A 115,343-nucleotide genomic window follows, 5' to 3' on the forward strand; every position below is an offset into this window, starting at 1 on the left:
AGCGATGGCCGGGCTTTGAGCCTGGCCGCTGGCGGGCAGCTCCAGTTTGGGGCGGCTGTAGTCGGGGCCGACCGCGCAAGCGCTCAGCGCCAGCGCCACCAATGAGGGAATCAGCGCGCGTTTAAGCATGGGGGGTCTCCTCCGCCGCGGCCGGCGCCTTGCGCCGCTCCGACGCCTGCATGATCAGCCGGAAGAACAAGGGCACGAAGAAGGTGGCGATGAAGGTGGCGGCCAACATGCCGCCCACCACCGGGGTGCCCAGCGCGCGGCGGCTGGCGGAGCCGGCGCCGCTGGAAATCACCAGCGGCACGCAGCCCAGGATGAAGGCCAGCGAGGTCATCACGATGGGGCGGAAACGCAGCCGCGCCGCTTCCAGCGCCGCGTCCATCAGCGGCAAGCCCTGCTGACGCTGCTGGACGGCGAACTCCACGATCAGAATGGCGTTCTTGGCGGCCAGACCCACCAGGGTGACCACGCCGATCTGGAAGTAGACGTTGTTGTCCTGCTGGCCGATGACGGCGGCGAGCAAGGCGCCGAACAGCGCGAAGGGCACCGAAGTCACCACCGCCAGCGGCAGGCTCCAGCGTTCGTACTGCGCCGCCAGGATCAGGAACACCATCAGGATGCCGAACAGGAAGGCGGCGGCGGCGGTGCCGCCGGCCAGTTTCTCCTGGTAGGCGCTGCCGCTCCAGGCCAGCGCGTAGTCGTTGCCCAACACTTGCTGGGTAATCTCTTCCAGCGCCTGGATGGCCTGGCCGGAGCTGACGCCGGGTGCGGGCTGGGCCAGGATCTTGGCGGCGTTGAAGATGTTGAAGCGGTCCACCAGTTCCGGCCCGTAGCTGGATTTGACCTCCACCAGGCTGGACAAGGGCACCATCACGCCGTCGGCCGAACGCACGTAGATATTGGCGATGTCTTCCGGCCGCGCGCGGAAATCGGCTTCGGACTGCAGCTGCACCTTGTAAGTGCGGCCGAACTTGTTGAAGTCGTTGACGTAGAGCTGGCCGAAGGTGGCTTGCAGGGTGTCGAACACCTGATTGATGTCTATGCCCAGCGCCTTGGTCTTCTCGCGGTCCAGGTCCAGGTATTTCTGCGGCACATTGGCGCGGAAAGTGGTGGTCACGCTGGCGAACTCCGGCCGCTGCCGCGCCGCGGCCAGCAGCTTGTCCGCCGCCTGGCTGAGCTTTTGCGCGCCCTGGTCGTTGCGGTCCTGCAGATAAGCCTCCAGGCCGCCGGTGGTGGACATGCCGATGATGGGCGCCGGGTTGAAGGCGCTCATCACGCCGGTCTGCACGGTGCGACCCAGGCGGTTGAACTCGGCGGCCACGGAGAAGGAGTCTTCGCCCTTGGCCTTGCGCTGGTCCCAGTCCTTGAGGGTGACGAAGCTGGTGCCGCGGTTGGTCTGCTTGGAGCCGGACAGGATGTCGAAACCGGTGAAGGTGGTGACGCTTTCCACATTGGGATTGGCCATCATCAGCCGGTCGAATTCCGCCGTGGCCTTGGCGGTGCGGGTCAGCGCGGCCGCGTCCGGCAAGGCGGTGTTGGCGAACAGCGTGCCCATGTCCTCATTGGGCACCAGCGAGCCCGGCACTTTCTGGTACAGGCCGACGGTGGCGGCCAGAATGACGGCGATCAGGCCGAAGGCGACGCCGACGCGGCGGTTGAGAAACAGCACGCCCAGCACATAGCGGCCGGTCAGCCGTTCGAAGACGCGGTTGAACCACTGGAAAAAGCGCGGCGGCTGATGGTGGCCGGGCTTGAGCAGCAAAGCGCACATTGCCGGGGTCAGCGTCAGCGCGACGATGCCGGAGATGATCACCGACATGGCGATGGTGACGGCGAACTGCTTGTACATCACGCCGGTCATGCCGCCCATGAAGGCCACCGGCAGGAACACCGCGCACAAGACCAGCACGATGGCCACCAAGGCGCCGGACACCTCGCCCATCGCCAGCACCGCGGCCTCCTTGGCGCTGCAGCGCCGCTCGCTCATGATGCGTTCCACGTTCTCCAGCACCACGATGGCGTCGTCCACCACGATGCCGATGGCCAGCACCATGCCGAACAGGGTCAGCAGATTGATGGAGAAGCCCAGGAGCAGCATGCCGGCGAAGGTGCCTATCAGCGACACCGGCACCGCGATGCAGGGAATCAGCGTGGCGCGGAAGTTCTGCAAGAACAAATAAACCACCAGGAACACCAGCACGGTGGCTTCGGCCAGGGTGGTCACCACTCCGTGGATGGAGACCTTGACGAATTTGGTGGTGTCGAAGGGAATGGTGTAGTCCACCCCGGCCGGGAAGCGGCCCTTGAGTTCCTCCATCTTGGACGCGATGGCGTCGGACACCTTGAGCGCGTTGGCGCTGGGTTGCAGATAGGTGGTGATGCCGACGCTGGGCTTGCCGTTGCGGTTGCCGATCACATCGTAGTCGTTGCCGCCCATTTCCACCCGCGCCACGTCCTTGACGCGGATCTTGGAGCCGTCCGGCATCGAACGCACGATGATGTTCTCGAACTCCTTGGGTTCGCTGAGCCGGCCCTTGGCGTTGACGGTGTAGGTGAAGCTGATGGGCTCGCTGGTGGGCTGGGCGCCGATCTTGCCGGCGGCGAACTGGGCGTTCTGCTCGCGCACCGCCTTGGCCACATCGGACGGGGTCAGACCCAACTGTGCCATGCGGTCCGGCCGCAGCCACAGCCGCATCGCGTAGTCGGTGCCGCCCATCATCGCCACGTCGCCCACGCCGGGAATGCGCTTGAGCTCGTCCATCACATTGAGCAGGGCGAAATTGGACAGATAGTTGCGGTCGTACTGGCCGGTGGGCGAGCCGATGGAGATCACGCTGAGCACCGAGGTGGACTTCTTGCGCACGGTGACGCCCTGGCGCTGCACCTCGTCCGGCAGCTGCTTCATCGCCGCCTGCACCCGGTTGTTGACGTCGATGGTGGCCTGGTCCGGATCCGTGCCCACGGCGAAATAGACGTTGAGGCTGAGCTGGCCGTTGGAAGCGGCGCTGGACTGCATGTAGAGCATGTTTTCCACGCCGTTGAGCTGCTGCTCCAACGGCGCGGCCACGGTCTGGGCGATGGTTTCCGGCGTGGCTCCCGGATAGTTGGCCGACACCGACACCACGGCCGGAACGATCTGCGGGTACTGCTCCACCGGCAGCGCGCGCATCGCCGCCAAGCCCGCCAGCACAATGATGATGGACAGCACGCTGGCGAAGATGGGGCGATTGATGAAGAAACGCGAGAACATGGCCTGCTCCTTACGCCTTGGCCGGGGCGGCGGCCACCGGCTTGACCACGGTGCCGGGGCGGGCCTGCATCAGACCGTCGACAATCACCCGCTCCCCGGCCTTGAGGCCGGATTCGATCACCACCCGGCCACCGGTCTGGCCGCCCAGCTTGACCATTCTGGCCTGTACCTTGTCGCCCTCGCCCACCACCATCACCTGATTGTCGGCCTGGGCCTGGACCACGGCCTGCTCAGGCACGGTCAGCACGTTCTTGCGCACGCCCAGATCCAGCTGCACGCGCACGAACTGGCCGGGCAGCAAACGCTCGTCCTCATTGGGAAATTGCGCGCGCGCGCTGATGGTGCCGGTCTTGGGGTCCACGCGGTTGTCGCGGAAGTCCAGTTTGCCGCTTTGCGCGTAGACGCGGCCGTCCGCCAGGCGGATATGCACCGGATGATTGGTCTGGTCCTGGGCGCTCACCTTGCCGGTGGACAGGCTGTGCTCGTAATTGAGGCTGTCCTGCTCAGAGATGGCGAAGTTGACGTAGATGGGGTTGAGCTGGGAAATGGTGGTCAGCGGCGCGGCGGCGTCCACGCGGATCAGGCTGCCTTCGGACTGCACCTGCTTGCTGGTCAGGCCCGGAATCGGCGCAGTGACGCGGGTGTAGTCCAGATTGAGCTGAGCCTCCTTGACCTTGGCGTCGGCGGACTGTTTGGCCGCCTTGGCGGAATTCAGCGCCGCCACCGCGTTGTCGTAGTCCATCTTGGACACCGCCTGCTCCTGGTACAGCGGACGGATGCGCGTCAGATCGGCGTCGGCCTTCTGCAGCGCGGCCAGCTGCACCGCCTGCGCGCCCTTGGCCTGCTCCAACTGCGCCTGATAGGGCGCGGGGTCGATCTGGAACAGCGTCTGGCCCTGCTTCACCGGCTGGCCTTCCACATAGGTGCGCTTGAGCAGGATGCCGCCCACGCGGGCGCGCACCTCGATGTCGCGGTAACCGGCGGTTTCACCCACCAGTTCCATGGTCATCGGCACGTCGCCGGGCGCGACGGTCTCCACGGTGACTTGCGGCACGGCGGCGGCCGGCTGCTGCGGCGAACCGCAAGCGGTCAGCCAGGCAGGCGCGGACAATAGCAGGGCAAGCGACAACAGCTGTCGCGGCGAATAGCGCATTATTATTTCTCCATATGAGCGGGTATTCAGGATGGGCGGGCCAATCCAGGCGCAAGCGGAAGCCTTGTCGAGGTCAAACGGACTGCTCTGAGCCAAGGGCGCGGCAGTCCTGTTTGGAAGCGGTTTAAGAAGCTGTTCACAATCTGCGGCGCTGCGGCGTTGAAAACCACGGCCAAATGCTCATGCATCTCAGCGCTTTTCACCGGGTCTCGCTCTGGCTCGCGGGATGTTGAACAGGCTCCAAGACCCGCCAACAAAACCCCAGATCCCGCCTTGCGCCTCCTTGCCGTGCGACGGCTACTGCCTGCGTCGGCGCGTCCTGGCTCAGGGTCTCTGCGAGGCGTTGTCAACGGCTCTAAACCGTTGCTTATTAGAACAGCCTGTTATGAAGCGTTTTTTTTGAAAACCACCGTTTTTGTAAATTGCGGGTAAATTCACGATAAAACGGTGTAAAAAGTTGTGAATGCGAATCAAGTGCATGATTACGGCATTGGCTCGCCATTTTTGCGGTTTCGCGCCCTGCCGCCCGCGCTTATTTCCCGGCGGGAGGGGTCTGGAAGGTCTTGAGCAGGCGCGCGTAGCTGCCGTCGCGGCGCATCGAGCGCAGGCCGGCCTCAAACTGCTCCGCGCGCTCCTTGCCCTTGGGCTTCGCCTTGGAGAAAGCCAGCCAGAAACCGTCCTGGCTGATGCGCCCCACCTTGCGGACTCGGCCGGCGGAGGGATTGCCGCGGATGCGCAGCTGCCCCGGCAGCGTGTTCATCAGCACGTAATCCACGCGCCGGGCCAAGAGCATGCGAATCAGATCGTCGTCCGAGTTGGCCACTGATTTGATGATGTTGGGATCATTCATGAAGGCGCTGGGATAGGTATAGTCCTGGGTGATGCCCACCCGGCGCTTGGCTAGGTCCCGCATGCCCAGCCCAGTCTTGCTGGAGGCGTAGGCGAAGATGGCCAGCTCCTCGGTGAACATCGGCGTTGGATGCCACCAGAACTGGCTTCTATTGTCGTCGGTGATGGTGGCGCTGAGGCAGCCGGCGGCGCGGCCGACGCGCGCCAGCATCAGGCAACGCGCAAACGGCACCGAAACAAAGCGGACCGCCACGCCCTGGCGGCGAAACGCCTCGCGCGCCAGTTGCGGCGCCAGCCCTTGCGCCGCGCCGTCGGCGCCGCGCACCGAATACGGCGGCCAGTCGTCCTCCACCGCGATCAGCAGCGCCGCGGCCGATGCGGCCGTCGGCGCCGCGACGGCCAGCAGGCCCGCGCACAAGAACCGTCGAAACCACGCTTGCATCTGTATTCTCCCGGCGCGGCGACGCGGCCCAAGCCCACGGCCACTCAGCGGCGATTGACAAGCGCCGCGCCCGCGCCAACAATCGTCCGATGCCAACGTCCTCTTTTCCGGCCTTGAGCGCCGACACGGTTAACATCGACAATTTTGATCGCCGCGCCAGCGTTCAAACCGGCGCAGCGCCCTTCCCTTCCACATGCCGGAGCCGCGCGTGAAGAGCGCGCCGCCGGCGGCCCAGGACCGCATGACCCCGCTGGACGGCGGCGAGGTCTTCTCCCGCCTCTGGCCCGCCGCCGCCCCGGCCGCGCCGCTGATCCTGCTGTTCCACGACTCGCTGGGCTGCGTCGAGCTATGGCGCGACTTTCCCGCGCAGCTGCGCGCCGCCTCCGGCTGCGCGGTGCTCGCCTACGACCGGCTGGGCCATGGCCGCTCCAGTCCCCGCGCCCAGTGGCCGGAACTGGACTTCATCCGCCGCGAGGCCCTGCTCCTAACCGAACTGCTGGCCGGCTGGAACATCGGCCGCTTCATCGCCTTCGGCCACAGCGTGGGCGGCGCCATCGCCGCGCATTGCGCCGTGCTGCGGCCGGCCGCCTGCCAGGCCTTGATCACGGAATCGGCGCAAGCCTTCGTCGAAGAACGCACCCTCGGCGGCATCCGCGCCGCGCAACAACAGCTGAGCCGGCCGGAGCAGCGGGAAAAGCTGCGCCGCTATCACGGCGACAAGGCGGACTGGGTGCTGAACGCCTGGGTGCGAACCTGGCTGGCCCCAGGCTTTGCCGGCTGGAACCTGGCCGCGGAACTGCCCGCCCTGCATTGCCCGCTGCTGGCCATTCACGGCGAGGAAGACGAATACGGCAGCGCGCTGCATCCCCGGCGCTACCTGGGCCTGAGCCGGGAAGCGGCCGAACTCTTGCTGCTTCCGGGCGTCCGTCACCTGCCGCACCGGGAACAGCCGGAGCTCGTTGCCGGCGCCGTGGCCGGCTTTCTGCGCCGCCGCCTGGGCTGAAACGGCTTGCGGCAAAGCGCTTGACCCCCGCGCGCGGGCAATGCCAAGATCATGCACCGCCCGCCTTCATGCTAACCGTTGCCGTTCGAGGAGATTGGTTTGGAACCGTTTTGCCATCCGCTGGAAGTGCGCTGGTCCGACTGCGACGCCAACCAGCACGTCCGCCACACCGCCTACGCCGACTTCTGTACCCATGCCCGCATAGAATGGCTGCGCGGCCAAGGCTTCGGCTTTGAACAATTCCAGGCGCAGGGGTTCGGCCCAGTCATTTTCAAGGAGTGGACCGAGTATTTCAAGGAACTGCGGCTGAGCGAACGCATCCACGTGCGCCTGGCCATCGCCGGCCTGAGCCAGGACGGCAAACGCTTTTGCATCCGCCACGAGATTTACAAGGAGGACGGCCGCCTGGCCGCGCGTCACGAGGTCAGCGGCTCCTGGATGGACCTGACGCTGCGCAAGCTGACCGCGCCGCCGCCGGAACTGAGCGCCATCTTCGCCTGGGCGGAGCGCACCGAGGACTTCCAGGCGCTGGATTGAGCAAGGCCGAACGCGAAAAAGCCCTGACTGAAACAGTCAGGGCTTTTTGCTTGCTTTGGCGGAGAGGGGGGGATTCGAACCCCCGTTAGGGTATTACCCTAAACACGCTTTCCAGGCGTGCGACTTAAACCACTCATCCACCTCTCCGGAGGTGTCTTGCTTGTTTGCGCCGGCCTGGCCGGAGCAATAAAAAAACCGCCAGGGCAGTTTTCGTCAATTCTGGCGGAGAGGGGGGGATTCGAACCCCCGTTAGGGTATTACCCTAAACACGCTTTCCAGGCGTGCGACTTAAACCACTCATCCACCTCTCCAGAATCCCCGTGAAACAAGGCGCTTGGCGTTTCGTTCACAGAGGCTGCGCAGTATATAAGCCCTATTCATCCGGCGCAAGTGTTTTGTAAGCGGAATGAGAAAAAAGCGCGTCGACATACTCGCCCACTCCTTCGCGCTCGCGCCGCAGCCAGCCGGCTATCGCAGCGCGAAAGCGCGGGTCGGCGATATAGTGAGCGGACCAGGTGCGCTCCGGTTCGAAGCCGCGCGCCAGCTTGTGCTCGCCCTGGGCGCCGCCCTCGAAGCATTGCAGGCCGGCGCGGATCGCGTACTCCAGGCCCTGGTAATAGCACAGCTCGAAATGCAGGCAGGGAATGTCGACCAACGCGCCCCAGTAACGCCCGTACAGCACCCCGTCCTGCACCAGGCACAGGCTGGCCGCCGCCGGCTCGCCGTCCCGCTCGGCGACGAACATCAGGCAATGCGGACCCAGCCTCTCCGCCAGCAAGGCGAAAAAGGCCGGATTCAGATAGGGCGCGGAACGGCGTTCCAGATACGTCTGGCGGTAGCAACGGTAGAAAAACGCCCAGTCCTCGGCGACGATGGCATCCCCGCGCAATGCCCGCACGCTGACGCCGGCCTCGGCCACCTTGCGCCGCTCCTGACGGATCTTCTTGCGCTTGTCGCGGCTCAGCGTGGCCAGGAAAGCGTCGAAGTCGGCATAGCCGCGGTTGCGCCAGTGGAACTGCACGCCCTCGCGCAGCAGCCAGCCGGCCTCGCCCAGGGCTTGCGCCTCCTCCGCCGTAGGAAACAGCACATGGGCCGACGACAGGCCGTGCTCGTCCACCACCTGCTCCAGGCCGGCGATCAGCCGCGGCCAGGCCGCGGCGTCGCCCAGCAAGCGCCGGCCGCTGACCGGGCTGAACGGCGACGCCACCACCAGCTTGGGATAGTAGGCCAGGCCGGCTCGCGCATAGGCCTCGGCCCAGGCCCAGTCGAACACGTATTCGCCGCGCGAATGGCGCTTCAAATAGGCCGGCGCCAGCGCCTGCAAACTGCCGCCCCGCTCCAGGCCCAGCGGCAAGGCTTGCCAGCCGCTGGCCTCGCCCACGCAAGCCGCCCGCTCCAGCGCCTCCAGCCACGGCCGGCTGATGAACAGATTGCCGCCCTCCCCCAGGCCCGCCCATTGTTCCGCGCTCCAGGCGCCCACTCCCTCATGCAATTGCAGCGACTCCATGATTCCTCTCGGGCGTTTGCGCCGTCTATCAGGTAAAATTCCATCTATCTCGAAACATTCGGTTCCCTATCAAGATGCGTATCGCGCTCGCCCAGTTCAACCCCGTCGTCGGCGACATCGCCGGCAACACCCGCAAAATCCTCGACCTCGCCCACGCCGCCATCGCCCAGGGCGCGGACGTGCTGGTTACGCCGGAGCTGGCCTTGACCGGCTACAGCCCGGAAGACCTGCTGCTGCGCGACAGTTTCTACCGCGCTTGCAGCCAGGCGCTGGACGAGTTGCTGGAGCTGGACGGCATCACCCTGGTGGTGGGACACCCGGCCCGGATGGGCGCGGAGCGCTTCAACGCCGCCACCGTGCTGCGCGACGGCAACCGGCTGGGCCAGTATCACAAGATGCTGCTGCCCAACGATGAAGTCTTCGACGAATGCCGCTACTTCACCCCCGGCGCCGCGCCCCTGGTGTTCCAGCAGGGCGACGCCAAGGTGGGCGTGCTGATCTGCGAAGACGTGTGGTCGGTCGACCCGGCCGCCGAGGCCGCCGACGCCGGCGCCGACGTGGTGGTGGTGCTCAACGCCTCGCCCTTCCATCGCAACAAGATTGAAACCCGCCACGACGTGGTGCGCTTCCGCGCCGAGGAAACCGGCCTGCCCTTCGCCTACGTCAACCTGACCGGCGGCCAGGACGAACTGGTGTTCGACGGCGCCTCCTTCGCCGTCAACCGCGCCGGCGAGGTGGTGGCCCAGGCCGCCGCCTACGACGACGAACTGCTCATCGTCGACTTCGACGGCGGCGACCTGCTGCCCGGCGCCAAGGCCGCGCTGCCCGGCCCGCTGGAAAGCGTCTACCGCACGCTGGTGACCGGCGTGCGCGACTACATCGGCAAGAACGGCTTCCCCGGCGCGCTGCTGGGCCTGTCCGGCGGCATAGACTCCGCGCTGACGCTGGCGGTGGCGGTGGACGCGCTGGGCGCGGACAAGGTGCATGCAGTGATGATGCCCTCGCGCTACACCGCGGACATCTCGGTGACCGATTCCCGCGACATGGTGGCCCGCCTGGGCGTGAAGTACGAGGAAATCGAAATCTGGCCGATGTACGAAAGCTTCGTCCAGGCGCTGGCGCCCAGCTTCGCCGGCCTGGCCGAGGACACCACCGAGGAAAACCTGCAGGCGCGCATCCGCGGCACCCTGCTGATGGCGCTGTCCAACAAGAGCGGCAAGCTGGTGCTCACCACCGGCAACAAATCGGAAATGACCACCGGCTACTGCACCCTGTACGGCGACATGGCCGGCGGCTTCGCCGTGCTCAAGGACGTGGCCAAGACCCTGGTGTTCGAACTGTGCCGCTGGCGCAATCTGCAAGGCGAGATCATCCCGGAGCGCATCATCACCCGGCCGCCGTCGGCGGAATTGCGTCCGGACCAGACCGATCAGGACAGCCTGCCGCCTTACGAGGTGCTGGACGCCATCATGGCGCGCTACGTGGAGGAAAACCTGTCCGCCGACGCCATCATCGCCGAAGGCTACGCCGAGGCCGACGTGCGCCGCGTGGTGCGGCTGCTGAAGGTCAACGAGTACAAGCGCCGCCAGGCGCCGGTGGGCCCGCGCGTCACCCATCGCGGCTTCGGCAAGGACTGGCGCTACCCGATCACCAATAAATTCAGCTGATCCCCCGCCGGGGCCGCCTCGCGCCGGCCCCCGCATGACATAGGCGATGCCGAATGCGTTAAACTGTTCGGCTCGCGCCGAACCGCACCTTCCCGTCCGGCGCAGAATCTCGCTCAAGGAAACACCATGCGTCTGAAAAAACTGGGACTGTGCGCCGCGTTGTGCGGCGTCGCGCTGCTGACCGGCTGCGTCGCGCCCCTCGCCAACAAGAGCGCCGATCAGGCCGTCCGCAAGATCATGCTGCAAAACTGGAACAGCAAGGGCTACAACATCGACGCCGACATCGGCTTCGACGAGTTGAGCGTCGCCGACGTCGACAAGGCCAAGGAAGACGGCGGCAAGCTGGAACAGGCCGCCGCCTCCGCCGCCGACCAGATCGCCCGCAGCATGCGCCTCAACGTCAAGGCCGCGCTGGACGTGCCGGGCGGCAAGCTGGAGCTGATCCCGGCGCTGCGCCTGGAACGCCGCAACCTGCTGACCAGCGTGCAGCTGCCGCTGCAATTCCACGCCAAGGACCTGTCCTTGCTGGTGGACCCGTCCGCCGCCTACCTGTTCGTGCCGGAAATGCAGGCCTACGAGGGCAAGTTCCTGCGCGTGCGGCTGCCGCAGCGCGTGGCCGACAACTTCCCGCTCCAGGCCATGTACCAGGCGATGCCTAAACTGCTGGACGAAGCCTACGCCAAGGTGGACAAACAGGCGTTCAGCTTCCAGCCGCTGGACCCGCGCGCCGCGGAACTGGGCGCGCGCTACCGGCTGCGCATCGCCATGAGCCGCGCCCAGGAAAACCAGCTGGCCTCCCACATCATCGCCGGCCTGATCCAGGTGGCGCGCCAGGAAGCCGCGCGCAAGCCGCAGATCAAGCCCGGCCCGCTGGGCAGCGAAAGCCTGCTGCAACTGGTCGACAGCCTGATCAAGGCCTCCGACGACACCCCGCTGAACAGCAACACCGTCAGCGATCTCTACGTCAGCCGCGGCGGCGACCTGCTGGCCATCCGCCAGACCATACGCTTCGACAGCCCGCGCTTCCGCGGCCAGGCCCACGCCGACATCCGCTACAGCAACCTCGGCAAGCCGGTGTTCGCCTTCCAGCCCACCGAGGCGGACATCCTGGACCTGGAGCGCCTGGACAAGCCGGAATGGCTGAAATCGCTGGGCCTGGCGCTGCGCGTGCTGAGCCAGCCGCCGGCAGCCGACGACGAAGGCGCGGCCGCAGCCGCTCCGGACGCCTCCGCCGCGCAATAATCGCTAACACATAGGCGCCGCCGCCGCCACCGCGCCCGGAAACCACGGCCGGCGGCGGCGGTCTCACCTGCTTTGCGGCGGCAGCGCGCCGCGCGCCAAGGACTTGAACCGCATGAAGATGAAAACACTGATTTCCGCCTCTTTCGCCGTCGCCGCGCTGGCGCTGCCGGCCGCCGCCAGCGCCGACGCCGTCGCCCAGCTCAAGGCCTTCGTCGCCGGCAACAAAACCCTGAGCGCCGACTTCAAGCAAGTGGTCAGCAACAAGAACAAGCGCGAGGAGGCCAGCGGCCGGCTGGAAATCGCCCGTCCCGGCAAATTCCGCTGGGAGTACAACAAGCCCTATGAACAATTGATCGTCGGCGACGGCAAGACGCTGTGGGTCTACGACAAGGACCTGGCGCAAGTCACCCGCAAGGCGCAGGGCGCGGCGCTGGGCTCCAGCCCGGCCGCGCTGCTGGCCGGCAACAACGCCATCGAACAGAACTATCAATTGAAGGAAGCCGGCAAGAGCGGCGAGGTGGAATGGCTGTCCGCCAGCCCCAAGCAGGCCGACAACAGCTTCAGCGCCATCCGCATGGGCTTCAAGGCCAATATGCTGGTGGAAATGGAATTGACCGACAGCTTCGGCAACCACACCAAGGTCAGCTTCAGCGCGCCGCAGCGGAACCCGCCGCTTCCCGCCTCCCGCTTCTCCTTCGTGCCGCCCAAAGGCGTGGACGTGGTCAGCGGCGACTGAAACCGCGCCCACTTTCTTCCAGCCGCCTCCGGGCGGCTTTTCTTTTGCCCCGTGCCAAAAACGCCACAGCCCAGCTCCTTTCCCATGAGGGCGGCTTGACTTTCTTATATCGAAAAACATATCTTAAGATATACTTTCTTCAGGAGAGCCGCCATGCCTCACCGTCTCGACACCCTGCTCCGCCGCCTGGGCGGACGCCACGCGCATCATCGCCTCCACGCGATGGCCCGGCACGGCCACGGCGGCGGCCATGGCCGCCACGGAGGATTCGGCGGCTTCGGCGGCGGCGACGACGAGAGCATGACCCGCGGCCGCAAATTCAGCTCCGACGAATTGCAGCTGCTGTTGCTGGCCCTGCTGGAAGAGCGGCCCAGCCACGGCTACGAATTGATCAAGGCGCTGCAAAGCCGCAGCAACGGCTTTTACAGCCCCAGCCCCGGCATGGTCTACCCGGCCTTGACCTATTTGGAGGAACTGGCCCACGTCACCGTGAGCCAGGAAGGCAACCGCAAATGCTACGCGCTGGCGGAAGCCGGCCGCGTCTATCTGGAGCAAAACCGCGAGCAGGTGGAATGGATGATGGCGCGGCTGCAGCACATCGCGCGCAAGATGAACTCGATCCGCCGCGCGCTGACCGGAGAAATGCCGCCGCCGGACGACGCCGCCGGCAGCTGGATTCCGGAACTGACCCGGGCCCGCGGCGAACTGAAGCAAGCGCTGATGCGAACCGCCAACGTCGACGAGGACGAACAGCGCCGCATCGCCGCCATACTACAACAGGCCTGTGCGCAAATTCTGGGCGACACCGGCTAAGACCCGCTAAGAACCTGTTTACGATCTGCTGCGCTGCGGCGATACGGCGTTAAAAACCGCTTCGAAATGCTCATGTACCACTCGTACATTCCGCTTTCTCAGCCGTTTTCGCCTTGTCTCGCTCTTGCTCGCAAGATCGTAAACAGGTTCTAAGAACGATTTACGCCCCAAGCGCCCAGCCACGACTTCAACACAGGACTCCCTATGACCACACCCGAACTGACCGTGCAGCGCCTGCGCCACCCGCTGCGCTTCCGCCTGCTGCAAGTGCGCGCCATCCGCTCGCTCGGCCCCAAGTTGATCCGCGTCACCCTGGGCGGCGAAGAACTGGCCGGCTTCGCCACCGCCTCCTTCGACGACCACCTCAAAGTGTTCTTCCCCGAGCATCCGGACGCCAAGCCCGCGCTGCCGGCGCTGGTGGACGAAACCCTGATTTATCCGGAAGGCCAGCCGCGCCCAACCGCGCGCGACTACACCCCCTGCCGCTTCGACCCGGAACGGCTGGAGCTGGACCTGGAATTCGTGCTGCACGAGGCCGGCCCCGCCACCAGCTGGGCGGCCCAGGCCAAGCCCGGCCAATACCTGGGCATAGGCGGCCCGCGCGGCTCCTTGGTCATTCCGGCGGCTTTCGACTGGCATCTGCTGATCGGCGACGAATCCGCCTTGCCCGCCATCCGCCGCCGCCTGGCCGAACTGCCGCCCGCCGCCAAGGTCATCGCCCTGCTGCAAACCAGCGAGGCGGACCAGCGCTGCGAACTGCCCGAGCATCCCAACGCCGACGTCCGCTGGGTGCACCAGAACGCCGACGCCGCGGAGCCGGCGCTGCTCGCCGCGCTCAAGCCGCTGACGCTGCCGGCGGGCGAAGGCTTTGTCTGGGCCGCCGGCGAATACCACGCCATCCGCGCGGTGCGCCAACACCTGCGCGAGGAACGCGGCATAGACAAGAGCCGCATCCGCGCCGCCAGCTACTGGCGCGAGGGCAAGGCCGCCAGCCACGAAACCCTGGAAGACTAAAACGACAAAGCCCCCGCCAGGGGGCTTTGTTCATCCGTCAGGCGAGCCTTAACCCAGCGGCCAGTTCAATACCACGATCGAATCGTTGTAATCCTGATCCGCGCCGTCTTCCGCGCCCACCAAGGCCAGGTTCAGGCGATTGGCCAGCACCACCTGGCTGGACACAAGATCCGACTGCTTGCCGTTGACCGTCACCGCGATCCGCACCGCGCCGGAGCCGGAATTGATCACCCGGGTGCCCAGGTTGCGGTCGTCCACGCCGCTGCCGCTGAAAGTGGCGCGCGGCTCATTGTCCACGTACACGGTGATGTTTTGCTGGTAAGCCGCGTTGGTCAACGCGGTGACGCCGAAGTTGATGCGCGGGGGAAGAGTGAATACGCCTTGCTGAGCCATGATCGTTCTCCTGTAAGGGTTCAAACGCCAAACCTCTCAGGCCGGCCTCCACGCGTCGACGCGCGGAAGGCGGCCACCGTCTCAAGCTGCCACTGCCTCCATTACCCTAGGCAAGCGCGCCCGCGTATTCACCGGACCCAAAGGCCAGCAAGCCGCCAAGCCGCGGCTGGCAAGGCCCGCAAGAAAAAACCGCAGCCTGGGCTGCGGTTTGATGCGTCCGAATGAAAAGCCGCGCTTAGTTGCGCGTCACCGCGTCTCCGGGCGCGTAGGCGCCGGCGTCTATCGGCGAATGCGCGGCGATGTGCTCGCGCAGCATCTCGGCGTCGACGAAGCCGGTGTTGACGTAGCCCGGATGCTTGTTCATCAGCGGGTAGCCGTCGCCGCCGGCGGCGATGAAGCTGTTGATCGCCATCCGATAGGTCTTGGACGGATCAATGGGCTGGCCGCCGATCAGCGCCTGCTGCAGCTGGCCGCCGACGATGCGCAGCTTGACCCCGGCGAACTGGCCGAAGGCGCCGGCGCCGGGCGTCATCCGCGCGGCGGCTTTCAGATAGTCCAGCGCTTCTTCGCCGTTCAGATCCACGTACGCCAGGGTGCTGCCGAAGGGGAACACCTTCAGCACGTCGCGGTAGTTGATCGCGCCGGCCGGCAGCGAATCGCGGATGCCGCCGGAATTGCTCACCGCGAAGTCCGCCTTGACCTTGGCCATCATCACCCGGCCGATGAACACGCCCAGATTGGTGGGCTGGCTGCGCACCACGCCGCGGTCGCCGTCCAGCTTGGCGCTGGTCCGGCCCACCGGCACGTCCAGCGCCGCCTGGCCCTTGTTCTGATAGCTTTGCAGGAAGTTGCGCAGCTTGCCGTCCTCCTCGATCAGCTGGGTGTACGGCACTTTCTGCTCCTTGCCGTCCACGCCCTTGACGCTTTTCTTCAGGTTGACCGGCATCAGCTGGTATTTGGAAAGCTTGAGCTTGCCGTTGCGGAACTCGAAATCGGCGCGGCCCACGTATTTGCCCCACTCGTGCGCCTGCACGATCCAGGCGCCGTTCTGGCGGTCCGGCGCGCAGGGCGCGCCCGGCACATAGGCGTCGTCGCGCTGGTTTTCCGCCTTCATGCACACCGGGTTCTGGCTGTGGCCGCCCACGATCAGGTCCAGCCCCTTCACCGCGCGCGCCATTTCCACGTCGCCCGGCGCGTTCACGCCGTGCTGGCCGTCGGTGTAGTGGCCCATATGGGTGGCGGCGATGACGATGTCGGCCTTCTGGCGCAGCTCAGGCACCAGCTTGCCGGCCTCGGCGATCGGGCTGCGGAACTCGATGCCCTTGACCTGTTCCGGGTTCACCATCTTGGCGGTGTCGTCGGTGGTCAGGCCCAGCACCGCCACCCTCACCCCGCCCAGATTGAACATCGCGTAGGGGTCGAACATGCGCTGCCCGTCTTGATAGATATTGGCGGACAACATCGGGAAGTTGATCCACTGGCGCTGCTTCATCAGCACCGGCACCGGTTTGTCGAACTCGTGGTTGCCCACCGCCATCGCGTCGTAGCCGATGCGGCTCATGCCGCGGAAGTCCGGCTCCGCGTCCTGCAGATCGGATTCCGGCACCCCGGTGTTGATGTCGCCGCCGGACAGCAACAGCATGTAGCCGCCCGCGGCCTTGACCTCGGCGCGCACCTGGTCCACCAGCGTTTTCTGCGCGGCCAGCCCGTATTCGCCGTCGCTATTGGGCCAGAAACGGCCGTGGTGGTCGTTGGTGTGCAGGATGGTGATCTTGTAAGTCTTGTCTTCAACGTAATTGCCCTTGCCCGGCGTGGCGGCGCAGGCGGAGAGCAGGCCGGCGGCCAACAGGGACAGGGCAAGCGGTTTCACGGATAGTTTCATCGTTGATCCTTGGTTCTTATTGGAAGGCGTGCAGGCCGTAAAAATGGCGGACCCAGGGGCCCGCCATTGCTGAAAGTCATGGCCCGGCCGGACGCGCAAAGCTTCCGGCCGGGCGCTCGAGCTTATTTGCTCCAGCTGTCCTTCAGGCCCACGCTGCGGTTGAACACCGCCTTGACCCCCGGCTGATGCTCGTAACGGTCGGTGACGAAATAGCCCAGGCGTTCAAACTGGAAGCGGGACTCCGGCTCGGCCTGCAGCACCGAGGCCTCGACATAGGTCGGCACCAACTTCAGCGATTCCGGGTTCAAGAACTGGCGGAAGTCGACGTACTCGCCGTCCTCGCCGCGCACCGCGTCCGGACGCGGCTCGGTGAACAGGCGCTCGTACCAGCGCACATCGGCCTCGATCGCGTGTTCGGCGGACACCCAGTGGATCACGCCCTTGACCTTGCGGCCTTCCGGGTTCTTGCCCAGGGTGTCGTGGTCGATGCTGCACTTGAGCTCCACCACATTGCCGGCCGCGTCCTTGACCGCTTCCTCGCACTTGATCACATAGGAGTAGCGCAAGCGCACTTCGCCGCCAACGGTCAGGCGCTGCCACTTGGGCGGCGGCACTTCGGCGAAATCGTCCTGCTCGATCCAGATCTCGCGGGCGATCGGCACTTCGCGCTCGCCGAACTCCGGATGATGCGGATGGAAGGGCGCGCTGCGGCTGGCGGTGACGGCGGCGTCGTAATTGCTCAGCGTCACTTTCAGCGGATTCACCACCGCCATCACGCGCGGCGAATCGTTTTCCAGCGTCTCGCGCACCGCGCCTTCCAGAATGGCCATGTCGATGATGTTCTCGCTCTTGGACACGCCGATGCGTTGAGCGAACAGCTTGATGCCGGCCGGGCTGTAGCCGCGGCGGCGCATGCCGGCGATGGTGGGCATGCGCGGATCGTCCCAGCCGCTCACCGCGCCTTCGTTGACCAGCGCCAGCAGCTTGCGCTTGGAGGTCAGCGTGTACAACAGCTCCAGCCGCGACGACTCATACTGGCGCGGATGGCAGCCGATGCTGATATTGTCCAGCACCCAGTCGTAGAGCGGACGGTGGTCTTCGAATTCCAGCGTGCACAAGGAGTGGGTGATGCCCTCAATGGCGTCGGAAATGCAGTGGGTGTAGTCGTACATCGGGTAGATGCACCACTTGTCGCCGGTGCGGTGATGATGCGCGCGGCGGATGCGGTAGATGGCCGGATCGCGCAGATTGATGTTGCCGGAAGACATGTCTATCTTCAGGCGCAGCGTCTTGCTGCCGTCCGCAAACTCGCCGTTCTTCATGCGGGAGAACAGGTCCAGGTTCTCCTCCACGCTGCGCTCGCGGTAGGGGCTGTTCTTGCCCGGCTCGGTCAGGCTGCCGCGATACTGGCGCATTTCCTCGGCGGACAGATCGTCCACATAGGCCTTGCCGGCCTGGATCAGCTCCACCGCGTAACCGTACAGGCGGTCGAAGTAGTCGGAAGCGAAACGCACGTCGCCGTCCCACTTGAAGCCCATCCAGCTGATGTCGTCGATGAAGGACTGCACGTACTCCGGCGACTCTTTCTCCGGATTGGTGTCGTCCATGCGCAGATTGCACTTGCCCTGGTAATCCTCGGCCAGGCCGAAGTTCAGGCAAATGGCCTTGGCGTGGCCGATATGGGCGAAACCGTTGGGTTCCGGCGGGAAGCGGGTGACGATGCTGCTGTGCTTGCCGGAGGCCAGGTCCTCGTCAATGATGTTGCGGATGAAGTTGCTGACAACCGGCGCGTTGTTTTCCGTGCTCATTGTTTTGTGCGGTGCGAGTTTATGACTAATCGAAGATTGTAACCGATTTCGTCCCCGCTGGGAGCGGGCCGGCCTCGCCCGGCTCCCGCTTCGGCACGCTTACACCAAGGCCCGGCCCGACAACTGCTCCAACAGCGCCAGCGGCGACTGTTGCGGCTGCGCCATCTTGGCCGCCGGCAGCCAGAAAGTCTGCTCCAGCATGAACTGGCCGGACATCACCGCGTGCGACGCGTGGTCGGAGAAACAGACCCAGGCGCAGCCGGGCGGAAACGGCATGGTTTCCTGCGGGCATTGGCGCTGGTAATCCAGGTCCGCCTTCATCGCGTCATGCAGATGCAGCATGATGTGGTCGTAAGCGCTGCGCTTGCGCTTGGTGATCTTCAAGGCCGCCAGCAAGGCCGCCGAGCCCGGCCATTGCCGCGGCACCCGCGGCAGCATGCGCCGCGCCATGTCGGTGAACGGCTCGCCCACCCGCCACACCCTGGGCTCGCCATGCGGATTGATGTTGCAGAACACCCGCAGAATGCGTTCGCCGTAATTGGGACGGGACGGAAACGCGTCCACGTGCAGCCGGCTGTCGTCCTTGCGCCAGGAGGTCCGGCGGTCTTCCACCCGCATCAGCCGCAGGCTGGTGGGCGCGGCGCGCAGCTTGCCCTGGTATTCCGGCAACAGCCGCGCGGCCAGATCGGCCGCCGCCCGCTGGTAACGCGCGATCAAACCGCGCACCGCCGCCTCCCGCTCCGCGCCGCCCACCACGCCGTGCAAGGCGCCGTTGTCCGGCTCCAGGCTGATGTTCTTGCGCTTGGGATCGGCAACGGCCGGATCCAGCAAGCCCCCCTCCTCGGCCAGCAGCTTGAAATCGAAGCTGGGCAGATACAAGACCTTGCCCTGCTCCAACTCATCCACATAGCGGCCTGGCGCCGCCTCATCCACCAACACGATCTGGCTCGTCATCTTGAGCTCCTGCCTGAAACAATGATTTCCCTCGCGGAAGAAGCGACGCAGTGCGGGCCGAAGCCGCCGTCGCTCCTCTCCCGGCCGCGCCGCGGCGGCCTGACGATGGGCCGCTAGGATACGCCTGCGGCAAGGGAATGTCATGCCGCCGCCGCCTTCCCCCGTTCCAGCGGCCAGGGCGCGCAGCGCCTTGATTTTGATGGGCAAAACCGCCCCTCCGGCAAAACCCTACTGCAACCAAGGCAATTCCCAATAAAAAACAAGCGCTTATTCAACAAGCAAGCGGCAACTATGGCATAATGTCGGGTTGCTCGAACTTCAGTCCATTGCCAGCATGACGACCGCACACGCCGCCAAACCGATCACCTCCTACCGCAAGTACTGGGCCAGCCGCTTCGGCCCCGCCCCGTTCCTGCCGATGACCCGCGCCGAAATGGACCAGCTGGGCTGGGACTCCTGTGACATCATCCTGATCACCGGCGACGGCTATATCGACCACCCCAGCTTCGGCATGGCGCTGGTGGGCCGGCTGCTGGAAGACCAGGGCTTCCGCGTGGGCATCATCTCCCAGCCGGACTGGCACTCCGCCGACGCCTTCCGCGAACTGGGCAAGCCCAATCTGTTCTTCGGCGTCACCGCCGGCAATATGGACTCGATGATCAACCGCTACACCGCGGACCGCCGCCCGCGCTCGGACGACGCCTACACCCCGCACGCCGCGGCCAACAAGCGTCCGGACCGCGCCGTCACCGTCTACGCCCAGCGCTGCCGCGAAGCCTACCCCGGCGTGGGCGTGATGGTGGGCAGCATCGAGGCCAGCCTGCGCCGCATCGCCCACTACGACTACTGGAGCGAGAAAGTGCGCCCGTCGGTGCTGATCAACTCCAAGGCCGACCTGCTGCTGTACGGCAACGCCGAACGCGCGCTGGTGGAAGTGGCGCACCGCGCCGCCAGGGGCGAAAAGCTCAGCGAGATCCGCGACGTGCGCGGCACCGCCTTCATCGCGCCGCACGGCTGGCGTCCGGACGAAGAATGGCAGGAAATGGACTCCAGCGTGGTGGACCTGCCGGGCAAGGTGGACGCCCACCTCAACCCCTACCAGGAAATCCCGGAGCAGGCGGCCGAGGCCACCAAGGACCAGGACCCGTCCAAGCCGCAGGTGATCCGCATCGAATCGCGCGAAGAACGGCTGGCCAAGCGCCGCGCCGAACGCGCCAAGACCGTGATCCGCATCCCGGCCTACGAAGCCGTGGCCCACGACCCGGTGCTCTACGCCCACGCCAGCCGCACCCTGCACCTGGAATCCAACCCCGGCAACGCCCGCGCGCTGGTGCAGATGCACGGCGAGCGCGACGTGTGGCTGACCCCGCCGCCCATTCCGCTGACCACCGAGGAAATGGACCACGTCTACGGCCTGCCCTACGCCCGCAATCCGCACCCGAGCTACGGCGACGCCAACATCCCGGCCTGGGAAATGATCAAGTACTCGGTCAACATCATGCGCGGCTGTTTCGGCGGCTGTACCTTCTGCTCCATCACCGAGCACGAAGGCCGCATCATCCAGAGCCGTTCCGAGGAATCCATCCTCAAGGAAATCGAGGAAATCCGCGACAAGACCCCGGGCTTCACCGGCCACATCTCGGACCTGGGCGGCCCCACCGCCAATATGTACCGCCTCTCCTGCAAGGACCCGAAGATCGAGCGTTCCTGTAGGAAGCTGTCCTGCGTGTTCCCGGACATCTGCGAAAACCTGAACACCGACCACAGCCACCTGATCCAGCTCTACCGCAAGGCGCGCGCGCTGCCTGGCGTGAAGAAGATCAACATCCAGTCCGGCCTGCGCTACGACCTGGCCGTGCGCTCGCCCGAATACATCAAGGAACTGGTGCAGCACCACGTGGGCGGCTATCTGAAGATCGCCCCGGAGCACACCGAGGACGGCCCGCTGTCCATGATGATGAAGCCGGGCATGGGCGCTTACGACAAGTTCAAGGAACTGTTCGAGCGCTTCAGCCGCCAGGCCGGCAAGGAACAGTATCTGATCCCCTACTTCATCGCCGCCCACCCCGGCACCAGCGACGAAGACATGATGAACCTGGCGCTGTGGCTGAAGAAGAACAACTTCCGCCTGGACCAGGTGCAAACCTTCACCCCCACGCCGATGGCGATGGCCACCACCATGTGGCACACCCGCCGCAACCCGCTCAAGCGCCTGAGCCGCAGCTCGGAAAAGGTGGACGTGGTGCGCGACGGCTACCGCCGCAAGCTGCACAAGGCCTTCCTGCGCTACCATCACCCGGACAACTGGCAGATCCTCCACGACGCGCTGATCCAGATGGGCCGCAGCGATCTGATCGGCCACAGCAAGCACTGCCTGATCCCGCCGACGCCGCCGGGCGACAAGGCCGCCGCCGTGCGCCACCGCATGGGCGCGCCGCTGTCGCGCAACAAGGCCCCAGGCCAGCGCGCCGCGGCCACGGCCGGCCACGGACAGCGCGGCAAGCCCGCGCAGGCCAAAGCCACGGCCAAGCCCGCAGCCGGAAAAGCGCCGGCCGGACGCGGCAAGCCCATGAGCAAACCGGGCGGCAAACCGGCAGGCGCCGGCAAGGGCCGCAGCCGTTGAATCCAGCCGCCCACGGGCGGCTTTTTGCCGGCCGGCGGCCGGGCACTTTGCCCCGCCGCCGGCGTCTCAGAACGTGTTTACGATCTCGCGAGCTAAGGTGAGACAAGGCGAAAACAGCTGAGAAAGCGGAGTGTACACACGGTACATGAGCATTTCGAAGGTGTTTTCAACGCCGTATCACCAACGCGCAGCAGATCGTAAACAGGTTCTCAATCCCCTACCCCGCCCAGCGAGCCCGCCATGATCCACATCGACTTCGACCACAGCTACGCCCGCGACCTGCCCGACGCCTGCGCGCCGGTCAAGCCCGACGCCCCGCCCGCGCCGGCCCTGCTGTACTGGAACACCGCGCTGGCGGAAGAACTGGGCCTGGACAACGGCCAGGCCGACGCCGCCGAGCTGGCCGCCGCCTTCTCCGGCGCCGCGCTGCCGGCCGGCGCCAAGCCGGTGGCCCAAGCCTATGCCGGCCACCAGTTCGGCGGCCTGTCCCCATCGCTGGGCGACGGCCGCGCGCTGCTGCTGGGCGAAGTCATCGACCGCAACGGCCAGCGCCGCGACGTCGCCTTCAAGGGCAGCGGCCGCACTCCGTTCTCCCGCCGCGGCGACGGCAAGGCCGCGGTGGGGCCGATGCTGCGCGAACTGATCATCGGCGAAGCCATGCACGCGCTCGCCATCCCCAGCACCCGCGCGCTGGCCGTGGTCGCCACCGGCGAAACCGTCTACCGCGAACAGGCGCTGCCCGGCGCGGTGCTGACCCGCGTCGCCGCCAGCCACCTGCGCGTCGGCACCTTCCAGTACTTCGCCCTCCGCGGCGAGCGCGATATGCTGCGCCGGCTGGCTGATTACACCCTGGCGCGCCACTACCCCGAACTGGCCGGCGCCGAGCAACCCTATCTGGCGCTGCTGCAAGCCGCGGCGGAACGCCAGGCGGAACTGATCGCCCGCTGGATGCACGCCGGCTTCATCCACGGCGTGATGAACACCGACAATATGGCGCTCAGCGGCGAAACCATAGACTACGGCCCCTGCGCCTTCATGGACATCCATCACCCGTCCACCGTGTTCAGCTCCATAGACAGCGGCGGCCGCTACGCCTACGGCAACCAGCCGGCCATCGCCCAATGGAATTTGGCCCGGCTGGCCGAAACCCTGCTGCCGCTGCTGGACCCGGACGAGCCCAAGAACGCGGTGCCGGCGGCCACCGCCGTCATCGAAGGCTTCGTCGAACGCTACCAGGCCCACTGGCTGCGACAAGCGCGCGACAAACTGGGCCTGGCCCAAGCGCAGGACAGCGACCAGGAACTGGCCGAAGACTGGCTGGCGCTGCTGGCGCGCCAGGACGCCGACCACACCCTGGCCTGGCGCCGGCTGGCCGACGCCGCCGAAGGCCAAGACCAGGCGCTGACCCAGCTCTTCAACGACCCGGCCGCCGCCGCGCCATGGCTGGCCCGCTGGCGCCAGCGGCTGGACGCCGAACCGCAAACCGCCGCCGAACGTGCCGCCGCGCTGCGCCAGGCCAACCCGCTCTACATCCCGCGCAACCACCTGATGGAAGAAGCGCTGGCCGCCGCCAGCGACCATGACGACATGGGCCCGACGCTGGCGCTGCTGGACGTATTGCGCCAGCCCTACACCGAGCGCGCTGGCCTGGAGCGCTACACGCTGCCGGCCGCGCCGGCAGTGGCGCAAGGGTATCGGACCTTCTGCGGCACCTAATTGCTTTCTGACGCAACAAGGGCAAGCCTAGTGGCTTGCCCTTATTTCGCATCCACGCCCACCCCTTTATCCCTCTTGGGCTCAAATTCAACTGCTCCGGCCTGCGACCATGAAACCAACCTAGCGATTCTGCACGCTTATGCCTTAGAGCCTGTTCACGATCTTTTTCCAGAGTGTTGAATTGCTGATTTAGGTACACAGGAAACCGCATACCCGATGTACCCCCACTCCCTTCAAGCCTGCCGACGGGTGGCAGGCCCGAGGTTTTAAGCGGCTGCTTGTTCGAGCACCGCGACGTTAGCGCGGTGCGAGTTCAGCCGCGCCTCGGGCCTGACGGGACCCGGCGGGAAGCCGAAGGCCAGGCTTGCAGGGCGGCCTTTAGGGTAAAGGGAGATTTGGCCGCGCAAATCTCCCTTTCCGTTTGCCGGGCGGAACCGGCCCTAAATCATCATCCGCGAAGCGGATTCAACGCTTTAGAGCAATCTCCTGGAAAGATCGTGAACAGGTTCTTACAGCATTGACCGGCCCCTTGCTCCACTGCTACATTCCGACCGTGGTGCTGAACACACCTGTCAGGCGAAACCCGCGCTCGTCAGTCGCGGCTTCTCAGCCCTATTCTGAATGCACTGTTAAAGTGACCTCGGAACGCCATGTCAGGAGTTCATCATGGACAAAGCCCCCATCCCCACAGCCTCCATCTCCCAACTCGAAACCGCGGAAGCGCTGGCCAACGGCCTGGAAGCGCTGAACCTGCTGCGCCCCTTGCTGATCATCATGCGCCAGCAGATCGCCATGCCCAATCCGGATCTGGCCCAGCTGAATGGCCTGTGCCAGGCCGCCGGCTGGATCGCCGACGAGTACCACAACTACCTGGACGTGATGTGGCGGGAGGAGACCCGCAACAAAACCACGCGGTCCTGAGAGTCTGTTCACGATCTCGCGAGCAGGGGCGAGACAAGCCGAAAACGGCGGAGAAAGCGGAGCGCACACAAGGCGAATGAGCATTCCGAAGGCATACTCACCGTGCAACGCTCCACGCAACGCAGCAGATCGTAATAGGCTCCCAACCGGCCTCTGAAAGGAAAAGGCGCAAGGCATCCCGCCTTGCGCCCTTCCATTGGCCATGCTTGCAGACTGCTCACAGCCTTCAGGCCAAGCGCTTCTCCATCACATAATCATCCATCACGAAGCCGTTGCCGATATCGAACACCGCCTCCTCGCGCACCTGGAAGCCACCGCGCTGATACACCGCGATGGCACCGGCATTGTGTTTGTTCACCGTCAGCGCCAGCACATCGCAGCCGCGCTGCCGCGCCGCCCGCTCCACCGCGTCCAGCATGTAAGCGCCCAAGCCGCGGCCGCGCATTTCCGCCAACAAATACAACTGCTCCAGCTTCATCTCCCCCGGCGTCGCCGTCAGCGCGTAACTGCAATAGCCCACCAGCCTGCCGTCCAGCCGCAGCAGGCCAAACCAGCGGTCCGGCGCCTCCAGATAGGCGGACAGCTTCTCCGGGACATAGCGGCCGGCCAGCATGTAGGCGATCTGCTCGCGGCTGATCATGCTGATGAAGTGCTGATGCCAGATCTCGCCGGCCAGCTCGGCCAGGGCGGGAAAATCGGCGGCGGTCAACGGGTCCAGACAAAGGTTTTGGCTCATGCGCGGCACTCTCCAGGTTGAACGGTCATATACGAAAAATGTGGGCGATACCGCTTGCTGACAAGTCCACAGGCATTCAATTCAGCGCGGCGGCTTCACCCTAGTAGGCAAGACAGTTAGAATACAAACATCATAAAACAGCGCTACAAACCAGCCACCGCCACCCTCCCAGCGAGACCCCATGCACTTCATTTTCGATATCGACGGCACCATTTGCTTCAACGGCAGAACCATCAGTCCGATCATTCAGGACGCGCTGGACGGCCTGCGCCAACGCGGCCACCAGCTGGGCTTCGCCTCCGCCCGCCCTTACCGCGACATCCTGCCCCTGCTGGATGTCCGCCTCCACGACGCGCTGATCATCGGCGCCAACGGCGCGATGAGCCATCAGCAAGGCGAGCTGCGCCGGCTGACCCCCATCCCGGACCCGGTGTTCGCCGACGTCACCCGGCTGGCGCAGCGCTTCGCCGCGTCCTATCTGGTGGACCTGTGCTGGGACTACCACTACAACGGCGACGCCAGCCACCCCTTCCTCAACAAGGTGGACCCGGGCAAGCTGGCCAACCATGTCGGCGCGGAAGACATCCGCCAGCCGGCCAAACTGCTGATCACCGCCTGCGCCGACGCGCCCGGCCTGCGCCGGGAACTGGACGCCCACGCCGGCGTGGAGCTGCACCACCATTCCGACGAACAGATCTTCGACATCACCGCCGCCGGCGTCAGCAAGATGGCCGCGCTGCGCCAATGCGGCATCGCCGCCGAGGAACTGATCTGCTTCGGCAACGACAGCAACGACGTCAGCATGTTCCTGGACGCCGGCCACTCGGTGCAGGTGGGCGCCCACCCGCGGCTGGCGGAGCTGGCCAGCGAACGGCTGCCGCTGGACCAGGACATCGAAGCGCGGCTGGTGGACGCCATCGCGCGGCTGAGCCGCGAACGCGCGCCCGCGCGACGGGATTGAAAAAGCGCGTTCCGCCAAGGATAAATAAGATAGCGCCGCTCACCAAGACGCCGCGTTGCGCCGGCTTGCCGTACTCAATATACGGTCCGCGTCAGCGCGCCTTGCCCCAGCTTCTCTGCAAGGTGTTGTGAGCGGCCAAGTAGCTTCCCGTCGTCTCCCTGCCCGCCTCAACTCCGTGGAGCGCCCATGGCCGCCACCCTGAAGCTGTCCGAACTGATCAGCTCGCTGAGCTACGCGCTGGACATCACCGAAGGCCAGCCGGAGGGCCACGGCATCCGCAGCTGCTGGATAGGCATGCATATCGGCCAATGCATAGGCCTGCCGCCGCAGCAGCTCTGGGACCTGTACTACGCCATCCTGCTCAAGGACCTGGGCTGCAGCAGCAACGCGGCGCGCATCTGCGAGCTCTACCAGACCGACGACCGCAGCTTCAAACAGGACTTCAAGCAAGTGGGCGCCGGCCTGCCGCAGCTGCTGGGCTTCGTGTTCAAGAACACCGGCACCCACAGCGCGGGCTGGACGCGGCGCGCGGTGTCCATCCTAAAGGTGCTGCGCCACGGCCGGGCGATGGCGGACGAGCTGATCAACACCCGCTGCCACCGCGGCGCCGACATCGCCCGTCAGCTGCGCTTCAATGAAAACGTGGCGCGCGGCATCCAGTCGCTGGACGAGCACTGGGACGGCTCCGGCCGGCCGCTGGGGCTGCGCGGCGACGCCATTCCGCTGAATTCGCGCATCGCGCTGCTGGCCCAGGTGATAGACGTGTTCCACATCACCCACGGCCGCCAGGCGGCGCTGGAGCAGGCGCTGCGCCGCGCCGGCGGCTGGTTCGACCCGGAACTGGTGGCCGCCTTCCGCCGCGTCGGCGCCCGGACGGACTTCTGGCGGCAACTGGAGGCCGACGACATCGACCAGGCGGTACTGAAGCTGGAACCGGCCCAATGGGCGGTGCCGCTGGACGAGGACTATCTGGACGAGATCGCCGAAGGCTTCGGCCAGGTGGTGGACTCCAAAAGCCCGTTCACCGCCGGCCACAGCCAGAGGGTGGGCCATTACGCCGACCAGATCGCCGCGGAGCTGGAGCTGGGCCTGGAACGGCGGCGCTGGCTGAAACGCGGCGCGCTCTTGCACGACGTGGGCAAGCTGGGCGTCAGCAACACCATACTGGACAAGCCCGGCAAGCTGGAGGCGGACGAATGGGAGGCGGTCAAACGCCACGCCGGCTACACCGAGGCCATCCTGGGCCGCATCGAGCACTTCGCCGAACTGGCCTGGGTGGCCGGCGCCCACCACGAACGCCCGGACGGCGGCGGCTACCCGCGCGGCCTGTCCGGCGACGCCATCGCGCTGGAAACCCGCATCATCACCGCGGCGGACATCTTCGACGCCATCAACGCGGAACGCCCCTACCACCCGGCCACCCCGGCGCCGCAAACCCTGGACATCATGCGCCGGCACCTGGGCAGCGCCATCGACCCCGCCTGCTTCGCCGCGCTGGAACAGGTGCTGCGCCAGGAAGGCGCGCTGTCTTGAGGGCATGAAAAAACCGCCGGCGCAAAGCCGGCGGTTTTAGTGGCGGAGAGCTGTCCTCACTCCAGCTGTTCGTTCAGCTTGAGCTTGCCCACCAGCCAGGTGTGGTCGTAGCTGACGATCTCGAACGGGTTGCCGAAGGGGTCGACGAAGGACAGCGAGCAGAAGAAACGATGATCGCGCACGGAGTCCCGGGCGATGGTCTGGCCGTCGCGATTGGTGACGCGCTCGCCGGCCAGCTGGTCTATCCACTCCAGAAAATCCTGGCCGCTGACCACGAAGGCGATGTCGCCCTGGTGGTTGACCGCCCCGCTCTTGTCCTCGCTCACCGCCAGGCGCACCGCGCCGTTGGCGTTGGCCAGCATCACCGCTCCGTGCGGACCTTCGCGCATATGCTTGTAGCGCGGGTCCGGGGCCATGGCCAGCACGCGCTGATACCATTTCAGGGCCTTGGGCACGTCAGTCACACGAATGTGGATGTGATCGATCTTGCCTAAAGTCAGCATGACTTCCTCATATTGTTTTTGATGCGATAGCCCTTGGGCGACGCGCCGTCCAGCTGGGCGGCGGCGCTGTTCGCCCCTTGCCGCCGCCAGTATTTCTTTATAACAGCAAGCTGTCTATCCGCGCATTGTACTTGATTGCCATCAGGCTTGCTCGCGCTGCAACAAAGGCTTCAGATAGCGCCCGGTATGGCTGACCGGATTGGCCGCCACTTGTTCCGGCGTGCCGGTGGCGATGATCTGGCCGCCGCCGGCGCCGCCTTCCGGCCCCAAATCTATCAGCCAGTCCGCGGTTTTGACCACGTCCAGATTGTGTTCGATCACCACCACGGTGTTGCCGCTTTCGCGCAGCCGGTGCAGCACTTGCAGCAACAGGTCGATGTCATGGAAATGCAGGCCGGTGGTGGGCTCGTCCAGAATGTACAGGGTGCGGCCGGTGTCGCGCTTGGACAGCTCCAGCCCCAGCTTGACGCGCTGGGCCTCGCCGCCGGACAGGGTGGTGGCGCTCTGCCCCAGCCGGATATAGCCCAGGCCCACATCCATCAGCGTTCTCAGCTTGCGCGCCACGGTGGGCACCACGCTGAAGAATTCCAGCGCCTGTTCCACCGTCATCTCCAGCACTTCGTGAATGCTCTTGCCCTTGTATTGCACTTCCAGGGTTTCCCGGTTGTAGCGCTTGCCGTGGCATACGTCGCAAGGCACGTAGACGTCCGGCAGGAAGTGCATTTCCACCTTGATCATGCCGTCGCCCTGGCAGGCTTCGCAGCGGCCGCCCTTGACGTTGAAGGAGAAGCGGCCCGGGCCGTAGCCGCGCTCGCGCGACAGCGGCACGCCTGCGAACAGTTCGCGGATGGGGGTGAACAGGCCGGTGTAGGTGGCCGGGTTGGAGCGCGGGGTGCGGCCGATCGGGCTCTGGTCGACGTTGATCACCTTGTCCAGCTGCTTCAGGCCCTGGATGTCCTGGTAGGCGGCCGGCTCTTCGCTGGCGCCGTTGAGTTCGCGCGCGGTGATCTTGTACAGGGTGTCGTTGATCAGCGTGGACTTGCCGGAGCCGGACACGCCGGTAATGCACACCAACATGCCCAAGGGCAGCTCCAGCGTGACGTTCTTCAGATTGTTGCCGCTGGCGCCGATCAGCCTCAGCACGCGCTCCGGGTCCACCTCGCGGCGCTCGCAGCCCAATGCGATGCGGCGACGGCCGGACAGGTAGTCGCCGGTGACGGAGTGGGCGCAGGCGGCCACTTCGTCCGGGGTGCCGGCCACCAGCACTTCGCCGCCGTGCTCGCCGGCGCCCGGGCCCATGTCCACCAGGTAGTCCGCGGCGCGAATCGCGTCTTCGTCGTGCTCGACCACGATCACGCTGTTGCCCAGATCGCGCAGCCGCATCAGCGTGGCCAGCAGGCGGTCGTTGTCGCGCTGGTGCAGGCCGATGGACGGCTCGTCCAGCACGTACATCACGCCGGTCAGGCCGGAGCCGATCTGGCTGGCCAGCCGGATGCGCTGCGCCTCGCCGCCGGACAGGGTGTCGGCGGAGCGGGACAGGTTCAGGTAGTCCAGGCCCACATTATTGAGGAAGGACACCCGCTCGCTGATTTCCTTGACGATTTTCTCCGCCACCGCCTGTTTCTGGCCACTGAAGACCAGTTGGGCGAAGAAGCCGGCGGTGTCCTTCAGCGGCATCTGGTTGATCTCGTACAGCGTCTTGTCGCCGACGAAGACGTGGCGCGCCTCCAGACGCAGCCGCGAGCCCTGACAGTGCGGGCAGGGCTGGTTGTTCTGGTACTTGGCCAATTCTTCGCGCACCGCGGCGGAATCGGTTTCGCGGTAGCGGCGCTCCAGATTGGGGATGATGCCTTCGAACGGATGCGAGCGGCTGAACTTGGTGCCCTTCTCCGACATATAGCTGAACTCGATGCTGTCGCGGCCGGAGCCGTGCAGCACCACGTTGCGCACTTTCTCCGGCAGGTCTTCGAAGGCGAGTTCGGCCACGGAGAAGCCGTAATGCTCGCCCAGCGCCATCAGCATCTGGAAATAGAACTGGTTGCGCTTGTCCCAGCCCTTGATCGCGCCGGCGGCCAGGCTCAGCTCCGGGTGAGCCACCACGCGGCGCGGATCGAAGAAGGTGATTTCGCCCAGGCCGTCGCATTTGGGGCAGGCGCCCATGGGGTTGTTGAAGGAGAACAGCCGCGGCTCCAGCTCCGGCAGGCTGTAGGAGCACACCGGGCAGGCGAACTTGGCGGAAAACCAGTGCTCCTTGGCGCTGTCCATCTCCACGGCGATGGCGCGGCCTTCGGCGTGGCGCAGCGCGGTTTCAAAGCTTTCCGCCAGCCGCTGCTTCATGTCCTCGCGCACTTTCAGGCGGTCTATCACCACTTCGATGGTGTGCTTCTTGTTCTTGTCCAGCTTGGGCACGGCGTCGAGCTCAAACACTTCGCCGTCCACCCGCACCCGCACGAAGCCCTGGGCGCGCAGGTCTTCGAACAGGTCCAGGTTCTCGCCCTTGCGGCCGACGATGACCGGGGCCAGGATCATCACCCGGCTCTCTTCCGGCAGCGCCAGCACATGGTCCACCATCTGGCTGACGGTTTGCGAGGACAGCGGCACGCCGTGTTCCGGGCAGTGCGGTTCGCCGACGCGCGCGTACAGCAGGCGCAGGTAGTCGTGGATTTCGGTGACGGTGCCGACGGTGGAGCGCGGGTTGTGGCTGGTGGCCTTCTGTTCGATGGAGATCGCCGGCGACAGGCCTTCGATCAGGTCCACGTCCGGTTTTTCCATCAATTGCAGGAATTGGCGCGCATAGGCGGACAGGCTTTCCACGTAGCGGCGCTGCCCTTCCGCGTACAGGGTGTCGAAGGCCAGCGAGGATTTGCCGGAGCCGGACAAACCGGTAATCACGATCAATTGGTGGCGGGGCAAATCCAGGTTGATGTTCTTCAGATTGTGCGTGCGTGCGCCGCGAATGCGAATGCTGTCCATATTGGAGCGTAACTCACCGTCGGTCAGGGAACCTGTTAATATACCCGACTTGGCAAGTCTGACTCCACCAGTCTTTAACGCGCGGCGTCATCCGGAACGGCGCCGGACCGTTACTAGAACCATGGGGCGCGGCCCGCAGGCCGCAGCCCGCCAGCAACACAAACGACGCACACAAGAATGAACGCAACAGAACTCCGGGCCAGCCTTGGCCTCGCCGGCATCTACGCCCTGCGCATGCTGGGCATGTTCCTGATCCTGCCGGTATTCGCCCTGTACGCCCAAACCCTGGAAGGCGCGGACAACCACACCTTGATCGGCATCGCGCTGGGCAGCTACGGCCTGACCCAGGCCTTGCTGCAGCTGCCGCTGGGCATGCTCTCCGACAAGATAGGCCGCAAGAAGGTGATTTACGGCGGCTTGCTGCTGTTCGCGCTGGGCAGCTTCGTCGCCGCCGGCGCTCACGACATCGCCACCCTGACCGTGGGCCGGGTGATCCAGGGCGCCGGCGCCATTTCCGCCGCCATCACCGCGCTGCTGGCGGACCTGACCCGCGAGGAAAACCGCACCAAGGCGATGGCGATGATAGGCATGTCCATCGGCACCACCTTCGCCGCCAGCCTGGTGCTGGGGCCGCTCTTGGCCCAGTACATCGGCGTCAACGGCATTTTCGCGCTGACCGGCGCGCTGTCGCTGGCCGCGTTGATCGGCGTCTGGCTGGTGATTCCGGACCCTGTCGGCTCGCGCTTCCACTCAGACGCCGAGGCCAAGGCCAATCGGCTGCCGGCGGTGTTGAAAGACCCCCAGCTGCTGCAGCTCAATTACGGCATCTTCGCGCTGCACGCGGCGCAGATGGCGATGTTCGTCACCATCCCCTTCGCGCTGATCAAGACCGCCCACCTGGACAAGACCCAGCACTGGCAGGTGTATCTGCCGGTGACGGTGATCGGCTTCCTGCTGATGGTGCCGGCCATCATCTACGGCGAGAAGAAGGCCAGGCTCAAGCAAGTCTTCGTCGGCGCCATCGCGCTGATGGCCGCCGCCCAGTTGGGCATGGCGATGGCGCTGGACAGCTTCTGGCAGATCGTGATCTGGCTGGGCCTGTATTTCATCGCCTTCAACATCCTGGAAGCCACGCTGCCCTCGCTGATTTCCAAGATCGCCCCGGCGGATGCCAAGGGAACCGCGATTGGCGTGTATAATACCGCCCAATCCCTTGGCCTGTTCCTGGGCGCGGCCGCCGGCGGCTGGTTGTACACCCGCTTCGGCCCTGCCGGCGTGTTCGGCTTCACCAGCCTGCTGATGCTGACCTGGCTGCTGTGGTCGCTGGCCATGCGGCCGCCCAAGCCGGTGCGCTCGGTGATGTACCACATCGGCGAGGACTGGCGGGGCGACGCCAGCGACCTGTCCCGCCAATTGGCCGGCGTGGCCGGCGTGCATGAAGCCGTGGTCGTGTTGGAAGACCGCGTGGCCTATCTGAAGGTATCGCAGCAGCAGTGGGATGAAGCGACGGTGCAACGTCTGATCGGCGCCACCTTCTGAGCCGCGGCGACGGGCCAAACATTTAGATTTTTATTCGGAGACATCGATGAACAGCATCACCTTTGACGGCCGTCTGGCCGCCGACGCCGAACTGCGCTACACCCCCAGCGGTGAGCCGGTACTGTCGTTCCGCGTAGCCAGCGACATCGGCTTTGGCGAGCGCAAGAGCACCAACTGGTTCAGCTGCCAGGTATGGGGCAAGCGCGGTGAATCGCTGAAGAACTACCTGGCCAAAGGCCAGCAGGTAACCGTTTACGGCCAACTGACCCTGCGCGAGTGGCAGGACAAAGAGGGCAACAAACGCCTGTCCCCGGACGTGCGCGTCAACGAACTGAGCCTGCAAGGCGGCCGCAACGAGATGGGCGGTTCCGGCGGCGGCATGAGCGGCGGCGGCATGAGCGGCGGCGGCATGGACGACGGCTACGGCTACAACGCCCCGGCCCCGCGGCAGGAAGCCCCGGCCGCGCCGCGCCGCCAGGAGCAGCGCCCGGCGCCCAAGCAGCTGGACGATATGGACGACGACATTCCGTTCTAAAAACCAGAGCGCGAACAATCCAGCCAAGGCCGAAACACACGGCGCCGTCAGCGGACGGCGCCTGGGTTTCGGTCTTTTTCTTTGCATGTCTAATTCCGCCCTCCGGCGTCCGCCGGCTGGACTGGAGCGCTTGAGCGGCGGCAACGTCTTTCTTGCACGCCAGCGCCGCCCCCCCTCCCACGCCGCGGCGCGCTCGCCCGGCCCGTTCCAGCGGCCCTCTTCGCCGGCCAAGGCCAAGCAAGCGCGTGCTTTGCTGCGCCGCACCGTTTTGCCCATGAACTGCCATAGTCTTTAACGGCGCGTCTTGAGCCAGATTAATGTTTTATCGGCGCCCTCAAAATGTGCGTTTGCACAAATGAGACAAATCCCCTCTGCCGATATATGTCGAGTGAATTTTCCTGTATCAATTTCATGCCGTATTGATATAATTTCCGCGTATTATCAAAACGACATATTCGGTCTGTCTGATACGACATGTGCAGAGCAACCATGAAAAACGCCACGCCGCGCACCGCGCCCCTTCAGCCACGCCACTCCACGGCGTCGCCCACTGATCCGCCCTTCTTCGGGCCTATTCGCCGCAGCTAAACCCAAACCAGAGCCTAAGCCGCAAGCATAGCGGCGACGCGCCTTTTTCCGTCATCGCGCCTTCATCCCTCATTACTTTTATTTTAAATAAATACTACCAACTGTAAAAACAATCTATTGGAAGAAACAGCATGCTAGACGATAAATCCCTCTGCCCGCTGAGCGCCGCCCAGCAGGAAGTCTGCCTGGCCATCGGCCAGGAAGGCCGCAACCTTCATTACCACCTGTGCGATGTGATCGAATTCAACGGCGATTTGCAGACGCCCTTGCTGGAACAGGCCATCAGAACCGTGTGCCGGCAAGTGGAAACCCTGCGCGCCGCCTTCGACACGGACCCGGCCACCGGGCAATACCGGCAACACCTTCGCCCGGAACTGCACGAAGCCTATTTTTCCTGGCGCGACCTGTCCGCCGAAGCGGACCCGGAACAGGCCTACGCGGCGATGCTGGAGGAACTGTTGGCCGACGATATGGACCTGGCCCGGCAACCGCTGATCCGCTATCTGATCGTCAAACTGGCCGATCGCCGCCACCGGATGATAGAGCTGGGCTCCCACCTGGTGGTGGACGGCTTCGGCCACGCCATCCTGTTCAAGCACATCACCGACTGCTATGTCCGGCTGGCGCGCGGCGAGGCCGTCGAGCCGCTGCCGGCGCAGCCGCTGAGCCAGGTGTTCGAGGCGGAACAGGCCTATCGCCTGAGCGAGTCCTACCTCAAGGACCAGTCCTACTGGCGCCAGTACTGCCTGGACCTGCCCGACCCCACCCAGCTGGCGCCCGGCGACGCGCCCCTGCGCAAGCTGAACCGGTTGCGCAAGGCCTTCTCCGGCGCGGCGGTGACCGGGCTGCGGGAGGCCGCCGGCCAACACCGGCTGCGTCTGTCCAGCGTGCTGCTGGCGGCCTGCGCCACCTATCTGCACCGAATGACCGGCCAGAGCGAGCTGGCGGTGGGCATGCCGGTGGCGGCCCGCCAGCTGAAGGCCCTGCGCGAGATCCCGGCCATGGTGGCCAACATCCTGCCGCTGCGCATCTCGTTTGCGCCGGAATCCACGGTGCTGTCGGTCGCCGCGGACATCCAGCGCCAGCTGCGCCGCCACCTGCTGCATCAGGGCTACCGCTCGGAGGCCATGATCCGCGACCTGTACGCGGAGCGCGGCCACAAGCCGCTGTTCAACACCCTGCTCAATATCGTGGCCTATGACCAGGAAGTGGACTTCGACGGCTGCCAAGCCACGGTCCAGAACGTCGCCAACGGCCCCGCCGACCATCTCGGCATAGACATCTTCGACCGCAACGCCGACGGTCGGCTGGAGATAGGCTTCAACGCCAACGCCGACCTTTACCCGCAGGAAGCACTGGAACTGCATTACGCGCGGATGACCCTGCTGCTGGAGCGTTTCGTCGACGCGCCGGAAACCCCGGCCGCGGACTACCAGCTGCTGCTGCCCGGCGAGCGCGAGCGCTGCTACCCGCTGCCGGCGCGCGCCGACGCGCCGCCGGTCTTCGCCGACGCCTTCGCCGCCTCGGCGCGGAACCACGGCGGCCTGCCGGCCCTGCGCCAGGGCGAACGCGAACTCAGCTACGCCGAACTGGACGACCGCGCCGACCGTCTGGCCAGCCTGCTGCTGGCGCGCGGCGTGCGGCCCGGCGACGACGTCGCCGTCATCGTGTCGCGCAGCATCGAATGGGCGGTGGCGGCGGTGGCGCTGTTCAAGCTCGGCGCCGGCTATGTGCCGGTGGATCCCGACCTGCCGGAAGCCCGCGTCGAATACATACTGGCCGACGCCGCGCCGGCCGCGGTCATCGTCGCCGCCGGCAGCGCCGTCAAGGCCGAAGTCGCGCCGGAAAAACTGCTGCGTCTGGACGCCGCGGCGCTGGACGCGCTGCCGCCGGCCGTCCTCCCGCTCCCCCGCGTAGACCCCGCCGCGCCCGGCTATCTGATCTACACCTCCGGCTCCACCGGCAAGCCCAAGGGCGTGCAAGTGACTCAGCGCAATCTGGTGCCCATCGCCGACACCGCCATCCGGGCGGCCGGGCTGCAAGCCGGCCAGCGCGTGCTGCAATTCATCGCCGCCGGCTTCGACATGTCGGTGCTAGAAATCATGATGACGCTGCTGGCCGGCGCCACCCTGGTCATCTGCGACAAGGTCTCCAGCGCGCCCGGCAAACCGCTGGCCGCGCTGGTGAAGCGGGAAGACATCAAGCTGCTGGTGATGACGCCCAGCCTGCTGGCCTACCACCAGACCGAGGACTTCCCGCGGGACACCGTCCTGATGCTGGGCGGCGAGCCTTGCACGCCGGCGCTGCTGGCGCGCTTCTCCCACTGCCGCCTGCTCAATGTCTACGGCCCGACCGAAACCTCCTTCGCCACCTCGATCAACGCCGACTACGGCGACGGCGACCTGTCCATCGGCCCCGCCACCGCCAACACCCGGCTCTACGTGGTGGACCCGCGACAACGGCTGCTGCCGCCCGGCGCCTGGGGCGATCTGTTCATCGGCGGCCCCGGCGTGGCCCGCGGCTACCGCAACAGCCCGGAGCTGACGGCCAAGGGCTTCGTGCCCGATCTGCTGGACCCCGCCGACACCATGTACCGGGCCGGCGACCGCGTGTTCTTCGACCACCTCGGCCGCATCCATTACCAGGGCCGCCAGGACAACCAGATCAAGCTGCGCGGACTGCGCATCGAGCTGGACGAGATCAAGAACGCCCTGCTCGGCTGCGGCGGCGTGGAAGACGCCGTCGCCTTGCTGCGCGAGCTGCCGCACGGCCCGGCCATCGTCGGCTATGTGGCCAACCAGCAGCTGGAGCTGGACAGCGAGGGCCTGAAACAGGCGCTGAGCCGCCAGTTGCCGCACCACATGATCCCCAGCGTCATCATGGTGCTACCGGTCTTCCCGCTGACCCCCAACGGCAAGCTGGCCACCGGCGAACTGCCGACGCCCACGCTGCAGGACGACGGCGAGCAGGCGCCGCCGCGCACCCCGGAAGAAGAAATCATGTGCCGTCTGTTCGCGACGGTGCTGGAATGCGGCGAGGTCTACGCCAATCAGAACTTCTTCGCGCTGGGCGGGCATTCGCTGCTGGGCCTGCAACTGATCAACGACATCAGAGAGACTTTCGGCGTCTCGCTGGGCATCGCCGACTTCCTGGCCGCCCCCACTCCGCGCCAGCTGGCCCAGCGCCTGGAGCGGCCCGCCGCCTTCAGCGACCCCTTCGACGCCATGCTGCCGCTGCGCGTCCAGGGCTCCCGGCCGCCGCTGTTCTGCATCCACCCGGGCGGCGGCATCGCCTGGCCTTACGCCGGCCTGCTGCCCTTCCTGCCCGAGGATCAGCCGCTGTACGCCATCCAGTCGCCTATCCTGCGCGATCCGGACCGCGTCATCGCATCGCTGGACGAGTTGGCCGAGGAATACCGGCGACGCATCCAGGCGGTGCAGCCGCGGGGGCCGTACCAGCTGGCCGGCTGGTCGGTGGGCGGCAATCTGGCGCTGCGCCTGGCCGCCATGCTGCAGGCCGACGGCTACGAGGTCAGCTTCCTGTGCATGTTCGACAGCTATCCGCTGCAAGGCGGGCCGGCCTCGCTGAAACTGGACGACGCCACCATCATCACCCGGATGACCCGGGCCATCGTCGGCGCGCCGCGCGCCGGCATCAAGGGCTTGAAGAGCGCGATGGAGGAAGTGCTGGGCGGCAGCCAGGTAGGCGAGGAGTTTCTGAGCCGGCTGGTGAACGACTCCAAGCTGATGCTGGAGCTGCTCGCCCGCTGCCGCTACCAGCGCTACGACGGCGACCTGATCTTCATCCGCGCCACCACCGACATCCTGCGCCCCGAGGATCAGCAGCCGTCGCTCTGGCAGCCCTACATCTCCGGCAAGCTGATCGAGTACGAGGTGAACGCGCCGCATGAATGCCTGCTGCAGCGTCAGTACCTGGAACAGTTCGGCGCGCAATTCGCCGCGGAACTGCGGCGGCGCGCCCCGCTCGGCGTCGGCCAGGCTCAGGCGCAGCCGGCGTAGGCCATCGCCGTCTCAGACCCGGCCCGCGGCTTGCCGCGGGCTTTTTCATGTCGGCGATGGCTGAGCGCGGCGGATGGGGAACGGCGGCTAGCCGCCGGCGCGCTTCACCGTCCAGCCGCGCTGCTTGAGCACGGCCATCACCTGCTCGCAGTGGTCGCCCTGGATCTCGATGACACCGTCCTTGACCGTGCCGCCGCTGCCGCAGGCGTTTTTCAGCTGCTTGCCCAGTTGCGCCAACTCCAGCGCGTTCAGCGGCGCGCCCTGGACCACGGTGACCGCCTTGCCGTTGCGGCCCTTGGTTTCCCTGCGCACCCGCACCACGCCGTCGCCAGCCGGCGTCTCCGGCTTGCCGCATTGGCATTGGGCGACGGCGCAGCCACACTGCGGACACATGCGGCCGTGTTCGGTGGAATACACCAAGCCGCCGGAAACATTGCGCGATTTCATGATTTCAAACCCTGGGCCATTGAGGAAACGGCCTGCATCGTCGCGGTTTTGCCCGGCTTTGGCAAGCCCGCCCCGCCAGCCCGTCAAGATGCTGGCAAACCGACCAATCCTTTGGCATATTTAAAAGCCGCCCTTGCCCCTATCAGACCATGGACGAACTCTACCGCGACCCGGCGCCGGAACGCGCCGAACTGGATGCCCGGCCCGGCGTCACCGTGCTGGAATTCGGCGCGCCCTGGTGCGGCCATTGCCAGGCGGCTCAACCCTTGATTCGACAAGCCCTGGCGGAGCATCCCGAGCTCCGTCACCTGCAAATCGAAGACGGGCCGGGCCGCCGCCTGGGACGCAGCTACCGCGTCAAGCTGTGGCCTACGCTGATTTTCCTGCGTCACGGCCAGGAAGTCGCCCGGCTGACCCGGCCGGCGACGGCGGCGGCCGTCAGCGACGCGCTGCGGCAATGCCTGCCGCCCTGAAACCTCTCCGGCTCTTCCCCCACCCACCAGGAGTCACCCTGATGAAAACCCTGCTGCCCTACATCAACTTCCACGGCCAGTGCGAACAGGCGCTGGCCTTCTACCGCCAATGCTTCAACGGCGAGATCGTCGCGCTGATGCGCTTCGGCGATGCGGACTTCCCCAGCCCGGACGAAGCCAAGAACAAGATTCTGCACGCGGAGTTCAAGGCCGAAGGCGTGCATTTCATGGCTTCCGACGGCATGCCGGGCCGCACGCCCGTCCTCGGCGAAAACATCACGCTGAACTTCATGCTGGACAGCGAGGCGGAACAGATGGCGATCTTCGAAGCCCTGGCCCAGGGCGGCCAGATCAACGAACCGCTGCACGACGCCTTCTGGGGCGCCCGCTTCGGCATGCTGGTCGACCGCTTCGGCATCCGCTGGATGAGCAACTGTCCAAAGCAGGGCTAAACCTCCGCTCCCTCTCGGGCGCGCGGTACTGAAACGGCGCGGGCGTCGGCGCGGCGCCGTTTCGCCCGCATTTATCTATATCCATATAGCTATGTTAAAATAGCGGCATGCCGCACCTTACCGTCACCCCCGAAGCCGCGTCCCGGCTGCGCCTGCAGCTGATGGCCCTGAGCCGCCGGCTGCGCCTGGAGGCCCAGGACGACGAACTGCCGTTCGCCCAACTGTCGCTGCTGGCCTGCATCGAACGCGCCGACGGCGCCGCGACTCCGTCGGCGCTGGCTCGCGCGGAAAAACTGCGCAGCTCCAATCTGGCCGGCCTGCTGCGCGAACTCGAGGCCGGCGGCCTGATTCTGCGCGCCGGCGACCCCGAAGACGGCCGCAAGGTCCGGGTCCGCCTGAGCGAGGCCGGCCGCCAGATCCTGCAGGCTCACCGCCTGCGCAAGGACGACTGGCTGCGCGCCGCGCTGGCCGGGCTGCCGCCGCAGCGGCTGGAACTGCTGCTCGCCGCCGGCGAGGTGCTGGCGGAACTGGCCGCGGCCGAAACGCCGGCCGCACGCCTGCCTTGACCCACACGCCATAGGGAACTCTGCGATGAACACCGCTTTTATCGGTTTGGACTACATCCACGACATCATGGTCGACGGCGGCAAGGTCGCCCGCTGCGCCGAACACGCGCGCCAGCGCGGCGTCATCGCCGCCGCCAACCAGGCCATCGCCGAAGCGCGCCGCCGCGGCTGGCTGGTGGCGCAGGTGAAAGTGGGCTTCGCGCCCTCCTACGTGGAGCAGCCCAAAGACTCGCCGCTGTTCGGCCGCGCGCATGAATTCGGCGCGCTGGACCTGTCCGGCCCCGGCACCGCCTTCCATCCGGAACTGGACGTCCGGCCGGAAGACGCCATCGTGATCAAGCCCCGCGTCAGCCCGTTTTACGCCACCTCTCTGGAAGCGGTGCTGCGCGCCCATCGCATCGAGCGCCTGATCCTGGCCGGGGTCAGCAGCACCTGGGCGGTGCAGGCCGCCGCGCGCGACGCCCACGACCGCGACTACCAGGTGCTGGTGCTGGAGGACGGCTGCGCCGCCGCCAGCGAGGAAGAACACCGGATTTCGATGCGCCAGCTGGAGACGATAGCCCGCGTCATCCGTCTAGACGAGCTAGCCGCCTTGTAACAGCCTCGCGAGCCTGAACCGGCTCAATACAGATAAATGCCGCGCGGCTCCGGCGCCGGAGCCGCCACTTCCTCGCCCTGCATCTCGCGCAGCGAAGCCTCGATGCCGTGGCACAACGCGGACAGCGGCAGATCGTTGCCCTCCTTGCCGAAAGGCTCCTCCAGCTCCTCGCCTATCACTTCCAAGGCCAGATAGGTGTAGGCGATGAAGACCGCGATCGCCGGCGTCAGCCAGCCTATGCTGGTGACCAGGCCGGCCGGCAGCAGCAGGCTGTACACGGTGACGGTGCGGTTGAGCAGCACCCGGTAAGTGAAGGGGATGGGCGTGGAGGCGATGCGCTCGCAGCCGCCCAGCACTTCCGACAGCGAGTTCAGATTGCGGTCCAGCGCGTGCCATTGCATATCGTTCAGCGCGCCGTCGCCGCGCATGCGCGCGGTCAACTGCCCCAGCCAGGCCAGGATCAGCGCCGGCTTGAAGCGCGCCGCCAACACCTTGTCCCTCACCTCCTCCGGCAACAGCCGGCGCAGATGGGCGTCGTCGTCGTCGCCGCGCAACTGCGCCTTCAGCGCGTAGGCGAAGGCGCAACAGCCGTCTATCAGCCGCCGCGCGTCCGCGTGCTCCGGCGCCAGCGACAAGACCTGCCGCGCCAGCGAGCGGTTGACGATCAGCAAGCTGCCCCACAGCTTGCGCGCCTCCCAGAAACGTTCGTAGCTGACCGAGTTGCGAAAGCCCAGGAAAATGGCCAGCGACACCCCCATCAGGGTGAAGGCGGGAATGCTGAGCGCCGAGTCCGCATGCTCGCTCAGCCACCAGCCGCGCACGGCGGCGGCGGCGATGGAGATGGCGAAGACCAGCAGCAGGCGCGGCATGATGCGCGGCAGCACCGAGCCGTGCCAGACGAACAACAGGCGCAGCCAGGACGAGGTGGATCTGACAATCATGGCGGGAATATGACGAAGTGAAACGGTTGACCAGCTCCCATGATAGGGCAGCTTGCCCCTGCGCCGCCATGTTTGCGCCGGATTCAGAGCAAGTGGGGCGCCAGCGCCTCCGCCAGCCAATCCATGAACGCCTGGGCCCGGCGCGGCAGATTGCGCCGATGCGCGTACAGCAAGCTCACCGGCATCGGCGCGGCGCGGTAGTCCGGCAGCACTTCCACCAGTTCGCCGCTGTCCAGCAAATGGCGCACCCCGGATTCCGGCGCCTGGATCAGGCCCAGGCCGGCCAGGCAAGCGGCCTGGTAGGCGTCGGCGTTGTTGACGATGACGCTGCCGGCCATGGCCAGCCAATGGCTGCCGTTGTCGTCCCGCCACTCCCAGCCGGCCGGCCGCGCGCCCAGGGTGGAGACATAGTGGACCAGCCGGTGCCGCGCCAGGTCTTCCAGCCCGGCCGGCGCGCCGTAGCGCGCCAGATAGCCGGGGCTGGCGCAATTGAGCTGGCGGAAGCGCCCCAGCGGCCGCGCCACCAGGCTGGAGTCGTTGAGTTCGCCCACCCGCAGCACGCAGTCGAAGCCCTCGCGCACAATGTCCACCTTGCGGTCGGTGCTGCTCAGTTCCAGCTCCAGCCGCGGGTGGCGCTGCAGAAACTCGTCCAGCCGCGGCAAGACCTGATAACGCGCCACGCCGCTGGGCATGTCCACCCGCAGCCGCCCGCTCAGCGCCTCCTCGCCGCGCTGGAACAGGCTTTGCAACTCGTCCATGTCCGCCAGCACGTCCTTGCAGCGCTCGTAGAAAGCCTGGCCGTCCTGGGTCATCTGCACCTTGCGCGTGGTCCGGTGCAAGAGCCGCGTGCCCAGCCAGGCCTCGGTCTGCTTGACCGCCACCGAGATGCTGGCCTTGGGCAGGCCCAGGCTGTCCGCCGCCTGGGTGAAGCTGGACAGCTCCGCCACCCTGACAAAAATCTGCATCGCTTCCAGCTTGTTCATGCCCGCCGCCAATTGTTATTAATATCCGAACACTATAATTCAAATATTCATATTTGTTCATCAAAAACCATACAATAGACTGAGCTCATCGGGTCCAAGCCTGCACCCGCCCCCTACAGGAGATTCCTATGAGCAAGAAAATCGCAGTCATCACCGGCGGCAGCCGCGGCCTGGGCAAAAGCGCCGCCCTGCACCTGGCGCGCCAGGGCGTGGACGTGGTCCTCACTTATCAGAGCCGCTCTGCCGACGCCGAGGCGGTGGTCGCCGAAATCCGGGCGCTGGGCGGCCAGGCCGCCGCGCTGCCGCTGGACGTCGGCCAGAGCGCCGGCTTCGCCGCCTTCGCCGCCCAGCTGCGCCAGACGCTGGCCGAACAATGGCAGCGCGCCGACTTCGACTTCTTGGTCAACAACGCCGGCATCGGCATCCACGCCGCCTTCGCCGACACCAACGAGGCCCAGTTCGACCAGTTGATGAACATCCAGCTCAAGGGTCCGTTCTTCCTGACCCAGACGCTGCTGCCGCTGATCGCCGACGGCGGCCGCATCCTCAACGTCTCCACCGGCCTGACTCGCTTCGCCCTGCCCGGCTACGCCGCCTACGCGGCGATGAAGGGCGGCGTGGAAGTGCTGACCCGCTACCTGGCCAAGGAATTGGGCCCGCGCGGCATCGCGGTCAACGTCATCGCCCCCGGCGCGATTGAAACCGATTTCGGCGGCGGCCTGGTGCGCGACAACGAGCAGGTCAACGCCCACATCGCCGCGCAAACCGCCTTGGGCCGCGTCGGCCGGCCCGACGACATCGGCGGCGCCATCGCCACGCTGCTTAGCGACGGCGCGGCCTGGGTCAACGGCCAGCGGGTGGAAGCCTCCGGCGGCATGTTCCTCTAAAGAACGTGTTTACAATCTCGCGAGCAAGAGCGAGACAAGGCGAAAACAGCTGAGAAAGCGGAATGTACAAGTGGTACATGAGCATTTCGAAGCTGTACTCACCGTGTGGCGTCTCACGCAGCGCTGCAGATTATGAACAGGCTCTAAGAACGTGTTTACGATCTCGCGAGCTAAGGCGAGACAAGGCGAAAACGGCTGAGAAAGCGGAATGTACACACGGTACATGAGCATTTCGAAGGGGTTTTCAACGCCGTATCGCCAACGCGCAGCAGATCGTAAACAGGTTCTAAGCGCCTAAAGCGGCCCTCGCCAGTCACTAAGTGTAAGTACTTAGCTTCACCTCCGCCCCGATGAAAGCCTTGCCTGACAGGGCTTTCACCGGGGTTTCCCCTCGCCGCCCCCATACGTTTAACGCATTTGGCATAGAAGCGGCTTGCCCCCTCAGGCGGCAGGAACTAGTTTTTGAGTATCCCCCGTCCCGGAAAGCACCCGCCACATGCGCGCAGGCCTAAACCGCATTCCGTCCGCCATCCGCGGCTTGGGCCTGCGCGCTCAATTGCTGTTGTTCGCGCTGGCCTGCCTGCTGCCCGCCGCGGTGCTGATCGCCATCGGCGCCTTCGAATCGGCCCGCGACATGCGCGACGCCGCCCAGGAACAAACCCGCGTGCTGACCGACCAGGTGGACCAGACGCTGGCGGTCAAAATCACCGAACTGGAACGCGTGCTGGCGCAGCTGAGCCGGCGGCCGTCGGTGCGCCGCTTCGACTTCGACGAATGCGCCGTCGCTTTCCGCGACATCGCGCTGAGCTTCCCCTCGGCCACCCAACTGAGCCTCAGCACCGCCGCCGGCCTGTACGTCTGCAGTTACTCGCCCAATCCCGCGGTCAGGGCGCCGCCCGCCAACCCCGCCTGGTTCGCCCGCGCGCTGGCCGCTCCCGGCCTGATGCTCAGCGAACCGGTGCAGGAACCCGCCACTCAACGCTGGGTGATGATGCCCAGCTACCCGGTGCGCGACGAACAAGGCCGCGCCGTCGGCCTGCTGAGCCTGCAAATGGACTTGCTGACGTTTCAGGCCCAGGTCTTGCCCGCGACGCTGGACCGCAAGCTGACCATCGCGGTGCTGAGCCCGCAGGCGGCCTTCTTGCTGCGCTACCCCGACCCCGCGCTTTGGCACGGCAAGACCTCGATCAACGTCGCGCGCACCGTCGCGCGCATCCGCGCCAAGGCCTCCGGCTTCGAACTGGGCGTCGGCCGCGACGGCGTGTCCCGGCTCTACTCCTACCGAAAATTCTCCCAGGCGGATTGGCTGATCCTCGCCGCGCTGCCGGAACAGGAGGTGCTCGCGCCCTACTACAACCGCCTGCGCTGGGGCGCGGCCAGCGGCATCGTCACCTTGCTGCTCTGCGGCTGGCTGGCGCAACGCTTCAGCCGCGGGCTGACCCGCCCGGCGCGCCAGCTGGCGGAAACGGCGCAAGCGGTGGCCCGCGGCAACCTGAACGCGCGGGCGCAGGAGCTGGGGCCGCAGGAATTGCGCGCGGTGTCGCATCAATTCAATCTGATGCTGGACCAATTGCAGGCGCACGAGGCGGCGATCCGCCTCAGCGAGATGCAGCGCGCCGGCATCATCGACACCGCGATGGACGCCATCGTCACCATCGACGCCGAGCTGAACATCATCCAGTTCAACCCCGCCGCGGAACAGGCCTTCGGCTACCGCGCCGAACAGGTGCTGGGCCAGCCGGTCAATATGCTGGTGCCGGAGGCGCTGCGTCCGGACCACGCGCAACTGATCCGCGGCTTCGGCCAGAACGGCCCGGTCAGCCGCAGCCTGGCCCCGGCCGGCGGCGTGCGCGGCCTGCGCGCCGACGGCAGCGAGTTCTACGCCGAAGCCTCGGTGTCGCAACTGGAAGTGGGCGGCCAGAAGTATTACACCGCCATCATGCGCGACATCACCCAGCGGCTGAAAACCGAGCAGGCGCTCCAACGCCACAGCCGGCAGCTGGAGTCGCTGCGCGACATGGGCCTGACCCTGCTCTCCGCCGCCAGCCCGCAGCAAACCGCGCAGGAGGGGCTGCGCATGCTGGCGCAATTGGTGCCGTTCTGGGGCGCGTCGGCCACGGTGTTCGACTGGAGGCACGAGGAAACCATCTTCCTGGCGCTGGAGTGCGACGCCCGGGACGAGATCCCGATCGACAGCCGCTTCCCCTTCTCCAGCTATGGCTTGAGCGACCTGGAACAACTCAAGCGCGGCCAGCCCAGCTTCGCGCACGACATCACCACGCTGGCGCAACCGCCGGCGCTGGTCAAATGGCTGCGCAGCCACGGCGTGCGCGCCTATCTGCGGCTGCCGCTGATGGCGGAAGGGCAATTGCTGGGCTCCTTGAACCTGGCCTTCCTGGAAGTCGCCCACCACGGCTTCGAACACCTGGAGATCGCGCGCGCCTTCGCCCAACAGCTGGCCATCACCTTGCAGCACTCCTTGCTGCGGCTGCGCATAGAGCGGCTCAACCGCGTCTACGCCATTCTCAGCGGCATCAATATGCTGATCGTGCGCTGCCACGACCGCCAGGAGCTGTTCCGCGAAGCCTGCCACATCGCCACCCAGAGCGGCGCGTTCAAACTGGTTTGGATCAGCATGCTGGACCAGAACGACGGCCAGCACCGCATCGCCGCGCTGCAAGGACAATCCGACGCGCCGCCGGACGCCGAGGCGCTGCTGCAGCTGTCCGCCGCCGCCATCGCCAGCGGCGGCAACGTGGTCTGCAATCAGCTGGGCGCGCCGCTGCCCTACTCGGCGCGCGAGCAATTGCTGGCGCAAGGCATACGCTCGCTGGCCTGCCTGCCCTTGCCGCTGCCCGGTCAGCGCGCCGCCTCGCTGGCGCTGTGCTCCAGTGAAGCCAACGCCTTCGACCATGAAGAAATGCAGTTGCTGGCCGAGCTGGCCGGCGACATCGCCTTCGCGCTCGACCACATCGAAAAAGAGGAGCGCCTGCATTTCCTGTCCTACTACGACGAATTGACCGGCCTGGCCAACCGCAGCCTATTCCACGAGCGCTTGGCGCAGCAAACCAGCTCCAGCCATCATGAGCATCGCCGCCTGGCGGTGGTCTTCCTCGACATCGAACACTTCAAATCCATCAACGACGTCTACGGCCGCTGGGCCGGCGACCAGGTGCTGCGCCTGCTGGCCGCGCGTCTGGAATCCTTCACCGAGGAAGCCCGGCTGCTGGCCTGCGTCAAGATAGACCGCTTCGCGCTGATCATTCCCGAGGTCAAGAGCGAGGAAGACATCGCGCGTCAGGTGATGCAATTGCAGGAGCATTGCGTCGCCCAGCCCATCGCCATCCTGGACAAACAGTTGCGCGTCTCCGCCAAGTTCGGCATCGCCATCCATCCGGAAGACGGCGCCGACGCGGAAAGCCTGCTGGAAAACGCCGAGGCCGCGCTCAAGCTGGCGCAAAGCACCAATGAGCGCTATCTGTTCTACCGCCAGGAAATGAGCGAACGCGCCGCGGTGACGCTGGAGCTGGAAAACCGGCTGCGCCTGGCGCTGGAGCGCCAGGAATTCGTGCTGCACTACCAGCCAAAAGTGGACGCGGTGTCGCGGCAGATCGTCGGCGTGGAGGCCTTGCTGCGCTGGCAGAGCCCGGAACGCGGCCTGGTGTCGCCGGCGCAATTCATTCCCTTGCTGGAGGAAACCGGCCTGATTCTGGAGGTGGGCGTCTGGGCGCTGCGACAGGCCGCGCGCGACCATCTGCGCTGGCTGGAGGCCGGCTATCCGGCGCCGCGCATCGCGGTCAACGTCTCCCCGCTGCAACTGCGCCAGGCCGATTTCTCCGAACAGCTGCGGCAGGCCTTAAGCGAAGGCGCCGCCGTGCCGGGCATAGACATCGAAATCACCGAAACCGTGGTGCTAGACAACCTGGACACCTGCGGCGAAACCCTGCGCCGCATCCGCGACATGCAGGTGGGCATTTCCATCGACGACTTCGGCACCGGCTATTCCTCGCTGTCCTACCTGGCCAAGCTGCCCACCCAGGAGCTGAAGATCGACCAGTCCTTCGTGCGCGCGATGCTGAACGACCAGGACGCGATGACGCTGACCGGCGCCATCATCGCGCTGGCCCATTCGCTGCAGCTCAGGGTGGTGGCCGAGGGCGTGGAAACCGACGAGCAGGCCACCGCGCTGACCTATATGTTCTGCGATACCCTGCAAGGCTATCTGTTCAGCAAGCCGCTGCCGGCGGCGGAGCTGGAGCGCCGCTTCTGGCGCGAGCGGCCGGACCCCTACGCCCCGCTGCTCAATATCGCCCAAGAGCCCGCCGCCACGCCGGCGACCAGCTAAGAGAGGCTAACAAAATCAGTTTTACGCCTGAGGCAAGGCGCGCCGACGCGGGCAGTACTTGAGTACGATAAGTCGGCGCAACGCCGCATCAGGAGTTTTGTTAGCCGCTCTAAGGACCTGTTCACGATCTCCCCGGCAAATAAACGCTAGCCCAACCCGCTGCGCCGCCTTGACCCCGTCCCCGCTCTCGGCAACAATCCCCCCGTTGCCGCCCAAACAAGCGGCACACGGGATTGGCGTCCCGTTACTTAACTATCGATTTGCTTGCACGGAACACTGCGCAAGCAGTTTTTCTATGCCTACGCACTCTTGGCAGGTGCGTGGTGGGGGAGTGCCATGCACTCGCCGGTTTGATAGTTAAGTCCGGTACGCCAATCCTGCCACGCGCCTGCCTAATACCTCAGCCTTCCCCGGCAGGCGGTTTATCTTGTGTCACAGCAGGAGAAACGCCATGTCTTACATCCTACCTCCCCGCCGCCGCTACAAACTGGCCGCCCGCGAACAGCAGGAAACCCGGCTCCCCTTCGTCCGCTACCTGCCCTCCCGCAACCACCCCCACTACTGGCAAATGCCCGCCGCCGCCGAAAACTACGCTCTCGCCTGCGCTTACGGCCGCGAATGCGCCGCCCATTTGCTGCAATGGTTGAAGGACAATCCGGAATACGTCGGCACCGGCCTGCTCAGCCGCGTCGCCCGCGACATCGATTTCGACGACCGCAGCCAGCGCGGCCACTGGATGGGCTTCTTCAATTATTTGGAGCATATGCTGTGGCTGGGGGCTCGCCGGGTCCAGGTCTACCGTCACCTGGACAACCAACACCAGCTGCATGACGCGCGCACCCTGCGCGCATGGCTGGAGGCGCGGCAAGCGCGACGGCCTCTCTAAAAACCGCCAAGCCAATCCCTGATCCGGCGTCGGCGCGCCTTGGCTCAGGGACGCCGCGCGGTGTTGTCGGCGCTTGCGCGGACGCAAAAAAAGGGAGGCCTCAGCCTCCCCTCGTCCCCGTTCGGGCCGCGCTCAGCGCGGCCTCTTTATGCAGCCGGACCGTGATCCGGCTGCCTATGCCTAGTGTAAGCCTTTTGGTTTAACGATTTCCGGTTTATTTAGCTGCGGAAGCCGCGGCTTTCTTGTGGGTTTTCTTGGCGGCGTGCTTCTTGTGCTGCGCCGGCTTCTTGGCGGCCTTGGCCGGAGCGGAAGCTTCCGCCTTGGCGGCCTGGGCTTTCTGGGCCGGAGCGGATGCCGCCGGCTTGTGGGCCTTCTTCACCGCGTGCTTTTTATGCTGCGCCGGCTTCTTGGCGGCCTTGGCCGGGGCGGAGGCTTCGGCCTTGGCGGCCTGGGCTTTCTGCGCCGCGCCGGAGGCGTGCTTCTTCACCGCCTTGTGCTGCGCTTTCTTGGCCGCGGGCGCGGTCTTGGCGGCCGGAGCGGAAGCCGGCTTGGCGGCTTCGGCGGCGAAGCCGGCGGCGGAGCTCAGGGCGAAAGCGGCGGACAGTACGATCAGGCTCAGTTTTTTCATGATGACATTCTCCAGTCGGGTCAGGATGGCGTCCGTCTGCTCAGTGCTGCCGCGACGCCGGGCTTGGTGTTTCCTTGCTGCTCATCCTAGGCGTCCCGGTCCGTCCCCGTCTGTGAGTCAGATGTAAAAGCGTGTAACGCCGCGTAGCCCGCGCTACTGAGTCTGCACCTCGAGCTCGCTGATCCGATACTCGCCGTCCAGCCAAGCCACGACTTCGCGCGCGCAGGCGTGGTCCAGCGCCGCGTAGCGCTCGCGCAGTTCGGCGGCGCGCTCGCCCAATTGGTCCAGGCCCACGTCCTGCAAGGTCAGCAGGTCCCGCCACAGCATGTCGGCCAGTTCCTCGCCGGCCACCACCTGGGCGGCGCGGCGCATCGAGGCGCCGTATTGATAGCGCGGCCCCAGCCGGTAGCTGTCCGCCAGCGTCAGCGCTGGAATCAGGCTGAGCGCCGCTTGCTGCGCCGGATTGATGCCGTGCGCCGCCAGCAGCTCGGCGTTGGCCGCGGACCGGCCGGTGAAGCCGCGCAGATGCAGGTATTGCGACATCCGCGGGCCGTCGTTCACCGGGTAGTTGTCCCACAACACCGGCTTGCGGCCCAGCCATTTGCCCACTTGCAGCAGGTGTCCGGGCGAGATTTCGCGCGAGCACACCTCCTCGCCGGTCCAGAAAATGTCGATGTCCGGCGCCAACCATTGGCCCAGTTGCTGCAAATAGCCGACCGGGCGCTGACCGAACACCCGGTCCAGCACCGGATCGCTGGAATAGTAGCTGGGACAGACCAGCAGCCGCTCCACCGCGCAGCGCTGACGCACCCAGGCGACGATCTCCGCCTGGCGCTCCGCCAGATCGGGCAGATCGCCGCGCATGTCGTCGAACAGGATGGCCAGCTGGCTGACGCCGATGCGCTGCAGCTGTTCCAGCTTGCGCGCCAGCGCCCGGCGGGCCTCGTCGTTGAAGTCCAGATACGCCTCGTACGGGCTCAGGCCCATGCCGAAACCGACCTCCAGCCGCCGGCAATGGCCGGCGAAGGCCGCCAGCCTCTCCTCCAGCTCAGCCGGGTAGTCCAGCTGCCACTGGCGGCGCAAATACGCGTCCGCTTTCGGCGCGTACAGGTAGAAACGGTAGCCGTGCGCCGCCAGCGTGGTGGACAGCAACTCCCGCTGCGCCCAGGTCCAGGGCTTGCCGTAAAAGCCTTCGATAATGCCTAAGGGGATGTTCATTGGAAAACCTTCCGCGTCTTCGGCGCAGCGGCGCCGGCCATCGGAAAAAATGATGCCTTCATGAATGAATTGACCCAATAAACTGCGTCAAGTTGCATTTAAAGCCGAGAATCCGGCGCGTTTATGCCATTGCCGGCAACGCCGCCGCCCCCCCGCCGGCGGCTCAAAACCGCGGCCAGCCCTCGCTCAGCAAGCGGGCGAACGCGTCCGCCGGCAGCGGCCGCTGGAAAAGAAAGCCCTGTATCTCTTCGCAGCCGCATTCGCGCAGCAAAGCCAGCTGGCTCTCGGTTTCCACGCCTTCGGCGATCACCGCCAGCTTCAGGCTGCGCGCCAGCGCGATGATGGCCGAGGCGATGGACACGCTGTCCGGGTCCCAATCCAGGTCCCTCACGAAGGACTGATCTATCTTCAGCCGGTCCAGCGCCAGGCGCTTGAGGAAGCCGAGCGAGGAAAAACCGGTGCCGAAGTCGTCCATGGCCAGCGCGACGCCCAGTTCCCGCAGCCGCCGCGCGGCGAGGACCAGGGCTTCCACATCGCTCATCATCACGCTTTCGGTCAGCTCCAGTTCCAGCCAGCGCGGCGCCAGGCCGGTCTCGCCGAGCACCCGGCGCGTCAGCTCCACCATGTCCTGAGCGGCGAATTGATGCGCGGACACGTTCACCGCCACCACCACCGGTTGCAGGCCCTCGTCCTGCCAACGGCGCGCCTGGGAGCAGGCGGCGCGCAGCACCCACTCGCCCAGGGGCACGATCAGGCCGCAGGCTTCCGCCAAGGGGATGAAGTCCGCGGGCGGCAACAGGCCGCGGCGCGGATGCCGCCAACGCGCCAAAGCCTCGCAGCCGAACAGGGCGCCGTCCGCCAGCCGCAGTTGCGGCTGGTAGTGCAGCTCCAGCTCGTCGCGCTCCAGCGCGCGGCGCAAATCGTTCTCCAGCTCCAGCAACTCCATCGAGCGCGCGTTCATTTCCGCCGCGTAGTAGCGGAAGCCCCAGCCGCCCACCCCCTTGGCCTGGTAGACCGCCGCCAGCGCGTTGCGCAGCAGGCCGTCGCCGTTCTCGCCGTCCTTGGGGTAAACCGCGACGCCTATGCTGCAGGACAGGAAGATTTCGCGCCCGGCCTGCTCGAACGGCTCGGCCAGCAGCTTGAGCACCGCCTGGGCCAGGCCGGCGCCGACCATCTCGCCGCGGCCGAACAGGATGAACTCGTCGCCGCCCAGCCGCGCCAGGGTGTCCGCGTCCGCCACGCCCTCGCTCAGCCGCTGCGCCAGCCCCCGCAGCAATTCGTCGCCGGCCTCGCGCCCCAGGGTGTCGTTGATGCTTTTGAAGCGGTTCAGATTGAGGGCCACCACTTCCAGCGCCGCCGCCTCGCGCCGGCAGTGGTGCAACGCGTGGTCCAGCCGGTCGCGCAGCAGATTGCGGTTGGGCAGCCCGGTCAGGTCGTCGAAATTGGACTGCCGCTCCAGTTGCCGGATGTAGCGCTGCCGCTCCCGGATGTCGGTGAAGCTCACCACCGCCCCCAGCTGCAAACCGGCGTTGCGCATCGGCACCGCGGAGAAGGCCACCGGCAGCGCGTCGCCGTCCTTGCGGCGGAAAGCCCCTTCTCGGTCGCGCGCTTCGCCGCCCGGCGGCGGCATGACGGCGCCCGGGCCGTCGCCGTCGCCGCGGAACAGGCAGAAGCTGGCGCTTTGCCCCAGCAATTCCTCCGGGCGGTAGCCCAGCATCGCGGCGGCGGCGGGGTTGATGAAATTGATCGCGCCGTCGACGCCGACGCCGAAGATGCCCTCCGCCGCCGAGTTCAAAATCAGTTCGTTTTCCGCCGCGCGCCGCGCCACTTCAGCCTCCAGCCGCGCGTTGCGGTCGCGCAGCGCGTCGCGCGCCGCCTTCAGTTCCAGTTGGGTCTGCACCCGCGCCAGCACCACCGCCGGCCGCACCGGCTTGGCGATGTAGTCGACCGCGCCCAGTTCCAGGCCTCTTTCCTCGTCGCCGGGCGCGTCCAGGGCGGTGAGAAAGATCACCGGAATGTCGCGGCAAGCCGGGCGGCTCCGCAACAGGCTCAACACCATATAGCCGTCCTGCTCCGGCATCATCACGTCCAGCAGGATCAGGTCCGGCGCCGGCGACTGCGCCGCCATGCGCAGGGCGCGCCGGCCCGAGGTGGCGACGCGCACCCGGTACAGCGGCGTCAGCAGCTCCCCCAGCACCCGCAACACGTCGGGGCTGTCGTCCACCACCAGGATCACCCGTTCGCCGACGCGCGGGGCGTTCATCGCGGCTCCCGCGCCAGGCCGTGCCGGACGCTCAGCTTGCGCAGCTGCGCGAGCGCGGCGGGGAAATCGAAAGCCTCGATCCGCCGCTCCAGTTCGGCCAGTTCGGCGGCGTCCAGTTGGGCGCGCAAGGCCGGCAGCAAGGACAGGAATTGCTGTTCGGCGCGGGGATCGTCCGCCGCCAGCAAGCTCTCCAATTCCTGCAACTGCGCGCGCGAGGCCGCCTCCAGCGGCGGCGGCCCGCTCCGGTTCTCCGCCTCCGGCAGCGCGTCCAGCGCCGCGCACAGGGCCGCCAGTTCCCGGCCCAGCGTCTCGGCGCGCGCCGGCATCGCGTCCCCGGGCAGCCCCTGCCTCAAGGCCGTTTCCAGTTCGGCGGCCTCGGCCTGGACGCGGACCAGGCCCAAGGACGCGGCGGCCCCTTTCAGCGAATGGGCGAGGCGGCACGCCTCTTCGCCCGCATCGGCGCGCGCCAGGCTCTCCAGCCTGGCCACGTCGTCGCGATGGATGCCCGCGAATTTGCGCAGCAAGCGCTCAAAACGCTCCAGATCGTCGCCGACGGTGCGCAGGCCGGCTTCCAAGTCCACGCCGGGCAGGCTCATCAACAGCGCGCGCCGCCCGCCGTCCGGCGCCGCCTCGGCGCGGGCCCTCCCGGATCCGCCCCCCGACGACAGCCATTTCAGCAGCAAGCCGAACAGCTGCTCCGGGTCCACCGGCTTGGCCACGAAATCGTTCATGCCGGCCTCCAGACAGCGCTGGCGATCTTCGTCGAAGGCGTTGGCGGTCATGCCCAGGATAGGAGTCCGCTCCCAGCCCGGCAGGGCCCGGATCCGGCGCGTCGCCTCCAGGCCGTCCAGCTCCGGCATCTGCACATCCATCAGCACCAGGTCGTAGCGTCCCGCCGCCGCGCACTCCACGGCCTCGCGGCCGTTTCTCGCCAGTTCGGCCCTCAGGCCGACGCTGCCCAGCAGCCAGAGCGCCACTTCCTGATTGATCACGTCGTCCTCCACCACCAGCACCCGCGCGTCGGCGCGCTGCAGCAGTTCGGCTTCGACCTCGTCCGGCGCCGCGCCGGCCGGCTCGGCGGCGACGCTCTCCCCCCGCGTCAGCCAGGCGGTCAGCCAAAACGTACTGCCGCTCCCTTCCCGGCTGGCCACGCCCACCTCGCCGCCCATCAGCGCGGCCAGGCGCTGGGTGATCGCCAGCCCCAGGCCGGTGCCGCCGTATTTGCGGGTGGTGGAGTCGTCCGCCTGCTGAAAGGCCTGGAACAGGCCGGCCAGCTTGTCGGCGGGAATGCCGATGCCGGTGTCGCGCACCTCGAAGCGCAGCAGCAGGCGCTCGCCCTCGCTGCGCAACAGCCGGGCGCTCAGGGTCACCGTCCCCTGCTCGGTGAACTTGACCGCGTTGCCGGCGTAGTTGAGCAAGGCCTGGCGCAACCGGGTGGGGTCGCCGCGCAGGCAGGGCGGCACGCCGGCGTAATCGATCTCCACGCGCAAGCCCTTGGCCTGGGCCGGTTCGTCGATCAGCGAACCCACATGCTCGAACAGCGCGCCGATCGAGAAATCGGTCCGCTCCAGCGACAGCTTGCCGGCCTCGATCTTGGACAGGTCCAGGATGTCGTTGATGATGGTGAGCAGATGGCCGCTGGCCGCCAGCACCTTTTCCAGCTTGGCCTGCTGCTCCGGCCGCGGCTGGGTGCGCATCAGCAAATGGGTGAAACCGATGATGGCGTTCAAGGGCGTGCGGATTTCATGGCTCATATTGGCGACGAAGGCGCTCTTGGCCAGATTGGCCGCCTCCGCGTCCTCCTTGGCGCGCACCAGGGCCTGCTCGGTTTCCTTGCGCCGGGTGATGTCGGTGACGAAGCCGATGATCTTGTCCGAGTCCCCGGGCTGGTCCGGCAAGTAATACAAAATCATTTCCACCGCCACCAGCCGGCCGTCCCGGGTCCGTTGCTGGGTTTCGAACTGCGCCCGGCTTTGCCGCCGCAGCCGCTCCACGGTGCGCGCGTAAACCTCGGGCGTGGTGTCGGGCACGATGTCGGACACGTTCAGGCGCAGCATCTCCTCCACGCCGTAGTCCAGCAGCTGCGCCGCGTAGCGGTTGACGTAGATCAGCCGCCCGCTGGCGGCGTCCACCCAGTGTATGCCTATGCCCACGCTGTCCATGGCGAACTGGGTGGTTTGCAGCTTGGCGCTGGTGGCGCTCACCTCGGCGGTGCGCACCGCCACCAGTTCCTCCAGGTGATGGCGATGCTGGTCCAGTTCCAGGCCCAGGCGCTTTTTCTCGCTGATGTCCTCCTGCAGGGACAGATAGTGGCTGATCTTGCCGTCCGGCTGGCGGATAGGCGAAATATGGGCGAAGTCGACATAGTCGCTGCCGTCCTTGCGCCGGTTGAACAGCTCGCCCTTCCACGCCTTGCCGGCTTGCAGCGCGTCCCAAAGCTCGGCGTAGGTTTCCGCCGGGGTCAGGCCGGACTTGAGCAGATTGGGCGTCTGTCCCATCACCTCTTCCCGGCTGTAGCCGGTATTGCGGACAAAGGCTTCGTTGACGTATTCGATCCGCGTGTCCAGATCGGTGATGACCACGCTCTCCGGGCTCTGCTCCACCGCCATCGACAGCTGGCGTATCCGCTCCGCCGCCTGCCGCCTCAGGGTGATGTCGCGGAAAGCGCCGTAGACGCCGCCGTCCGGCAGCCGGATCGCGTTCAGTTCCACCGGCACCTCGGCGCCGTCCTTGCGGCGCACCAGCATCTCGGCGCTCAATTGCTCATTGGACAGCAGCCGCCGGAACAGCGCCTGCGCGTCCTCCGCCGCGGAGTCGGCGCTGAAGTCGCCCACCCGCATCGCCAGGATTTCCGGCTCCTCGTAGCCCAGCAGTTGACGGGCCTGCAGATTGGCGTACTGATAGCGCCCTTCCGCGTCCGCCACCAACACCGCGTCGGCGGCGTGGTCCAGCACGCTGCGGTAGCGCGCCTCGGCGCTGGCCAGCGCCTGGGTTTTTTCGCGCAGCGGCCGCAAATCGTTGTACGTGCCGAAGAAGCCGCAGAAGGCCCCGGACAGATCGTGCATGGCGGTGACGGAGGCGTAGACCGGGATGATTTCGCCGTTGCTGGCGACGCGGGCCAGTTCGCCGCTCCAGCGCCCTTGCTCCACCACCTGCCGCTCCAGCGCCGCCCGCTCCGCTCGTTTGACCGGATCGTCCGGGATGAAACGGGAGATGGACGAGCCCAACAGCTCGTTCATCGAATACCCCATCAGCTCGCCGAAGGCGGCGTTGGCGTAGAGGATGCTCTTGGCCGCGTCGGTCATCACCACCGGTTGCGCCGACTGGTCCAGGGCCTCCGCCAGCCGGTGGCGCTCTTCCTCCATCGATTTGCGGACGGTGATGTCCTCGGTGAAGATCACGATGCCGCCGATGAAGCCGTCGCGCGCATGCCATGGCCGCGCTTCCCAGCACAGCCACTGCGCCGCGCCGTCCTGGCGCAGAAAGCGGTCTTCCTCCGCGCGTATCACCTCCCCGGCGAGCGCCCGCCGATGCACCTCCCGCCAGGCGGCCGAAATTTCCGGAAACACCTCGTAGTGAGACCGGCCGATGATGGTCTGGCCGTCCAGGCCGTAATCTTCCAGCCAACGCCGGCTGGCGGCCAGATAGCGCATGTCGCCATCGAACATCGCCAGCGCCGCCGGCGCGTGCTCGATGAACAGCGTCAGCCTTTCCTCGCTCTCCAGCAGGGCGTTCTCCATCGCCTTGCGGTCGGAGATGTCCTGCATCGCGCCGCGCACCGACAGCACCTCGGCCCCGGCCAGCACCGGCCTGCCGGACACGCGCACCCATTTGCGCCGGCCGCCGGCGCTGAACAGGCTCAGTTCCAGGTCGTAGGGCTCGGCCTCCTCCCGCGCCCGGCGCATGGCCTCTTCGATGCGCCGCCGGTCGTCGCCGCGGTAAAAGCTGGAATCCGCGCCCACGTTCACCGGCGCGTCGTCCGGCAGGCCGTGGATGCGCGCCACTTCGGACGTGCAGCCGCCGCGGCCGCTGGCCGGATCGAACCACCACCCGCCCACCCGGGCGATGGCGCTCATTTCCTGCAGCAGCTCCTCGCGCTGCCTCTGCTCCGCTTCGGCGCGCTTGCGCGCGCTGATGTCGGAAGCGATGCCGCACACCGCGTAGACGCTCCCCGTCGCGTCGCACAAGGGAAACTTGTACACCAGATAAGTGTGCGGGCCGTCGTCCTGCGGCACGGTTTCCTCGTATTCGCGCGCCTGGCCGCTGTTCAGCACCTCCATATCGGCGCAACGCAAATTGGCCACCACCTCGGGCGGGAACAGGTCTTCGTCGCGCAGGCCGCGCATGGCTTCCGCGCTGATATGGAATAAATCCGGATAACGTTGATTGACCAGCAGATAGCGGCCGTCCACGTCCTTGACGAAGATCACCGCAGTGGAGTTGTCGATGATGGCGCGCAACAAGGCCTGCTGGCGCGTCAGTTCGTTCTCGGCCCAGCGCGAGCGGCGGTTGATCAGGCGTTGGCTGAACAGGCTCAAAATCAAGCCGCACAAGGCGAACAGGACGATGGAGACGGCGTCCGGCGGCCGGGTTATGGCGAAACTCCACTGCGGGGGGATGAACAGATACCAGACCAGCGGCACCGACACGGCGGTGGCGACCAGGCCGCCGGCCAGCCCGCCCAGCGCGGCGGCGATGAAGACGGCGGGATAGAACAGGAACCAGGCGTAAGGGCGGACCCAGTCCCACAACAGCCATTGCGCGGACATGGCCAGCAAGGGCACCAAGAGCCCCACCCCGCACGCGCGCCATGGAACGGCGGCGAGGAAGGCCTGGAAACGCCAGCCCCGCGCCCCTTGTTTACAATCCGTCAATTCTCGGCCTCGACTCGAAAGCTGGCTTGGTTTTGTCTGTTCTCACGATAGACCACGCCATTCCGCCGGACAAACCGCCTACTGCCGCCGCAAACGCCTGCTTTCCCCCTCCGCGTCGCACCATTGCAGCATCCCTCCTTCGGCCAGCAGGGTTTCCGGCAGCACCGCGGCGCGCGCCAGTTGCGGCGTCTGCGCCGCCACGGTCAGCGGGTAGGCGATGGGCACGCCGTAACGGCGCGGGCTGCGCGCATAGCAGCCGTGCTCGTTGTAAAACAGTTCCAGCCAGGCTCCGTCCCCGCTCTCATAACGCCCCGGCGGGAACATTTGCTCGTCCGGCTGCTGCCGTCCCGGCGCAGGCAGGGCTTCCAAGGACTCGCCGCTGGCGATGCGCGCCAGATCCCGCCCCAGCCTCTCCACCGGCGAGCCGAAGGCGTTGGCCAGCACCACCACGCTGCCGCCGCCGGGCAAGACGCTCATGAAGGCGAAGAAGCCGTTGACGTCGCCGAAGTGCTGGGCCAGCCGCTGCCGGCGACCGGCCAGCGTCCAGTCCTCGCCGTAAAACCCGTAGGCGTACTCCAGAGCGCTCACGTCCAGCATCAGCGCGGCCAGCTTGGCCGGCAGCGCCTCTCCCCGCTGCAACGCCTCCAGCCAGCGGCACAGATCGCCGGCGCTGGAGGCTAGATCGTAAACGCCCCAGGCCACCGACATGTCCATAGGCTCCGCGTAGCGCCACGGCGCGCCCGGATGCAGGCCGCGCGCCGCATGCGGCAGGATGGCGCGGCCGTCGTCGACATAGGTGCGTTCCAGGCCCAGCGGCCGAAACAGGTATTGCTGCCGATAACTGGCGAAATCCTGATCCGCCACCCGCTCCACAATGGCCGCCAGCAACAGATAGCCGGTATTGCTGTAAGCGTGGGCGACGCCGGGCGGGCAGGCCGGCGGCAGCGCGTGCGCCCAGTCCAGCAGCTCCTGCGGCCGGTGCGCCAGCCGCATCCGCGTCGGCCAATACTCGGCCGCGCTGGTGAAGTTGGCGGTGCCGGCGCTGTGATTCAGCAATTGATGCAGGCTGATGCCCGCCGCGTTGGGAAAATCGGGGAAGAAGCGCTCAAGGCTGTCGCTCAGCTCCAGCCGCCCCTGGGCCACCTGCTGCAACAGTGCGGCGGCGGTGAAGCTCTTGCTCAGCGAACCGATGCGGAACACCGTGTCCTGCTCGTTGGCCACGCCCAGGCCCGGATCGGCCATGCCGCCGGCCACCGCCGCCCGCTCGCCGTCGGCCAGGCCGACGGCGGCCACGCCGTGCAGGCAGCCCGCCGCGTTCCAGGAACGCAGATACGTTTGCAAAGCGGCCACCGTGTTCATGCCCATGCCTGTTCCCCGTCAGTCAGGATAGTCTAGACGCCAGGCGGCGCCGCGCCGCCCCACTCATCACTATGGTTGCTTTCTCCGCCGCTCGCCATGCGTTCCGCGCCGCGGCCGTCGCCGCGCATTGCCGCTTCAGTAAAAATAGTCGAACAGCAATTGCCAGACCCGCCGCGCCGGGCTGGCGCCGTAACGGCTGTCCGGCGCGCCGTCGAAACGCTGCCACTGCAAGGCCAGGTCCACCGGGCCCAGGTGATAGCGGGCCTCCGCCCAGTTCATGCCGCTGTGGTCCACCAGGTCGAAGCCGCGCATCGCGGTCAGGTCCAGATCGTCCGCCAGCGCGTCCTGCCAATGCGCGCGCAGCAAGGCAGCGCGCCGGGTGGGCAGGCCGCCGCCGGCGCCGACTCCCGCCCGGTAGGCGCCGTAGAGCGCCGGCTGCGCGCGCAGCGCGCGCCAGTCGTCGCGATCCGGCGCCGCGCCGTCTTGCTGCGCTTCCAGCGTCAGGCTCAGCTTGTTGGCGCCGGTCCAGGTCAGGCCGCCGGCCAGCCGGTTGCGCCAGGCCGAGTCCGGCTGCCCCAGGCTTTGCCGCCAGGCGCTGCGCTGCCGGCCGCCGGCCCATTCCAGATAGACCACGGTGGCGTCGCCGAGCACGCGCGACAGATTGAAGCCCAGCTGCGGCGAGCGGCCCTGCTCTTGCAGCAGCAGCCATTGCGGATTGAGGTTTTCGGCGAAGCGATAGCTGGCGGCCAGCAGCAGCCGCTGCCGGGGATTGCTGGCGCCCCAGTCCAGGCTGGCGCCGTCCGGGTTCGGCCCCGAGCCCAGCTTGGGCGACCAGATCGCGGTCAGCGAGCCGCAGTCCCATAGTTTCTGCCAGCGCAGCATGGCGTTGCCGAGGCGGTTCTGGCGCAAGCTGTCCGGGTCCGCGGACACCACCGAACGCACGGTGCCGGCGCCGAGAAAATCGGTGGGGTTGTAGCCGACGGCCACGCCGTAGCGGGTATTGACGCGCCCGAGGTCCAGCATCGAGTCGACGCCGAACTCGCGGCTCAGATAGGCCTCCTTCAGGGTATTGACGCCGCGGTCCCGCTGCGGCGAACCGGCGAAGCGCCAGTCCAGCCGGTTGGCCAGCACCCCGCGCCAGGCCGGGCTCAGCCGCCCGTCCCAGCGCAGGTCCAAGGACAGCCGCTGGCCGTCCTCGCCCGGCCGCGGCGACAAGGCGGCCGCCTCCAGCTGAAGCTTGAGGTCGCGCGGCGCCGCCTCCTCCATCCGGGTTTGATCGGCCAGCCGCAGCGCCTCCTCGTCCGACGGCGCGTCGGCGCCTTGGACAAGGGCGCTCGCCAACGCCAGGCCAAGCGCCAGACCCCGCATCGTCATTCGGCCCGAAAGCGCGGCAGATAGTCGCGCTGCAACCAGGCCTCCGGCACCTCGCGCCAGGCGAACTGGCTGTTGCGCAACACGGTGATCCAGCGCGGATTGAGGCCGTCTATGATCACGGTCTCGGTCGGGCGCTCGCGCCCCAGCACCGGCTGGTAAGCGCGGTAATAGGCGGTCTTCAGCAGGCTGCCGCTCTCGGCGTAGAACTGCGCCTTGCGGCTGCGGTAGCCGTCGCGGTCCACCCACAGATCGATCGCGTGGTAGGTGACGCCGGAATTGCGCGCGGTGAGCCGCAGCTTGTAGCACGGCCGGGGCTGGCGGTCGCCGTCCTGTATCGTCTCCTCGCCGGCCAGCGCCGCCCGGTAGTCCAGCGCCAGGTTGACGGTGACCACGTCGCCGTTGGCCGCCTGGCCCAGCAGCCGCTGTTGCGGCGAAATCGGCACGCTGGCCTTGCTCGCCGGGTCGAAAAACCACAGATCGTTGCCGCTCTTGAGCATCAGCTTGCCGGCGTCGCGCTTGGGCTGGATGAAACGCAGCAGGCTGCGGAACTGCCCGCTGCCGGCGTCCGCCCGCGAATACACCGCCAGCGCGCTGGCCTCGTTCTGCTTGCCGTCCTTGTAGCTGACCAGCGACACCACCAGGCCGAAGGAGCGCTCGGGATTGCGCACCGCGTCGCTGTTGGCCAGGATGGTCTGCGCGTCCGGCGCCGCCAGCGCCGTTGCCGCCCACAGCGCAGCGCCCAGCGCGGCCCAGCGTTTCGTCCTCATGCCCGTCGATGTTCCAAGCGTTTCACGCATGACGCAAAGCCTCCACGATATTGGCCGCGGCCGCCCGCCGCGCCGGCCACCACGACGACAGCAGCGCCATCGCCATCAGGCCGCCGGCGGTCACCGCCATCATCCGCCACTCGCCCCATACCCGCACCAGGATGGGGCTGGGGTCCACCTGGCCCGGCGGCAGCCAGGTCAGGCCGGCGTGGTTGATCAGCCAGGCGGCCAGCAGCGCCAGCGCGATGCCCAGCGCGCCGCCGCCCAGGCCCAACAGCCAGCCTTCGCACAGGAACAGGCGCTGGATGCCGCGGCGGCGCAGCCCCATCGCCCGCAGCGTGCCGATCTCCACCGTGCGCTCCAGCACCACCATATTCATGGTGTTGCCGATGGTGAACAGCGCCACGCAGGCGATCAGCACCGCCAGAAAGCCGAAAATGGTGCCGAACATGCCGGTGATCTGGCCGTATTGCGGCTGCAGGGTGGCGAAGTCGTGCGCCGCCAGCGGCTGGCCGCGCAAGCTGGTGGCGAACAGCTTGCGCAAACGCGCCTCGGCCGCCGGAATCTGCGAGGTGTGCCTCAGCTGCAGCACGATGGCGGTGGCCATCGGCTCGCCCTGGCCGTACACCAGCTGCTGAGCCTGACGCAGATGCAGGCCAACGTACATATCGTCCAGTTCCTTGATGCCCTGGCTCTCCACCTTGGCCACCTGCAGCCGGGCCACATTGGGCGCGCCGGCGGCGGTGGCGGCCAGTAGTTCGATCTGATCGTCGCGGCCGCCGGCGGGCGGCGCCGCCGCGGACAAGGCGGCCAGATCGGCCGGCAAATCCTCGCCGCCGGGCGGAGCCGGCGGCGGCGCGCAGTCCTTGAGCTTGAACGCCGCGCACAGCTGCAGCACCCGCGCCACCCCGGTGCCTATCACCGCCGCGTTCGGCGCGGTGCCGGTCAGCGCCACCGGCTTGCGCTTGTCGTTGAAGCCGTAGTCGTCCCAACGCCGCAGCCGGTTCTGCGCGTCCACCTCGCTGCCGCGCGCGATCACCGTGCGCGAGGCCCCGGCCGAATAATGGCCGGCGATGCCGCCCAGGCTCAGCGTGGGCGTGACCACGGTCAGCATCGGCCGCAGCACCGGGTCGTTCTCGATCAGCCGCATCACCGCGCGGTAATCGCGGATGCCGTAAGCGGCGGGATTGCCGCTGCCGTACAGGAAGTAATCGCGGTGCTGCACCTGCAGATGGCCGCCGGCGCGCACCATGCCGGTTTGCAGCCCGTATTGCACGGTGCGGTTGTAGCCGCCGAACAGCAGTACCGCCACCAGGCCTATGATCATGGTGGACAAGGTCGCCAAGGTGCGGCGGCGATTGCGCAGCAGATTGCGCCAGGCCAGTTTCAAGGTGTTCACGCCCAGGCCTCCTCCGGGTTCAGCGCGCCGACCCGGCCGTCGCTGACCTGGTAGCGCTCGTCCGCCGCCGCGATCACCTGCGGGTCGTGCGAGGAAAACACCACCGCCACCCGGCGTTCGCGCTGCAGCTGGCGCAGCAAGGCCAGGATGGACGCCCCGGTATGGCTGTCCAGATTGGCGGTGGGCTCGTCGGCCAGCACCAGGGCCGGCTCGTGCACCAGCGCGCGCGCGATCGCCACCCGCTGGCGCTGGCCGCCGGACAGCTGGCCGGGGCGGTGCCTCGCCTTGTCCGCCAAACCCACCGCCGCCAGCATCTCCAGCGCGCGCTCGCGCCGCAGCCGCGCCGGCACGCCCTGCAGCTGCAACGGATATTCGACATTTTCAAACGCCGACAGCACCGGCATCAGGTTGAAGTTCTGAAAAATGAAGCCGATGTGACGCGCGCGAAAATCGCTGAGCGCGTCGTCGCTCAAACGGCCCAGGTCCTGGCCCGCCACCACGATCTCGCCGGCGTCGGCTCGGTCGATGCCGCCGATCAGGTTCAGCAGCGTGGTCTTGCCGCTGCCGGACTGGCCAGACAGCACGGTAAAGCGCGCCGCGGCGATCTTGAGGCTGACCTCGGCCAGCGCCGGCACCCGCACCTGCTCCATCCAGTAACTCTTGGACACCCCGTTCAACTCCACCGCCCACATGGCCCGCTCCCGTAGTCAAAGCGCAATGGCATGAATATGCATGAAATCGGCATGAAAAGCTTTGTCTTGTGACAAAACCCCCATTTCGGACTCCAACGCTGTTCCGGCCCGCGCCAAGCCGCGCGCATCGACACCGGTTTTCCATGGGAGTAGCATGGTTTTACCCCTCGCAAAGGAGCTTGCATGACACAAGACAAAACCCCGCCCCAAGCCCCCCTGCCCGCGGAGGCCGCCGCCGACGCCCAGCCGCCGGCCGCTCAGCCGCCGCGCCGAACCGCCGCCCACCGCCGCAACAATGTGGAGCGCGCGCACCAGGAATCGGTGCAAGCCATCGAAACCGTCAGCCGGCAGCCGGTGGCCTTGCAAGTGGCCGCCGCGCCGCAAGGCAGCGCCGAGGACAGCGTCAGCGCCGAACTGCCGGCCAGCTACCCCTACCGCACGCGGATGCGCCGCCCGGAGTACGAGCTGCAAAAGCAGGCCTTGCAGATCGAGCTGTTGAAAGTGCAGAACTGGGTCAAGGAAAGCGGCCAGAAGATCGTGATCCTGTTCGAAGGCCGCGACGCCGCCGGCAAGGGCGGCACCATCAAACGCTATATGGAACACCTGAACCCGCGCGGCGCGCGCGTGGTGGCGCTGGAGAAGCCGTCGGACCGGGAACGCGGCCAATGGTATTTCCAGCGCTATATCCAGCACCTGCCCACCGCCGGCGAGATCGTGTTCTTCGACCGCTCCTGGTACAACCGCGCCGGCGTGGAACGGGTGATGGGCTTTTGCCATCCGCACGAGTATCTGGAGTTCATGCGTCAGACGCCGCAACTGGAACGCATGCTGGTCAACAGCGGCATCCGCCTGTTCAAGTTCTGGTTCTCGGTCAGCCGCGAAGAGCAGCTGCGCCGCTTCATCTCGCGCCGCGACGACCCGCTGAAGCACTGGAAACTGTCGCCCATCGACATACAGTCGCTGGACAAATGGGACGATTACACCGCGGCCAAGGAAGCGACCTTCTTCCACACCCATACCGGGGACGCGCCGTGGACGGTGGTGAAATCCGACGACAAGAAGCGCGCGCGCCTCAACTGCATCCGCTACTTCCTGTCCCGGCTGGACTACCCGGGCAAGGACGCGCGCGTCGCCCGAGCGGCCGACCCGCTGCTGGTGGGCGAGCCGCACAGCATGGATGCGGAGGACAGCGACGCCTTGCTGCGGATTTGAGGCTGAGGCCGGGCGCCGGCGAAGGCGGGCCCGGCGCCGGGATCAGGCTTTTTGGCGCTTCCACACCCGTCTGGCGTCGCAAGTGGCGCGCAGCGGCGTGGACGACAGGCTGGTGGCGGCGAAATGCCCCACCTGGCGGGACACCTTGGACAAGGCGGAGCCGGACAGGCTGCCCACCTGCCAGGCGTGGCACAGCGGATGCAGCGAGGGGGCGTCGTCGCTGGCCGCGTCCAAGCGGGCCTGCACGTCGCGGTTCACCTCGGACAGCCAGCGCTCGGTCAGCAACATCCAGTCGCGCTGGGTATCGGCCTGAGCTTGCAGCAGATTGGCGCCCACCAGCAAGGTATCGTCCAGCCTGCGCTCCAGATCGCACTGCGACATCGGATACGCCGGCGCGAAAGCCGACCACCAGACGCTACAGGCTTCTTGCTGGGCGTCCAGCATGCGCTGCTGGCCGCGCTCCACCGCGCTGCGGTAACTTTCCATCGCGCCGATCAACCAACTACGGGTCATTGCCACTCCTCGGTCAAACCCGGCGGGCCGCGCAGCGCGCGGCTACCGCCAGCGGACCGCTTGCGAAACAGGGGGGCGCGGCCGGCTAAAGACGCGCAACGGATCGCAAGCGGGTTCCAAGAGCCTGTTCAAAGCCCGCCGCGCCTCGGCTCGGCGGCGTTGAACGGCTTCCTATGCCGCAACGGCGGGCAAACGCCACACCTGCAGCAGTTCTTGCAACAAGATTTCCAGCACGGGGTCGCCCGCCCGGTCCGACGGGTAGACGAACTGCAACTCGGCCAATTTGCGCACATCCGGCAGCACTGTCAACCTGCCGGCGTCGCGCCAGGCCTGCGCCGCCTCTTCCCGCGCCAGCGCCACGCCCACTCCGGAGGCCACCAGCTCAAGGATGGCGTCGAGATGATCGCACTCCGCTACCTTCTTAGGCGAAATGTTGAGTTCCCGCCACAATTCCGCGGTGATTTTGGAAAGACTGGAGAACTGCGAGATGCCTATCCACGGCAATTTGCCCAATTCCTTGAGGCCGCCGCCGGCCAAACGCGGCGCCCAGGCGGCGGGCGCGACGATGCGGAACGGCAGCTCCGCCAATTTGATGGTGGAGACGTTCACATAGGGGTTCTTGCCCAGGTAGAAACCGGCGTCCAGCTCCTTCTTGCGCACCAGGTTCAGCACATCCACGGTCACGCCGTGGCGCAGCTGAACGTCCAGCAAGGGATAGCGCTCCACCAGCCCCGCCACCCAAGGTCCGATTTTCAGCGTGTCCGGCGTCAGCGTGACGCCGACCCGCGCCTTGCCGGACAACTGGCCCTTCAATTGCCGCGCATGGTTGATGATGCCGCTGGCCGCGCCCAGTATCGCCTGCGCCTGCGGCAGCAACTCCTGGCCGATGCGGGTCAGCGACACCCCTCCCGCGCTGCGCTCGAACAGCTGCATGCCCACTTCTTCTTCCAGCGCCTTGATTTGCGCGGTGACCGCCGGCTGCGACAGATGCAGCAGTTCGGCGGCCTGTGTCAGGTGCCCTTGCTGGGCGACGGTGACAAAGGTGCGCAACTGATAGATTTCCATGTTCTCCCCTGACTTGGATGCCCGACGGCGAGCCGGATCGCCGCGCGCGGCAGGCATGGGCGGCATGACGGCGGGTCTCCGGCGCCCGCTTGCGCGCCGCCGCGCGATGCGGCGGAGGCGGCGGCCTGAGCGAGGCCAGGCCGGCGATGATTTTGTCTTGTGCGGTCCATTTTCGGCGCAATGCCGGCTAAATAACAAGCGCTTTGTGCCGCGCCGACGGCGCTCCCAGGCATTTGCGGCAAGGCCCGCCGCGGCCGCGACGCCCCGCTGCAACGTCGATTTCGCGCTGGCCCCAACAAGCGTCCGCCCCTGCATTAAGAGCAAAAATTCTATTTCAACACATTGATTTTAATCAATTTTTGCATTGCAACATCGGTCTGAATAATTTTGCGCATCAAAAAAAGCGATTAGATTCGCCTCCGCCACCTCCCTTATGTTTTCAGCAGCGACATCTCAAGTCGCGACCACAAAGGAGGATGCAATGAACGAGGACATACTCAAGAAAGTGCAGTCCAATCCCAAATTCAAGGAACTGGTGCGCAAGAAAACCAGACTGGGTTGGCAGCTCACTCTAGCCATGCTGATCATCTACTACGGCTTCATCCTGGTGCTGGCGTTTTCGCCGGCCACGCTGGGCCATCCGATCAGCGCGGGCGCCACCATGACGGTGGGCATCCCCATCGGCGTGCTGATCATCGTTTCGGCTTTCGTGCTGACCGGCATCTACGTCCGCCGCGCCAACACTGAATTCGATCTGCTCAATCAGCAAATCGTCGAGGAGTCCAAGCAATGAAGCAACGCGTCTTGCAACTGGCCTGCGTCGCCGGCCTTCTACTGCCCTCCTTGGCCATCGCGGCCGGGGCCATTGAGGGCGATGTCAAGCAACAGGCCACCAACTGGCACGCCATCATCATGTTCCTGCTGTTCGTGGCGTTCACGCTGGGCGTCACCTATTGGGCCGCGCGCCGCACCAAGTCCGCCAGCGATTTCTACGCGGCCGGCGGCGGCATCACCGGTTTTCAGAACGGCCTGGCGATCGCCGGCGACTACATGTCCGCCGCGTCTTTCCTCGGCATTTCCGCGATGGTGTTCGAGAAAGGCTATGACGGCCTGATCTACTCGATGGGCTTCCTGGTGGGCTGGCCGGTGATCCTGTTCCTGGTAGCCGAGCGCCTGCGCAATCTGGGCAAATACACTTTCGCCGACGTCGCCTCCTACCGGCTGCGCCAGACTCCGGTGCGCAGCTTCGCCGCCACCTCCACTCTGGTGGTGGTCGCCATTTACCTGATCGCGCAGATGGTGGGCGCGGGCAAGTTGATCCAACTGCTGTTCGGCATGAGCTACACCTCGGCGGTGCTGATGGTGGGCGTGCTGATGGTGTGCTACGTGCTGTTCGGCGGCATGCTGGCCACCACCTGGGTGCAAATCATCAAGGCGGTGCTGCTGCTCTCCGGCGCCACCTTCATGGCCATCATGGTGCTGGCCACCGTGGGTTTCAGCCCGGAAGTCATGTTTGAAAAAGCGGTGGCCGCGCACAGCAAGGGCATCGCCATCATGGCGCCGGGCAAGGCCGATCCGATCGACTCGATCTCGCTGGGCCTGGCGCTGATGTTCGGCACCGCCGGCCTGCCCCACATCCTGATGCGCTTCTTCACCGTGTCCGACGCCAAGGAAGCGCGCAAATCGGTGTTCTTCGCCACCGGCTTCATTGGCTACTTCTACATCCTGACCTTCATCATCGGCTTCGGCGCCATCATGCTGGTGCTGAACCAGCCGGGGATGATGGAAACCGTGGTCAAGAACGGCAAATCCGTCACCCAGCTGATAGGCGGCAACAATATGGCGGCGGTGCACCTGGCCGAGGCCGTCGGCGGCGACATGTTCCTGGGCTTCATCTCCGCGGTGGCCTTCGCCACCATCCTGGCGGTGGTGGCCGGCCTGGCGCTGTCCGGCGCGTCCGCGGTGTCGCACGACCTGTACGCCAGCGTGATCAAACACGGCAAGGCCAACGAGGCCGACGAGATCCGCGTGTCCAAGATCACCACCGTGGTGCTGGGCGTGGTGGCCATCGTGCTGGGCCTGGTGTTCGAGAAGCAGAACATCGCCTTCATGGTGGGCCTGGCCTTCTCCATCGCCGCCTCCGCCAACTTCCCGGTGCTGTTCCTGTCCATGTTCTGGAAGGGGCTGACCACGCGCGGCGCGGTGATCGGCGGCTTCATCGGCCTGTTGTCGGCGGTGGTGCTGATCGTGCTGGGGCCGACGGTCTGGGTGGAGGTGCTCAAGCACGAGCACGCGGTGTTCCCGTACAAGAATCCGGCCATTTTCTCGATGACCCTGGCCTTCGTCTCCACCTGGCTGTTCTCGGTGCTGGACAAGTCGCGCCAGGCCGACGAGGAGAAAGCCAAGTTCGAAGCCCAGTTCGTGCGCGCGATGACCGGCATCGGCGCGTCCGGCGCCTCCAAGCATTGACATTGACATAAGGCCGGGCCGAGGATGTCGGCCTGCCTTTCAACCCACCGCGCCGCTCCGGCGGTCCAGGAGCGGCGGCAACGCTACAAAGTTAATCCAGGAGAAGTTTATGTCCACGCTAGAATCCGTCCTCAAGGAAACCCGCAGCTTTCCGCCTTCCGACGATTTCCGCCAGAAGGCGGCGATCTCCGGCATCGAGGCGTACCACACGCTGTGCGAGCAGGCGGACGCCGACTACCTGTCGTTCTGGGGCGATCTGGCGCGCGATCAGATCACCTGGAAAAAACCGTTCACCCGCGTGCTGGACGACAGCCAGGCGCCGTTCTTCAAATGGTTCGACGACGGCGTGCTCAACGTCTCCTACAACTGCCTGGACCGCCACCTGCCGGTCAACGCCAACCGCATCGCGCTGATTTTCGAAGCCGACGACGGCGCGGTCACCCGCGTCACCTACGCCGAGCTGCACCGCCGCGTCTGCCAGTTCGCCAACGGCCTGAAGAGCTTGGGCGTGGCCAAGGGCGACCGCGTGGTGATTTACATGCCGATGGTGATCGAGGCCGTCGTGGCGATGCAGGCCTGCGCCCGCATCGGCGCCATCCACTCCGTAGTGTTCGGCGGCTTCTCCGCCGGCGCGGTGCGCGACCGCGTCCAGGACGCCGGCGCCAAGCTGGTGATCACCGCCAACGAAGGCCTGCGCGGCGGCAAGAGCGTGCCGCTGAAGGCCACCGTGGACGAGGCGCTGGCGATGGACGGCTGCGACAGCGTCAAGCACGTGGTCGCCTACCAGCGCACCCAGAACGAGGTGGCCTGGAGCGAGGGCCGCGACGTCTGGTGGCACCAGTTGACCAGCGGCCAGCCGGAACAGTGCGAACCGGAATGGATGAACGCCGAGGACCCGCTGTTCATCCTCTACACCTCCGGCTCCACCGGCAAGCCCAAGGGCATCCAGCACAGCAGCGCCGGCTATCTGCTGGGCGCGGCCAACAGCTTCCGCTGGGTGTTCGACTACAAGCCCAACGACGTGTTCTGGTGCACCGCCGACGTGGGCTGGATCACCGGCCACAGCTATATCTGCTACGGCCCGCTGGCCAACGGCGCCACCCAGGTGATCTTCGAGGGCGTGCCCACCTATCCGGACGCCTCGCGCTTCTGGCGCATGATTGAGCAGCACAAGGTCAGCATCTTCTACACCGCGCCCACCGCCATCCGCTCGCTGATCAAGCTGGGCGCGGACCTGCCCAAGCAGCACGATCTGTCCAGCCTGCGCCTGCTCGGCACCGTGGGCGAGCCGATCAACCCCGAAGCCTGGATCTGGTACCACGAAACCGTGGGCGGCGGCCGCTGCCCCATCGTCGACACCTGGTGGCAGACCGAGACCGGCTCCATCCAGATCTCGCCGCTGCCGGGCGCGGTGGCCACCAAGCCCGGCTCGTGCACGCTGCCGCTGCCGGGCATCATGGCCGACATCGTCGACGAGTCCGGCGCCCAGGTGGACCCGGGCCGCGGCGGCTTCCTGGTGATCAAGAAGCCCTTCCCCAGCCTGGTGCGCACCATCTGGAACGATCCCGAGCGCTTCAAGAAAACCTATTTCCCGGAAGAGTTCAACGGCCAGTACTACCTGGCCGGCGATTCCGCCAACCGCGACGAGAACGGCTATTTCTGGATCATGGGCCGCATCGACGACGTGCTGAACGTGTCCGGCCACCGTCTGGGCACCATGGAGATCGAATCCGCGCTGGTGGCCAACCCGCTGGTGGCCGAGGCCGCCGTGGTCGGCAAGCCGCACGAGGTCAAGGGCGAGGCGGTGGTGGCCTTCGTGGTGCTCAAGGGCGCGCGCCCGCAGGGCGAGGAAGCCAAGAAGGTGGCGGCCGAGCTGAAAAACTGGGTGGCGCACGAGATCGGCAAGATCGCCCAGCCGGACGATATCCGCTTCGGCGAGAACCTGCCCAAGACCCGTTCCGGCAAGATCATGCGCCGCCTGCTGCGCTCCATCGCCAAGGGCGAGGAGATCACCCAGGACGTGTCCACGCTGGAAAACCCGCAAATCCTGCAACAGTTGCAGCAGCCGCTGTAAACGCTGGATCCGCCACGCCGGGGCCGCGATGCGGCTCCGGCTTTTTCACGCCCAAGCCTATCCGTCCCGGCGCTACTCCAGCCGGAAGCGGGCGATCATCTCGTCCTGCTCGGCCACGTCGGCGGCGGTGTCCTTGCAGTGCCGCAACTGCACTTGCGCCGCGTCGCTGACGCGCTGGCCGATGTGCTGGATGCTGCCAGCGCTGTCGTTGATCTCCCGCGTCATCTGGCTTTGCCGGCTCACCGCGCCGGCGATGTCGCTGTTCTTGGCGTTGATGTCGGAAATCACGTCCTGGATGCGCGTCAGCATCTCGCTGATCTGCTCGGCGTCCTTCACCGTGCTGCTGGCGCAATCGCGGCTTTCGTCCATCCGGCCCCTGGCCTCGCTCACGCCGCGCTGCAGCTGCTCTATCATGCTGCGGATTTCCTGCGTCGCCTCCTGGGTTTGCGAAGCCAGCTTGCGGACCTCGTCCGCCACCACGGCGAAACCGCGTCCCATCTCCCCGGCCCGCGCCGCCTCGATCGCGGCGTTCAGCGCCAGCAGATTGGTCTGCTCGGCCACGCCGGTGATCACTCTAACGATGGATTCGATGTTCTTGCTGAACTCGGCCAGCTCGTTCATGGACAGCGAGGTCTGTTCCAGGGTGTCGGCCAAGCGCCGTATCGCCTGGCTGGACTGGGTGACCAGCACCATCCGGCTGCCGGTCTCCTCGTGCGCCTGCCGCGCGGCCTCGGCCACCGCGCCGGCATTGGAGGTCATCTCGCCGGACGCCTCCGCCATCTGGCCGATGGACGCCACCAGTTGCTCCAGTTCTCTTTGCAGGCGGCTGGCCTCGCCGCTGCTCTGCTGCGCCTCTTCCGCGCTCTGCTCGGCGCCCTGGTGGACGCGGGTGGAAATCTGGCGGATGTCGCCGATCAAGCGCTGCAGATAGGCGATGAAGCGGTTCAGCTCCTTGGCCACCTCGCCGAATTCGTCGCGGGAGCTTTCGTCGATGCGGCGGGTCAGGTCGCCGTTGCCGCTGTTGAGCTCGGCCAGCGAATGCTTGAGCTGCTGCAGGGGACGGCGCAGGATCTGCTGCATCAGCGTGCTGAGGATGACCATGCTCAGCAGCACCCCTATCACCGCGCCCCAAAAGCCGCGCCAGCCTATCTGCTTGGCCTCGGCCATCACCTTGCCCTCGTCCAGCACCACGCCCACCAGCCACTTGGCCGGCTGCAGGTGCGACAGCGGCTGGAAGGCCACCATCAGTTTCTGGCCGTTGACCTCCACCTCGTGCACCTTGCCGTCCAGCGCCGGCGCGGCGCCGCCGAACAGCTCGGCGACGCTCTTGCCGTTCAGCTTGGCGTCCGGATGGCTGATGATCTTGCCGTCGGCGGACAGCAGGAAGGCGTAGCCCGCGCCGTTGAAGGTGGCGGTGTTCAAGGCGTCCGAAACCGACTTCAGGCTGAGGTCGCCGCCGAAAGCGCCCTTGAACGCGCCCTTGTCGGTCAGCTTGGCCACCACCGAAATCAGGATCTCGCCGGAGGCGGCGTCCGGATAGGGATCGGTCAGGCCGACGCCGGCGGCCGCCTTGGCCACCGGATACCACGGCCGCTTGCGGGCGTCCCAGGTGGGCGGCGGATTCCACGACGGATCGTTGGAGATTCTCTTGCCGTCGCTGTCCAAGCCGCCGAACACCAGCTTGAACTCGTTCTTGAGCATGGGCCGCTGAAACACTTCCAGGATGCGCTCGCCGCTGAAACCGGCGTCTATGGTTTCCGACATCAGCTGGATCTGCGCCAGCTTGCCGTTCAGCCAATTGGCGATCTGCTCGGCCAGCACCTGGCTGGTCTGGGTCACTTCCTGCTCCTTGCCGGCGCGTATGCTGTCCGCCACGCTCAGGTATTGCAGCCAGGACAGGGTAGACAGGGTCAAGGCCAATACCAGGGCGGAAATCAGGCCGGCTTTGTGGGCGATTTTCATGGCGGCGGTCCGGAAAAGTGAGTATTTTCACCATAGCGCACCCGCGCGCCGCTCCAAGCCCCGCCGCTTTGTTTTTTACGAAAATCGCGCGCCGCGCCCCCGGCGACGCCCGATTCCCCGCTTCAAGCGCGCGCGCCGGCAAGGCCTCCCGAAGCCTAGTCCGCGCCGGGTGTTGAAGCCGCGGCCCCTAGCGTCGATAATTAGCGGTTTTTGAAGCGGAACCCCACAGCATGCCCGTGATCACACTCGTCGACAGGATCGACGCCCTGCTGCCCCAGACCCAATGCGGACAATGCAGCCACGCCGGCTGCCGCCCGTATGCGGAGGCGCTGGCGGAAGGCCGCGATCCGATCAACCGCTGCCCGCCGGGCGGCGACGACGGCATCCGGGCGCTGGCGGAGCTGCTGGGCCGGGACGTCGTTCCCTTCGCCGCCGACGGCCCGCAGCCCAAGCCGCGCGCGCTGGCCGTGATACGCGAAGACAGCTGCATAGGCTGCACCCTGTGCATCCAGGCCTGTCCGGTGGACGCCATCGTCGGCGCCGCCAAGCAGATGCACACCGTGATCGCCGCCGAATGCACCGGCTGCGAGCTGTGCCTGGCGCCCTGTCCGGTGGACTGCATCGACCTGCTGCCGGTGGCCGATCCCGCCGACGGCGAGCGCGAACGGGTGATGGCGCGCGCCGCCCAGGCCCGCGTCCGCTATGAACGACGCCAGGCGCGCAAGACGCGCGATCAGGCGGACAAGGCCAAACGCCTGGCCGAGCGCGCCGCGGTCAGCGCCGCGCCGGCCTCCCCGGCCGCGGCGCCGGTCGCAGCCTCCGCCGCCGCGCCGGCGGCCGACAAGAACGAATTGATCCGCAAGGCGATGGAACGCGCCGCCGCGATGCGCGCCGCCCGCGAACAAGCAGACAAGGACAAGCCGTGAACGCCGTCAAACGCAAAGAAATCTTCACCCGCCTGCGCGACGCCAACCCGCACCCCACCACCGAGCTGGAGTACAGCAGCCCGTTCGAACTGCTGATCTCGGTGCTGCTGTCGGCGCAGGCCACCGACGTCGGCGTCAACAAGGCCACGCGCCGGCTCTACCCGGTGGCCAACACCCCGGCGGCGATGCTGGCGCTGGGCGAAGAATCGCTGGCGAACTTCATCAAGACCATAGGCCTGTACAAGACCAAGGCCAGGAACGTGATCGCCACCTGTCACCTGCTGCTGGAAAAGCACGGCGGCGAGGTGCCGCAAACCCGCGAGGCCTTGGAAGCGCTGCCCGGCGTCGGCCGCAAGACCGCGAACGTGGTGCTCAACACCGCTTTCGGCCAGCCCACCATCGCGGTGGACACCCATATTTTCCGGGTGTCCAACCGCACGCGGATCGCGCCCGGCAAAGACGTGCGAGAAGTCGAGGATAAGCTGGTAAAATACATCCCCGACGAATTCAAAGTCGACGCGCATCACTGGCTGATCCTGCTCGGCCGCTACGTCTGCAAAGCCAGGAAACCGGAATGCGAGCGCTGCGTCATCGCCGACCTCTGCGAATATCCGGCAAAAACCGTTATGATTAAAGACAACTGAATCAAATACTGGAAAAACTCCGGTTCCGCCCTTATTTTCCGCATAGACATCAACCTAAAAGGATAGCCTGTGACAACGTATCTGCGCACCCTGGTTGGCGCCTTGCTCGCAGCCTCGTTGCTGTCCGGCTGCGACAAGGTCGAGCGCTTCTTCAAAGGCAACTCCCAGCCCGCGCCGGTCGCCATTCCCGCGCAACAGGATGGCCGCGTCGCCATGCTGCTGCCGGACTTCACCCAATTGGTCAGCCGCGACGGTCCGGCGGTGGTGAACATCCAGGCCAGCCGCGAAGAGAGCGGCGGCGCCCAAGCCAGCAATCTGCCGATTCCGGTGCCGGAAGACGACCCGCTGTACGATTTCTTCCGCCGCTTCATCCCCAATCATCCGCCGCAGCGCGAACAGCCGCAGGAAGAAAGCGTCTCCTTCGGCTCCGGCTTCATCATCAGCGCCGACGGCTACATCCTGACCAACGCCCACGTGGTGGCGGACAGCCAGCAGGTCAAGGTGATGCTGACCGACAAACGCGAGCTGCGCGCCAAGCTGGTGGGCGTGGACAAGCGCACCGACGTGGCGCTGCTGAAAGTGGCGGCGGCGGACCTGCCGGTGGTCAAGATCGGCAGCCCGGCGGACTTGAAGGTCGGCGAATGGGTGGCCGCCATCGGCGCGCCGTTCGGCTTCGACAACACCGTCACCGCCGGCATCGTCTCGGCCAAGGGCCGCAGCCTGCCGGACGAGAACTTCGTTCCCTTCATCCAGACCGACGTGGCGATCAACCCCGGCAACTCCGGCGGCCCGCTGTTCAATCTGCGCGGCGAGGTGGTGGGCATCAACTCGCAGATCTACAGCCGTTCCGGCGGCTTCATGGGCATTTCCTTCGCCATCCCCATCGACCTTGCCATGAGCGTGGTCGATCAGCTCAAGGCCAAGGGCAAGGTCAGCCGCGGCCAGCTGGGCATCAACATTCAGGAAGTAACCCAGGAACTGGCGCAGTCCTTCGGCCTGCAGCGCCCCAGCGGCGCGCTGGTGGTGCGCGTCGATCCCAAGGGACCGGCCGCTCGCGCCGGCCTGCAAGCCGGCGACATCATCCTGAAGCTGGACGGCAAGGCCATAGAAAGCTCCAAGGATCTGCCGGTACTGGTCGGCTCGCTGCAGCCGGGCACCAAGATCAAGCTGACGGTGTGGCGCAAAGGCGTGGAGAAAGAGCTGGAAGCCACGCTGGCCGAACTGGCGCAGGATGCGCCGAGCGCGCAGCCGCAGCAGGAGGAAAGCTCGCCGCAGGGCTTCCAGTTCGGCAAGCTGGGCCTGACGCTGAGCGAACTGACGGCGAACCAGCGCTCGGAACTGGGCGTGCGCGGCGGCTTGCTGATCCAGAAGGCGCAGGGCCCGGCCGCCCGCTCCGGCCTGCAGGCGGGCGATGTGATCCTGGGCTTGAACCAGGTGGAAGTCTCCACCATCGCCAGCTTCGAGAAAGCGCTGGCCAGCGCCAAAGGCCATATCGCCTTGCTGGTGCGCCGCAACGAGGCGGTGTTGTTCGTGCCCCTGCGGCTGGAATAAGCCCTTTCTCCATCCGCAACGCCCCAAGCCGCCGTCAGGCGGCTTTTTCATTTGTCCGGCATACCGCCCGCGCGTCCGCGCTGCTAGGATGAAGCTTTCGCCACCCGCCCCAGGAGAACCGCCATGGACTTTCACACCGCCGATCTATGCGATCAGTTCGACGAGCAACTGCAGGTGCTGACGCCCTCGCTGCAACGCTACGGCGGCCAGGCCCGCTTTTTCGGCCGCATCGAAACCCTGAAGCTGTTCGAGGACAACAGCCTGCTGCGGGAGGCGCTGAGCCAGAACGGCGCCGGCAAGGTGCTGGTGGTGGACGGCGGCGGCTCGCTGCGCTGCGCGCTGCTGGGCGATCAACTGGGCGTGCTGGCGGTGGCCAACGGCTGGGCCGGCCTGGTGATCAACGGCTGCGTCCGCGACTCCGCCGCCTTGAACAAGCTGGCGCTGGGCGTACGCGCGCTGGGCGTTCATCCGCGCAAATCGGTGAAGCGCGGAGAAGGCCAGCGCAATCTGAGTGTGGAGTTCGGCCAGGTGCGCTTCAGCCCCGGCCACTGGCTGTACGCCGACGAGGACGGCGTGGTCGTCGCGCCGGGCGCGCTGCACCCGGCGCCGTGACGCGCGGCGGATCGTAAACACGTTCTCAGACTTCGCTGCGCTGGTAGACGGGCAGCTCCTGCTGCGCGGCGGGGCTGCCCCAAGGCAGATGCTGCTCCCACCAGATATGCCCGGCCGGCGCCACCAGCTCCGGGTGGTCCAGCGAGGACACGGTGAGGTCGAGCTCCTCCGGGTCCGATTCGTGGCGATAGCTCAGGGTGGAGCCGCAATGCGGACAGAAGCCGCGGCTGACCGCGGCCGAGGAATGGTAGATCACCGGCTTTTCGCCGCGCCAGTCCAGATCGGCCACGCGGATGGTGAACCAGGTGACGAAGGCCGCGCCGCTGGCGCGCCGGCAGCTTTTGCAATGGCAGTGCACCACATCGTAAGGCTCGGCGCGCAAACGGTAGCGCACCGCGCCGCACAGGCAACCCCCGGTCAGATTCTGGCTCGTGCTCATGATGCCTCCCTCGCTGCTGGATGGACGATGGATTGGGAAGCGGCCGCCGACGCAAGCCCGGACCGGCAGCCAGACACCTCCGCTTTTTAAATATGATTCACCGTCGACGCCAGCGCCAAGCCCCGGCTTGAAATAAACCGGCGCCGGCCCCGAGATTGATGCTGTGCTGCAACAAAAAAACAACGGCCGCCCTGAGGCGGCCGCTGACGGGCGAAACCGGAGGCGGATCAGGCCGCCTGGGTCGGCGTCGCGCCCTTGAGCTCGGTCATCTGGTTGTCCGCGTCGACGAACACCAGCTTGGGCTGATGATGCTTCAGCTCGGCGGCCTCGTACTGGGCGAAGGAGGCGATGATCAGCAGATCCCCCGGCGCGGCGCGGCGCGCGGCCGAGCCGTTGACCGAGATGGTGCCGGAACCGCGCTCGGCCTTGATCGCGTAAGTGGCGAAACGCTCGCCGTTGGTGACGTTCCAGATCTGCACTTCTTCGTATTCCAGAATGTCGGCCGCTTCCAGCAGGTTCTCGTCTATCGCGCAGGAGCCGATATAGTGCAACTCGCTGTGCGTGGTGGTGACCCGGTGGAGCTTGGATTTGAGCATATTGCGCTGCATGATTGCATCCTTAGTCCGCTGATCAGCGGAACACTTCAATGTTGTCGATCAGGCGGGTGCGCCCCAGTCGGGCGGCCGCCAGCACCACCAGGCGTTTTTCGCCGGCGTGCGCCACCGCCAGGGTGTCGGCCTGGCGAATTTCAACGTAATCCACGGTCCAGCCGGCTTGGGCCAGATCGTCGCGCGCGCCTTGCTCCAGCGCCGCGTAGTCATTGTCGCCGTCTTGCAGCCGCTGCTGCAGCCGCGTCAGATTGCGGTACAGCCGCGGTGCCTCGGCGCGCTCTTCCGCGCTCAGATAACCGTTGCGCGAGGACAGCGCCAGGCCGTCGTCGGCGCGGCCGGTATCCACCGGCACGATCTCGATCGGCGAGTTCAGGTCGTCCACCATCGAGCGGATCACGTGCAGCTGCTGAAAGTCCTTCTTACCGAAACAGGCCAGGTCCGGCTGCACGATGTTGAACAGCTTGGTCACCACGGTGGCGACGCCGCGGAAGTGGCCGGGGCGGAAGGCGCCGCACAGCTCGTTCTGGATATTCGGCGGCTCCACGTTGAAGTCCTGGCGCACGCGCGGATACAGCTCCTGCTCCTCCGGGAAGAACAGCGCGTCCACGCCGGCGGCGCGCAGCTTGTCGCAATCGGCGTCGAAAGTGCGCGGGTAAGCGCCGAAGTCCTCGCCCTGGCCGAACTGCAGCCGGTTGACGAAGATGCTGACCGCCACTTTGTCGGCGCGTTCGCGCGCCGCCTTGACCAGGGCCAGATGGCCGGCGTGCAGATTGCCCATGGTGGGCACGAAGGCGAGCTTGCCCGCCTGGCGGCGCCAGGCGCGCATCTCCGCCACGGTACGAATGATTTCCATTGCTTGATGTCCTGGGCAGAGCCGATCAGAAAGTATGTTCCGCCGCCGGGAAGGACTTGTCCTTCACCGCCTGCACATAGGCCTGCACCGCGCCCTGGATGCTGGCGCTCTCGGCCATGAAATCCTTGACGAAGCGCGCCTTCTTGCCCGGATACACGCCCAGCATGTCGTGCAGCACCAGCACTTGGCCGGACACGTCGGCGCCGGCGCCTATGCCTATGGTGGGCGCCGAAATCGACTCGGTGATCTCGCGCGCCAGCTCGGCCGGCACGCACTCCATCAGCACCAGGCTGGCGCCGGCCTCGGCGTGCGCCTTGGCGTCGTTGACGATGCGGCGCGCATCTTCCTCGCTCTTGCCCTGCACCCGGTAGCCGCCGAAAGTGTTGACGAACTGCGGCGTCAGGCCGATGTGGGCGCACACCGGCACCCCGCGCTCCACCAGGAAGCGGGTGGTGTCGGCCATATAGGCGCCGCCTTCCAGCTTCACCATGTGGGCGCCGGCCTGGATGATGCGGGCGGCGTGGGCGAAGGCCTGCTGCGGGCTTTCCTGGTAAGCGCCGAAAGTCATGTCGCCCAGCACCATCGCCTGCTTGGCGCCGCGCGCCACGCAACGCACGTGGTACAGCATTTCCTCTTCGGCCACCGGCAGCGTGGAGTCTATGCCCTGCACCACCATGCCCAGCGAATCCCCCACCAGCAGAATCTCGACGCCGGCTTGCTCCAGCAAGGCGGCGAAGCTGGCGTCGTAACAGGTCAGCATGGCGATCTTCTGCCCTTCCTGCGCCATTTTCTGCAGGGTGTTGACGGTAATTTTCATGCCCGTTCTTCCTCGTTCAGTCGTCCATCAGCCGGCGGGGCGCGCAGCGCGAAGCGGCTCAGACGCTCTTGTTGAAATAATTGCGCTGGCCTCGCGCCTCGCTGATGCAGCGGATCAACAGCTCGAAGTCCTCGTCGCCGTCCACCAGGTTCAGGTGATCGGTGTTGACGATCAGCAGCGGCGCGGCCTCGTATTGATGGAAAAACTCGCTGTAGGCCTGATGCACGCGCTTCAGATAGCCTTCGGGGAAATTGACCTCGTATTCGGCCGCCCGCGCGGCCACCCGGCTCAGCAGGTTTTCTTCGGAAGCCTGCAAATAGATCACCAGGTCCGGCACCGGATGCTCGGGCATCGCCTGCGCCGCCAGACGCTTGTACAAGGCCAGCTCGGCCTCGTCCAGATTGATCTTGGCGAACAGCGCGTCTTTTTCGAACAGGAAGTCCGACACCAGCGGGCTGGCCAGCAGCTCGCCGTCCAACATGCTCTTGGCCATTTCGGCGCGTTGCAGCATGAAGGACAGTTGGGTGGACAGGCCGTGAGCCGGCAGGTTGCGGTAAAAGCGCGGCAGGAAAGGATTGGCGGCGGGATCTTCCGCCAGCAGGCGCACGCCCCAGTATTCCGACAGTCGGCGCGCCAGAGAGGATTTGCCCGCGCCGATCGGCCCTTCGACCACGACATAACGCAATTGACTCATCGCTCGCTTCCTCTTAGCTAGTTGTTTTCGAGACGCTCCACGCCTTGATCGGCCAGCCCGGCGGCCAGTTCGCCGGCCGTGCCCAGCGCCGGCAGCGCCAGATTGGGGGCGATCTCCGCCAGCGGGATCATGACGAAGCCGCGCAGATGCATGCGCGGATGCGGCAGGGTCAGGTCTTCGTCGCTCTGCGCGACGCCGCTGTAATACAGCAGATCCAGATCCAGCACCCGCGGCGCGTTGCGGAAGGTGCGCACCCGGCCGAATTCAGCCTCAATCGCCAGCAGCCGGCGCAACAACTCGCGCGGCGCCAGCGCGGTGTCCACCTCCGCGACGGCGTTGATGAAGTCCGGCTGATCGGCATAGCCCACCGGCGCGGTGCGGTACAGGGCGGACGGCCGGATCAGCGCGGTGTCGGGCAAGGCGGCGATCGCGGCGATCGCGGCGCGGATTTGCGCCGCCGGCTGCTCGAGATTGCTGCCCAGCGCGATGAAAGCCTGGGCCACTTAGGCCTCTCCGCCGGATTCGCCCGCGGCTTTGCGGCGATTGGCGGGACGGCGGCGGCGGCGCTTCTTGGCGGGGTCCGGCTCGCCGCTGGCCTTGGCGATCTCCAGCAGCTGTTCGCGCTCCTCGTCGTCGGCGCGTTGGAAATCATTCCACCAGGACACCAGCTTCATGTCCACCTCGCCGGCTTCGCCGCGCAGCGCGAAGAAGTCGTAGGCGGCGCGGAAGCGCGGCTGTTCCAGGAAGCGGTAGGCGCGCTGGCCGCTGCGGCTGTCGAAGCGCGACTGCAGCATCCAGATTTCGCGCATGGTCACGCTGAAGCGGCGCGGAATGGCGAAATCGTTGTCCTGTTCGGACTCCACGTCGGCGATCGCCTGCGCCAGCGCGTACACCGCGCGGTCGCCGGCGTTCAGGCGCTTCTGCCAGCGCTGGTGCACCTGCTTCCACAACAAGGTGGCCAGCAGGAAGCCCACCGACACCGGCTTGTCGGCGCGGATGCGCTGATCGGTGCTTTCCAGGCCCAGCTTCAAGAACAGATCGTCGCCCTTGTCGTCCAGCACCGCGTCCAGCAGCGGAAACACGCCGCGCGCCATGCCTTCCTCGCGTAACTTCTTCAGGCAGCCGTAGGCTTGGCCGGACATCAGCAGCTTGAGCATTTCGTCGAACAGGCGCGCCGGCGGCTCTTTCTTCAGCAGATGGGCGTGGGTGCGGATGGGCTTGCGGGTGGCGTCGTCGATCTCGAAGCCCAGCTTGGCCGCCAGGCGCACCGCGCGCAACATGCGCACCGGGTCTTCCTGATAACGGCGAGCGGGCTGGCCTATCATCACCAGCTTGCGGGCGCGCAAATCCTTGACGCCGTGGTGGTAGTCGATGACGGTTTCGTCGGACGGATCGTAGAACAGCGCGTTGACGGTGAAGTCGCGGCGGTGGGCGTCCTCTTCCTGGCTGCCGAAGCTGTTGTCGGCCATGATGCGGCCGGTTTCATTGGTGTCGTCCACCGAGCCGCCGCGGAAGGTGGTCACCTCTATGGTTTCCTGCCCCATCATCACGTGGACGATGCGGAAACGCCGGCCGATGATGCGGGAGCGGCGGAACACCCGGTGCACTTCCTCCGGCGTCGCGTTGGTGGCGACGTCGAAATCCTTCGGCGACACGCCCAACATCAAGTCGCGCACGGCGCCGCCCACCACATAGGCGGAAAAACCGGCCTCCTGCAGTCGGGTGGTGACTTTCAGCGCAGCGGAGCTGAGCTGGTCTCGGCGGATGCCGTGTTGCGGCAGAGGAATCACGCGCGCCTTGGTGCGGCGCTTGCCCATGCCGGCGGGCAGGTCCAGTACTTTACGGATAAACTTGCGGATCATTATGAGAAGATAGTCGACTTGGAATGCCAGGATTCGCAAGACTAGTAGGTAGTCAAGCCGGCGATTATATCCCTATTCTTTGCAGAAAATACAATTCGCCGCCATATCCCGCCGCGATGCAACATCCACGACCGCCAATTGCCCGCCTCCGGTGATAGGCATACAATCGCTGCCGATTCGCCGACTCCGACAAGACCCCGCCCGTGCGCCCTACTCTCAGCTTTCATCTTCAGACCATTCCCAACGTGCCCGCCATCCGCCAGCTCTATCAGCTGGACGGCGAAATCGGGGAGGCCGACGTCGCCGATTTCGTGCTGCAGCGCTGCCGCGCCCAGAGCGGCACCGACTTCATCCCCTTCCACTTGCACCGCGTCGTCGCCATCGCCGGCGTGCTGCAGCAGGATGGGCGCACTCGCCTCGTCGAGCGGCTCGCCGTCGACGCCGGCGACGAAGCCGCGATGCTGGCGGACTGGCTGGACCTGCTGCGCGACAGCCGGGCGCAATTGGTCAGCTGGGACGGCTCGCGGCTGGAGCTGCCGGTGCTGCGCCATCGCGCGCTGGCGCTGGGCCTGCCGCTGGCGGAGCAGCTGCGTTCCGGCCGGCCAGCGGACGCGCATTGCGCGCTGAGCGAAATCCTGAGCGGCGGCCATGCCGAACTGGCCACCCCGCTGGGCGAACTGGCCCGGCTGTGCGGCCTGCCCGGCGAGGCCGAACTCAACGGCCCGCGGCGCTGGGAACTGTATCGCGCCGGCAACGCCGGCGCGCTCGCGGAGCACAACGCGCGCCAGGCCGCCAGCTGCCACCTGCTGTGGCTGCGTCGGCAATGGCTGGAAGGCGCGCTGGACGCCGCCGCCCACCAGGCCTGTAAACAGGGGCTGCGCGCCGCCGTCGCCGCGCGGCCGGAACCTCACTGGCGCGGCTGGCTGGCCGATTGGCCCGCCGAGGCCGAGCAAGGGGATTGACAGCCCAAAGCCAAAGGCATAGGCTGACATTCATGCGCCGATTTGACACAGCTTGCGGGCGCTTAACAAATGCCAGCTAAAGCGTCAAACCGGTCAACCCGCTTGCGCTCTTAGTCGTAGGCGGGTTTTGTTTTACCCGTACAGGCAGTTAAGCACGGCAATCGCTTCGGATCGATGCATGAGCCGCGCCCCGTTTCCGTTTCGGGCATGCGCGGCGGCGCCGAGTTAAAGACAACTTGCAGGGCGCCCAAAAATCCTGCTAAAGCGTCGCCGGCGAGATCCCAGTCCGGCGCGCCAACCGCGACCGAACCGATTGGAGAACCGCCATGTACGACTGCCTGCAAGATAGCTATACCGATTTCTCTTTTGCCAATTTCGACGCCGTGGGAAGACCTCGCCCCCTTTGCGGCAGCCTGAGCGCCTCTCCGCTCACGCCGACCGACACCCCCGCCCTGCAAGAGCTGGCGGATTTCGCCCATGAGCTGGGCTATGAACTGGACCGCAACGGCGAACACCTGACCGTGCGGGACATTTCGCTGGTGGACGCGCTCAGCATCAACGCCCGTTTCGGCGGCGAGTTGCTGATCAGCTGCGATCTGCGCCGCGATCCGCCCGCGCGCTTCTGAAGAACCGGTTTACGCTCGGCCGCGCGTCGCGAGGCCTTACACGGCGAGCAGCGCTTAGGAAGGCTCATCCGCTTCTTCAGCCGCAACGCCTCGCGCCTCGCCTTGGCTCCCGGGATCGCAAATCCGTTCCAAGAACCGCCGGGGGCGCTCCGCGCGTCCGTTCCGCCCTTTGCCGCCCCATTGTCATGGAGCGGCAAAGACAAGCCCGCCCCGCAGCCGGTATAATGGCCAGTTCTCCGTGCCATCCCGCCTACTCCCATGCTGTTTGAAATCAATCGCGCCCCGCGCGGGGCCGTGCTGCAGGAAGCCCGTCAAATCAGCCGGCTGGCCTTGCCGATGATGATCGCCCAGATCGCTCAGGTGGCCACCGCCTTCGTCGACACCGTGATGGCCGGCCGCGTCAGCACCGACGACCTGGCCGCCGTCTCGCTGGGCGCCAGCGTGTTCATCACCTTCTACGTCACCCTGATGGGCATCGTCACCGCGCTCAACCCCATCCTGGCCCACCAGCTGGGCGCCGGCGAGCACGACAAATTCAAGGACACCGCGCGCCAGGGCCTGTGGTTCGGCCTGCTGATCGGCCTCTTCGGCGCGGCGATGATGGTGGCGCTGGAGCCGGCGCTGCGGCTGTGGCTGCATCTGCCGCCGGAAGTGACCGACAAGGTGATGCTGTTCATCACCGGGGCCGCCGTGGGCATGCCGGCGGCGATGACCCACCGCGCGCTGCACGCCTACGCGTCCAGCCTGGGCCGGCCCAAGGCCATCATGGTGGTCAGCCTGCTGGCGCTGGCGCTGAACGTGCCGCTCAACTACATCCTGATCCACGGCCTGTTCGGCCTGCCCAAACTGGGCGGCGCCGGCTGCGGCTGGGCCACCGGCATCGTGTTCTGGTTCAACTGCCTGGCCCTGCTCGCCTATGTCAGCTGGCATCGCAACTTCAGCCGCTTCCGGCTGCTGGAGCGGCTGCGCGGCCCGGACTGGCGCATGTACCGCGGCTTCCTCAAGTTGGGCGTGCCCATCGGCCTGTCCTTCTTCGTCGAGGTCAGCCTGTTCTCCTTCATCGCGCTGCTGATCGCCGAGCTGGGCACCGTGGTGGTGGCCACCCACCAATCCGTGCTCAATTTTTCCAGCATCATCTACATGCTGCCGCAAAGCGTGGCCACCGCGCTGTCGGTGCGCGTTGGCCACCACGTAGGCGCCGGCGACTACCGCGCCGCCCGCTTCAGCTCCGGCGTGGGCCTGCTGCTGGGCCTGAGCATGGCCTTCTGCGCGATGCTGGTGGTGCTGCTGTTCCGCGAACCCATCATGCGCATGTACACGCCGGACCCACGCGTGATCGCGATGGGCGCCACCCTGCTGCTGTTCGCCGCGGTCTATCAATTGACCGACGCCGCCCAGACCATCGCCTCCGGCGCCTTGCGCGGCTACAAGCTGACCACGGTGCCGATGATCATTCACATTCTGTCGTTCTGGTGCGTGGGCCTGGGCCTGGGCATCACTCTGGGCCTGACCGACTGGCTGACCAGGAAGCCCATGGGCGTGTTCGGCTTCTGGACCGCGCTGGTGATCAGCCTGAGCGTGGCCGCGCTGTTCCTGACCCGCTACCTGGCCGGGGAAAGCCGCCGCCGCCTGCATCGACAACTTCAACCGGAACCGGCGCCATGAGCCTGACCTTCAGCCAACATCACCCGCTCAAACCGCTGAACACCTTCGGCATGGACGCGCGCGCGCGCGACTTTTGCGAACTGAACGCCTTGGCCGACCTGCCGGCGCTGCTGGACAGCCCGGCCTATCAAACCGGCCCGGTGCTGTGGCTGGGCGGCGGCAGCAATCTGCTGTTCACCCGCGACTACCCCGGCCTGGTGGTCAAGCTGGGGCTGCGCGGCATCCGCCTGCTGGAGGAGAACGGCGACGAGCGTATCGTCGAAGCCGCCGCCGGCGAGAACTGGCACGACTTCGTGCTCCACACCCTGAGCCGGGGCTGGTACGGGCTGGAAAACCTCAGCCTGATTCCCGGCACCGTAGGCGCCAGCCCGATCCAGAACATCGGCGCCTACGGCGTGGAGGCCAAGGACCACATTCACCAAGTCGTCTGCGCCGACCTCGAGCGCGGCGGCGCCGAACTGACGCTGGACGCGGCGGACTGCCGCTTCGGCTATCGCGACAGCGTGTTCAAGCACGAAGCCGCCGGCCGTCTGCTGGTCGTCGCCGTGCGTTTCCGGCTGTCGCGCGCGCCGCGGCTGCGCACCGGCTACGGCGACATTCAGCAAGAGCTGACCGCCGCCGGCGTCGTCTCGCCCACGCCGCGGGACGTCAGCGACGCGGTGATCCGCATCCGCTCCAGCAAGCTGCCCAACCCGGCCGAGCTGGGCAACGCCGGCAGCTTCTTCAAAAACCCGGTGCTGCCGGCGGAGCAGGCGCAAGCGCTGCTGGCGCGCCATCCGGCGTTGCCGCACTACCCCGCCGCCGACGGCCAGATCAAGCTGGCCGCGGGCTGGCTGATCGACCAATGCGGGCTGAAAGGCTATCGCGACGGCGACGCCGGCGTGCACGCGCGCCAGGCGCTGGTGCTGGTCAACTACGGCGCCGCCAGCGGCGAACAGATGCGCGCGCTGGCCGACAAGGTGCGCGCCGAAGTCCGTCGGCGCTTCGGCGTGGAACTGGAGCCGGAACCCATCGTTCTCTAAACTGTTGGCGCGAGCCGCTCGCGCCCTAGACAAAAGGCGAAGCAATGAATTCAAGCGTAGACGTGCTGGTATTCGATCTGGGCGGGGTATTGGTGGACTGGAACGGCATCGACCCGCTGGTGAAGCTGTCCCAGGGCAGGCTGGATCCGGAGCAGGCCCGACGTTTCTGGATGGAAACGCCGTGGATCGCCGAACTCGACACCGGCGCCTGCACGCCGGAGGCGTTCAGCGCCGCGATGGCGGAGCATCTGGGGCTGGACATCGACGCGAAGGAAATGACCGCGCAGTTGGACAGCTGGCTGCGCGGCGCCTTCCCCGGCGCGGCCGAGATGCTGGCCCGGCTCGGCGCTCGCCATCGCCTGGCCGTGCTCAGCAACAACAACGCGCTGCACTGGGGCAAGATCGAGCGCGAATTCGATCTGCTGCACCGCTTCGACAAGCTGTTCGCCTCCCATCTGATCGGCCTGCGCAAGCCGGACGACGCGGCGTACCGCCATGTGCAGCAGGAACTGGGCGTCGCGGCGGGGCGTATCGCTTTCTTCGACGACAATATCGAATGCGTGGACGCCGCGCGCCGCGCCGGCTGGCAGGCCTTTCACACCAAGGGCCTGGACCAGGTGCAGGCGGCGCTGCGCGCCAACGGCTGGCTGGATTAGGCCGGGCCGCGCTAGAACACCCCGCCGGCCTTGCAGAAAATCGCCACCACCGTCAGCAGGCCGATCAGCCAGGACAGCGAGCGCAAGCTGGCCTGATCGGCCAGATACAGCAAGCCGTGCGCGACCCGCGCGACGATGAAAACCCCGGCGGCGGCGTCCAGAAAGGCCTGCGGCACGTGCATCGCCCATCCCACCAGCACCGCGGCGGCATAGGTCGGGAGCGCCTCCCAGGCGTTCTGCTGCGCCCAATTGGCGCGCAGCCGGTAACCGCTGGCCTGGGCCAGCGCCTCTCGCGGCTTGTGGTTGTCCATCCGCGCGCCGGCCTTGGTCACCCCGGCCCAAATCAACGGCAGCAAGGCCGCCAGCAAAATGCTCCATAAAGCGAACGGCATGACATTCTCCTATCTTGATCCAGCATTACGCATGAGCGCCCTTGAAAACGCGCTCGCCCTGTCGCCTCTTACGCCGCGCGGCGGACCGCCAACAGCCTCTCACCGCGCACGGCGTCGCGGCCCGAGGTAACGGCCGTCGTCAAAGGTCGCCACCCACTCCGGCCGGTAAACCACCAGCACCGCCGCCAACAAGCCGGTGGTGAAGGCCTCCGACCACGACAATAAAAAATAGAACGGCAGCGTCTCTTCCAGCAACTGGTCCCAGGGATAGGCGCCGGCCAGCCCCAAGGCCGACAGGCCGGACAGGCCCGCGGCGAACATGCCGGCGCCGCCGGCGAGAAAGCCGTTGACGAAGACGTAGACGAACAGATTGCTGGGCAAGGCGCGCTGGCTCAGCCGCAGCGCCGCGGCGGACAGCGCCACCGGCGGCAAGATCATGGTCAGATAATTCAGGCCCAGCGCCGGCAAATCGGCCTGCCCGCTCAAGGCCAGCGCCAGCAAGGGCAGCGCCAAGGCCAGCAAGGCCAGCCACGGCCCCATCATCAGGGTGAACAGGCCGGCGCCCAGCAAATGGAAGGACAGGCCCGGCGCCACGCCGCCGCGCAACAGCCACAAGGCCAGCGCCAGCACGCAGGCGCCCATCCAGGCGTTGCAGGCCGGCAAGGGCAAGCCGCGCCAGGCCACCCGCCGCGCCGCCAGCGCCAACAAAGACAAAGCCGCGCCATTGCTCAACCAAAGCGCGGCGTCGGGAAAAAACGATGCGGGCAAATCCATGAACGACCTATCGGCTTGCTTATTCATTTCGAATGATACCAGAGCGCGCGCACCAAGCCGTCGCCATTGGGTACAATGACGTTTTCTTGGAGAGTCCCGCATGCCCGCTTTGCCCGCCCCTCACCTGATCGCCCAGCAAGTCGCCGCCGCCCTGGCCGAAGACATCGGCCGCTGCGACTGGACCGCCCTGCTGATTCCCGAACACAGCGCCGGCGCGGCGCGGGTGATTGCGCGCGAAGCGGCCACGCTGTGCGGCCAGGCCTGGTTCGACGAATGCTTCCGCCAAGTCGACCCCCGTTGCCGGGTGGAGTGGCTGGCCGCCGAAGGCGAGCAAGTGGCCGCCGGCGCGGTGCTGTGCAATATCGCCGGCCCGGCGCGCGCGCTGCTGAGCGCGGAACGCTCCGCGCTCAACTTCCTGCAGACCCTGTCCGCGGTCGCCAGCGAAACCCGCCGCTACGTCGACGCCGTAGCCGGCACCCGCGCCCGGATACTGGACACCCGCAAGACCATGCCGGGGCTGCGGCTGGCGCAGAAATACGCGGTGACCGCCGGCGGCGGCGACAATCAGCGCGTCGGCCTGTTCGACGGCATCCTGATCAAGGAAAACCACATCATGGCGGCCGGCGGCATCGCCGCCGCGCTGCGGGCCGCGCAACAACTGGCCCCGGCCGACGTCAGCCTGCAGATCGAGGTGGAAACGCTGGAGCAACTGGAAGAAGCGCTGCGCCACGGCGCCAAGCTGGCGCTGCTGGACAATATGTCGCTGGAGCAAATGCGCGAAGCGGTGCGCCTGACCGCCGGCCGCGCCCAGCTGGAAGCCTCCGGCGGCGTGGACTTCGACACCGTGCGCGCGATTGCGGAAACCGGGGTCGACCGCATTTCCGTGGGCAAGCTGACCAAGGACGTCCGCGCCGTCGATCTCTCGATGCGCTTCACCGCGGCCTGAGAGCCTGCTCAAAGTCTCGCGAGCAAGGGCGAGACAAGGCGAAAATGAGCGAAAAAGCGGAATGTACACGTGGTACATGAGCATTTTGAGCTGGTTTTCAACGCTGTATCGCCGAAGCACAGCAGACTTTGAACAGGTTCTGAGACGCCGTCCGGGCCCGGCGGCGGCGGGCCCCTGTCATACTCCGCCGCCTAGCGCTATAACTGGTTCATAACCCCCAATAACGAGCGTCATGGACTTCAACCTCCGCAAACGGAACAAACGCCCGGCACGCTATGCGATCTGGGGTTCCATCCTCTTCTTGCTCGGCACGCTGGCGCTGGTGGCCCTGGAACTGCTCAACACCTATCACCAGGAAGAGGAAAACGCGCTGCGGCAGGCCAACGGCCTCAGCCAGCTGCTGGCGGAGCGGCTGGCCGCCGGCATCAGCGAAGCCGGGCTGATCCTGCAAAGCAGCAGCCAGCTGCCGCAGGTCCAGGCCCTGCTGCACACCGGCAAAAGCAGCGAGGACGGGCAACAAAAACTGTTTCAGCAACTGCAGCAGCAACTGCAGCTGGCCCCCTATCTGAGCCGGATAGAAATCATAGACAGCGCCTGCCAGGCCATCTTCACCAGCCGTCAGGCCGCCATCGTGCGGCAGCCTCACAATGAGTTCTGCCGCTGGCTGCACCGTAACGAAGGCCCGGAAAACAATTACACCGCAGCCCAGCACAACCCCGAGCAACACGGCATCGTGCTGGCCAGCAAGCTGCGCGACGACGGCGGCAACGTCATCGGCATGGCCGCCGGCGTCATCGCCAACAATTTCTTTCAGGACGAAGTCTCGCGCATCACCGTCGGCGAGCACGGGGAAATCCTGGTGCTGGACCAAAGGCAGCTGATGGTGGCGCGCTGGCCCAAGCCGCCCAAGGGACTGGAACGACAGTTCCGGCCGCTGCAACCGGCCAAGCTGCTCAGCCGCGACGGCAATCAGGCGCAATTCAGCGCGCCGTCCAATATCGACGGCGTCACCCGCCTGTACAGCCAAAGCCAGACCGGCCGCTACCCGTTCCAGGTGGCGGTGGGCATCGCCCGCAAGGACTTCACTCGCTCGGTGCAGGAGAAGGCGATGCTGGCGCTGCTGGGCTGGCTGTTCATCGCCGGCATGACGCTGCTGGCCTTGCGCAACTACCTGTCCAATCTGCGCCAGCACACGCTGCTGAGCCGCAGCACCGACCTGATCCGGCAAAGCGAGGAAGAGGCCAAGCTGATCCTGGACACCGCGCCGCTGGCGCTGCTGCTGGTCAATCCCAAGACCCGCCGCATCCAGCGCGCCAACGCGCTGGCCCGCGCCATGCTGCAGCTGCCGCCGCGCGCGGCGGGCTCCAAGGAGGATTCGGACATTCTCAACCTGCCGTTTCGACTGCAGCCGCTGGATCAGTGGCTGGAGGCCGGCCAGGAAGTCGAGAATCAGGAAATGGAGCTGGAACTGGAGGACCACAGCCGGCTCTGGGTCATCGTCTCGCTGCGCCCCTTGGGCGAACGCACCCCGCCGTCCACGCTGGTGGCGCTCTACGATATTTCCAGCCGCAAACAGCTGGAGCAGCAGTTGCAGGAAAGCAACCAGCAACTGAGCGAAATGGCGGCCACCGACCCGCTGACCCATCTGTACAACCGGCGCTACGCCGACATGATGCTGAAGGACGAGATCAGCCGCTGCGAACGCTACGGCCAGACCATGACCATAGCGGTGTTCGACATCGACCACTTCAAGCAATTCAACGACCGCCACGGCCACCAGGCCGGCGACAATGTGCTGGTGGCGGTGGCCAACGCGCTGACCGACACCACGCGCAACACCGACATCAGCGCGCGGGTGGGCGGCGAGGAATTCCTGGTGATTTTCCCCTGCACCCGGCTGCGCGACGCGCAAAAGGTGATGGAACGGGTGCAAGTGGTGCTGAGCCAGACCCGCTTCCCGCTGGTGGATCAGAGCGTGACCTTCAGCGGCGGGCTGACCGACTGGCGGCCTCACGACACGCCGGAACTGATGCTGGCGCGCGCCGACCGCCTGCTTTACGAAGCCAAGGTGGCCGGCCGCAACATCCTGTTCAACGATCTGGACATGATCTGAACGGCGGCCGATCCTGTCCGGCCACGCCCAAGGCGTCGGACAGCAGCCACAACATCGCCGCGGTGGCGCCCCAGATCCGGTGGCGCTGCCAGTCTAGAGACAAATACGCGCGCATCTGGCCGTCGCCCCCCCGGTGGCTGTGGCGCTGATAAGCGCCGGTGTCCATCAGCAGCGGCAGCGGCGCCTCGAACACCTCGGCCACCTCGCCCGGCTCTGGGCTGAGTTCGAACGGCGGCAGCACCAGGCCCACCACCGGCGTCACCACGAAGCCGGTAATCGTCACATAGTCCGGCAAACGGCCCAGCAGCCGGACATGATTCTCCGTCAGCCCGGTTTCCTCCCGCGTTTCGCGCAGCGCGGCGCGCTCGGCGGAGCCGTCGTCCCGCTCCAGCTTGCCGCCCGGAAAGCTGACCTGGCCGGCGTGGGCCGGCAGGTTTTCCGCGCGCCGGGTCAACATCACCGTGGGCCCCTCGCTGTGCCACACCAGCGGCACCAGCACCGCCGCCGGCCGCAGACCGCCGTCGGCCGGCCGGAAACTGAAATCGCCGACCCTGCCGGTAAAGTCATAAGCCGAAAGCCGACCGGCAATCCAGTCGGCCGCTTCTCCCGCCTCCATCGACCACATATTATTGTCCCCTGCCGTCATCCACTCGCCGGGCCAACGCGCCGGCGGCATCCTTGCTCCATCTTAGGCCAAATCGCGGCCTCGCTGTCGACGCCGCCATCGGTATTAACAAAAAACCCGCGCGCCGGGGGCCTGAGCGGCGCCGGCGGACGCGGGCAAAAAAAATGCCAGGCGGCGAGCCTGGCATTGCTGAGCGTTTCCGAACGCTCTTAGAACCTGTTTACGATCTGCTGCGCGTCGGCGATACGGCGTTGAAAACATCTTCGAAATGCTCATGTACCACTTGTACATTCCGCCTTCTCAACCGTTTTCGCCTTGTCTCGCCTTAGCTCGCGAGATCGTAAACACGTTCTTAGCGGCGCATCGAGTCGAAGAACTGCTGGTTCGACTTGGTGGCCTTGATCTTGTCCTGCAGGAATTCCATCGCTTCCAGGTCGTCCATCGGGTAGAGCAGCTTGCGCAACACCCAGATCCGCTGAAGCTGATCCTGCGGAATCAGCAGCTCTTCGCGACGGGTGCCGGAGCGGTTGATGTTCAGCGCCGGGAAGATGCGCTTCTCGGCCATGCGGCGCTCCAGATGGATCTCGCTGTTGCCGGTGCCCTTGAATTCCTCGTAGATCACATCGTCCATGCGGCTGCCGGTATCGATCAGCGCGGTGGCGATGATGGTCAGGCTGCCGCCCTCTTCCACATTGCGCGCGGCGCCGAAGAAGCGCTTCGGGCGTTGCAGCGCGTTGGCGTCCACGCCGCCGGTCAGCACCTTGCCGGAGGCCGGCACCACGGTGTTGTAAGCGCGCGCCAGACGGGTGATGGAGTCCAGCAGGATCACCACGTCCTTCTTGTGCTCCACCAGGCGCTTGGCTTTCTCGATCACCATCTCGGCCACTTGCACGTGACGGGTGGCCGGCTCGTCGAAGGTGGACGACACCACTTCGCCCTTGACCGAGCGTTGCATCTCGGTCACTTCTTCCGGACGCTCGTCGATCAGCAGCACGATCAGCACCGCTTCCGGGTGATTGGCGGTGATGGCGTGGGCGATGTGTTGCAGCATCACGGTCTTGCCGGACTTCGGCGGCGCCACCAGCAGGCCGCGCTGGCCCTTGCCGATCGGCGAGATCAGGTCGATGATGCGGCCGGTGATGTTTTCCTCGGCGCGGATGTCGCGCTCAAGCTTGAACTGCTCGGTGGGGAACAGCGGCGTCAGGTTCTCGAACAGAATCTTGTGCTTGGAGTTCTCCGGCGCTTCGCCGTTGACCTTGTCCACCTTGACCAGCGCGAAGTAGCGTTCGCCGTCCTTCGGGGTGCGGATCTCGCCTTCGATCGAATCGCCGGTATGCAGGTTGAAGCGACGAATCTGCGACGGGCTGACATAGATGTCGTCCGGGCCGGCCAGATAGGAGGTGTCTGGGCTGCGCAGGAAACCGAAACCGTCCGGCAGCACTTCCAGGGTACCTTCGCCGAAAATGCTCTCGCCTTTTTTGGCCTGGTTTTTCAGCAAGGCGAAGATCAAGTCCTGCTTGCGCAGTCGGTTGGCCCCGTCGATCTCGTTGGAAATGGCCATTTCAACGAGCTCGGAAACATGAAGATGTTTTAGATCAGATAAGTGCATAGCAGCCGTAGGTCGACTCGGTAACGATTTAGCGGAACGCTGAATTCGGAGGGTGGCGTAAAAAATGGAACGGGCAACGCGTCAATCGCTACCCGTTTTGAGATTTTGCTGGAGAATAGACGCTTTACAGTTGGCTGTCAATGAAGGCGGTCAACTGGCTCTTGGCCAGCGCGCCCACCTTGGTGGCGGCAACTTGGCCGTCCTTGAAAATCATCAGCGTCGGGATGCCGCGGATGCCGAATTTCGGCGGCGTCAGTTCGTTCTGGTCGATGTTCAGCTTGACCACTTTCAGGCGGCCTTCGTATTCCTTGGCCACTTCGTCCAGGATGGGAGCGATCATCTTGCACGGACCACACCACTCGGCCCAGTAATCAACCAGCACCGGCAGGTCGGCTTTCAGAACATCGGTATCGAAACTGTCATCGCTTACGTGGTGGATCAGATCGCTCATGGTTTCCTCGCTATTTATTTGGTGGTGCATCGACTGCAATTGATGTGTGATGGTAGCAAGCGCGGACTGCCGGAGCAACCGGAAATCCGGCGCGCGCGGCCCGGTTCGCGCTTCGTTCTTTCCTTATATACCACCGGAAAGGCTCCGACCTGGCCGACAATGCCGCTGCTGAAACGCCCGGGCTTCGGTATAATGCGCAGCTGTTTATTCCGAGAAGGACTCCAAATGGGCTTTCTGCAAGGCAAAAAGATTCTGATTACCGGCATGATCTCCAACCGCTCCATCGCTTACGGCATTGCCCAGGCCTGTCATCGCGAAGGCGCGGAATTGGCGTTCACCTATGTGGTGGACAAACTGGAAGACCGCGTGCGCGAAATGGCCGCGGATTTCGGCTCCAAGCTGGTTTTCCGCTGCGACGTGCAGAACGACGAAGAAATCAATAAATTGTTCGCCGATCTCGGCAAGGAATGGGACGGCCTGGACGGCCTGGTGCACGCCATCGCCTTCGCCCCGCGCGAATCGCTGGAAGGCGACTTCCTGGACGCGCTGAGCCGCGAAGCCTTCCAGACCGCCCACGACGTGTCCGCCTACAGTTTCCCGGCGCTGGCCAAGGCCGCGCGTCCGATGATGCAGGGCCGCAACGCCGCGCTGCTGACCCTGTCCTACCTGGGCGCGGTGCGCGCAATCCCGAATTACAATGTGATGGGCCTGGCCAAGGCCAGTCTGGAGGCCTCGGTGCGCTTCATGGCCGCCAGCCTGGGCAAGGACGGCATCCGCGTCAACGGCATTTCCGCCGGCCCGATCAAGACCCTGGCCGCCGCCGGCATTTCCGGCTTCTCCAAGCTGCTGGCCATGGCCGCCGGGCAATCCTGTCTGCGCCGCAACGTCACCACCGAGGAAGTGGGCAACACCGCCGCCTTCCTGCTGTCCAATCTGTCCTCGGGCATCACCGGCGAAATCACCTATGTCGACGCCGGCTTCAGCATCAACTCGCTGAACGTGCCGGAAGCCTGATTCAAGCGCCGCCATATCGAATGGACCCGCCGGGTCCATTTTTTTTGCCCTCTCTCATCCGCCGCCCCGCCGTCGTTCATATTAGGGGGACGCCCCATTGCGAAATGGATAAGCGCGGCGGCATCGCATGCAAAACGATGCCGCCGGCGTTCAAGACGCGCGAATGCCCGAACGCAACGTCATGCGGCCAAGCCGCATCAGTGGCGAGACCCCAGATCCCTGTCCTCGGCCGCCCCGCTCAGCATATGCGTCAGTTCGTCGCAGGCGCGCACCATGCCGTCGCGCACGCGGAACTCGGCGATGACCAGCATGCGCACCTGGCTGCCGTCCCGCTTGTCGGCGGTGACCAGATGACGGGTGAACAGCCGTTCGCCCTGCTCCGCCCAGCTGAGGATTTCCAGGCCGATCCGGTGGCACGCCTGCTTCAGATGGCGCAGATGCTTGACGAAATCGGCGTAGTCCAGACTGCGGCCGTCCGCCTGCTGGCGGTAGTCGGGATGCACCAATCGCGCCAAGCGGCTCTCGTCCAGCTCCGGGCGCAGCAACGCGCAGTCGAATAATTCACGCACCACGGCGATAGCGGTGTCTTGCATGGTCTTGCTCCTTATGGGAATACGATGTCGACGTTGGGCGGCGCGGCCAAGAGCGGCCAACAAATTCCGGATGCCGCGTTGCGCCGACTTGCCTCAGCCGCGAAACGGGTTTTTGTCAGCCTCTCTAAAGTCCGCGCCGCCACGATGACAGTATCCCTCCCCGCCGCGACGGCGCGTTATCGCTATAATGCCTAGCAATATCTCAAACAGGCCAAACCCATGTTGCTCGCCGCCGCCCGCATCCGCCACGACGCCGCCGATCCCGAAGCCTGGCACAGCCATGACAGCGGCCAGCTGAGCTTGCTGCGCCACGGCGTGCTGAGCATCGCCACCGACGGCGGCCGGCTCTGGCTGCCGCCCGGCCACCTGGCCTGGATTCCCCCCGGCGTGCGCCACGCCTCCCACCGTCACGGCCTGATAGACGGCATCAGCCTGCACTTCGCCGCCGCGGCCTGCGTCCGGCTGCCGGCCAGCGCGCAAGCCATCGCCTGCGATGCGCTGCTGCCGGCCATCATGCGGCGCGCGCTGGACTTCGCCGCTCCGCCCCTTCCCGGGCAACAGCGGCTGCTGGAGGTCTTGCTGGACGAGTTGGAGCAATGCCCGCCCTTGCGCCTGAACCTGCCCTTGCCGCAAGACCGGCGCGCGCGCCGCGTCGCCGACGCGCTGGCGGACGCCCCCGACGATCCGCGCTCGCGCGACGACTGGGCGCAATGGGCCGGCCTCAGCGGGCGCAGCCTGAGCCGCCTGTTTCCGGAACAGACCGGGCTCAGCTTCCAGGCCTGGCGCCGCCGGCTGCGGCTGTTGAAGTCGCTGGAATACCTGTCGGCCGGCCAAGCGGTCGGCGCCGCCGCCTGGCGCTGCGGCTACGACAGCCCCAGCGCCTTCATCGCCGCCTTCCGCCGGGAGTTCGGCCGCACGCCGGCCCAGTTGCTGGGCCGGCCCGCGGACGTCTTCAGCGATAACTATTGTTCTTGAACTGATTGAACAGCCGCACCCGCTCCCTTTGCAGCGCCGGCGGCACCCGCCCCTGGCCGCGCAGCCTGGCCATCGTCGCCGCGTCCAGATAGAGGTTGCGGTCCGCCGTCAGCGCGCGGTCCAGCAGCGGCCGCGTCGCCGGCAAGGCATTCGGATAGAACAGCTCGTTGCTGATGTCCGCCATCACTTCCGGCCGCATCATGAAATCGAGGAAACGATGCGCGTTGTCCGGATGCGGCGCGTCCTTGGGAATGGCGAAAGTGTCCATCCATAATTCGGCGCCCTTGGGGGACAGCAGGTAGCGTATCTTGCGCGGACTATTGGCCTCGCGCGCGCGGCGCGCGGCGATGTAGGCGTCGCCGGAGTAAATCATCGCCGCGCAGACCTCGCCGTTGACCAGGTCGTTGATGGGCGAGGAGCTGAACACCCGCACATAGGGTCGAACCGCGCGCAGCAGGCCGGCGACGGCCGCCAAGTCCTCCGGCCGGTTCAGAGCCGGATCCTTGCCCAGATAGATCAGCGCCTGCACCACCACCTGGCTGGGCGAAATCATCATGGCGACGCCGCAGTCGCCAAGCTTCGCCGCATAGGCGGGATCGAACAGCAAGGCCAGCGCGTCGGCCGGCAGCGGCTGGCCTCCCAGCGCCCGCCGCGCCCGGTCTTCGTCGACGGCCACCGAGGTGGTGCCCCACAAATAGGGCACGGCGTGGCGGTTGCCCGGATCGGCGGCGGCCAGTTGCCGCAGCAGCGCCGGGTCCAGTTGGCGATGATTGGGCAGCTTGGCCTTGTCCAGCGGCTGAAAGACGCCGGCCGCCAGTTGATTGCCCAGAAAGCTCATCGACGGTCCCACCACATCGTAGCCGCTGCGGCCGGTCAACAATTTGCCCTGCAGGATTTCATTGCTGTCGTAGACGTCGTAGCGGACCTTGATGCCGGTCTCGCTCTCGAAACGGCACAAGGTCTGCGTGCCGATGTAGTGGCTCCAGTTGTAGACGTTCAGCACCTTTTCTTCGGCCGCCTCCGCCGACAAGGCCGCACAGCAAACCCAGATCACGGCTCCAATGCGTCGCAACATGACTGCCCTCCCCCTATCGCGCGCCGGCCTTCAGGCCAGCAAGGACTCCAGCGCCGCGGCCAGCTTGCCCGCTCCCCGTCGGGCCCAGGCCGGCGCGGCGTTTCCGACGCACAACCTCTCCTCCAGCGCGTAGCCGCCGCGCAGCAGGTGATAGCCCAACCAGGGGACGGGTTCCGGCGCCCAGCGGCGCACCCGCTCCAAACGCCCCTCCGGCACGACCCAGGGCATGGAGGTCAAATCGCCGTCCCGCTCCAGTATCCATTCCGCCAGCGTGCGCCCCATCAGATTGGCCGCTCCCACGCCCTCGCCGCCATAGCCGCCGGCCATGGCGATGCCGGCGCGCCGGTCGTACATGGCGTAGGGGGTAAAGGCGCGCGCCACCCCCAGGGTGCCGCCCCAGCGGTATTGCACCGCCGCCGCGCCCAGCGCCGGAAACAGCTGGCGCAACAGACGCTCGCGCCACGCGAACTCAGCGCCGTCCGGATCAAAGTCCCACTGCGCGCGGCCGCCCAGCCGGTAGCCGCCGCGCGCGCCGAACACCAGACGCCCGTCCGCGCTGCGCTGGCCGTAAGTCACCATCCGGCTGAGATCGCCGAAGGCCTGCCGCCGCGCCAGGCCTATCTCCTCCCACAGCGCCGCCGGCAAGGGCTCGGTGGCCAGCAGCAGGCTCTGCACCGGCAATAGGCAACGCCCCAATAGAGGAAACTGATTGGACGCGCCCTCCAGCGCCGGCACGATGACGTCGGCGCGCAGCTCGCAGCCGTCCAGCCCCGCCACGCCGGGAGCAAGCCGCCGCACCGGGCTGCGCTCGTGAATGCGCCCCCCCAAGCGCGCCGCGGCCCGCGCCAGCCCTTGCGCCAGCCTGGCCGGCTGGATCACCGCGCAATGAGGCGAAAACACTCCGCCGCGCACATCGCGCGCGCCCAGCTGCGACTGCGCTTCCTCGCGCTCCAGCCAACGAAAGTCGGCTTCGCCGTGCCCCGCCCGCCGCAGTTCGCGCAGCCAGCGCCGTCCCGCCGCCTCCTGCTCCGGATAGCGCGCCGCCGCGTACAAGACGCCGCCATGGGCGAAATCGCACTCGATGCCCTCGCGCGCCAATACCGCGGCCACCTCGTCGACGATGCCGAACAGCCGCCGGCGCGCCTGTTCGCGCCGCTCGCCGTCCAGGCCGCGCAAATGGGCTTCCTGCCCGGCCAGCCCGCCGATCAGCCAGCCGCCGTTGCGCCCGGACGCGCCCCAGCCGCAGCTTTCCGCCTCCAGCAGCGCCACCTCCAGTTCCGGCGCCATCCGCTTGAGGTAGTAGGCGGTCCACAGGCCGGTATAGCCGCCGCCTATCACCGCCACGTCGCAGCGCGCGGACTGGGTCAACGGCGGCCAGCGCGGCTCGGCGGGGCTTTGATCCAGCCAGAGACAGGCTTGAGGCTGTGAAGACATCGGCTCTCCTTGTCGCCGCCGACCGGGCCAGGTCCGGCCGCGTCGTCAACGCTGTTATCATGAAGGTCGACCATACCCGTCCATTGCGAGAAGAGCCAGCTTATGGAGATTCTGATCTTTCCCGAAGCGGAAGTGCCCGCCGAACTGCGCATGCAAGTGCTGGCGCTGCAAAACCTGGCCTGGCCCGGCGAGCCGCCGGCCGGCCCCGATCCCGTCCACGACCCGGCGCTGGCGCCGCTGTCGCTGCTGCTGGTGGAGAACCGCCGGGTGCTGTCGGCGCTGGACATTCTCAGCAAGCCGCTGCGCCACGCCGGCGAAGACTTTCAGGCCAGCGGCATCAGTTGCATGGTCACCCAGCCCGAGGACCGCAGCCGCGGCCTGGGGCGGCTGTTGGCCGCCTCCGCGCGCGAAACCATGCAGGCCAACGGCGCCGACCTCGGCGTCTTCACTTGCGACAAGCCCTTGCGGCGCTTTTACCAAAGCTGCGGCTGGAACGAGCTGCCCGGCGCCGTCTTGATCGGCGGCACGCCGGCCGCGCCGTTTCCCAGCAGCCAGTTCGACAAGGCGACGATGGCCTGCTTTTTCAGCGACCGGGCCAAGCGGATGGCCGCGCGCTTCGAGCATTGCGAGATCGCGCTCCATCCGGGGGAAATCGACCGGCTTTGGTGAGCGCGCCCTCCCGCCGCGGCGTCGCGCCCGGCCAAACAACCGTCCGGCGCCGTCAAAACATCGACGCGGAGCGGTAGAATCACGCCTTCCGCCGACAAGCGCCTGTCGCAAGCGCCGCCGGCCCTCTATCCAGCCCAATCCGCAAGCGGCCCGAGCCAACCATGACCGAAGCCTCCGACGCCATCGAAATCGAGTTAACCGCCCCCTACCAGGTCAACGGCGAAGCCGCCCGCGGCCAATCCGTCTGGCTGCTGGCCCGGCTCTGGCACGCCCACCATTTCGGCGACGGCGCGGTGTCCGCCTCCGCCTTGCGGCTGGGCTTTCCCGGCCAGAACAATATCCGCATGCTGATCTCGCGCGCCTTCGCCGATTTCGCGCGCTGGGGCGTGCAAGCGGGCTGGGGCGCCGCGCGCGGCCAGCCCATCGCCACCCTGCCGCTGAACGGGCGCAGCCGAGGCCCGTTCTGGCTGGCGGCCGGCATGGCGTCGCGGCTGCGCTTCCGCGCCGACGGCGCCGAAGTGGAGCGGGATTGGCTGGAGCACTTCCTCGGCCTGCGCCGGGAACGGCCGGAAAGTCCGGCCGGCGACCTGTCCTACCTGATGCGCGATATGCGCTTCTGGCAACAGATGGCGCAAGCGATCCGCGATGAATACGACGGCTTCGGACGCCGGCCCAGCCGTCAGGTGGCGGAATCCTTCCACGTCGCGCGCCAGTTCGCCGGCGACGATTTTCAGCAGGCGCTGGCCTTGATGAAGGAAAGCCTGGCCTGGCGCCGCAGCGCCCAGCTGGACGGCAGCCGCAGCGCGCTGAAACGGCTGGACCGGGTGCTGGACGCCGGCAGCGTGCATCACGCCCACCCGACCTTCGCCGCGATGGCCTGCATCGTCAAAGCCTGGGAGCGTTATTCCCACGGCGACGCCGACGCGGCGCGGACCATGCTGGAGCATCTGCAAACCTCGCCGGAGCTGCAGCCGGTATTCCGCTACAACCCGCGCGTGCGCTTCGAATGCCTGAACCTGATGGCCCTGTTGCACAAGCACGCCGCCACCAGCGGCGCCGGCGTCGCGCGCCAGCAAGGCGAGGCCGGCGCGGCGCTGCAGGCGCTGAGCGGCGCGCTGGAGGCGGCTTACGAGGCGGATTCCATCGACGCCGCCCAGCATGTGGCCGCCAATATCGGCTGGTGCCTGTGGCTGTTCTGGCAGCAGAGCCTGATCGACCCGGAACGGGAACAACAAGTGGGCGCGGTGCAGTTGCAGGCGATGCGCTGGCTTGGGCTGTCCGAATGGATTTGCGACCGCTTCGGCTACGGCAGCGGCTCCGCCTGGAACCTGATCTTCATTCTGCGCATCGCCCGCGGCAACTGCCCGCCGCCGCGCTCGCGCAGCCTGGCGGCCTTCCGCGCCCAACAGCCGCTGTCGCTGGAAACCGCCATCGCGGCGCTGCAGCCCTTGCACGCCTCGCTGTCTCCGGCCAAGGGCTTCAGCCGCTGGTCCGCGGCGGCGGTTCTGGCGCTGGACGAGCAGCTCGCCGGCAACGCCGCCTTCCCGCCCTTGCAGCAAGCCAATCTACTGCTGGAGGCCGCCTGGTTTCTGCTGCATGAGCAAGGCGCCGGCCAGGAGGCCGCCGATGCGCTGTCCCGCCTCCAGGTCTTGCTGCCCTCCCTCCGCCGCGGCGAACGCAGCTTTTTCAACGGCGAGCTGCAGCGGCTGCCGATAGAAGCGTCGCTGGCCTAGCCCTGCCCAAAAAAATAGCCGGCTAAGCCGGCTGAGAACGGATACGACCGGCTAGACCGGGTTCAACACATGCACCGACAGACCGGCCACCGCGCCCTCGGTCGCGGCGATGAAGGCGCGCAGCGCCGGCGCGTCCAGATGCCGGTCCAGCGCCGCCTTGCTTTCCCATTTCTCTATCACCACCAGGCAGTCCGCTCCAAACGGCTGCGGCGAATCCGCGTGGTCCAGAGCCGGACCGTATTCGATGCAGCCCTCTTCCTCGCGCACCTGAGGCACGATCGCATTCAGTTCGCGCAAGATCTCGGCGCGCTGTCCCGGCTTGGCGGTAATCACGGCAACGACATGCAACATGGCAATCCTCACAAAAGTCGACGACACGCGGCCGCGCGCGTTTGCGACGGCCGCTGGAATACGGCAAGCGCGGGGGAAAATGGTTCGCCACCGCTGGCCGCGCAATGGGAGATTCGGCGGAATCAACCGCCTCAGTTTGACCGCGAAGAGGGATGATATTAGAAGGATTTCTAATATTTTTAGAGAGAAAATAAAAAAAGCCCTGCAAATGCAGAGCTTTAAATATTTGATACTTTTGGAATTCTTTGGTCGGGGCGAGAAGATTCGAACTTCCGACCCCCTGCACCCCATGTAGATGGGCGCAGAAAGATCAAAGGAAAACCATTAAAAAACAAGTAGTTACAAAACCACCGCTTGCCGCTACAAGTCCGGTTTTGGCATTACAGGGCATTACTCCGACCCCAAGTCCCCGCAAAAGTCCCACACACTCCAAACCATATGGACTCTTCAAAAATGATGACCACCTCTGCACTACAAGTGCTAATCAGCAGCTAAACAGCGTCACTAACATAAAGACGATCTATCTCACCATTCTTCACAATTGCCTTAGCTTTGACAACAATAGGTATCCCATGAGCCAAGCTCTCTAAGTATCGGTTGTTAGGCAAAACAAAAGCAGGGTCTGTTACATCCGCACGTATCCTTGAACCTGAATCATCCCCCACGATACGCACCTTACCAGCTTGCGCCTCTTTATCTAGCTCAGTAAAAATGACTTCCCAGTCTTGAATCCCTGTCAACTGAGCATCTTCGTCTGCCGTTAGAATTGCGTCTCTCATCGGCTTGTCAACAACAACTACATTTTTCTCCGCCTTATGTCCTATCGTCAGAGTATTACACTCCACCCCAACCGGCTCCACAGCAGAACGAACTGATGGGCGCAGGGAGTCAGCCATTCTGTCAATCGTCGACAATAGGCGGTCTACCGTTTTTTGATCACGATTGCCCAGCTCCTGAATAGCCTGCTCCAACCGTTCACTTAAAAGTTTCATTTCTTCACGATTTCCACTTGCCTTAGTCACAACGTAGGTAACAATTACACCTAATAAGCTGCCGGCAAATCCACTGAAAATCTGACTTTGCTTTGCAAACTCAATGAGAACTGGCAACTCAAAGCACTTAGCTTCAGCCTCTTTAGCGTAGACTTTAACAGAGTGAGTTCCAAACTGTTTAGCATACTCCCCCCCAGTTACGCAAAAGTGAGAAACCACCGCCAGAATACGAGCCACACCTTGTATCGATCCTCCAAGAGCAAACAAGTCCATCTTATGCTCTTCAGCGGACTTCCCATCATAAGTAATAGGTAAACAAACAATTTCCATACAAAGGCCCCTTGTGTTCACAACAATATGACATTGTACACTTTGCAGGGGTGACTCACCGGGATGATTCTACGGCCTTGAAAAATTAACTATGCTGGCAAAACCATTCTCGCCAACAAAAAGCCCGCCTTGATCGACGGGCTTCGCTCAGCCTTGCACCAAGCATGGACCAATTCAGCCACAAATCACTCCATCATGGCGCAACATACAAGTCCTTAAACATTAGGATTGATTGACGATTTCTCTGCTGCCTTTTTTGCCTCTCTTCATGCTCACACCTAACGAAGCCATTACTTGTATAGAAACCTAGAACACGTTCTTCTGGCAATGAATCAAGTGTAAGAAGTCTTACAGCAGACATTCCCTTTGCTGCAAACACCATACCCTCAATATACTTCATCAGTTCACGTCCAAGACCAGTTCTTTGATATGCTAGAGACACGGCAAACTTTGTCAATTTGACCGCAGGGAAGTCCCTCGTGACAGGCATGAAAGGCAAGCCCAACTCCCCTGTCTCACCCCCAGTCAGTCTAACAACATCATTGGACAGAGAGAAAAATGCAGATGGGCTGGCCATATCACCCTCAACCCACACTACTGTAGTTGTAGTAATGCCATGCTCAGCATAGTCTCTCGCTTCTCGCTTGAGGAACTCATCCAACGACGCATTTCCACATGAGAAACCTGCTAATTGAGCATCATTAGTTCCAATTACAGGCACGAAAATGAAATCAAACGACATAATGGCCAGTCCGCAACATAGGCAAGACTGGCCATTTTACAAAAAAAAGACACTGGTGTAATCATGAAAACATCATGAAAACCATTCTTTCAATGATCTACTTGCTATAGTCACCACCCTTTACAAACGCTTGCTGAGCAAGCTGGGCGTACTTTGTTAGATCATTTTGACGCGACTCAGACAGCCGATTGTTCTGAACAGCACTAACCAGCCGCTGACTCGCACCCTGGCTTAATACAGGGGTACGTTCAAACACTCTTGGCTTCGCTGCCATGATAATCTCCACTCGGTCAAATAACACAAAACGGTCAATGCTACTGCAACAAGACGCCGCTGTAAACAAAAAGGTCAATCAAAACATCAGCTTCCACAGAAATCGCTCGATTCAGCCATCAGAGTATGGACTTACATACTCTAGCCAACAAGCAGTTATGCGCACTTGCCACATATGATGTTGCATCATGCATACACCATAGTTTCATCGACCGTACTCAGCCTCCACTGCAAGTATGCCTACACTATAGGCCCTCCATCAGTTGACAAAGTTCATTTTTTCTCACTTTCTATCACATCTACCAGAGCCCGTTCCCTCAACACGCATTGCCCATACTGCCGCGCCAGCTGCAAGTACTGAACCGCCAGATCATCCCAGCTATCAGTTAGTGGCGGGCCTATCTGCGGTGCTGGCGCGGTCAGGTTGTGCGGCAACGATGGCCGCGTTGACGTCGGCGACGCCGGCGGCGAGCTGGCGCAGCCGCTCAGCATCAATACGGCAGTCAGCAGGTAGGGGGACAAGCTTTTCATGCGTTCGATACTCCACGATTCGGGTTTGAGATTTGCCGGCCAGGGCGTCGGCTTGCTCTTGCACGCGAAGGGCCAGGCCGTCCAGGCGCTTGGCCTCGGCGGCGAAGCTGGCCAGCGCCTGGCGCGCTGCGGTCAGTTCGCGGTCAGCCTGCTGGCGCTGCTCGACGTCGCCGCGCGCATCCCAGCCCAGCCACCAGGCGACGCCCAACGCCACCAGGATCGCCAGCTTTTTGAGCACCAGGGCGCGCATTAGCGAACCCCCAGCAGCACCGCCGCCACTGCCCGCGCCAGTTCTGTTTTTTTGGCTTGGTACGTCGCCAGCTCCGCCGCGTTACTGATAAAAAACAACTCCACGATCACACCGCCGGCATTGACGAACGCCAGCCGCCCGCGCGGGGTTTTGCTTTGGTCTATCCAACCCTGCTCACCGCGCAACGGACTACCCAGCACGCCGGCAATAGCGGCACTGATGCGCCGGCTGACATCACGCGTCGCCGGCAGCGAGATAGACTCAACGCCGCGCGCCTGCGGGTTAACTGCCGCGTTGCAATGAAACTCCACGGCCAGACCGACGCCGCCGGCCAGCTTCACCGCTTCGGCTAGCGGCTTGTTGTCGCTGCCCTCGCCGTCCGTCAGCGCATCCGCGCCGGCCTGGCGCAACTCATGCGCTACCAGATTGCGAAACTCGGCGGCTATATCGGCTTCACGATAGCCGTTTGCCACCGCACCAGGATCAACATTGCTGTGGCCAGCAGATACCAAGATTTTCATGTGATTACCCTCTAGAAATGAAGAAGCCCCGCATCGCGGGGCTTGGATTGAATGGATGGATTAAATGGTCAGCGGTAGGGCTGCGGCCGACGCAGCACGTCGCACACATTGCCGCGCGAACGGAACACCGCAATGCAGAGGAAAAGATTGATCACCAGGGCACCAGGGCCAACAGTCGCCCGGCCCGTAAAGCCTTCCAGTCCGGCCCAGGCAGAGGCCAGAATCAAGGCATAGGCAAGCCAGCAAGCCCAAGGCCGATGCCGATGCCGCGCGCCGTCGCGGCGGAACATCAACAGGCGGGCGCAGATCGCAACGCACACCACGGCATTTACAACAGCAATCGCGGTCATTTTTTGATCTCCCACGGCGCCGCCGGCGGGCCGGACTCGAACCGTCGAATGAAGCCCTGAAGAATGCGCACAGAAACCGCGCTAGCCAGCAGCGCGCCGGCGCTGTCCGGCACGGTCAAATCACGCTGGGTTATCGCATCCACCGCCGCATCGATGATGCCGGCGGCGAAGCGTGCGCAGATCGTACCGATGACGACCGAGACGAACAGATAAACCACCCGCTCGACCCAACTGTAATCCCTCGCGCTCAGCACGAACACGGCACCACCGGCAAACGACGCGAACAACACCCCGTCATTGAGATAAGGCACAAGCGACGCCGCACCCAACACCCCCGCCATTACTGCCGCGCCACCGCTCGAAACAGGCTCAGACATAGATTCCCCAAAAAGTTAGGGCCGGTTTTGCCGGCCCTTGTTGATTTGATAAAGGTTGTTGCCCACGATGGCGATGTACATCGCACATAACAACGCATACGCTGGCCAGGGTGGGCGCAACAGCACGCAGCCCAGCAACAGCGCCAGCTTGGTCAGCAGCAACGCCGGCAGCACGCCCACACGCGCCATTAACCGCGCCAGGTGGCCGTTAAGCTCACGAGCGCCCAGGCGCTTGAGCGCGTACACCGTAGTCGCTACGTCAAGCAGTTGGAGCAGCACCGCCAGCACAATCAAGACCGTCATTGTTTACGCCCCTCCAGTTCAATCACCCGATGCGACAAGAAATCAATTTGCGCTGACAGTTCTTTAATCGCCTCCACAAATAAGCCCGCCATATTTCCATAAGCCACCGACAGCGTTTTATCATCATCCGCCGTTTCAATTACTGCCTCCGGCAGCACCCCCAAAACCTCTTGAGCAATTAAACCCGTTTGCCGGCAATGCGTGTCCAGCCGGTCATAGGTATAGCCGCCCAACTGCTTGACCTTCCCCAGCGCATTATCAATTCGGTGGATATTGGTTTTTAGGCGGATATCCGACAAGCCCGTTACGCTGCCCGCTGCCGTCATATTTCCATTTTTGGCATTAACAGACCAACGCCAAGCGCCTGCGCTCCAACCACCAAGGCCAAATAACCCATCTTGGCGAAGGCCCAACTTCACGGCGTAATTTCCTTGGCAATGAAATGCCATTGCCGCCGTTTCATTATCACCCGTACCGTTTGTTACATTCCTAACCTCCAAACCAGACCGGGAACTACCTCCCATATCCGTGTTTACCTGCCCGGTCTTAATGGTATCACCAGCCGTAATAACCCCAGGCGCCTCATAATTTCCACCCGTCCACGAATGGCTATATGTCGAATCACCGCCTCCAGCCAAATGCATTACGGCAGAAACCACCCCGGTATCACTCGAATTTGCATGCACATCAAACGCACCCAAATGGCGCGTTCCATGCTGAACAGCCCGCCAAACCGCATAGGCAGAGTTATTCATTGGGCAAGACAACACAATTGATGCTTGCCGCTGTCTCCAATCAGCATAAGCCCCGCCGGCAATTGAGGAGAGAATCGAACCTGCAAATGACTTCTCCCCCTTTATTACTTGCGCTGTATCTATGGTTACCGGATCAAGATTCCCAGAGTTCCAAACCGTAAACCACTGATTCCAGGATTTTGCATCGCCATCATGAGTTCTAAAACGCAACAATGATCCGCCATGACCATACGCCGCGTTAAACTGGCACCCGTATGTTTTACTCGTTCCCAAACCTCCAAATGCCAAGAACGGCCCCCACACATCGGATGACGTCCCGTAATTGAACCCCATCTCGCCCGGCTGGACGTTATCCATTGTCACGCCGTCGTATGCATCTATTCTATCTCTACGCTGCCGAATGAAATTCCCATCATTTCCGCTGTGCCACATCCTATTCTTGCGACTCCCGACCCCCTGCCAAGAGTCCACCCCATCCCGAGCAACACGGAAATATATTTCATTCCCGTACTCCGCCAACAGTTGCAAACGCCTGGCGCTGCCGAGCGCAACAGAGAAGTCCACCAGCAAATCCGTTGCCCCCTCTCGCCGAACAGGGTAGACCCCCATTGGCAAAGCGCCATCCTGCTGGCCGTCGTTCACCTCCGCACGCACCATCACCCCATCAGCGCGGACCCTTGCAATTCCACTACTCAGCGCCCGCCAACTCGGCACCTCGCGCGCCACGCCATCCTCGCCAACAATTTGCGCCGTGTCGCTATCGGGATTGAACACCGACTGGAACGCCTTAATCGTGACATAGTGGATGCGCTGATATTTGGATAGCTCCGCCGCCAAGCTCGCCCAGTCCGTAGCCATTTACTACCCCTCACAATGGAAGAAGCCCCGCTATTGCGAGGCTTCGGATATTTTGATTTGACTTGATTAATTCGCTTTAGCATGTCGGCCACCTCCGGCGGCGCACCGGGAAACGCAGCAACAAACTTCCATAGCGCATCCAGCTGCTCGCAAACATCGGGATATTCCGCCGACCTAAGCGGGCCATGATCCGGCGTGAAGTGGATTTTCTTTTTCATGGCCACTGCGCCATAAAAACAGCCGCTTGCAATGGCCAAGCGTGCACCTCCACACAATATTCGCCCGGAGCACCAAACGACAGCGCGCATTCTTTTTCAAGGCAGGTATAGGACTCGCCATTAATCACAATGCGGCACGGTGCCGGCAGGCCGCGCAGATCAAAGCCCACCAGACGCGCCGGGTTTGTTGGACGTGGCACCACCTTCCCCTGCAACACATATTGCGTATGCGGGTCCGCCACGCCTTGAATCACGCTTTTACCGGCGGCAATATCCAGGGCGATGTTTTCCGGGCGTCCGGTCCCAAATTGCAAAACCCGGCCTGTAGCCGGGTCATATTCGATCACGTCCATTTAATTACCTCCTGAACAGCACGCAACCATAACGGATGCTGGCAATTGATTGCGATTGCGGCACGCCACGACACCCTACCCGCACCGATTCACCCGCGCTCACATTCAGCACAATCAAAGCGCTTTGGCTCTCTCCACTAATCGCCCTATCCCTTGCATATAAAATGCCGCCTTTATTAAGCGGCGGCGGCAACTCGGCAAATACCAACATCGTCCCAGAGTCAGAGCAATAGAAGTTGAAACTATAATCAAAAGAGTTCACCCAGCCATTACTTGAAATAGTCCGAGTGTCCGCCTTAGTCACGGCTTCACCCTTAATTTGCATAGTATCCACTTGCAAATTACGGATATACGCCGCGTCCATGCCGGACATATCCACCACCACCTGACCGGCGCCGTTTTTAATCGTCAGCCCACGGGTGTCTATCTGACCAACCGAAAGCTGCCCTTTTATATACGCCGCCCCCATGCCGTTCATATCGGCAACGATATTGCCCTGCATATCCCGAATCGTCAGCCCCCGGCTGTTGATCTGGGCCGCGTCCACCGAGCCCTCCACCAACACCCGACGGCCAACCAGGGAGCCATCCGCCACCAAGTCACCGGCCAGCACCAGCACCGGCCGGCCGTTGACGCTACCCAAGACGAACACCTGGCGGGAGCCGTTGCCGTCTGGCAGCGAGATAGCGAAACGATCCGCGAGGAAGTCCACCGCGCTACCATTCGCATCCGCGCGCAGCCCAAAGCCAGCGACTTTGCCGCCGGCCGAGACTTTGAGCACCTTCTCCGCCAACACCCCATCCACCACCCGCGCGACGTCTTTAATCGTTGACGTTTGACCATTTACCGTGGAAGTCAAAGCGGAAACCGTTTCCGCCATCGCCTTGTTCTGGTCTGCGCGTACAGTTGATTCATTCAGAATGGCCGCCGTATTGCTTCCCACTTTCACCGCCAGCAAAAGCCGGTCCGTCGCTTCCTGCCGTAAACCATTATTGACGGCGCGCAGTTCGCGCTTTGCAAACGCGTAGTTCTCCCCTTGGGTTTTGTGCAATTCATCGGCGGTCAGCACCTGGCGGAGATGGGCCTCAATCAACGAGTCCACGCCGGATTGAATATCCGGCAGGCGCTCCAGCGGCTCGCGCAGCGACTGTTGCAGTTGCTCGCTAGTTAGCCCGCCCTTCAACTGATCCAGAATCACCGCCGGGTTTCGTTCCACCTCGCCCCGCGCCTCTACCGCGGCGCCAACGTTGCCCCAGGTGTCCACCACCCGCAGCTGGTAGCGCACAACCGTCCCGGCCATCAGCCCGACATGCACCCAGCTTGACGTAGGGAAGGCCAGGTCCACCAGCTTGAACCAGTTGCCGCCATCCATAGAGGCGAACAGCTGCACACCACGCAAATCCGGCCGCTCCGGGTAGAGCCAGCGCAGGCTGATTTGCCCGCCCTCCCCGGTCGCAACAAATGCCGTCGCTGCCGGCGGTGGCAGGGTGTGGCCCCGCACGGTCAGCGAGGCGAAAACCGGCGCCGAAACACGGCCATTGGAAAAAGCGGCCGTTACCATCACCTCGATGTCAGCCGGGTCAACCACCCAGCTATAAGACGAGTCGGACAGCACCACAGTTGACCAGGCCCCGCCGGCGCGGCGATGTTTCAGTTCGTAGCTGATCGCCCCCCGCAGCGTTGGCCACACTGCGGACACTTCCGCCACCCGGCGGCCGTCGCCGCTTAAGCGGCTGGACTCGGACAAGCGCAGATAGCCCAGCGCCGGAGGCAAGGTAATGGCGCCACCGCCCCCGGCTACGTCGCCACTTTCGGCGGCGTAGTAGGCCGGCACGTCATCAATAGCGATGAAACGGACGTTGTCTTGCGAGGGTTTGACGTCAACGATTTTGACGCGCCGCCCAGGCTGGGCGCCGACGTCGTAAAACCACATCCAGTCATAGGGCAACGCGTCGGATTCGTCCGGCACCGGCAGGACGCCGCCGGCGTCGTCCGCCGGGATCAGGTCCCGCAAGTCCAGTGCGTCGGACTCGCCCGCCCCAGCACGAACACGGTATGTCGAATACCGCCCATCCGGGAAACGCACTCCCACCCAGGCGTTAGCGCCCAGCGGCACCGCCTTGTCCAACTGCAAGCGGCCACGCGAGCCGCCCAGCAGGCGGCCGGAATAGGACCAGCTGGCCAGGTCATGGCTCAACAGCACAACATCGCCACGCGTTGCCACCAGGCCCTCTATATCGGACTCCCATGACACGCGGCGGCGGTGATGGATCTGAGACGCGGCAATGAGATTGGCCTCTCGCCCCGCCATGCCCGCATCGCAGCAGCCGACGAAATCCAGCGAAACCGGATTAGTTGGCGACAGCACTCCCGGCACGCCCACGCGGACTTGATCCGCCTGAAAGCCTTTTTCGGGATTGACGAAGTTGACAATAACCTCGTCGGCGGTTTTCTCGTTCGCATACTCGATGCGGAACGAGCCGGGCCGGATGTTAGACGGCCCAAACACCGCCGTTACCGGCAAGTCCGCCGCATCCCAAATCACGCCGAGCCGGCCAGTCTGCCATGTGTAGCGCCCCCGCCCACATCGGGCTATCTGATTCAACACATCGGACGTGCTGCACTCCCGATCCAGCACCATCGACACGGACAGCTTTTTGGCATCGCACCACGCCGCCCAGGCTTTGATAGCCTCCAACTCAATGCGACCATCCGGCAGGCCGGCGCCGTAGAGGCGGCGCCCTTTTGCATCGAAACCACCCCGGCTAAACCACAAAAACCACCAGGCCGGGTTTGTGGTATGCCGCACCTCCCAGCCCGAGCCCGTCCAAACCGGGCAGGATGCCGCCGCCACCGCGCTAAGCTGTTCAATCACCCCATTCAGTTGGCTGCTGGCGCGAACCTTCAAAGCTACCCTGCGCTGGCCTGTGTAGTCGGTCTGGTCATTGCGATAAGACCGAAGCGAAGCCATGGCAAAGTCGTTTTTTTCCCGCGCGCTATTCACGTCCCCGCTGGTTTTGCGGATGCGCAGTTCGTATTGCCCCAGCGGCAATTCGTGATACAGCGTCCGGCGAACCGGATTAGTGCCGTTGCCCGGCAAAACGTACTGACCGTACTTATCGCCGCCGTAAGCCTGCCAAGTCCCCTCCGGCAGGCGGCGGTATTGAATTTCGCAGCTGATGTTGCGGGCATCCATGCCACCCTCGTCATTGCCGTAGTACGCGACGCCTTGCAGGTCCACACCTATGGCTATCGTGTCGCGTGGCAGGCCACGCACCACCCAGCCGTCCACCGCACGAACTTCCCGCCCGGTTTCGCTATTGACGTTGCCAAAGATGGCCGGCAGCTTGCCGGCCGCATCCGCATGCACCAGTTGCACATCTTGATAGCTGGCCAGCGGCGTGTCGCCAATGCGGAAATCGTCCAGCGCCAAACCTGGCTGAAGGCCGAAATGATAGGTTTGGTACAGGTATTGATCCTGGCCGACAAACTCCGTAAACGGCTTGCCTGCCAGGTCTGGCACGATCTTGTGACGGCCGATCACCAGCGGCATCGGCGCAAACTGTCGCGCTTGGTTACGCGCGCCGGACAACGCATAGGTAGGGCTGATCTTGCCGGCATCGCCAGACAACCCGCCCACTTGCGGAATGGGCGGTGGCAACAGCGCATTGATCAGCATGGCGCCGCCGATCATAACCAGCGCCGCCCCCGTAGTCGCGGAGATACCCAGCGTCGCAGCCAGCATCACGCCCACTTGCGGCGCGACAAGCACAAGCGCAATCATGGCTACAGTCCGCAGCAGCTTGCCGCCACCGCCGCCGCCGCGGACCACCGCGCGGATTTCGATGTAATCACCCTGGCGCAGCCGATACTTGCGCCAGTCGCTCACTTGACGATGATTCACCAACACCGACAGCGGGCCCGGCGCTACTTCGATCTGGCAGCGCTTGAGATAGCCGCCCAGCGTTTCATTTCGCAGGAACGGCAGGTAGGCCACCTGGCGGCCGGCGCCGGTCAACGGATGCGGCAAATTTACCAGCCGCGGCAGATCGTTTACCGCCATTTGTAAAACCCCTCTACTTGATAACCCCTCAAGCGCAGATCGCGCAGCCGCTGGCGGATGACAAAGCCGGCCCCTTCGTCCGCGTGCAACACCCACCATTCGCCCGCCAGCCAGCACATGACGCCGATGTGTTGCAAGCGGCCGCGAGACTCCAGCAACACCGGCTGAGCCTCCAGCGGCTCGGCCACGCGCTCGGCCAGTTCTGGCGCGTGATGGCAGATCAGCGCATTGCGGCCGAACACGCCCGCCCCAGCCCGGCCCGGCAGCGCCACCACCACGCCCAGCACCTCCGCCGCCACACGCTCGGCCAGCGCCGCACAATCAGCCACACCCGCCACGTAATCACGCCCCACATACACATCAGACCAATGCCCCATCACGCCCCCTTAAAACAGCGCCGGCGCGGTTTCGGGCCGGTAATACACCGTCACCGCCGGCTGGTTCAGGGTGTCGGCAAAGCCCAGGGTGCCGGACACCTTGCTGTGGTCCATGCTCAAGCCGGACAGATCCATGGTCATGTCGAATTCCACCAACTGCGGCGTGCTCTGCATCACCTGCAAAATCCGGCACGTCGCGCCCGTGCCGCCGCCGCTGATCTCAAGCCACTGGGTCAGCTCGCGGCCGATGTTGTCTATCTCCAGTTTTGCCGACGGCAAGCGGTTGTCGGTGTCGTCCGGCAAGGTGACATCGAAGGCGCAGGCAATGAATTCATTGCCTTCCACCACAATGTTTTGCACGTCGTTGACCAGCCGAACCGGCAGCGCCAATTGCGGATGCCGGATTTCCAGCAATACCAGCATTACGTCTTCGGCGGCGGTGGCGTTCATCGCCTCCCGCGCGGCCTGCGAATATCGCCTAGTCATCCCTTCCCCCTAAAACAAAGCCCCGCAATCGCGGGGCTATCCTATGGTTTCTATCTGTATCTGCGCCTGCCAGCGCCCGACGCCTTCCCGCTGCCAGCGGTAAGGGGGCCGGGTCCCGGTCATTCGGGCACGCTTGCGCACGCCGTCCACCGGGTCCAGCCAGTTGAACCAGCTGGCGCCGCCGTTGGCGTCGTGACGGAACCAGGCGTCAAACCTGGCCTTATCCGCATCGCTGGCCACCCGCATCGTGACGGACCGGGTTATCACCGGCACAGAATAGCGGCGGCGCTGCTTTGCAATGCCGCCGTCCATTTCCGTTCTGACCAGGCCATAGTCCGGCTCTTCCGCGTAGCCCTCGGCCAGCATCAGCGCGTAGTCTGGAAAATCAATCATCGTCTTGGGAAACCTCGTTAGCAGAGCATTAGCACTTCGTTAACATTCCGTTAGCACTTTGTTAGCGCCTTGGCAGCATGGACACCGCATCCCGCACCGGGCCGCCGCGGCGCAGATCATCCAGCACCACGCCAATCACCCATTCGCGGCCATCAAACTGCGGTTGCGATGCGGTGGCCTGTACTTGCTGGCTGGACTTGTTGACCACCTCCACCCGCACCGACAGGCGCCCGCCGCCATCCCTCTGCGCAGCCGGCGACGGCACCGAAAAACCGGCCGCGTTGGCGGAGGCGCGACCCACGCCGCCACCCGTTGCCAGACGCTTGGCATTGAGCGCATGCAACACATTGACGCCGTAATGATCGACCGCCGCCGCCTTGACCACATATTCCCCATTCGACAACATCGCCGGGATGCTGTCGCTTGTGGCGGTGCCAGGGCCAAACACGGGCCCACCGACGGAAAACGCACCGGGAGACGTGCCCGCCACAATCGGCGCCGCTGCGCCGCTGGTCTGGAACATGCCGGCCATCAGGCTATTCATCCCACTGCCCAGGATGCCGGCCATGGCGGCGCGTATTTGAATGCGGATCAAGTCTTCAATCACGCTGTTGGCCAGATCAGAGAACGACAGCTTGCCGGTTGTCACGAACTTGGTTAGCGCATCCTCCATGCCGCCAAACGCGCGGCCGAACACTTCCTCCATGCTGCCGGCGATGTTGCCGGCGCGGTCCGCGTAGTTGTCCATCGCGCGGCTGGCGCCTGCGGTCCAATCCCCCGCCGCTTCCCGCATCGCGTCGAAGTGGGCGCGCTGCGATGCCACCATGGCCGCCGTGCTGGCGTCGATCTGCGCCAGCGCCGCGTTATACGCCACCGGGTCAATCAGCTTCAGGTCCAGGTCCTCGGCCAGCCGGCGCTTGGACTCCAGCGCCTTCTTGAACAACTGGTCTATTGCCTCGGTTTCCCGCCGCGCCTGATCCCCCTGGCCAAAGCCCTGCAATTCACGCTGATTGGCGGCGGCCTGCTCCGCCGCCTGCTCACCCAGGCCGGCCATGACTTCACGCTGTCGTTTCTGGAGCTTCTCCGCCTCCTTACCCAGGTCCGTTTCGGTCATGATCAGTTTTTCAACCGCGGCGCGGTATTGATCAATGTCGATCTTTCCCTGGCCGAAGACCTTTTGCAGCACCGCCAGCTTGTTGTTGTAGGTGGGGCTGATGCCGGCGGACTTGTTGATCAAGTCCGCGACTTGCTCCATGTCGCGGGCGGCCAGGCGGGCGGCCTTGTCAGCGGCGGAACGCCCCTCTTTTTCGTAGTTTTTCTTCAGTTCCGCCGTGCGCGCGTTGTGACGCTTCAGCGCGTTTTGATACTCGGCGCTGCCTTGATCCAGCCCGGCCACAGCCCCCTGAAATGCCAGCTTTTCTTCTTCAAGCGCTTGCTGGTATTTCTCGCTCTTGGTCTGATTTTTGCCATCTTCCAGATAGCTTTGCAGCCGGTTATCAAACTTGGCCTTGAGACGCGGGCCACCGATCCCCTCGCCGGCGCCCTTCTTCTCCCCGCTGTATTTGTCGTACAGCGGCTTCAGCGCTGCCTCGCTCTCTTTTTCCAGCCCTTGGGATAGCGCTTCCCTTGCTTCGTCACGCAGCTTAACGGCGGCGGTGATGCGTCGTTGATGCTCGGCGGTAGCCTCCGCCGTAATCTTCCCCTTCTGGACGTACAGGTCCCATTTCTTGCCGTACTCGTCCACCTGCTGTTGAGCTGACTTGAGTTCCTGCTTCAACATCGGAACGCTGGCTTTAGCCAAAGCGGCCTGAATACGCTTTGCCGCCTGCTCGTTCTTCGCTGCGGCATTGCCCGCAGCGGCCGCCAGGTCATCCCAATAGAAGATCAAGGCGCCGATTGCCAGTGTGGCCACCCCCAAAGGCCCCCCCAGCAACGCCAGCGCATTGCGAGCCACGCCCATCCCCACAGCAGCCGCCCGCGATGCCAAACTGGCACTGTTTGCCGCAACCACATACTGGTTTTTGGCCACCCGCGCAGCCTCGGTTGCTACCGTTGCCTGCCCAAATGCCGCAGCCTCCACCTTGGCAGCATCTGCCACAACAACATTCGCAGCGGCAAGGCGCGCGT

The 115,343-nt window shown here is 65.4% G+C and carries 99 protein-coding genes and 2 tRNA genes (1 of these 101 running past the window's edge); 42 read left to right on the top strand and 59 right to left on the bottom strand.

The features are described from left to right. Window positions 1–121: 121 nt before the first annotated feature. The 3 genes from JW897_RS05840 to JW897_RS05850 form a co-directional block, all read right to left on the bottom strand. Window positions 122–3,256: an efflux RND transporter permease subunit gene (locus JW897_RS05840; RefSeq protein ID WP_205465461.1), complete on the bottom strand. Its 3,135-nt coding sequence runs from the start codon at window positions 3,254–3,256 to the stop codon at window positions 122–124. A gap of 10 nt (window positions 3,257–3,266) precedes the next feature. After that, complete coding sequence (locus JW897_RS05845) at window positions 3,267–4,409, bottom strand: efflux RND transporter periplasmic adaptor subunit (protein WP_205465462.1); 1,143 nt, start codon at window positions 4,407–4,409, stop codon at window positions 3,267–3,269. Between the two features lie 532 nt (window positions 4,410–4,941). Next, window positions 4,942–5,700 (bottom strand): substrate-binding periplasmic protein, encoded by a 759-nt coding sequence (locus JW897_RS05850; protein WP_048413807.1) that lies wholly within the window; start codon window positions 5,698–5,700, stop codon window positions 4,942–4,944. 208 nt (window positions 5,701–5,908) lie between these two features. Here JW897_RS05850 and JW897_RS05855 point away from each other — a divergent pair, with 208 nt between their 5' ends. Both JW897_RS05855 and JW897_RS05860 read left to right on the top strand, forming a co-directional pair. Further along, window positions 5,909–6,703 (top strand): alpha/beta fold hydrolase, encoded by a 795-nt coding sequence (locus JW897_RS05855; protein WP_338030554.1) that lies wholly within the window; start codon window positions 5,909–5,911, stop codon window positions 6,701–6,703. Window positions 6,704–6,802: 99 nt separating this feature from the next. After that, the gene (locus JW897_RS05860) at window positions 6,803–7,240 is read left to right on the top strand and encodes an acyl-CoA thioesterase (protein ID WP_197083016.1); all 438 of its coding nucleotides are present in this window, start codon (window positions 6,803–6,805) and stop codon (window positions 7,238–7,240) included. A gap of 56 nt (window positions 7,241–7,296) precedes the next feature. Here the strand turns inward: JW897_RS05860 and JW897_RS05865 are convergent. From JW897_RS05865 to JW897_RS05875, 3 genes are all read right to left on the bottom strand, one after another. Further along, window positions 7,297–7,387 (bottom strand) — tRNA-Ser (locus JW897_RS05865). Between the two features lie 73 nt (window positions 7,388–7,460). Next, window positions 7,461–7,551: transfer RNA gene (locus JW897_RS05870), tRNA-Ser, on the bottom strand. Between the two features lie 62 nt (window positions 7,552–7,613). After that, window positions 7,614–8,747 carry a GNAT family N-acetyltransferase gene (locus JW897_RS05875; RefSeq protein ID WP_205465463.1) on the bottom strand — a complete coding sequence of 378 codons (1,134 nt, stop codon included), beginning with the start codon at window positions 8,745–8,747 and terminating at the stop codon, window positions 7,614–7,616. A gap of 74 nt (window positions 8,748–8,821) precedes the next feature. Here JW897_RS05875 and JW897_RS05880 point away from each other — a divergent pair, with 74 nt between their 5' ends. The 5 genes from JW897_RS05880 to JW897_RS05900 all read left to right on the top strand — a co-directional run bounded on the left by JW897_RS05880 (window position 8,822) and on the right by JW897_RS05900 (window position 14,219). Beyond that, a complete protein-coding gene (locus JW897_RS05880; RefSeq protein WP_205465464.1) occupies window positions 8,822–10,414 on the top strand; it encodes an NAD+ synthase in 1,593 nt (530 codons plus the stop codon). 126 nt (window positions 10,415–10,540) lie between these two features. Further along, a complete protein-coding gene (locus JW897_RS05885; protein WP_205465465.1) occupies window positions 10,541–11,656 on the top strand; it encodes a hypothetical protein in 1,116 nt (371 codons plus the stop codon). A gap of 112 nt (window positions 11,657–11,768) precedes the next feature. Next, window positions 11,769–12,392, top strand: a complete 624-nt coding sequence (gene lolA / locus JW897_RS05890) for an outer membrane lipoprotein periplasmic chaperone LolA (RefSeq protein ID WP_240352107.1) — start codon at window positions 11,769–11,771, stop codon at window positions 12,390–12,392. Window positions 12,393–12,545: 153 nt separating this feature from the next. Beyond that, window positions 12,546–13,205 (top strand): PadR family transcriptional regulator, encoded by a 660-nt coding sequence (locus tag JW897_RS05895; protein WP_205465466.1) that lies wholly within the window; start codon window positions 12,546–12,548, stop codon window positions 13,203–13,205. 204 nt (window positions 13,206–13,409) lie between these two features. Next, on the top strand, window positions 13,410–14,219 hold the full coding sequence (locus tag JW897_RS05900; RefSeq protein ID WP_205465467.1) for a siderophore-interacting protein: 810 nt from the start codon (window positions 13,410–13,412) through the stop codon (window positions 14,217–14,219). Window positions 14,220–14,267: 48 nt separating this feature from the next. On the opposite strand, the gene JW897_RS05905 is transcribed toward JW897_RS05900, so the two are convergent. From JW897_RS05905 to JW897_RS05920, 4 genes are all read right to left on the bottom strand, one after another. Next, entirely contained in the window at window positions 14,268–14,612 is a 345-nt protein-coding gene (locus JW897_RS05905; protein WP_019102018.1) for a fucose-binding lectin II, read from the bottom strand. A gap of 235 nt (window positions 14,613–14,847) precedes the next feature. Next, window positions 14,848–16,494, bottom strand: coding sequence for a bifunctional UDP-sugar hydrolase/5'-nucleotidase UshA (gene ushA / locus JW897_RS05910; protein WP_048413812.1), 1,647 nt, complete (start codon window positions 16,492–16,494; stop codon window positions 14,848–14,850). Between the two features lie 122 nt (window positions 16,495–16,616). Continuing rightward, complete coding sequence (locus JW897_RS05915) at window positions 16,617–18,302, bottom strand: glutamine--tRNA ligase/YqeY domain fusion protein (RefSeq protein ID WP_205465468.1); 1,686 nt, start codon at window positions 18,300–18,302, stop codon at window positions 16,617–16,619. A 99-nt stretch (window positions 18,303–18,401) separates the two neighbouring features. Next, a complete protein-coding gene (locus JW897_RS05920; protein WP_205465469.1) occupies window positions 18,402–19,256 on the bottom strand; it encodes a Kdo hydroxylase KdoO in 855 nt (284 codons plus the stop codon). 334 nt (window positions 19,257–19,590) lie between these two features. Between JW897_RS05920 and JW897_RS05925 the strand changes: the two genes are divergently transcribed. The 3 genes from JW897_RS05925 (at window position 19,591) to JW897_RS05935 (ending at window position 24,516) form a co-directional block, all read left to right on the top strand. Next, window positions 19,591–21,879, top strand: a complete 2,289-nt coding sequence (locus JW897_RS05925; protein WP_205465470.1) for a YgiQ family radical SAM protein — start codon at window positions 19,591–19,593, stop codon at window positions 21,877–21,879. Window positions 21,880–22,119: 240 nt separating this feature from the next. Continuing rightward, the gene (locus JW897_RS05930; protein WP_205465471.1) at window positions 22,120–23,595 is read left to right on the top strand and encodes a protein adenylyltransferase SelO; all 1,476 of its coding nucleotides are present in this window, start codon (window positions 22,120–22,122) and stop codon (window positions 23,593–23,595) included. Window positions 23,596–24,261: 666 nt separating this feature from the next. After that, complete coding sequence (locus tag JW897_RS05935) at window positions 24,262–24,516, top strand: hypothetical protein (RefSeq protein WP_205465472.1); 255 nt, start codon at window positions 24,262–24,264, stop codon at window positions 24,514–24,516. Between the two features lie 226 nt (window positions 24,517–24,742). Here the strand turns inward: JW897_RS05935 and JW897_RS05940 are convergent, their stop codons facing one another. Next, entirely contained in the window at window positions 24,743–25,252 is a 510-nt protein-coding gene (locus JW897_RS05940; RefSeq protein ID WP_205465473.1) for a GNAT family N-acetyltransferase, read from the bottom strand. 181 nt (window positions 25,253–25,433) lie between these two features. Here JW897_RS05940 and JW897_RS05945 point away from each other — a divergent pair, with 181 nt between their 5' ends. Both JW897_RS05945 and JW897_RS05950 read left to right on the top strand, forming a co-directional pair. Beyond that, window positions 25,434–26,213, top strand: a complete 780-nt coding sequence (locus tag JW897_RS05945) for an HAD-IIB family hydrolase (RefSeq protein WP_205465474.1) — start codon at window positions 25,434–25,436, stop codon at window positions 26,211–26,213. Between the two features lie 186 nt (window positions 26,214–26,399). Continuing rightward, window positions 26,400–27,746 (top strand): HD-GYP domain-containing protein, encoded by a 1,347-nt coding sequence (locus JW897_RS05950; protein WP_205465475.1) that lies wholly within the window; start codon window positions 26,400–26,402, stop codon window positions 27,744–27,746. 56 nt (window positions 27,747–27,802) lie between these two features. Here the strand turns inward: JW897_RS05950 and JW897_RS05955 are convergent, their stop codons facing one another. Together JW897_RS05955 and uvrA are read right to left on the bottom strand one after the other, a co-directional pair. Further along, window positions 27,803–28,249, bottom strand: a complete 447-nt coding sequence (locus JW897_RS05955; RefSeq protein WP_048413821.1) for a VOC family protein — start codon at window positions 28,247–28,249, stop codon at window positions 27,803–27,805. Between the two features lie 141 nt (window positions 28,250–28,390). Then, on the bottom strand, window positions 28,391–31,222 hold the full coding sequence (uvrA, locus tag JW897_RS05960; protein WP_205465476.1) for an excinuclease ABC subunit UvrA: 2,832 nt from the start codon (window positions 31,220–31,222) through the stop codon (window positions 28,391–28,393). Window positions 31,223–31,399: 177 nt separating this feature from the next. Between uvrA and JW897_RS05965 the strand changes: the two genes are divergently transcribed. From JW897_RS05965 to JW897_RS05975, 3 genes are all read left to right on the top strand, one after another. Beyond that, complete coding sequence (locus JW897_RS05965; protein WP_205465477.1) at window positions 31,400–32,761, top strand: MFS transporter; 1,362 nt, start codon at window positions 31,400–31,402, stop codon at window positions 32,759–32,761. A gap of 46 nt (window positions 32,762–32,807) precedes the next feature. Then, window positions 32,808–33,296: a single-stranded DNA-binding protein gene (locus JW897_RS05970; protein WP_205465478.1), complete on the top strand. Its 489-nt coding sequence runs from the start codon at window positions 32,808–32,810 to the stop codon at window positions 33,294–33,296. A gap of 719 nt (window positions 33,297–34,015) precedes the next feature. Next, window positions 34,016–37,903 carry a non-ribosomal peptide synthetase gene (locus JW897_RS05975; protein WP_205465479.1) on the top strand — a complete coding sequence of 1,296 codons (3,888 nt, stop codon included), beginning with the start codon at window positions 34,016–34,018 and terminating at the stop codon, window positions 37,901–37,903. An 87-nt stretch (window positions 37,904–37,990) separates the two neighbouring features. On the opposite strand, the gene JW897_RS05980 is transcribed toward JW897_RS05975, so the two are convergent. Beyond that, the gene (locus tag JW897_RS05980; protein ID WP_048413826.1) at window positions 37,991–38,350 is read right to left on the bottom strand and encodes a translation initiation factor Sui1; all 360 of its coding nucleotides are present in this window, start codon (window positions 38,348–38,350) and stop codon (window positions 37,991–37,993) included. A gap of 149 nt (window positions 38,351–38,499) precedes the next feature. Between JW897_RS05980 and JW897_RS05985 the strand changes: the two genes are divergently transcribed. From JW897_RS05985 to JW897_RS06000, 4 genes are all read left to right on the top strand, one after another. After that, window positions 38,500–38,823: a thioredoxin family protein gene (locus tag JW897_RS05985; protein WP_048413827.1), complete on the top strand. Its 324-nt coding sequence runs from the start codon at window positions 38,500–38,502 to the stop codon at window positions 38,821–38,823. Between the two features lie 41 nt (window positions 38,824–38,864). Further along, a complete protein-coding gene (locus tag JW897_RS05990; RefSeq protein ID WP_205465480.1) occupies window positions 38,865–39,275 on the top strand; it encodes a VOC family protein in 411 nt (136 codons plus the stop codon). Between the two features lie 107 nt (window positions 39,276–39,382). Continuing rightward, entirely contained in the window at window positions 39,383–39,841 is a 459-nt protein-coding gene (locus tag JW897_RS05995; protein WP_205465481.1) for a MarR family winged helix-turn-helix transcriptional regulator, read from the top strand. Window positions 39,842–39,866: 25 nt separating this feature from the next. Further along, complete coding sequence (locus JW897_RS06000; RefSeq protein ID WP_205465482.1) at window positions 39,867–40,439, top strand: cysteine hydrolase family protein; 573 nt, start codon at window positions 39,867–39,869, stop codon at window positions 40,437–40,439. A 23-nt stretch (window positions 40,440–40,462) separates the two neighbouring features. Here JW897_RS06000 and JW897_RS06005 read toward each other — a convergent pair whose 3' ends face one another. Beyond that, the gene (locus tag JW897_RS06005) at window positions 40,463–41,380 is read right to left on the bottom strand and encodes a bestrophin family protein (RefSeq protein WP_048413831.1); all 918 of its coding nucleotides are present in this window, start codon (window positions 41,378–41,380) and stop codon (window positions 40,463–40,465) included. An 83-nt stretch (window positions 41,381–41,463) separates the two neighbouring features. Then, window positions 41,464–42,363, bottom strand: coding sequence for a LysR family transcriptional regulator (locus JW897_RS06010; RefSeq protein WP_048413883.1), 900 nt, complete (start codon window positions 42,361–42,363; stop codon window positions 41,464–41,466). Between the two features lie 128 nt (window positions 42,364–42,491). Between JW897_RS06010 and JW897_RS06015 the strand changes: the two genes are divergently transcribed. From JW897_RS06015 to JW897_RS06025, 3 genes are all read left to right on the top strand, one after another. Then, window positions 42,492–43,250 (top strand): SDR family NAD(P)-dependent oxidoreductase, encoded by a 759-nt coding sequence (locus tag JW897_RS06015; protein WP_205465483.1) that lies wholly within the window; start codon window positions 42,492–42,494, stop codon window positions 43,248–43,250. Between the two features lie 496 nt (window positions 43,251–43,746). Beyond that, entirely contained in the window at window positions 43,747–47,595 is a 3,849-nt protein-coding gene (locus tag JW897_RS06020; RefSeq protein ID WP_205465484.1) for an EAL domain-containing protein, read from the top strand. A 451-nt stretch (window positions 47,596–48,046) separates the two neighbouring features. After that, window positions 48,047–48,481, top strand: coding sequence for a hypothetical protein (locus JW897_RS06025; protein WP_048413833.1), 435 nt, complete (start codon window positions 48,047–48,049; stop codon window positions 48,479–48,481). A gap of 214 nt (window positions 48,482–48,695) precedes the next feature. Here JW897_RS06025 and JW897_RS06030 read toward each other — a convergent pair whose 3' ends face one another. From JW897_RS06030 to JW897_RS06070, 9 genes are all read right to left on the bottom strand, one after another. Next, window positions 48,696–49,109, bottom strand: coding sequence for an acid-shock protein (locus tag JW897_RS06030; protein ID WP_205465485.1), 414 nt, complete (start codon window positions 49,107–49,109; stop codon window positions 48,696–48,698). 153 nt (window positions 49,110–49,262) lie between these two features. Further along, the gene (locus JW897_RS06035) at window positions 49,263–50,327 is read right to left on the bottom strand and encodes a beta-N-acetylglucosaminidase domain-containing protein (protein ID WP_205465486.1); all 1,065 of its coding nucleotides are present in this window, start codon (window positions 50,325–50,327) and stop codon (window positions 49,263–49,265) included. Between the two features lie 163 nt (window positions 50,328–50,490). Then, window positions 50,491–52,590, bottom strand: coding sequence for a putative bifunctional diguanylate cyclase/phosphodiesterase (locus JW897_RS06040; RefSeq protein WP_205465487.1), 2,100 nt, complete (start codon window positions 52,588–52,590; stop codon window positions 50,491–50,493). After that, a complete protein-coding gene (locus JW897_RS06045) occupies window positions 52,587–57,464 on the bottom strand; it encodes a PAS domain S-box protein (protein WP_205465488.1) in 4,878 nt (1,625 codons plus the stop codon). The genes JW897_RS06040 and JW897_RS06045 overlap by 4 nt, the downstream gene beginning before the upstream one ends. Window positions 57,465–57,542: 78 nt before the next feature. Beyond that, a complete protein-coding gene (locus JW897_RS06050; protein ID WP_205465489.1) occupies window positions 57,543–58,829 on the bottom strand; it encodes a serine hydrolase domain-containing protein in 1,287 nt (428 codons plus the stop codon). A gap of 129 nt (window positions 58,830–58,958) precedes the next feature. Continuing rightward, window positions 58,959–60,164 (bottom strand): hypothetical protein, encoded by a 1,206-nt coding sequence (locus JW897_RS06055; RefSeq protein WP_205465490.1) that lies wholly within the window; start codon window positions 60,162–60,164, stop codon window positions 58,959–58,961. Window positions 60,165–60,193: 29 nt separating this feature from the next. Further along, window positions 60,194–60,964 (bottom strand): outer membrane lipoprotein-sorting protein, encoded by a 771-nt coding sequence (locus JW897_RS06060; protein WP_205465491.1) that lies wholly within the window; start codon window positions 60,962–60,964, stop codon window positions 60,194–60,196. Between the two features lie 22 nt (window positions 60,965–60,986). Continuing rightward, entirely contained in the window at window positions 60,987–62,363 is a 1,377-nt protein-coding gene (locus JW897_RS06065) for an FtsX-like permease family protein (protein ID WP_205465492.1), read from the bottom strand. Further along, window positions 62,360–63,055, bottom strand: coding sequence for an ABC transporter ATP-binding protein (locus tag JW897_RS06070; RefSeq protein WP_205465493.1), 696 nt, complete (start codon window positions 63,053–63,055; stop codon window positions 62,360–62,362). The genes JW897_RS06065 and JW897_RS06070 overlap by 4 nt, the downstream gene beginning before the upstream one ends. 360 nt (window positions 63,056–63,415) lie before the next feature. On the opposite strand from JW897_RS06070, the gene ppk2 reads away from it, so the two are divergent. Beyond that, complete coding sequence (gene ppk2, locus JW897_RS06075; protein WP_197083018.1) at window positions 63,416–64,267, top strand: polyphosphate kinase 2; 852 nt, start codon at window positions 63,416–63,418, stop codon at window positions 64,265–64,267. Between the two features lie 42 nt (window positions 64,268–64,309). Here ppk2 and JW897_RS06080 read toward each other — a convergent pair whose 3' ends face one another. Then, window positions 64,310–64,780: a hypothetical protein gene (locus tag JW897_RS06080; protein WP_048413842.1), complete on the bottom strand. Its 471-nt coding sequence runs from the start codon at window positions 64,778–64,780 to the stop codon at window positions 64,310–64,312. A gap of 171 nt (window positions 64,781–64,951) precedes the next feature. Next, window positions 64,952–65,845 carry a LysR family transcriptional regulator gene (locus tag JW897_RS06085; protein WP_048413843.1) on the bottom strand — a complete coding sequence of 298 codons (894 nt, stop codon included), beginning with the start codon at window positions 65,843–65,845 and terminating at the stop codon, window positions 64,952–64,954. 481 nt (window positions 65,846–66,326) lie between these two features. On the opposite strand from JW897_RS06085, the gene JW897_RS06090 reads away from it, so the two are divergent. The 3 genes from JW897_RS06090 to acs all read left to right on the top strand — a co-directional run bounded on the left by JW897_RS06090 (window position 66,327) and on the right by acs (window position 70,388). Further along, window positions 66,327–66,638: a DUF485 domain-containing protein gene (locus tag JW897_RS06090; RefSeq protein ID WP_048413844.1), complete on the top strand. Its 312-nt coding sequence runs from the start codon at window positions 66,327–66,329 to the stop codon at window positions 66,636–66,638. Continuing rightward, window positions 66,635–68,314, top strand: a complete 1,680-nt coding sequence (locus JW897_RS06095; RefSeq protein ID WP_048413845.1) for a cation acetate symporter — start codon at window positions 66,635–66,637, stop codon at window positions 68,312–68,314. The genes JW897_RS06090 and JW897_RS06095 overlap by 4 nt, the downstream gene beginning before the upstream one ends. A 109-nt stretch (window positions 68,315–68,423) precedes the next feature. Next, entirely contained in the window at window positions 68,424–70,388 is a 1,965-nt protein-coding gene (gene acs / locus JW897_RS06100) for an acetate--CoA ligase (protein ID WP_205465494.1), read from the top strand. Window positions 70,389–70,460: 72 nt separating this feature from the next. On the opposite strand, the gene JW897_RS06105 is transcribed toward acs, so the two are convergent. Beyond that, window positions 70,461–72,350, bottom strand: coding sequence for a methyl-accepting chemotaxis protein (locus JW897_RS06105; RefSeq protein ID WP_205465495.1), 1,890 nt, complete (start codon window positions 72,348–72,350; stop codon window positions 70,461–70,463). 230 nt (window positions 72,351–72,580) lie between these two features. On the opposite strand from JW897_RS06105, the gene rsxB reads away from it, so the two are divergent. The 4 genes from rsxB (at window position 72,581) to rraA (ending at window position 76,083) form a co-directional block, all read left to right on the top strand. Beyond that, window positions 72,581–73,276: an electron transport complex subunit RsxB gene (rsxB, locus tag JW897_RS06110; protein ID WP_048413848.1), complete on the top strand. Its 696-nt coding sequence runs from the start codon at window positions 72,581–72,583 to the stop codon at window positions 73,274–73,276. Further along, window positions 73,273–73,920 (top strand): endonuclease III, encoded by a 648-nt coding sequence (nth, locus tag JW897_RS06115; protein ID WP_048413849.1) that lies wholly within the window; start codon window positions 73,273–73,275, stop codon window positions 73,918–73,920. The genes rsxB and nth overlap by 4 nt, the downstream gene beginning before the upstream one ends. Window positions 73,921–73,989: 69 nt before the next feature. Beyond that, on the top strand, window positions 73,990–75,471 hold the full coding sequence (locus JW897_RS06120) for a DegQ family serine endoprotease (protein ID WP_048413850.1): 1,482 nt from the start codon (window positions 73,990–73,992) through the stop codon (window positions 75,469–75,471). 123 nt (window positions 75,472–75,594) lie between these two features. Next, on the top strand, window positions 75,595–76,083 hold the full coding sequence (rraA, locus tag JW897_RS06125; protein WP_048413851.1) for a ribonuclease E activity regulator RraA: 489 nt from the start codon (window positions 75,595–75,597) through the stop codon (window positions 76,081–76,083). A gap of 25 nt (window positions 76,084–76,108) precedes the next feature. On the opposite strand, the gene JW897_RS06130 is transcribed toward rraA, so the two are convergent. The 7 genes from JW897_RS06130 to pcnB all read right to left on the bottom strand — a co-directional run bounded on the left by JW897_RS06130 (window position 76,109) and on the right by pcnB (window position 81,359). Next, window positions 76,109–76,522 (bottom strand): GFA family protein, encoded by a 414-nt coding sequence (locus JW897_RS06130; protein WP_048413852.1) that lies wholly within the window; start codon window positions 76,520–76,522, stop codon window positions 76,109–76,111. A gap of 227 nt (window positions 76,523–76,749) precedes the next feature. Further along, window positions 76,750–77,130, bottom strand: coding sequence for an aspartate 1-decarboxylase (panD, locus tag JW897_RS06135; protein WP_048413853.1), 381 nt, complete (start codon window positions 77,128–77,130; stop codon window positions 76,750–76,752). 22 nt (window positions 77,131–77,152) lie between these two features. Continuing rightward, a complete protein-coding gene (gene panC / locus JW897_RS06140) occupies window positions 77,153–77,986 on the bottom strand; it encodes a pantoate--beta-alanine ligase (RefSeq protein ID WP_205465496.1) in 834 nt (277 codons plus the stop codon). A 25-nt stretch (window positions 77,987–78,011) separates the two neighbouring features. Beyond that, window positions 78,012–78,803, bottom strand: coding sequence for a 3-methyl-2-oxobutanoate hydroxymethyltransferase (gene panB, locus JW897_RS06145; protein ID WP_048413855.1), 792 nt, complete (start codon window positions 78,801–78,803; stop codon window positions 78,012–78,014). A 58-nt stretch (window positions 78,804–78,861) separates the two neighbouring features. Next, window positions 78,862–79,497 (bottom strand): deoxynucleoside kinase, encoded by a 636-nt coding sequence (locus JW897_RS06150; RefSeq protein ID WP_048413856.1) that lies wholly within the window; start codon window positions 79,495–79,497, stop codon window positions 78,862–78,864. A gap of 17 nt (window positions 79,498–79,514) precedes the next feature. Beyond that, window positions 79,515–80,000, bottom strand: coding sequence for a 2-amino-4-hydroxy-6-hydroxymethyldihydropteridine diphosphokinase (folK, locus tag JW897_RS06155; protein WP_205465497.1), 486 nt, complete (start codon window positions 79,998–80,000; stop codon window positions 79,515–79,517). Further along, the gene (pcnB, locus tag JW897_RS06160; RefSeq protein WP_205465498.1) at window positions 80,001–81,359 is read right to left on the bottom strand and encodes a polynucleotide adenylyltransferase PcnB; all 1,359 of its coding nucleotides are present in this window, start codon (window positions 81,357–81,359) and stop codon (window positions 80,001–80,003) included. 203 nt (window positions 81,360–81,562) lie between these two features. Between pcnB and JW897_RS06165 the strand changes: the two genes are divergently transcribed. The 5 genes from JW897_RS06165 to JW897_RS06185 all read left to right on the top strand — a co-directional run bounded on the left by JW897_RS06165 (window position 81,563) and on the right by JW897_RS06185 (window position 86,290). Continuing rightward, complete coding sequence (locus JW897_RS06165) at window positions 81,563–82,321, top strand: hypothetical protein (RefSeq protein WP_082158870.1); 759 nt, start codon at window positions 81,563–81,565, stop codon at window positions 82,319–82,321. Window positions 82,322–82,647: 326 nt separating this feature from the next. Then, window positions 82,648–82,947: a hypothetical protein gene (locus JW897_RS06170; protein ID WP_205465499.1), complete on the top strand. Its 300-nt coding sequence runs from the start codon at window positions 82,648–82,650 to the stop codon at window positions 82,945–82,947. A gap of 258 nt (window positions 82,948–83,205) precedes the next feature. After that, a complete protein-coding gene (locus tag JW897_RS06175) occupies window positions 83,206–84,612 on the top strand; it encodes an MATE family efflux transporter (RefSeq protein ID WP_048413861.1) in 1,407 nt (468 codons plus the stop codon). Then, the gene (murB, locus tag JW897_RS06180) at window positions 84,609–85,634 is read left to right on the top strand and encodes a UDP-N-acetylmuramate dehydrogenase (protein WP_205465500.1); all 1,026 of its coding nucleotides are present in this window, start codon (window positions 84,609–84,611) and stop codon (window positions 85,632–85,634) included. The genes JW897_RS06175 and murB overlap by 4 nt, the downstream gene beginning before the upstream one ends. Before the next feature lie 44 nt (window positions 85,635–85,678). Then, entirely contained in the window at window positions 85,679–86,290 is a 612-nt protein-coding gene (locus JW897_RS06185; RefSeq protein WP_205465501.1) for an HAD family hydrolase, read from the top strand. Between the two features lie 11 nt (window positions 86,291–86,301). Here the strand turns inward: JW897_RS06185 and JW897_RS06190 are convergent, their stop codons facing one another. Together JW897_RS06190 and JW897_RS06195 are read right to left on the bottom strand one after the other, a co-directional pair. After that, entirely contained in the window at window positions 86,302–86,682 is a 381-nt protein-coding gene (locus JW897_RS06190) for an MAPEG family protein (protein ID WP_048413863.1), read from the bottom strand. 99 nt (window positions 86,683–86,781) lie between these two features. Beyond that, window positions 86,782–87,483 carry an energy-coupling factor ABC transporter permease gene (locus JW897_RS06195; protein ID WP_338030555.1) on the bottom strand — a complete coding sequence of 234 codons (702 nt, stop codon included), beginning with the start codon at window positions 87,481–87,483 and terminating at the stop codon, window positions 86,782–86,784. 73 nt (window positions 87,484–87,556) lie between these two features. Between JW897_RS06195 and nadC the strand changes: the two genes are divergently transcribed. Both nadC and JW897_RS06205 read left to right on the top strand, forming a co-directional pair. After that, on the top strand, window positions 87,557–88,402 hold the full coding sequence (gene nadC, locus JW897_RS06200) for a carboxylating nicotinate-nucleotide diphosphorylase (protein ID WP_048413865.1): 846 nt from the start codon (window positions 87,557–87,559) through the stop codon (window positions 88,400–88,402). A 232-nt stretch (window positions 88,403–88,634) separates the two neighbouring features. Then, window positions 88,635–90,515, top strand: coding sequence for a sensor domain-containing diguanylate cyclase (locus JW897_RS06205; protein WP_205465502.1), 1,881 nt, complete (start codon window positions 88,635–88,637; stop codon window positions 90,513–90,515). Here JW897_RS06205 and JW897_RS06210 read toward each other — a convergent pair. The 3 genes from JW897_RS06210 to trxA form a co-directional block, all read right to left on the bottom strand. Next, on the bottom strand, window positions 90,493–91,191 hold the full coding sequence (locus JW897_RS06210) for a CoA pyrophosphatase (RefSeq protein WP_240352108.1): 699 nt from the start codon (window positions 91,189–91,191) through the stop codon (window positions 90,493–90,495). The two genes, JW897_RS06205 and JW897_RS06210, sit on opposite strands and share 23 nt — an antisense overlap. A 301-nt stretch (window positions 91,192–91,492) precedes the next feature. Continuing rightward, window positions 91,493–92,749 (bottom strand): transcription termination factor Rho, encoded by a 1,257-nt coding sequence (gene rho, locus JW897_RS06215; protein ID WP_043591613.1) that lies wholly within the window; start codon window positions 92,747–92,749, stop codon window positions 91,493–91,495. A 124-nt stretch (window positions 92,750–92,873) separates the two neighbouring features. Then, window positions 92,874–93,200 (bottom strand): thioredoxin TrxA, encoded by a 327-nt coding sequence (gene trxA, locus JW897_RS06220; protein WP_039755088.1) that lies wholly within the window; start codon window positions 93,198–93,200, stop codon window positions 92,874–92,876. Window positions 93,201–93,425: 225 nt separating this feature from the next. Here trxA and fabI point away from each other — a divergent pair, with 225 nt between their 5' ends. Then, window positions 93,426–94,214, top strand: a complete 789-nt coding sequence (gene fabI / locus JW897_RS06225) for an enoyl-ACP reductase FabI (RefSeq protein ID WP_043591772.1) — start codon at window positions 93,426–93,428, stop codon at window positions 94,212–94,214. A 197-nt stretch (window positions 94,215–94,411) separates the two neighbouring features. On the opposite strand, the gene JW897_RS06230 is transcribed toward fabI, so the two are convergent. Then, window positions 94,412–94,807: a nuclear transport factor 2 family protein gene (locus JW897_RS06230; RefSeq protein ID WP_205465503.1), complete on the bottom strand. Its 396-nt coding sequence runs from the start codon at window positions 94,805–94,807 to the stop codon at window positions 94,412–94,414. 219 nt (window positions 94,808–95,026) lie between these two features. On the opposite strand from JW897_RS06230, the gene JW897_RS06235 reads away from it, so the two are divergent. Next, window positions 95,027–95,782: an AraC family transcriptional regulator gene (locus JW897_RS06235; protein ID WP_205465504.1), complete on the top strand. Its 756-nt coding sequence runs from the start codon at window positions 95,027–95,029 to the stop codon at window positions 95,780–95,782. Here JW897_RS06235 and JW897_RS06240 read toward each other — a convergent pair. Together JW897_RS06240 and JW897_RS06245 are read right to left on the bottom strand one after the other, a co-directional pair. Beyond that, entirely contained in the window at window positions 95,760–96,857 is a 1,098-nt protein-coding gene (locus tag JW897_RS06240; protein ID WP_205465505.1) for a polyamine ABC transporter substrate-binding protein, read from the bottom strand. The two genes, JW897_RS06235 and JW897_RS06240, sit on opposite strands and share 23 nt — an antisense overlap. Window positions 96,858–96,887: 30 nt before the next feature. Next, window positions 96,888–98,291: an NAD(P)/FAD-dependent oxidoreductase gene (locus JW897_RS06245; protein ID WP_205465506.1), complete on the bottom strand. Its 1,404-nt coding sequence runs from the start codon at window positions 98,289–98,291 to the stop codon at window positions 96,888–96,890. A 102-nt stretch (window positions 98,292–98,393) separates the two neighbouring features. On the opposite strand from JW897_RS06245, the gene JW897_RS06250 reads away from it, so the two are divergent. Together JW897_RS06250 and JW897_RS06255 are read left to right on the top strand one after the other, a co-directional pair. Beyond that, window positions 98,394–98,960: a GNAT family N-acetyltransferase gene (locus JW897_RS06250; protein WP_205465507.1), complete on the top strand. Its 567-nt coding sequence runs from the start codon at window positions 98,394–98,396 to the stop codon at window positions 98,958–98,960. A 161-nt stretch (window positions 98,961–99,121) separates the two neighbouring features. Further along, complete coding sequence (locus JW897_RS06255; protein ID WP_205465508.1) at window positions 99,122–100,693, top strand: hypothetical protein; 1,572 nt, start codon at window positions 99,122–99,124, stop codon at window positions 100,691–100,693. Between the two features lie 51 nt (window positions 100,694–100,744). Here the strand turns inward: JW897_RS06255 and JW897_RS06260 are convergent, their stop codons facing one another. Next, the gene (locus JW897_RS06260) at window positions 100,745–101,044 is read right to left on the bottom strand and encodes a putative quinol monooxygenase (RefSeq protein WP_205465509.1); all 300 of its coding nucleotides are present in this window, start codon (window positions 101,042–101,044) and stop codon (window positions 100,745–100,747) included. On the opposite strand from JW897_RS06260, the gene JW897_RS06265 reads away from it, so the two are divergent. Next, window positions 101,043–101,339: a hypothetical protein gene (locus tag JW897_RS06265; protein WP_205465510.1), complete on the top strand. Its 297-nt coding sequence runs from the start codon at window positions 101,043–101,045 to the stop codon at window positions 101,337–101,339. The genes JW897_RS06260 and JW897_RS06265 overlap by 2 nt on opposite strands. A 196-nt stretch (window positions 101,340–101,535) precedes the next feature. On the opposite strand, the gene JW897_RS06270 is transcribed toward JW897_RS06265, so the two are convergent. From JW897_RS06270 to JW897_RS06335, 15 genes are all read right to left on the bottom strand, one after another. After that, the gene (locus tag JW897_RS06270; protein WP_205465511.1) at window positions 101,536–102,366 is read right to left on the bottom strand and encodes a DUF7946 domain-containing protein; all 831 of its coding nucleotides are present in this window, start codon (window positions 102,364–102,366) and stop codon (window positions 101,536–101,538) included. A 193-nt stretch (window positions 102,367–102,559) separates the two neighbouring features. Further along, complete coding sequence (locus JW897_RS06275; RefSeq protein WP_205465512.1) at window positions 102,560–103,108, bottom strand: GNAT family N-acetyltransferase; 549 nt, start codon at window positions 103,106–103,108, stop codon at window positions 102,560–102,562. Between the two features lie 546 nt (window positions 103,109–103,654). Further along, the gene (locus JW897_RS24705) at window positions 103,655–103,816 is read right to left on the bottom strand and encodes a hypothetical protein (protein WP_476727388.1); all 162 of its coding nucleotides are present in this window, start codon (window positions 103,814–103,816) and stop codon (window positions 103,655–103,657) included. Next, entirely contained in the window at window positions 103,764–104,162 is a 399-nt protein-coding gene (locus tag JW897_RS06280) for a hypothetical protein (protein WP_205465513.1), read from the bottom strand. The genes JW897_RS24705 and JW897_RS06280 overlap by 53 nt, the downstream gene beginning before the upstream one ends. Next, window positions 104,162–104,683, bottom strand: a complete 522-nt coding sequence (locus JW897_RS06285; protein WP_205465514.1) for an N-acetylmuramoyl-L-alanine amidase — start codon at window positions 104,681–104,683, stop codon at window positions 104,162–104,164. Before JW897_RS06285 ends, JW897_RS06280 begins: the two co-directional genes overlap by 1 nt. A 68-nt stretch (window positions 104,684–104,751) precedes the next feature. Continuing rightward, complete coding sequence (locus JW897_RS06290) at window positions 104,752–105,033, bottom strand: phage holin family protein (protein WP_205465515.1); 282 nt, start codon at window positions 105,031–105,033, stop codon at window positions 104,752–104,754. Then, window positions 105,030–105,410 (bottom strand): putative holin, encoded by a 381-nt coding sequence (locus JW897_RS06295; RefSeq protein WP_205465516.1) that lies wholly within the window; start codon window positions 105,408–105,410, stop codon window positions 105,030–105,032. Before JW897_RS06295 ends, JW897_RS06290 begins: the two co-directional genes overlap by 4 nt. A 15-nt stretch (window positions 105,411–105,425) precedes the next feature. After that, window positions 105,426–105,713: a DUF5658 family protein gene (locus JW897_RS06300; RefSeq protein ID WP_205465517.1), complete on the bottom strand. Its 288-nt coding sequence runs from the start codon at window positions 105,711–105,713 to the stop codon at window positions 105,426–105,428. Beyond that, window positions 105,710–107,326, bottom strand: coding sequence for a tail fiber domain-containing protein (locus JW897_RS06305; RefSeq protein WP_205465518.1), 1,617 nt, complete (start codon window positions 107,324–107,326; stop codon window positions 105,710–105,712). Before JW897_RS06305 ends, JW897_RS06300 begins: the two co-directional genes overlap by 4 nt. Window positions 107,327–107,540: 214 nt before the next feature. Beyond that, on the bottom strand, window positions 107,541–107,897 hold the full coding sequence (locus JW897_RS06310) for a hypothetical protein (RefSeq protein ID WP_205465519.1): 357 nt from the start codon (window positions 107,895–107,897) through the stop codon (window positions 107,541–107,543). 4 nt (window positions 107,898–107,901) lie between these two features. After that, entirely contained in the window at window positions 107,902–111,960 is a 4,059-nt protein-coding gene (locus tag JW897_RS06315) for a TipJ family phage tail tip protein (RefSeq protein WP_205465520.1), read from the bottom strand. Beyond that, complete coding sequence (locus JW897_RS06320) at window positions 111,951–112,337, bottom strand: hypothetical protein (RefSeq protein ID WP_205465521.1); 387 nt, start codon at window positions 112,335–112,337, stop codon at window positions 111,951–111,953. The genes JW897_RS06315 and JW897_RS06320 overlap by 10 nt, the downstream gene beginning before the upstream one ends. A 9-nt stretch (window positions 112,338–112,346) precedes the next feature. Then, on the bottom strand, window positions 112,347–112,823 hold the full coding sequence (locus tag JW897_RS06325) for a DUF1833 family protein (RefSeq protein WP_205465522.1): 477 nt from the start codon (window positions 112,821–112,823) through the stop codon (window positions 112,347–112,349). A gap of 36 nt (window positions 112,824–112,859) precedes the next feature. Continuing rightward, the gene (locus JW897_RS06330; RefSeq protein WP_205465523.1) at window positions 112,860–113,216 is read right to left on the bottom strand and encodes a hypothetical protein; all 357 of its coding nucleotides are present in this window, start codon (window positions 113,214–113,216) and stop codon (window positions 112,860–112,862) included. A gap of 61 nt (window positions 113,217–113,277) precedes the next feature. Next, on the bottom strand, window positions 113,278–115,343 hold the 3' portion of the coding sequence (locus tag JW897_RS06335) for a phage tail tape measure protein (RefSeq protein WP_205465524.1). 1,573 nt of this gene lie beyond the right edge of the window; 2,066 of the gene's 3,639 nt are visible here — the last part of the coding sequence; its start codon lies beyond the right edge, outside the window; it ends in the stop codon at window positions 113,278–113,280.

Source organism: Chromobacterium alkanivorans (assembly GCF_016937655.1).
Lineage (GTDB): Bacteria > Pseudomonadota > Gammaproteobacteria > Burkholderiales > Chromobacteriaceae > Chromobacterium > Chromobacterium alkanivorans.

Bases quoted from the DNA above. Each gene is read 5' to 3' on its own strand.
- JW897_RS06235 (WP_205465504.1), top strand. From the start codon at position 95,027: ATGTTGCTCGCCGCCGCCCGCATCCGCCACGACGCCGCCGATCCCGAA.
- JW897_RS05975 (WP_205465479.1), top strand. From the start codon at position 34,016: ATGCTAGACGATAAATCCCTCTGCCCGCTGAGCGCCGCCCAGCAGGAA.
- JW897_RS06060 (WP_205465491.1), bottom strand. From the start codon at position 60,964: ATGAGGACGAAACGCTGGGCCGCGCTGGGCGCTGCGCTGTGGGCGGCA.
- JW897_RS06010 (WP_048413883.1), bottom strand. From the start codon at position 42,363: ATGAACAAGCTGGAAGCGATGCAGATTTTTGTCAGGGTGGCGGAGCTG.
- fabI (WP_043591772.1), top strand. From the start codon at position 93,426: ATGGGCTTTCTGCAAGGCAAAAAGATTCTGATTACCGGCATGATCTCC.
- JW897_RS06310 (WP_205465519.1), bottom strand. From the start codon at position 107,897: ATGGACGTGATCGAATATGACCCGGCTACAGGCCGGGTTTTGCAATTT.
- JW897_RS06245 (WP_205465506.1), bottom strand. From the start codon at position 98,291: ATGTCTTCACAGCCTCAAGCCTGTCTCTGGCTGGATCAAAGCCCCGCC.
- JW897_RS05915 (WP_205465468.1), bottom strand. From the start codon at position 18,302: ATGAGCACGGAAAACAACGCGCCGGTTGTCAGCAACTTCATCCGCAAC.
- JW897_RS06005 (WP_048413831.1), bottom strand. From the start codon at position 41,380: ATGATTGTCAGATCCACCTCGTCCTGGCTGCGCCTGTTGTTCGTCTGG.
- JW897_RS06280 (WP_205465513.1), bottom strand. From the start codon at position 104,162: ATGCGCGCCCTGGTGCTCAAAAAGCTGGCGATCCTGGTGGCGTTGGGC.
- acs (WP_205465494.1), top strand. From the start codon at position 68,424: ATGTCCACGCTAGAATCCGTCCTCAAGGAAACCCGCAGCTTTCCGCCT.
- rraA (WP_048413851.1), top strand. From the start codon at position 75,595: ATGGACTTTCACACCGCCGATCTATGCGATCAGTTCGACGAGCAACTG.
- JW897_RS05840 (WP_205465461.1), bottom strand. From the start codon at position 3,256: ATGTTCTCGCGTTTCTTCATCAATCGCCCCATCTTCGCCAGCGTGCTG.
- JW897_RS06170 (WP_205465499.1), top strand. From the start codon at position 82,648: ATGTACGACTGCCTGCAAGATAGCTATACCGATTTCTCTTTTGCCAAT.
- JW897_RS05980 (WP_048413826.1), bottom strand. From the start codon at position 38,350: ATGAAATCGCGCAATGTTTCCGGCGGCTTGGTGTATTCCACCGAACAC.
- JW897_RS06025 (WP_048413833.1), top strand. From the start codon at position 48,047: ATGTCTTACATCCTACCTCCCCGCCGCCGCTACAAACTGGCCGCCCGC.
- JW897_RS06230 (WP_205465503.1), bottom strand. From the start codon at position 94,807: ATGCAAGACACCGCTATCGCCGTGGTGCGTGAATTATTCGACTGCGCG.
- JW897_RS06035 (WP_205465486.1), bottom strand. From the start codon at position 50,327: ATGAACATCCCCTTAGGCATTATCGAAGGCTTTTACGGCAAGCCCTGG.
- JW897_RS06315 (WP_205465520.1), bottom strand. From the start codon at position 111,960: ATGGCGGTAAACGATCTGCCGCGGCTGGTAAATTTGCCGCATCCGTTG.
- lolA (WP_240352107.1), top strand. From the start codon at position 11,769: ATGAAGATGAAAACACTGATTTCCGCCTCTTTCGCCGTCGCCGCGCTG.
- JW897_RS06270 (WP_205465511.1), bottom strand. From the start codon at position 102,366: ATGGAAATTGTTTGTTTACCTATTACTTATGATGGGAAGTCCGCTGAA.
- JW897_RS06080 (WP_048413842.1), bottom strand. From the start codon at position 64,780: ATGACCCGTAGTTGGTTGATCGGCGCGATGGAAAGTTACCGCAGCGCG.
- JW897_RS06325 (WP_205465522.1), bottom strand. From the start codon at position 112,823: ATGACTAGGCGATATTCGCAGGCCGCGCGGGAGGCGATGAACGCCACC.
- murB (WP_205465500.1), top strand. From the start codon at position 84,609: ATGAGCCTGACCTTCAGCCAACATCACCCGCTCAAACCGCTGAACACC.
- JW897_RS05930 (WP_205465471.1), top strand. From the start codon at position 22,120: ATGATCCACATCGACTTCGACCACAGCTACGCCCGCGACCTGCCCGAC.
- JW897_RS05925 (WP_205465470.1), top strand. From the start codon at position 19,591: ATGACGACCGCACACGCCGCCAAACCGATCACCTCCTACCGCAAGTAC.
- rho (WP_043591613.1), bottom strand. From the start codon at position 92,749: ATGCACTTATCTGATCTAAAACATCTTCATGTTTCCGAGCTCGTTGAA.
- JW897_RS06095 (WP_048413845.1), top strand. From the start codon at position 66,635: ATGAAGCAACGCGTCTTGCAACTGGCCTGCGTCGCCGGCCTTCTACTG.
- JW897_RS06040 (WP_205465487.1), bottom strand. From the start codon at position 52,590: ATGAACGCCCCGCGCGTCGGCGAACGGGTGATCCTGGTGGTGGACGAC.
- ushA (WP_048413812.1), bottom strand. From the start codon at position 16,494: ATGAAACTATCCGTGAAACCGCTTGCCCTGTCCCTGTTGGCCGCCGGC.
- panB (WP_048413855.1), bottom strand. From the start codon at position 78,803: ATGAAAATTACCGTCAACACCCTGCAGAAAATGGCGCAGGAAGGGCAG.
- JW897_RS06250 (WP_205465507.1), top strand. From the start codon at position 98,394: ATGGAGATTCTGATCTTTCCCGAAGCGGAAGTGCCCGCCGAACTGCGC.
- JW897_RS05880 (WP_205465464.1), top strand. From the start codon at position 8,822: ATGCGTATCGCGCTCGCCCAGTTCAACCCCGTCGTCGGCGACATCGCC.
- JW897_RS05920 (WP_205465469.1), bottom strand. From the start codon at position 19,256: ATGACGAGCCAGATCGTGTTGGTGGATGAGGCGGCGCCAGGCCGCTAT.
- JW897_RS06185 (WP_205465501.1), top strand. From the start codon at position 85,679: ATGAATTCAAGCGTAGACGTGCTGGTATTCGATCTGGGCGGGGTATTG.
- JW897_RS06290 (WP_205465515.1), bottom strand. From the start codon at position 105,033: ATGACCGCGATTGCTGTTGTAAATGCCGTGGTGTGCGTTGCGATCTGC.
- JW897_RS05995 (WP_205465481.1), top strand. From the start codon at position 39,383: ATGCCGCACCTTACCGTCACCCCCGAAGCCGCGTCCCGGCTGCGCCTG.
- JW897_RS05935 (WP_205465472.1), top strand. From the start codon at position 24,262: ATGGACAAAGCCCCCATCCCCACAGCCTCCATCTCCCAACTCGAAACC.
- uvrA (WP_205465476.1), bottom strand. From the start codon at position 31,222: ATGGACAGCATTCGCATTCGCGGCGCACGCACGCACAATCTGAAGAAC.
- JW897_RS05900 (WP_205465467.1), top strand. From the start codon at position 13,410: ATGACCACACCCGAACTGACCGTGCAGCGCCTGCGCCACCCGCTGCGC.
- panC (WP_205465496.1), bottom strand. From the start codon at position 77,986: ATGGAAATCATTCGTACCGTGGCGGAGATGCGCGCCTGGCGCCGCCAG.
- JW897_RS06020 (WP_205465484.1), top strand. From the start codon at position 43,747: ATGCGCGCAGGCCTAAACCGCATTCCGTCCGCCATCCGCGGCTTGGGC.
- JW897_RS06255 (WP_205465508.1), top strand. From the start codon at position 99,122: ATGACCGAAGCCTCCGACGCCATCGAAATCGAGTTAACCGCCCCCTAC.
- JW897_RS06275 (WP_205465512.1), bottom strand. From the start codon at position 103,108: ATGTCGTTTGATTTCATTTTCGTGCCTGTAATTGGAACTAATGATGCT.
- JW897_RS06265 (WP_205465510.1), top strand. From the start codon at position 101,043: ATGGCAATCCTCACAAAAGTCGACGACACGCGGCCGCGCGCGTTTGCG.
- JW897_RS05990 (WP_205465480.1), top strand. From the start codon at position 38,865: ATGAAAACCCTGCTGCCCTACATCAACTTCCACGGCCAGTGCGAACAG.
- JW897_RS06090 (WP_048413844.1), top strand. From the start codon at position 66,327: ATGAACGAGGACATACTCAAGAAAGTGCAGTCCAATCCCAAATTCAAG.
- JW897_RS06295 (WP_205465516.1), bottom strand. From the start codon at position 105,410: ATGTCTGAGCCTGTTTCGAGCGGTGGCGCGGCAGTAATGGCGGGGGTG.
- JW897_RS06260 (WP_205465509.1), bottom strand. From the start codon at position 101,044: ATGTTGCATGTCGTTGCCGTGATTACCGCCAAGCCGGGACAGCGCGCC.
- JW897_RS05950 (WP_205465475.1), top strand. From the start codon at position 26,400: ATGGCCGCCACCCTGAAGCTGTCCGAACTGATCAGCTCGCTGAGCTAC.
- nadC (WP_048413865.1), top strand. From the start codon at position 87,557: ATGCCCGCTTTGCCCGCCCCTCACCTGATCGCCCAGCAAGTCGCCGCC.
- JW897_RS06000 (WP_205465482.1), top strand. From the start codon at position 39,867: ATGAACACCGCTTTTATCGGTTTGGACTACATCCACGACATCATGGTC.
- JW897_RS05965 (WP_205465477.1), top strand. From the start codon at position 31,400: ATGAACGCAACAGAACTCCGGGCCAGCCTTGGCCTCGCCGGCATCTAC.
- JW897_RS05895 (WP_205465466.1), top strand. From the start codon at position 12,546: ATGCCTCACCGTCTCGACACCCTGCTCCGCCGCCTGGGCGGACGCCAC.
- panD (WP_048413853.1), bottom strand. From the start codon at position 77,130: ATGCAGCGCAATATGCTCAAATCCAAGCTCCACCGGGTCACCACCACG.
- JW897_RS06300 (WP_205465517.1), bottom strand. From the start codon at position 105,713: ATGACGGTCTTGATTGTGCTGGCGGTGCTGCTCCAACTGCTTGACGTA.
- JW897_RS06050 (WP_205465489.1), bottom strand. From the start codon at position 58,829: ATGGGCATGAACACGGTGGCCGCTTTGCAAACGTATCTGCGTTCCTGG.
- JW897_RS06190 (WP_048413863.1), bottom strand. From the start codon at position 86,682: ATGCCGTTCGCTTTATGGAGCATTTTGCTGGCGGCCTTGCTGCCGTTG.
- JW897_RS06085 (WP_048413843.1), bottom strand. From the start codon at position 65,845: ATGGAAATCTATCAGTTGCGCACCTTTGTCACCGTCGCCCAGCAAGGG.
- JW897_RS06195 (WP_338030555.1), bottom strand. From the start codon at position 87,483: ATGAATAAGCAAGCCGATAGGTCGTTCATGGATTTGCCCGCATCGTTT.
- JW897_RS06070 (WP_205465493.1), bottom strand. From the start codon at position 63,055: ATGTGGGCGGTGGAGTTGAACGGGGTGTCCAAGAGTTACTGGATGGAG.
- JW897_RS06330 (WP_205465523.1), bottom strand. From the start codon at position 113,216: ATGATTGATTTTCCAGACTACGCGCTGATGCTGGCCGAGGGCTACGCG.
- JW897_RS05945 (WP_205465474.1), top strand. From the start codon at position 25,434: ATGCACTTCATTTTCGATATCGACGGCACCATTTGCTTCAACGGCAGA.
- JW897_RS06210 (WP_240352108.1), bottom strand. From the start codon at position 91,191: ATGCCGCCGGCGCGTTGGCCCGGCGAGTGGATGACGGCAGGGGACAAT.
- JW897_RS05850 (WP_048413807.1), bottom strand. From the start codon at position 5,700: ATGCAAGCGTGGTTTCGACGGTTCTTGTGCGCGGGCCTGCTGGCCGTC.
- JW897_RS05875 (WP_205465463.1), bottom strand. From the start codon at position 8,747: ATGGAGTCGCTGCAATTGCATGAGGGAGTGGGCGCCTGGAGCGCGGAA.
- JW897_RS06240 (WP_205465505.1), bottom strand. From the start codon at position 96,857: ATGTTGCGACGCATTGGAGCCGTGATCTGGGTTTGCTGTGCGGCCTTG.
- JW897_RS06150 (WP_048413856.1), bottom strand. From the start codon at position 79,497: ATGAGTCAATTGCGTTATGTCGTGGTCGAAGGGCCGATCGGCGCGGGC.
- rsxB (WP_048413848.1), top strand. From the start codon at position 72,581: ATGCCCGTGATCACACTCGTCGACAGGATCGACGCCCTGCTGCCCCAG.
- JW897_RS06285 (WP_205465514.1), bottom strand. From the start codon at position 104,683: ATGAAAATCTTGGTATCTGCTGGCCACAGCAATGTTGATCCTGGTGCG.
- JW897_RS05885 (WP_205465465.1), top strand. From the start codon at position 10,541: ATGCGTCTGAAAAAACTGGGACTGTGCGCCGCGTTGTGCGGCGTCGCG.
- JW897_RS05970 (WP_205465478.1), top strand. From the start codon at position 32,808: ATGAACAGCATCACCTTTGACGGCCGTCTGGCCGCCGACGCCGAACTG.
- JW897_RS06320 (WP_205465521.1), bottom strand. From the start codon at position 112,337: ATGGGGCATTGGTCTGATGTGTATGTGGGGCGTGATTACGTGGCGGGT.
- JW897_RS05845 (WP_205465462.1), bottom strand. From the start codon at position 4,409: ATGCGCTATTCGCCGCGACAGCTGTTGTCGCTTGCCCTGCTATTGTCC.
- JW897_RS05955 (WP_048413821.1), bottom strand. From the start codon at position 28,249: ATGCTGACTTTAGGCAAGATCGATCACATCCACATTCGTGTGACTGAC.
- JW897_RS05905 (WP_019102018.1), bottom strand. From the start codon at position 14,612: ATGGCTCAGCAAGGCGTATTCACTCTTCCCCCGCGCATCAACTTCGGC.
- JW897_RS06305 (WP_205465518.1), bottom strand. From the start codon at position 107,326: ATGGCTACGGACTGGGCGAGCTTGGCGGCGGAGCTATCCAAATATCAG.
- pcnB (WP_205465498.1), bottom strand. From the start codon at position 81,359: ATGATCCGCAAGTTTATCCGTAAAGTACTGGACCTGCCCGCCGGCATG.
- JW897_RS06030 (WP_205465485.1), bottom strand. From the start codon at position 49,109: ATGAAAAAACTGAGCCTGATCGTACTGTCCGCCGCTTTCGCCCTGAGC.
- JW897_RS05985 (WP_048413827.1), top strand. From the start codon at position 38,500: ATGGACGAACTCTACCGCGACCCGGCGCCGGAACGCGCCGAACTGGAT.
- JW897_RS05940 (WP_205465473.1), bottom strand. From the start codon at position 25,252: ATGAGCCAAAACCTTTGTCTGGACCCGTTGACCGCCGCCGATTTTCCC.
- JW897_RS06105 (WP_205465495.1), bottom strand. From the start codon at position 72,350: ATGAAAATCGCCCACAAAGCCGGCCTGATTTCCGCCCTGGTATTGGCC.
- JW897_RS06015 (WP_205465483.1), top strand. From the start codon at position 42,492: ATGAGCAAGAAAATCGCAGTCATCACCGGCGGCAGCCGCGGCCTGGGC.
- JW897_RS06175 (WP_048413861.1), top strand. From the start codon at position 83,206: ATGCTGTTTGAAATCAATCGCGCCCCGCGCGGGGCCGTGCTGCAGGAA.
- JW897_RS06205 (WP_205465502.1), top strand. From the start codon at position 88,635: ATGGACTTCAACCTCCGCAAACGGAACAAACGCCCGGCACGCTATGCG.
- trxA (WP_039755088.1), bottom strand. From the start codon at position 93,200: ATGAGCGATCTGATCCACCACGTAAGCGATGACAGTTTCGATACCGAT.
- JW897_RS06130 (WP_048413852.1), bottom strand. From the start codon at position 76,522: ATGAGCACGAGCCAGAATCTGACCGGGGGTTGCCTGTGCGGCGCGGTG.